This window comes from Nonomuraea sp. NPDC046570, assembly GCF_040645915.1.
Classification (GTDB): Bacteria; Actinomycetota; Actinomycetes; order Streptosporangiales; family Streptosporangiaceae; genus Nonomuraea.
The window spans coordinates 1-112,081 of record NZ_JBEYZF010000012.1; the positions used below are offsets into that span (position 1 = coordinate 1).

Annotated in this window: 109 protein-coding genes and 1 pseudogene (1 of these 110 cut by a window edge); 79 read left to right on the top strand and 31 right to left on the bottom strand. The window is 71.3% G+C overall.

Annotated features, from left to right (window positions below):
• Positions 1–199: 199 nt before the first annotated feature.
• Complete coding sequence (locus tag ABZ911_RS20320; RefSeq protein WP_358057618.1) at positions 200–943, bottom strand: class I SAM-dependent methyltransferase; 744 nt, start codon at positions 941–943, stop codon at positions 200–202.
• An 18-nt stretch (positions 944–961) separates the two neighbouring features.
• Between ABZ911_RS20320 and ABZ911_RS20325 the strand changes: the two genes are divergently transcribed.
• On the top strand, positions 962–2,119 hold the full coding sequence (locus tag ABZ911_RS20325; protein ID WP_358057621.1) for a crosslink repair DNA glycosylase YcaQ family protein: 1,158 nt from the start codon (positions 962–964) through the stop codon (positions 2,117–2,119).
• A gap of 51 nt (positions 2,120–2,170) precedes the next feature.
• On the opposite strand, the gene ABZ911_RS20330 is transcribed toward ABZ911_RS20325, so the two are convergent.
• The gene (locus ABZ911_RS20330; RefSeq protein WP_358057624.1) at positions 2,171–4,114 is read right to left on the bottom strand and encodes a hypothetical protein; all 1,944 of its coding nucleotides are present in this window, start codon (positions 4,112–4,114) and stop codon (positions 2,171–2,173) included.
• Between the two features lie 126 nt (positions 4,115–4,240).
• On the opposite strand from ABZ911_RS20330, the gene ABZ911_RS20335 reads away from it, so the two are divergent.
• Positions 4,241–5,113 carry a hypothetical protein gene (locus tag ABZ911_RS20335; protein ID WP_358057627.1) on the top strand — a complete coding sequence of 291 codons (873 nt, stop codon included), beginning with the start codon at positions 4,241–4,243 and terminating at the stop codon, positions 5,111–5,113.
• A gap of 136 nt (positions 5,114–5,249) precedes the next feature.
• Here ABZ911_RS20335 and ABZ911_RS20340 read toward each other — a convergent pair whose 3' ends face one another.
• Both ABZ911_RS20340 and ABZ911_RS20345 read right to left on the bottom strand, forming a co-directional pair.
• Positions 5,250–6,197: an MBL fold metallo-hydrolase gene (locus tag ABZ911_RS20340; RefSeq protein ID WP_358057630.1), complete on the bottom strand. Its 948-nt coding sequence runs from the start codon at positions 6,195–6,197 to the stop codon at positions 5,250–5,252.
• A gap of 442 nt (positions 6,198–6,639) precedes the next feature.
• A complete protein-coding gene (locus ABZ911_RS20345; RefSeq protein WP_358057633.1) occupies positions 6,640–8,295 on the bottom strand; it encodes a DUF1015 family protein in 1,656 nt (551 codons plus the stop codon).
• A gap of 86 nt (positions 8,296–8,381) precedes the next feature.
• Here ABZ911_RS20345 and ABZ911_RS20350 point away from each other — a divergent pair, with 86 nt between their 5' ends.
• Together ABZ911_RS20350 and ABZ911_RS20355 are read left to right on the top strand one after the other, a co-directional pair.
• Positions 8,382–8,804 (top strand): tetratricopeptide repeat protein, encoded by a 423-nt coding sequence (locus ABZ911_RS20350; protein WP_358057636.1) that lies wholly within the window; start codon positions 8,382–8,384, stop codon positions 8,802–8,804.
• Between the two features lie 79 nt (positions 8,805–8,883).
• Positions 8,884–9,849 carry an HAD-IIA family hydrolase gene (locus ABZ911_RS20355; RefSeq protein ID WP_358057639.1) on the top strand — a complete coding sequence of 322 codons (966 nt, stop codon included), beginning with the start codon at positions 8,884–8,886 and terminating at the stop codon, positions 9,847–9,849.
• Between the two features lies 1 nt (position 9,850).
• Here the strand turns inward: ABZ911_RS20355 and ABZ911_RS20360 are convergent, their stop codons facing one another.
• A complete protein-coding gene (locus ABZ911_RS20360; RefSeq protein ID WP_358057642.1) occupies positions 9,851–10,198 on the bottom strand; it encodes an SCP2 sterol-binding domain-containing protein in 348 nt (115 codons plus the stop codon).
• A 156-nt stretch (positions 10,199–10,354) separates the two neighbouring features.
• Between ABZ911_RS20360 and ABZ911_RS20365 the strand changes: the two genes are divergently transcribed.
• The 12 genes from ABZ911_RS20365 to pssA all read left to right on the top strand — a co-directional run bounded on the left by ABZ911_RS20365 (position 10,355) and on the right by pssA (position 22,605).
• Positions 10,355–10,513, top strand: coding sequence for a hypothetical protein (locus ABZ911_RS20365; protein ID WP_358057645.1), 159 nt, complete (start codon positions 10,355–10,357; stop codon positions 10,511–10,513).
• Entirely contained in the window at positions 10,510–11,322 is an 813-nt protein-coding gene (locus ABZ911_RS20370; RefSeq protein WP_358057648.1) for a TlyA family RNA methyltransferase, read from the top strand. The genes ABZ911_RS20365 and ABZ911_RS20370 overlap by 4 nt, the downstream gene beginning before the upstream one ends.
• The gene (locus ABZ911_RS20375) at positions 11,319–12,218 is read left to right on the top strand and encodes an NAD kinase (RefSeq protein ID WP_358057651.1); all 900 of its coding nucleotides are present in this window, start codon (positions 11,319–11,321) and stop codon (positions 12,216–12,218) included. The genes ABZ911_RS20370 and ABZ911_RS20375 overlap by 4 nt, the downstream gene beginning before the upstream one ends.
• A gap of 71 nt (positions 12,219–12,289) precedes the next feature.
• Positions 12,290–13,999, top strand: coding sequence for a DNA repair protein RecN (gene recN, locus ABZ911_RS20380; protein WP_358057654.1), 1,710 nt, complete (start codon positions 12,290–12,292; stop codon positions 13,997–13,999).
• A gap of 73 nt (positions 14,000–14,072) precedes the next feature.
• Positions 14,073–15,269 carry a putative cytokinetic ring protein SteA gene (gene steA / locus ABZ911_RS20385; RefSeq protein WP_358057657.1) on the top strand — a complete coding sequence of 399 codons (1,197 nt, stop codon included), beginning with the start codon at positions 14,073–14,075 and terminating at the stop codon, positions 15,267–15,269.
• Positions 15,266–16,234, top strand: coding sequence for a copper transporter (locus ABZ911_RS20390; protein ID WP_358057660.1), 969 nt, complete (start codon positions 15,266–15,268; stop codon positions 16,232–16,234). The genes steA and ABZ911_RS20390 overlap by 4 nt, the downstream gene beginning before the upstream one ends.
• A gap of 1 nt (position 16,235) precedes the next feature.
• Positions 16,236–17,096 (top strand): hypothetical protein, encoded by an 861-nt coding sequence (locus ABZ911_RS20395; RefSeq protein ID WP_358057663.1) that lies wholly within the window; start codon positions 16,236–16,238, stop codon positions 17,094–17,096.
• The gene (locus ABZ911_RS20400) at positions 17,093–18,730 is read left to right on the top strand and encodes a lipid II flippase MurJ (protein WP_358057666.1); all 1,638 of its coding nucleotides are present in this window, start codon (positions 17,093–17,095) and stop codon (positions 18,728–18,730) included. The genes ABZ911_RS20395 and ABZ911_RS20400 overlap by 4 nt, the downstream gene beginning before the upstream one ends.
• 38 nt (positions 18,731–18,768) lie before the next feature.
• Entirely contained in the window at positions 18,769–19,845 is a 1,077-nt protein-coding gene (locus ABZ911_RS20405) for a glycosyltransferase family 4 protein (protein WP_358057669.1), read from the top strand.
• 195 nt (positions 19,846–20,040) lie between these two features.
• Positions 20,041–21,033: a TerC family protein gene (locus tag ABZ911_RS20410; RefSeq protein WP_358057672.1), complete on the top strand. Its 993-nt coding sequence runs from the start codon at positions 20,041–20,043 to the stop codon at positions 21,031–21,033.
• A gap of 146 nt (positions 21,034–21,179) precedes the next feature.
• The gene (locus ABZ911_RS20415; protein ID WP_358057675.1) at positions 21,180–21,791 is read left to right on the top strand and encodes a phosphatidylserine decarboxylase; all 612 of its coding nucleotides are present in this window, start codon (positions 21,180–21,182) and stop codon (positions 21,789–21,791) included.
• On the top strand, positions 21,778–22,605 hold the full coding sequence (gene pssA / locus ABZ911_RS20420) for a CDP-diacylglycerol--serine O-phosphatidyltransferase (protein WP_358057678.1): 828 nt from the start codon (positions 21,778–21,780) through the stop codon (positions 22,603–22,605). Before ABZ911_RS20415 ends, pssA begins: the two co-directional genes overlap by 14 nt.
• Positions 22,606–22,749: 144 nt before the next feature.
• On the opposite strand, the gene ABZ911_RS20425 is transcribed toward pssA, so the two are convergent.
• Both ABZ911_RS20425 and ABZ911_RS20430 read right to left on the bottom strand, forming a co-directional pair.
• Complete coding sequence (locus ABZ911_RS20425) at positions 22,750–23,406, bottom strand: MBL fold metallo-hydrolase (protein WP_358057681.1); 657 nt, start codon at positions 23,404–23,406, stop codon at positions 22,750–22,752.
• On the bottom strand, positions 23,403–24,188 hold the full coding sequence (locus tag ABZ911_RS20430) for a maleylpyruvate isomerase family mycothiol-dependent enzyme (protein WP_358057684.1): 786 nt from the start codon (positions 24,186–24,188) through the stop codon (positions 23,403–23,405). Before ABZ911_RS20430 ends, ABZ911_RS20425 begins: the two co-directional genes overlap by 4 nt.
• A gap of 217 nt (positions 24,189–24,405) precedes the next feature.
• Here ABZ911_RS20430 and uvrA point away from each other — a divergent pair, with 217 nt between their 5' ends.
• The 14 genes from uvrA (at position 24,406) to ABZ911_RS20500 (ending at position 39,334) form a co-directional block, all read left to right on the top strand.
• Positions 24,406–27,246, top strand: coding sequence for an excinuclease ABC subunit UvrA (gene uvrA, locus ABZ911_RS20435; RefSeq protein WP_358057687.1), 2,841 nt, complete (start codon positions 24,406–24,408; stop codon positions 27,244–27,246).
• 220 nt (positions 27,247–27,466) lie between these two features.
• Entirely contained in the window at positions 27,467–27,904 is a 438-nt protein-coding gene (locus tag ABZ911_RS20440; protein WP_358057690.1) for a Rieske (2Fe-2S) protein, read from the top strand.
• A 104-nt stretch (positions 27,905–28,008) separates the two neighbouring features.
• Positions 28,009–28,479: a Rieske (2Fe-2S) protein gene (locus tag ABZ911_RS20445; RefSeq protein ID WP_358057693.1), complete on the top strand. Its 471-nt coding sequence runs from the start codon at positions 28,009–28,011 to the stop codon at positions 28,477–28,479.
• A gap of 59 nt (positions 28,480–28,538) precedes the next feature.
• Positions 28,539–28,991, top strand: coding sequence for a Rieske 2Fe-2S domain-containing protein (locus ABZ911_RS20450; protein ID WP_358057696.1), 453 nt, complete (start codon positions 28,539–28,541; stop codon positions 28,989–28,991).
• A gap of 118 nt (positions 28,992–29,109) precedes the next feature.
• Positions 29,110–31,068, top strand: a complete 1,959-nt coding sequence (gene uvrC / locus ABZ911_RS20455) for an excinuclease ABC subunit UvrC (RefSeq protein ID WP_358057699.1) — start codon at positions 29,110–29,112, stop codon at positions 31,066–31,068.
• The gene (gene rapZ, locus ABZ911_RS20460; RefSeq protein ID WP_358057702.1) at positions 31,065–31,943 is read left to right on the top strand and encodes an RNase adapter RapZ; all 879 of its coding nucleotides are present in this window, start codon (positions 31,065–31,067) and stop codon (positions 31,941–31,943) included. The genes uvrC and rapZ overlap by 4 nt, the downstream gene beginning before the upstream one ends.
• A gap of 95 nt (positions 31,944–32,038) precedes the next feature.
• Complete coding sequence (locus ABZ911_RS20465; protein ID WP_358058328.1) at positions 32,039–33,010, top strand: 2-phospho-L-lactate transferase CofD family protein; 972 nt, start codon at positions 32,039–32,041, stop codon at positions 33,008–33,010.
• Between the two features lie 72 nt (positions 33,011–33,082).
• A complete protein-coding gene (gene whiA, locus ABZ911_RS20470) occupies positions 33,083–34,063 on the top strand; it encodes a DNA-binding protein WhiA (RefSeq protein WP_358057705.1) in 981 nt (326 codons plus the stop codon).
• A gap of 256 nt (positions 34,064–34,319) precedes the next feature.
• A complete protein-coding gene (locus ABZ911_RS20475; RefSeq protein ID WP_358057708.1) occupies positions 34,320–35,189 on the top strand; it encodes an ABC transporter substrate-binding protein in 870 nt (289 codons plus the stop codon).
• Positions 35,190–35,191: 2 nt separating this feature from the next.
• Complete coding sequence (locus ABZ911_RS20480; RefSeq protein ID WP_358057711.1) at positions 35,192–36,271, top strand: amino acid ABC transporter permease; 1,080 nt, start codon at positions 35,192–35,194, stop codon at positions 36,269–36,271.
• Between the two features lie 11 nt (positions 36,272–36,282).
• Positions 36,283–37,032 (top strand): amino acid ABC transporter ATP-binding protein, encoded by a 750-nt coding sequence (locus ABZ911_RS20485; protein ID WP_358057714.1) that lies wholly within the window; start codon positions 36,283–36,285, stop codon positions 37,030–37,032.
• 32 nt (positions 37,033–37,064) lie between these two features.
• Positions 37,065–37,811: an acetoacetate decarboxylase family protein gene (locus tag ABZ911_RS20490; RefSeq protein ID WP_358057717.1), complete on the top strand. Its 747-nt coding sequence runs from the start codon at positions 37,065–37,067 to the stop codon at positions 37,809–37,811.
• Between the two features lie 53 nt (positions 37,812–37,864).
• Complete coding sequence (locus tag ABZ911_RS20495) at positions 37,865–38,557, top strand: GntR family transcriptional regulator (protein ID WP_358057720.1); 693 nt, start codon at positions 37,865–37,867, stop codon at positions 38,555–38,557.
• A gap of 6 nt (positions 38,558–38,563) precedes the next feature.
• The gene (locus tag ABZ911_RS20500; protein ID WP_358057723.1) at positions 38,564–39,334 is read left to right on the top strand and encodes a glucose 1-dehydrogenase; all 771 of its coding nucleotides are present in this window, start codon (positions 38,564–38,566) and stop codon (positions 39,332–39,334) included.
• A gap of 26 nt (positions 39,335–39,360) precedes the next feature.
• Here ABZ911_RS20500 and ABZ911_RS20505 read toward each other — a convergent pair whose 3' ends face one another.
• Positions 39,361–39,966, bottom strand: coding sequence for a hypothetical protein (locus ABZ911_RS20505; protein ID WP_358057726.1), 606 nt, complete (start codon positions 39,964–39,966; stop codon positions 39,361–39,363).
• 182 nt (positions 39,967–40,148) lie between these two features.
• Here ABZ911_RS20505 and gap point away from each other — a divergent pair, with 182 nt between their 5' ends.
• The 5 genes from gap to ABZ911_RS20530 all read left to right on the top strand — a co-directional run bounded on the left by gap (position 40,149) and on the right by ABZ911_RS20530 (position 43,863).
• Positions 40,149–41,153, top strand: a complete 1,005-nt coding sequence (gene gap, locus ABZ911_RS20510; RefSeq protein WP_358057729.1) for a type I glyceraldehyde-3-phosphate dehydrogenase — start codon at positions 40,149–40,151, stop codon at positions 41,151–41,153.
• Positions 41,153–42,346 (top strand): phosphoglycerate kinase, encoded by a 1,194-nt coding sequence (locus ABZ911_RS20515; RefSeq protein WP_358057732.1) that lies wholly within the window; start codon positions 41,153–41,155, stop codon positions 42,344–42,346. Before gap ends, ABZ911_RS20515 begins: the two co-directional genes overlap by 1 nt.
• Positions 42,343–43,119, top strand: a complete 777-nt coding sequence (tpiA, locus tag ABZ911_RS20520) for a triose-phosphate isomerase (protein WP_358057735.1) — start codon at positions 42,343–42,345, stop codon at positions 43,117–43,119. Before ABZ911_RS20515 ends, tpiA begins: the two co-directional genes overlap by 4 nt.
• A 99-nt stretch (positions 43,120–43,218) precedes the next feature.
• Entirely contained in the window at positions 43,219–43,449 is a 231-nt protein-coding gene (gene secG / locus ABZ911_RS20525) for a preprotein translocase subunit SecG (RefSeq protein WP_358057738.1), read from the top strand.
• Between the two features lie 69 nt (positions 43,450–43,518).
• Complete coding sequence (locus tag ABZ911_RS20530) at positions 43,519–43,863, top strand: RNA polymerase-binding protein RbpA (RefSeq protein WP_358057741.1); 345 nt, start codon at positions 43,519–43,521, stop codon at positions 43,861–43,863.
• A gap of 226 nt (positions 43,864–44,089) precedes the next feature.
• Here the strand turns inward: ABZ911_RS20530 and ABZ911_RS20535 are convergent, their stop codons facing one another.
• Together ABZ911_RS20535 and ABZ911_RS20540 are read right to left on the bottom strand one after the other, a co-directional pair.
• Complete coding sequence (locus tag ABZ911_RS20535; RefSeq protein WP_358057744.1) at positions 44,090–45,694, bottom strand: amidohydrolase; 1,605 nt, start codon at positions 45,692–45,694, stop codon at positions 44,090–44,092.
• Positions 45,695–45,703: 9 nt separating this feature from the next.
• On the bottom strand, positions 45,704–47,104 hold the full coding sequence (locus ABZ911_RS20540; protein WP_358057747.1) for an FAD-binding oxidoreductase: 1,401 nt from the start codon (positions 47,102–47,104) through the stop codon (positions 45,704–45,706).
• A gap of 119 nt (positions 47,105–47,223) precedes the next feature.
• On the opposite strand from ABZ911_RS20540, the gene ABZ911_RS20545 reads away from it, so the two are divergent.
• Positions 47,224–48,246 carry a GNAT family N-acetyltransferase gene (locus tag ABZ911_RS20545; protein WP_358057750.1) on the top strand — a complete coding sequence of 341 codons (1,023 nt, stop codon included), beginning with the start codon at positions 47,224–47,226 and terminating at the stop codon, positions 48,244–48,246.
• Positions 48,247–48,411: 165 nt separating this feature from the next.
• Here ABZ911_RS20545 and ABZ911_RS20550 read toward each other — a convergent pair.
• Positions 48,412–48,828 (bottom strand): annotated as a pseudogene (locus ABZ911_RS20550) (Clp protease N-terminal domain-containing protein); the annotation flags it as partial.
• A 73-nt stretch (positions 48,829–48,901) separates the two neighbouring features.
• Between ABZ911_RS20550 and ABZ911_RS20555 the strand changes: the two are divergent.
• From ABZ911_RS20555 to add, 4 genes are all read left to right on the top strand, one after another.
• Positions 48,902–49,654 carry a hypothetical protein gene (locus ABZ911_RS20555; protein WP_358057753.1) on the top strand — a complete coding sequence of 251 codons (753 nt, stop codon included), beginning with the start codon at positions 48,902–48,904 and terminating at the stop codon, positions 49,652–49,654.
• Between the two features lie 74 nt (positions 49,655–49,728).
• Positions 49,729–50,598: an oxidoreductase gene (locus ABZ911_RS20560; RefSeq protein WP_358057756.1), complete on the top strand. Its 870-nt coding sequence runs from the start codon at positions 49,729–49,731 to the stop codon at positions 50,596–50,598.
• Positions 50,599–50,608: 10 nt separating this feature from the next.
• Positions 50,609–51,193 carry a TetR/AcrR family transcriptional regulator gene (locus tag ABZ911_RS20565; protein WP_358057759.1) on the top strand — a complete coding sequence of 195 codons (585 nt, stop codon included), beginning with the start codon at positions 50,609–50,611 and terminating at the stop codon, positions 51,191–51,193.
• 113 nt (positions 51,194–51,306) lie between these two features.
• Complete coding sequence (gene add / locus ABZ911_RS20570; protein ID WP_358057762.1) at positions 51,307–52,326, top strand: adenosine deaminase; 1,020 nt, start codon at positions 51,307–51,309, stop codon at positions 52,324–52,326.
• Here add and ABZ911_RS20575 read toward each other — a convergent pair.
• The 7 genes from ABZ911_RS20575 to tkt form a co-directional block, all read right to left on the bottom strand.
• Entirely contained in the window at positions 52,310–52,966 is a 657-nt protein-coding gene (locus ABZ911_RS20575) for a hypothetical protein (RefSeq protein WP_358057765.1), read from the bottom strand. The genes add and ABZ911_RS20575 overlap by 17 nt on opposite strands.
• 32 nt (positions 52,967–52,998) lie before the next feature.
• A complete protein-coding gene (gene pgl / locus ABZ911_RS20580) occupies positions 52,999–53,775 on the bottom strand; it encodes a 6-phosphogluconolactonase (protein WP_358057768.1) in 777 nt (258 codons plus the stop codon).
• A gap of 64 nt (positions 53,776–53,839) precedes the next feature.
• Positions 53,840–54,751 (bottom strand): glucose-6-phosphate dehydrogenase assembly protein OpcA, encoded by a 912-nt coding sequence (locus ABZ911_RS20585; RefSeq protein WP_358057771.1) that lies wholly within the window; start codon positions 54,749–54,751, stop codon positions 53,840–53,842.
• Positions 54,751–56,352, bottom strand: a complete 1,602-nt coding sequence (zwf, locus tag ABZ911_RS20590) for a glucose-6-phosphate dehydrogenase (RefSeq protein ID WP_358057774.1) — start codon at positions 56,350–56,352, stop codon at positions 54,751–54,753. The genes ABZ911_RS20585 and zwf overlap by 1 nt, the downstream gene beginning before the upstream one ends.
• A gap of 3 nt (positions 56,353–56,355) precedes the next feature.
• The gene (locus ABZ911_RS20595) at positions 56,356–57,975 is read right to left on the bottom strand and encodes a glucose-6-phosphate isomerase (RefSeq protein ID WP_358057777.1); all 1,620 of its coding nucleotides are present in this window, start codon (positions 57,973–57,975) and stop codon (positions 56,356–56,358) included.
• Positions 57,975–59,066, bottom strand: coding sequence for a transaldolase (gene tal, locus ABZ911_RS20600; RefSeq protein ID WP_358057780.1), 1,092 nt, complete (start codon positions 59,064–59,066; stop codon positions 57,975–57,977). The genes ABZ911_RS20595 and tal overlap by 1 nt, the downstream gene beginning before the upstream one ends.
• A gap of 2 nt (positions 59,067–59,068) precedes the next feature.
• The gene (gene tkt / locus ABZ911_RS20605; RefSeq protein ID WP_358058331.1) at positions 59,069–61,096 is read right to left on the bottom strand and encodes a transketolase; all 2,028 of its coding nucleotides are present in this window, start codon (positions 61,094–61,096) and stop codon (positions 59,069–59,071) included.
• 339 nt (positions 61,097–61,435) lie between these two features.
• Here tkt and ABZ911_RS20610 point away from each other — a divergent pair, with 339 nt between their 5' ends.
• The 4 genes from ABZ911_RS20610 to ABZ911_RS20625 all read left to right on the top strand — a co-directional run bounded on the left by ABZ911_RS20610 (position 61,436) and on the right by ABZ911_RS20625 (position 65,028).
• Positions 61,436–62,377 carry a heme o synthase gene (locus ABZ911_RS20610; protein WP_358057783.1) on the top strand — a complete coding sequence of 314 codons (942 nt, stop codon included), beginning with the start codon at positions 61,436–61,438 and terminating at the stop codon, positions 62,375–62,377.
• 77 nt (positions 62,378–62,454) lie between these two features.
• On the top strand, positions 62,455–62,871 hold the full coding sequence (locus ABZ911_RS20615; protein WP_358057786.1) for a metalloregulator ArsR/SmtB family transcription factor: 417 nt from the start codon (positions 62,455–62,457) through the stop codon (positions 62,869–62,871).
• A complete protein-coding gene (locus ABZ911_RS20620; protein WP_358057789.1) occupies positions 62,861–63,814 on the top strand; it encodes a cation diffusion facilitator family transporter in 954 nt (317 codons plus the stop codon). Before ABZ911_RS20615 ends, ABZ911_RS20620 begins: the two co-directional genes overlap by 11 nt.
• Positions 63,815–63,831: 17 nt before the next feature.
• Positions 63,832–65,028: a PrsW family intramembrane metalloprotease gene (locus ABZ911_RS20625; protein WP_358057792.1), complete on the top strand. Its 1,197-nt coding sequence runs from the start codon at positions 63,832–63,834 to the stop codon at positions 65,026–65,028.
• Here the strand turns inward: ABZ911_RS20625 and ABZ911_RS20630 are convergent.
• Both ABZ911_RS20630 and ABZ911_RS20635 read right to left on the bottom strand, forming a co-directional pair.
• On the bottom strand, positions 65,025–65,690 hold the full coding sequence (locus tag ABZ911_RS20630; protein ID WP_358057795.1) for an ElyC/SanA/YdcF family protein: 666 nt from the start codon (positions 65,688–65,690) through the stop codon (positions 65,025–65,027). The genes ABZ911_RS20625 and ABZ911_RS20630 overlap by 4 nt on opposite strands.
• Before the next feature lie 125 nt (positions 65,691–65,815).
• Positions 65,816–66,787 (bottom strand): COX15/CtaA family protein, encoded by a 972-nt coding sequence (locus ABZ911_RS20635; protein ID WP_358057798.1) that lies wholly within the window; start codon positions 66,785–66,787, stop codon positions 65,816–65,818.
• 108 nt (positions 66,788–66,895) lie between these two features.
• On the opposite strand from ABZ911_RS20635, the gene ABZ911_RS20640 reads away from it, so the two are divergent.
• The 13 genes from ABZ911_RS20640 (at position 66,896) to ABZ911_RS20700 (ending at position 78,902) form a co-directional block, all read left to right on the top strand.
• Entirely contained in the window at positions 66,896–68,041 is a 1,146-nt protein-coding gene (locus ABZ911_RS20640; protein WP_358057801.1) for an FAD-binding oxidoreductase, read from the top strand.
• Complete coding sequence (locus ABZ911_RS20645; protein ID WP_358057804.1) at positions 68,038–68,295, top strand: (2Fe-2S)-binding protein; 258 nt, start codon at positions 68,038–68,040, stop codon at positions 68,293–68,295. Before ABZ911_RS20640 ends, ABZ911_RS20645 begins: the two co-directional genes overlap by 4 nt.
• Positions 68,292–69,764: an NAD(P)/FAD-dependent oxidoreductase gene (locus ABZ911_RS20650; protein WP_358057807.1), complete on the top strand. Its 1,473-nt coding sequence runs from the start codon at positions 68,292–68,294 to the stop codon at positions 69,762–69,764. The genes ABZ911_RS20645 and ABZ911_RS20650 overlap by 4 nt, the downstream gene beginning before the upstream one ends.
• The gene (locus tag ABZ911_RS20655; RefSeq protein ID WP_358057810.1) at positions 69,748–70,641 is read left to right on the top strand and encodes a dihydrodipicolinate synthase family protein; all 894 of its coding nucleotides are present in this window, start codon (positions 69,748–69,750) and stop codon (positions 70,639–70,641) included. Before ABZ911_RS20650 ends, ABZ911_RS20655 begins: the two co-directional genes overlap by 17 nt.
• Positions 70,638–71,639, top strand: coding sequence for a proline racemase family protein (locus ABZ911_RS20660; RefSeq protein ID WP_358057813.1), 1,002 nt, complete (start codon positions 70,638–70,640; stop codon positions 71,637–71,639). The genes ABZ911_RS20655 and ABZ911_RS20660 overlap by 4 nt, the downstream gene beginning before the upstream one ends.
• A gap of 116 nt (positions 71,640–71,755) precedes the next feature.
• On the top strand, positions 71,756–72,913 hold the full coding sequence (locus ABZ911_RS20665) for a branched-chain amino acid ABC transporter substrate-binding protein (protein ID WP_358057816.1): 1,158 nt from the start codon (positions 71,756–71,758) through the stop codon (positions 72,911–72,913).
• A complete protein-coding gene (locus tag ABZ911_RS20670; protein ID WP_358057819.1) occupies positions 72,910–73,803 on the top strand; it encodes a branched-chain amino acid ABC transporter permease in 894 nt (297 codons plus the stop codon). The genes ABZ911_RS20665 and ABZ911_RS20670 overlap by 4 nt, the downstream gene beginning before the upstream one ends.
• Positions 73,800–74,768: a branched-chain amino acid ABC transporter permease gene (locus tag ABZ911_RS20675; RefSeq protein WP_358057822.1), complete on the top strand. Its 969-nt coding sequence runs from the start codon at positions 73,800–73,802 to the stop codon at positions 74,766–74,768. The genes ABZ911_RS20670 and ABZ911_RS20675 overlap by 4 nt, the downstream gene beginning before the upstream one ends.
• Complete coding sequence (locus tag ABZ911_RS20680) at positions 74,765–75,532, top strand: ABC transporter ATP-binding protein (protein ID WP_358057825.1); 768 nt, start codon at positions 74,765–74,767, stop codon at positions 75,530–75,532. The genes ABZ911_RS20675 and ABZ911_RS20680 overlap by 4 nt, the downstream gene beginning before the upstream one ends.
• Positions 75,525–76,232, top strand: coding sequence for an ABC transporter ATP-binding protein (locus ABZ911_RS20685; RefSeq protein ID WP_358057828.1), 708 nt, complete (start codon positions 75,525–75,527; stop codon positions 76,230–76,232). The genes ABZ911_RS20680 and ABZ911_RS20685 overlap by 8 nt, the downstream gene beginning before the upstream one ends.
• Positions 76,229–77,185 (top strand): proline racemase family protein, encoded by a 957-nt coding sequence (locus ABZ911_RS20690; protein WP_358057831.1) that lies wholly within the window; start codon positions 76,229–76,231, stop codon positions 77,183–77,185. Before ABZ911_RS20685 ends, ABZ911_RS20690 begins: the two co-directional genes overlap by 4 nt.
• Positions 77,186–77,262: 77 nt before the next feature.
• The gene (locus tag ABZ911_RS20695) at positions 77,263–78,204 is read left to right on the top strand and encodes an ornithine cyclodeaminase family protein (protein ID WP_358057834.1); all 942 of its coding nucleotides are present in this window, start codon (positions 77,263–77,265) and stop codon (positions 78,202–78,204) included.
• A gap of 23 nt (positions 78,205–78,227) precedes the next feature.
• Positions 78,228–78,902: a GntR family transcriptional regulator gene (locus ABZ911_RS20700; protein ID WP_358057837.1), complete on the top strand. Its 675-nt coding sequence runs from the start codon at positions 78,228–78,230 to the stop codon at positions 78,900–78,902.
• A gap of 3 nt (positions 78,903–78,905) precedes the next feature.
• On the opposite strand, the gene ABZ911_RS20705 is transcribed toward ABZ911_RS20700, so the two are convergent.
• The 4 genes from ABZ911_RS20705 to ABZ911_RS20720 all read right to left on the bottom strand — a co-directional run bounded on the left by ABZ911_RS20705 (position 78,906) and on the right by ABZ911_RS20720 (position 82,839).
• Entirely contained in the window at positions 78,906–80,084 is a 1,179-nt protein-coding gene (locus tag ABZ911_RS20705; protein ID WP_358057840.1) for a hypothetical protein, read from the bottom strand.
• A 92-nt stretch (positions 80,085–80,176) separates the two neighbouring features.
• The gene (locus ABZ911_RS20710; protein WP_358057843.1) at positions 80,177–81,085 is read right to left on the bottom strand and encodes an EamA family transporter; all 909 of its coding nucleotides are present in this window, start codon (positions 81,083–81,085) and stop codon (positions 80,177–80,179) included.
• Positions 81,086–81,166: 81 nt separating this feature from the next.
• Positions 81,167–81,934, bottom strand: a complete 768-nt coding sequence (locus ABZ911_RS20715; protein WP_358057845.1) for an ABC transporter permease — start codon at positions 81,932–81,934, stop codon at positions 81,167–81,169.
• Complete coding sequence (locus ABZ911_RS20720) at positions 81,931–82,839, bottom strand: ABC transporter ATP-binding protein (RefSeq protein ID WP_358057848.1); 909 nt, start codon at positions 82,837–82,839, stop codon at positions 81,931–81,933. The genes ABZ911_RS20715 and ABZ911_RS20720 overlap by 4 nt, the downstream gene beginning before the upstream one ends.
• 178 nt (positions 82,840–83,017) lie before the next feature.
• Between ABZ911_RS20720 and ABZ911_RS20725 the strand changes: the two genes are divergently transcribed.
• The 13 genes from ABZ911_RS20725 to hisG all read left to right on the top strand — a co-directional run bounded on the left by ABZ911_RS20725 (position 83,018) and on the right by hisG (position 95,056).
• Positions 83,018–83,803 (top strand): VOC family protein, encoded by a 786-nt coding sequence (locus ABZ911_RS20725; protein WP_358057851.1) that lies wholly within the window; start codon positions 83,018–83,020, stop codon positions 83,801–83,803.
• 92 nt (positions 83,804–83,895) lie between these two features.
• Positions 83,896–85,116 (top strand): multidrug effflux MFS transporter, encoded by a 1,221-nt coding sequence (locus ABZ911_RS20730; RefSeq protein WP_358057854.1) that lies wholly within the window; start codon positions 83,896–83,898, stop codon positions 85,114–85,116.
• A 91-nt stretch (positions 85,117–85,207) separates the two neighbouring features.
• Entirely contained in the window at positions 85,208–85,906 is a 699-nt protein-coding gene (locus ABZ911_RS20735; protein ID WP_358058334.1) for a metalloregulator ArsR/SmtB family transcription factor, read from the top strand.
• The gene (gene sufB / locus ABZ911_RS20740; RefSeq protein WP_358057857.1) at positions 85,903–87,315 is read left to right on the top strand and encodes a Fe-S cluster assembly protein SufB; all 1,413 of its coding nucleotides are present in this window, start codon (positions 85,903–85,905) and stop codon (positions 87,313–87,315) included. Before ABZ911_RS20735 ends, sufB begins: the two co-directional genes overlap by 4 nt.
• Positions 87,315–88,439: a Fe-S cluster assembly protein SufD gene (sufD, locus tag ABZ911_RS20745; RefSeq protein ID WP_358057859.1), complete on the top strand. Its 1,125-nt coding sequence runs from the start codon at positions 87,315–87,317 to the stop codon at positions 88,437–88,439. The genes sufB and sufD overlap by 1 nt, the downstream gene beginning before the upstream one ends.
• Positions 88,436–88,753: a non-heme iron oxygenase ferredoxin subunit gene (locus tag ABZ911_RS20750; protein WP_358057862.1), complete on the top strand. Its 318-nt coding sequence runs from the start codon at positions 88,436–88,438 to the stop codon at positions 88,751–88,753. Before sufD ends, ABZ911_RS20750 begins: the two co-directional genes overlap by 4 nt.
• Position 88,754: 1 nt before the next feature.
• A complete protein-coding gene (gene sufC, locus ABZ911_RS20755) occupies positions 88,755–89,501 on the top strand; it encodes a Fe-S cluster assembly ATPase SufC (RefSeq protein ID WP_358057865.1) in 747 nt (248 codons plus the stop codon).
• The gene (locus tag ABZ911_RS20760) at positions 89,498–90,757 is read left to right on the top strand and encodes a cysteine desulfurase (protein ID WP_358057868.1); all 1,260 of its coding nucleotides are present in this window, start codon (positions 89,498–89,500) and stop codon (positions 90,755–90,757) included. The genes sufC and ABZ911_RS20760 overlap by 4 nt, the downstream gene beginning before the upstream one ends.
• A gap of 2 nt (positions 90,758–90,759) precedes the next feature.
• Positions 90,760–91,200, top strand: coding sequence for a Fe-S cluster assembly sulfur transfer protein SufU (gene sufU / locus ABZ911_RS20765; RefSeq protein ID WP_358057871.1), 441 nt, complete (start codon positions 90,760–90,762; stop codon positions 91,198–91,200).
• Complete coding sequence (locus ABZ911_RS20770; RefSeq protein WP_358057874.1) at positions 91,197–91,559, top strand: metal-sulfur cluster assembly factor; 363 nt, start codon at positions 91,197–91,199, stop codon at positions 91,557–91,559. The genes sufU and ABZ911_RS20770 overlap by 4 nt, the downstream gene beginning before the upstream one ends.
• A 336-nt stretch (positions 91,560–91,895) precedes the next feature.
• Positions 91,896–93,734, top strand: coding sequence for a DEAD/DEAH box helicase (locus ABZ911_RS20775; protein ID WP_358057877.1), 1,839 nt, complete (start codon positions 91,896–91,898; stop codon positions 93,732–93,734).
• A gap of 154 nt (positions 93,735–93,888) precedes the next feature.
• Complete coding sequence (locus tag ABZ911_RS20780) at positions 93,889–94,152, top strand: phosphoribosyl-ATP diphosphatase (RefSeq protein WP_358057880.1); 264 nt, start codon at positions 93,889–93,891, stop codon at positions 94,150–94,152.
• A gap of 49 nt (positions 94,153–94,201) precedes the next feature.
• Positions 94,202–95,056 carry an ATP phosphoribosyltransferase gene (hisG, locus tag ABZ911_RS20785; protein ID WP_358057883.1) on the top strand — a complete coding sequence of 285 codons (855 nt, stop codon included), beginning with the start codon at positions 94,202–94,204 and terminating at the stop codon, positions 95,054–95,056.
• On the opposite strand, the gene ABZ911_RS20790 is transcribed toward hisG, so the two are convergent.
• Both ABZ911_RS20790 and ABZ911_RS20795 read right to left on the bottom strand, forming a co-directional pair.
• Complete coding sequence (locus tag ABZ911_RS20790; protein ID WP_358057886.1) at positions 95,053–96,354, bottom strand: aminotransferase class V-fold PLP-dependent enzyme; 1,302 nt, start codon at positions 96,352–96,354, stop codon at positions 95,053–95,055. The two genes, hisG and ABZ911_RS20790, sit on opposite strands and share 4 nt — an antisense overlap.
• A 119-nt stretch (positions 96,355–96,473) precedes the next feature.
• A complete protein-coding gene (locus ABZ911_RS20795) occupies positions 96,474–97,520 on the bottom strand; it encodes an EAL domain-containing protein (RefSeq protein WP_358057889.1) in 1,047 nt (348 codons plus the stop codon).
• A gap of 107 nt (positions 97,521–97,627) precedes the next feature.
• Between ABZ911_RS20795 and ABZ911_RS20800 the strand changes: the two genes are divergently transcribed.
• The 5 genes from ABZ911_RS20800 (at position 97,628) to ABZ911_RS20820 (ending at position 103,313) form a co-directional block, all read left to right on the top strand.
• Positions 97,628–98,299 carry an acVLRF1 family peptidyl-tRNA hydrolase gene (locus ABZ911_RS20800; protein ID WP_358057892.1) on the top strand — a complete coding sequence of 224 codons (672 nt, stop codon included), beginning with the start codon at positions 97,628–97,630 and terminating at the stop codon, positions 98,297–98,299.
• A 201-nt stretch (positions 98,300–98,500) separates the two neighbouring features.
• On the top strand, positions 98,501–100,099 hold the full coding sequence (locus tag ABZ911_RS20805; protein WP_358057895.1) for an ABC-F family ATP-binding cassette domain-containing protein: 1,599 nt from the start codon (positions 98,501–98,503) through the stop codon (positions 100,097–100,099).
• A 113-nt stretch (positions 100,100–100,212) separates the two neighbouring features.
• The gene (locus ABZ911_RS20810) at positions 100,213–100,428 is read left to right on the top strand and encodes a helix-turn-helix domain-containing protein (RefSeq protein ID WP_020547488.1); all 216 of its coding nucleotides are present in this window, start codon (positions 100,213–100,215) and stop codon (positions 100,426–100,428) included.
• Positions 100,429–100,565: 137 nt separating this feature from the next.
• Positions 100,566–101,378 (top strand): enoyl-CoA hydratase/isomerase family protein, encoded by an 813-nt coding sequence (locus ABZ911_RS20815; RefSeq protein ID WP_358057898.1) that lies wholly within the window; start codon positions 100,566–100,568, stop codon positions 101,376–101,378.
• 51 nt (positions 101,379–101,429) lie between these two features.
• Complete coding sequence (locus ABZ911_RS20820) at positions 101,430–103,313, top strand: ABC transporter ATP-binding protein (RefSeq protein WP_358057901.1); 1,884 nt, start codon at positions 101,430–101,432, stop codon at positions 103,311–103,313.
• Here ABZ911_RS20820 and ABZ911_RS20825 read toward each other — a convergent pair.
• Complete coding sequence (locus ABZ911_RS20825) at positions 103,288–104,169, bottom strand: sulfotransferase (RefSeq protein ID WP_358057904.1); 882 nt, start codon at positions 104,167–104,169, stop codon at positions 103,288–103,290. The genes ABZ911_RS20820 and ABZ911_RS20825 overlap by 26 nt on opposite strands.
• A 59-nt stretch (positions 104,170–104,228) precedes the next feature.
• Here ABZ911_RS20825 and ABZ911_RS20830 point away from each other — a divergent pair, with 59 nt between their 5' ends.
• From ABZ911_RS20830 to ABZ911_RS20840, 3 genes are all read left to right on the top strand, one after another.
• Positions 104,229–105,143, top strand: coding sequence for an LD-carboxypeptidase (locus ABZ911_RS20830; RefSeq protein ID WP_358057907.1), 915 nt, complete (start codon positions 104,229–104,231; stop codon positions 105,141–105,143).
• An 85-nt stretch (positions 105,144–105,228) separates the two neighbouring features.
• On the top strand, positions 105,229–106,086 hold the full coding sequence (locus ABZ911_RS20835; RefSeq protein WP_358057910.1) for a hypothetical protein: 858 nt from the start codon (positions 105,229–105,231) through the stop codon (positions 106,084–106,086).
• A gap of 55 nt (positions 106,087–106,141) precedes the next feature.
• A complete protein-coding gene (locus ABZ911_RS20840) occupies positions 106,142–106,858 on the top strand; it encodes a DUF981 family protein (protein WP_358057913.1) in 717 nt (238 codons plus the stop codon).
• A 1-nt stretch (position 106,859) separates the two neighbouring features.
• Here ABZ911_RS20840 and ABZ911_RS20845 read toward each other — a convergent pair whose 3' ends face one another.
• Entirely contained in the window at positions 106,860–108,614 is a 1,755-nt protein-coding gene (locus ABZ911_RS20845) for a glycoside hydrolase family 15 protein (RefSeq protein ID WP_358057916.1), read from the bottom strand.
• 12 nt (positions 108,615–108,626) lie between these two features.
• On the bottom strand, positions 108,627–109,187 hold the full coding sequence (locus tag ABZ911_RS20850) for a hypothetical protein (protein WP_358057919.1): 561 nt from the start codon (positions 109,185–109,187) through the stop codon (positions 108,627–108,629).
• A gap of 111 nt (positions 109,188–109,298) precedes the next feature.
• On the opposite strand from ABZ911_RS20850, the gene ABZ911_RS20855 reads away from it, so the two are divergent.
• A complete protein-coding gene (locus ABZ911_RS20855) occupies positions 109,299–110,720 on the top strand; it encodes a PLP-dependent aminotransferase family protein (protein WP_358057922.1) in 1,422 nt (473 codons plus the stop codon).
• Here ABZ911_RS20855 and ABZ911_RS20860 read toward each other — a convergent pair.
• Together ABZ911_RS20860 and ABZ911_RS20865 are read right to left on the bottom strand one after the other, a co-directional pair.
• Positions 110,704–111,318 carry a trimeric intracellular cation channel family protein gene (locus tag ABZ911_RS20860; RefSeq protein WP_358057925.1) on the bottom strand — a complete coding sequence of 205 codons (615 nt, stop codon included), beginning with the start codon at positions 111,316–111,318 and terminating at the stop codon, positions 110,704–110,706. The genes ABZ911_RS20855 and ABZ911_RS20860 overlap by 17 nt on opposite strands.
• Before the next feature lie 9 nt (positions 111,319–111,327).
• Positions 111,328–112,081, bottom strand: the 3' portion of a protein-coding gene (locus ABZ911_RS20865; protein ID WP_358057928.1) for a peptide MFS transporter. It continues 728 nt past the right edge of the window; the window shows 754 of its 1,482 coding nt (coding positions 729–1,482); its start codon lies beyond the right edge, outside the window — the gene reads right to left on this strand; it ends in the stop codon at positions 111,328–111,330.

Genomic DNA, 112,081 nt, shown 5'->3' on the forward strand with positions numbered 1-112,081 from the left:
GTACTGCACTCGGGAGGGTGTGGGAGAGTAGGTCGCCGCCGCACAAATATTGATACGAAAGGGCCACCCCGCATGGGGTGGCCCTTTCGTCGTTTACCCCTCCCGGGCGTTGATGCGAAAGGGCCACCCCGACGAGGTGGCCCTTTTTCGTTTCCCCCTCCGGCCGTGCCTTTCGACCCTCGCTCAGGTTCTCTCGTGTTCAGGTGCGGGAGCGGAGGATGAAGACGCCCCAGCCCAGGTGCTGCCTGCCGTACTCGAGGTGGGAGCGTCTGCTGCGGTGCAGGAAGTCGCGTATCGCGGGGGTGTCGGCGTCGTCGGGGTTGGCCAGGAGCCAGTCGCTGAGCGTGCGCCATTGGGGCGCGTAGTAGCGGTCCCAGTCGTCCTCGTTGGAGAGGACCATTTCGATGAGCTCGAAGCCGCTCGCCTCGAAACGGTCCTCCGTACCGGAGAGCGAGGTGAAGGTGCCGGGCTCGAAGCCGAGGGATTCGGCCGCTTCCGGAGGCGGCGGAGTGGCCCAGTAGCACTCGCCGACCAGCACGAGGCCGCCGGGGCGGAGTGCGAGGCGCATCAGGGCGAGTGTGCCCTCCAGGCCGCCGCCGATCCAGGTCGCGCCGATGCAGGAGACGAGATCGAAGGACGCGGGCTCGGCCTGGTACGCTCCCGCGTCACCGGCCACGAACTCCAGGCGCGACGACACCCCCAGCTCGGACGCCCGCCGGCGAGCCGCGTCCAGGAACACCTCGCTCAGATCCACGCCCACGCCGTGCAAGCCGTACCGGGCGGCCCAGCGGGCCAGCATCTCGCCCTTGCCGCAGGCGAGGTCGAGTTGGCGGCTGCCCTCCTCGATCCGGCAGATCTCGCCGATCAGGTCGAGTTTGCCGTCGCTGAGCGGGTTCAGCAGGCGGTGGCCGGCTTCGGATATCTCGTGAAAGCGTAGTGACATGCCGGTCATCTTCCTGGGATGTCCCGCTGGAAGCGATTGAATATCGGCATGGCGCGGGTGACGGCGTTCCGGCTGGCGGGGCACGGTCTTGGCGTGCGCGGGGCGGACGTCGTCGAGGCCGCTGGGCGCTGCGGGGTGCAGAACGCGCCGCAGGGAGCGGCGGGCCTGGCACTCAACGCCAGGGTCGACGACGCGACCGGCACCGAGGCGGCGATCGAACGGGACAGGACGCTGCTGCAGGCGTTCTCGCTGCGTGCCGCTCCGCATGTCTTCCCCGCTGCCGACGCCGGGGTCGTCACCCTCGGCCTGCTGCCCGACGGCGAGGAGGAACTGCGCGACTACCTGCCGGGCGCGCTGCAGGCCCTCGACAAGGTACGGCTGAGCGCCACCGACGCGGTCGAGCTGGCCGCCGCCGCCCTGCTGGAGGTGCTGGACGGCCGGGCGATGACCAAGAACGACCTCGGGCGCGAGCTCGGCGGCGCTCTCACCGACCGGCTGCCGGGCCACGCCGACCGGAAGGCCTGGCGGTCGGCGTCCTGGTACGCGTCGGGGCAGTTTCTCGGCGAGTCGATCGTGCGGTTCGTGCTGCCCGTTCTGTCGCTGAAGGGGCTGCTCTGGCATGGCGGGCGGGAAGGGCGTTCGCCGTTGCTTCGCCGTACCGGCCAATGGCTTGGCAGGGAGGTCGGGCGGCCGGTGCGGGGGGAGCTGATGCGGCGGTACCTGCGGTGTTATGGGCCGTCGAACGCGGAGGAGTACGCGGAGTGGGGTGGGATCGGGCGGGCGCGGGCCCGGCGGGAGTTCGCCGCCGAGGAGCTGGTCGAGGCCGAGGGCGGGCGGTGGATCCATGCTGCCGACGCCGACTTCTTCGCCTTCCCGCCCCGGCCTGAGGGGGTCAGGTTTCTGCCCCCGCACGATCCGTACCTGCAGACTCGGGATCGGGGGCGGCTCGTGTCCGATCGGGCATGGCGGCGGGAGATCTGGCGTTCCAGCGGCAACCCCGGGGTGGTGCTCAGCGACGGAGAGATCGTCGCGACCTGGCGGCCGAAGTCCACCGGCGAGCGCCTCGACCTGACCCTGCGAGTACGCGGCACCCTGCCGCCCCGGCCCGCGCACGCCGAGGCGGTACGGCTGGCCGCCCAGCGAGGTCGGGCGCTCGGGCGGATTACCTGGAATTGACAGGTGCGATCGGACCACTTGGTGGCATGGGGGTATATCCGTCGGAGCCGGTCACGGGGATGCCCTGTGGCTTGCTAGGCTGGAGGCGCCGGGCCACCCCACCACGGGTGGCCTTCGTCGCGTCAGCCCCGGGAATCGGGCAGCGATCAGCCACGGTGGACCGTCGCGTTGGAGCACGAGTCCGCTGAGTGAGGCCAACGAAATGGACCAGAAGTGAACAGAGATAACGGATCGGACGGCGAGGGCCGCCGCGAGCAGGGCGGACAGAGCGGGCGCGGCGACAGCCCCCGCGACAAGGGGGATCAGGGGTCGCGGGACTCCCGCGGCGACCGTCCGTTCAGGTCCGACGACCGGTCCCGTGGGGGATACCGAGGGCGGGACGACAGGGGCGGCAGCCGCGACGACCGCGGTGGACGGCGTGACTTCGAGCGCCGCGATGACCGAGCCCCCCGCGAGGGCGGGTACCAGCAGCGTGAGAGCCGTGGGCCGCGCGAAGGCGGGTTCCAGCGTGACAACCGCGCTCCTCGCGAGGGCGGCTACCAGGGCCGGGATGACCGCGGGCCGCGCGCCGGTGGGTTCCAGCGGGACAGCCGCGGACCGCGCGAGGGGGGTTTCCAGCGGCGGGACGACCGCGCTCCCCGTGAAGGTGGCTACCAGGGTCGGGATGACCGTGGGCCGCGTGCGGGGGGTTTCCAGCGGGACGACCGCGCTCCTCGTGAGGGCGGATACCAGCGCCGCGAGGGTGGTTTCCAGCGGGACAGCCGTCCGCCTCGCGAGGGGGGTTTCCAGCGGCGGGACGACCGCGCTCCTCGTGAGGGCGGGTTCCAGCGCCGCGACGACCGTGGGCCGCGTGAGGGTGGCTATCAGCGGGACAGCGGCGCTTCCCGTGAGGGCGGATTCCAGCGGCGGGACGACCGGCCGGCCCAGAACCGCGACGACCGTGGGCCTCGTCAGGGCGGCTATCAGGGCCGGGACGACCGGGGCCCCCGCCAAGGCGGCTACCAGGGCCGCGATGACCGTGGGCCTCGTCAGGGTGGTTACCAGGGTCGGGATGACCGTGGGCCGCGTGCGGGTGGGTTCCAGCGGGACGATCGCGCTCCTCGTGAGGGCGGATACCAGCGCCGCGAGGGTGGTTTCCAGCGGGACAGCCGTCCGCCTCGTGAGGGCGGGTTCCAGCGTCGGGATGACCGTGGGGGATTCCAGGGCCGGGACGATCGCGGTCCGCGCCGGGACTCCGAGCGGCGGGACGATCGCGGTCCTTCGCGTCCGTTCCAGAACCGTGACGAGCGTGGGTACGCCAGCCGCGACGACCGTCCGAGCGACGACCGTCCCAGGGGCGGCTTCCGCGACCGCGACGACCGTGGCGGCCGGCCGTACCAGAGTCGTGACGATCGTGGTGCGGCCCCGCGTCGGGACGACCGTGGCGGGTTCCAGCAGCGGGACAGCCGTCCGCCTCGTGAGGGCGGGTTCCAGCGGCGGGACGACCGTGGTGGGGCCCCGCGCCGGGATGACCGTGCGCCTCGTGAGGGTGGGTTCCAGCGTCGGGATGACCGGGGGCCGTCGCGTCCGTTCCAGGGGCGGGATGATCGTCCCGGGGGTGGCTACCGTGATCGCGATGACCGGGGCGGGCGGCCGTACCAGAGTCGTGACGACCGTGGTGGGGCCCCGCGCCGGGATGACCGTGGCGGGTTCCAGCAGCGGGATGACCGCGGTCCGCGCCGTGAGGGTGACTCCCGGCCGTTCTCTCGCGACCGGTTCCAGAGTGACGGTCCCGAGGGACAGGGCAGGGCGAGGTACGGCAGGCCGGACGAACGGGATGAGGCGCCGCGTCGTGAGCCGCTGCCCGAGGTCGCGCCCGACATCACCGCCGAAGAGCTCGACAAGGATGTCCGCGACGAGCTGCGCTCCCTGCCCGGGGACCTGTCCGAGCTGGTCGGCAGGCACCTGGTCGCGGCCGAGCGGGCGCTCAGCGAGGACGACCCCGACAGGGCGCACGAGCACACCAAGGTCGCTCGCAGGTTCGCCGCGCGCATCGGCGTCGTCCGCGAGGCGGCCGGCATCGTCGCCTACCGCGCCGGTCACTTCTCCGAGGCGCTGAGCGATCTGCGTGCGGCGCGTCGGATGACCGGTTCGGATGCGTACCTGCCGGTCATGGCGGACTGTGAGCGCGGCATGGGGCGTCCCGAGCGGGCGCTCGACCTGGTCCGCTCGCCCGAGGCCGAGCGTCTCGACCGGGCCGGGCGGATCGAACTCGCCATCGTCGAGTCGGGCGCCAGGCGCGATCTGGGACAGCACGACGCCGCGGTCATCACCCTGCAGCGTCTGCCCGAACTGCGGGATCCGCAGCCCAGGCCGTGGTCGGCGAGGCTGTCGTTCGCGTACGCCGACGCGCTGGCCGAGGCCGGGCACGAGGAGGCGGCCACCGACTGGTTCGGCAGGGCCATGGCCTTCGACGACGAGGGCGAGACCGACGCGGCCGAGCGGTACGCGGAGATCACCGGAGCGGTCATCGAGGACCTGGAGGAGGAGTTCGAGGACGACTCGGACACCGATGCCGACACTGATGCCGATGCCGACTCGGACACCGACTTCGATGAGGCTCCGGTTGGGGTTGTCGAGGTTGCCGGTGGCGATGTGCTCGATGACGATGAGGAGGAGGACGAGCTCGAAGAGCTCGAAGACTCCGCCGCCAACGAGGTCGTCGAGAACGACGAGTCGGATGATTCAGATGATGACGAGTCGGGCGATGACGAGTCGGATGATGACGAGTCGGATGATGACGAGTCGGACGACGAGGGCGACGAGCACGAGGACGACTCTGACGAGGACGAGTCCGACGATGACGGCGGTTCCGCGCGTGAGGCGGTTGAGCCGGTGCAGGCCGAGGCCGCTGCTGCGGAGACGCCCGCCGCGGGTATCGGTCCGGCGTTCATCGAGCCCAACTTCGGTGACGTCCTAGACACACCGGACAAGCCCGACGCCAAGGACGCCTAACGGCTTTTCGCCGTACGGCGGGACCTGCGGGATCGAATCGAATCGCCGGGTACGGCATGCGCCGCGCATGCCGTACCCGGCGATTTCGTTGTGGCGCCTCGCCGGGGCCCGCGCGGGCCGCGACGCTGGGCCGGGCTCAACGACGCGTCGTGTTCCCGTTCGGGGAGGCGCGGTTGAGCCAGTGGAGGATGCCGGCGACGTTGGAGGGGGCGCCGCTGAGGAGCTCGAACTGCTCGGCGGTTTCGTCGTCGGTCTGCAGAGCGGTGTAGCGCTCGCGGGTACGGTCCCTGACCATGGCGACGGCGTGGTCCAGGTCCAGCCCTTCGGAGTGCGCCTGCTTGGTCAGGTCAACCCATACGCGAAGTTCTTCCGCCGAGCGCTCCAGCGTCTCCTGGACCGCGTCGACCGGGCCGTAGTGGCTGAACAGCAGGCGCTGCGGGCCGAGGGCCCCGAACAGGGCGATCGAGTCGAGCGCGGTCTCCAGGTCGAAGTCCGGCGGCGGGGTGGCGGGGCGAAGGTCGCCGGTCTGGGGGAGGTAGACGCCGGCGGCGTCCCCGACGTACAGGTCGCCGGTCGCCGAGTCGATCAGGCCCACGTGGTGCTTGGCGTGGCCGGGGGAGTAGTGGCTGCTCAGCGTACGGCCGTTGCCCAGGTCGATGGCGCCGGTGTCGCCCAGCGCCACGATGCGTTCGGCCTCGGTGGGGAACATCTCGCCGAACAGTGTGTCAAGTTGGTCGCCCCACACCATTTTGGCGCTGGCCATCAGCCTCGCCGGATCGACCAGGTGCCGGGCGCCCTTCTCGTGCACCACGACCTGCGCCGAAGGGAAGAATCTGGCGATGTCGCCCACTCCGCCCGCGTGGTCCAGGTGGATGTGCGTGACCACCACCGTGGCGAGATCCTCGGGGCCCACTCCCAGGGAGGCCAGAGCGTCGCGGACGATCGGCGCCGAGGTTGATGTGCCGGTCTCCACCAGGCACGGCCGGTCGCCCAAGATCAAGTATCCGGCGGTGATACCCGAAAAACCGGCCATCTTGGTGTCGATCTCGTAGACGTCGCCGCCGAGTTCGGTGATGTTATCCACAGCCCACCTCAATTCAGAAAGGACGATCCCCAGAATCACGTTCTCATCCCTCCGACCGTGCTCACAAATCGGAGACTCCTCCTGTGCGGTCCCGTGTAAGAGGCGATCGGCGGGATCGCGGGGCTCGGCGGTGGTGGAGGTCTGGTGCTACGGCGTGCGGCATACCAGGCCAAACCGCCAGGCCAAACCGCCTCCTGCGCGCCTCTTGGTACGGCTGCGCGGCTCTGTTCACGGTGTCGACACCTGCCGCCCATGGGGTGCGCGAGTCGCGAGGTGAGGACGGGGCGTGGGGTGAGGAGGGCTGCGGTGAGAACGACTGCGGTGAGGAGGCGTGGTGAGCAGGGGGCCTGGGCTGTGGGGCGAGGTGTGGCGTGTGGGGTGGGTGTTTTGGGATGGGGTGGGGTGGGTGTTTTGGGGTGGTGGGGCAGGAGGTGGGCGGGGGCTAGTCGATGGCGAAGGTGCGGAGGAGGAGGCCGGTGCGGGGCTTGGGGCCGAAGGAGGTTGATTTTCTGGGGACGCGTTCGCCCAGCGCGGCGACGGCGAGGACCTCTTCGACCTTCAGAGGGTTGAGGATCACGGCTGTTCCGCCGGACTCGATGGCCAGGCGGGTGGCGGTGTGGGCGTCGTGGTGGACGATGCGGACCGCCCACTCGTCGTCGCGCATCCCCCAGACCTTGGGCATCACGAACTCGGCGAGTACGGCGGTGTTGAGCGCGTTCCAGCGGGGGGAGTGGTCGGCTGGCATGGCATGGGAGAGCTGGAGCGGGTCGGGGGTGGTCAGGAGGTGGCAGGCGCCGTTCTCCTCGCCGGTCAGCAGGAAGGAGGGCTCTGGCGCGGTCTCCAGGGCGGCCAGGCCTTCGGCGAGGCTGGCAAAGTCGTGGACCTGCCAGGAGCCTTTCGCGCGGGCGGTGGCCTGGGTGGGCGGGAGACCGGGGATGACGCGGTGGATGGCCTTGAGATCGGGAGGGTAGGCGGTGGAGTCGACGAGCAGGGCGAGTCCGAAGTCCCAGGGGCCGTTGGTGCCGTGCGCGGTGTGTTCCTGCCGCTGCAGGGCCCGGTAGGTCGCGTACCTGTGGTGGCCGTCGGCGATCAGCGCCTGGTGGTCGTGGAGGCCGGCGTTGACGAGGTCCACTTCGGCGGGGTCGGTGATGGCCCATAGTCGGTGCCGCTGGCCGTCGTCGGTTCGCATGTCGGTGAGCGGCGTCCTGGTCGCGGCCACCTCCTCGACGAGGGCGGTCGCGGGGCCGCCGCCGCCACCGTAGAGCAGGAATATCGGCTCCAGGTTGGCCTCGGTGGTGCTCATCAGGGCGAGGCGGTCGGCGACGGGGCCCGGCATGACGTCTTCGTGGGGGAGCACGATGTGCTGTTCGGGGGCGGCCAGGAAGACGTCGCCGATGAGGCCGCGTTGCAGCACTCCGGGGCCGCTCTGCTCGTAGACGTACAGGGCCGGGTGCTCGTCGACGACGAGTATCCCGGAGGCCAGCCACGCCCGCAGCGTGTCCCTGGCCTCGGCGTACTTCTCATCGCCCGCGCTCAGGACCCGCACCAGATCAGAGGCTTCGCCGGAGTCGCGAACATCCGCCGGACCGGGGGCGCCCGCCGGACCAGGAGAGGCGTCCGACCCGAGGGTGCCGGTCGAGCTGGGGGCGGCGTCCAGACCGGGTGTGCTGGTGGAGCCGGGGGTGGCGTCCACACCGGGGGTGCTGGTGGAGCCGGGGGCGGCGTCTACGCGGGGGGCGCTGCCGAAAGTGGATGTGTCGCCTGGTGTAGGGGCGTTGGCGGGGATGAAGGGATCGCCTGGGTCAGGGCTGTCGCCCGGTCTCTTGGTGTCGGTCGCCGGATCAGCGCTGCCCGCGGGGCCGTTGGGGCCGGATGCGGCGACCGGGGCAGGAGGGTCGTCCGGACCGAAGGCGGGGAACGGAAGCGTGAGGCGGACGACATTGTTGGGATGGGAGAGGAGGAGGCGTTCCACGTCGCCTCTGCCGATGAGGTCGTACGGCGGGGACGTGACGGCGGCCAGGTCCGCGACGGCGAATCGAACGGCTCGGAAGGGTCGTAGCACCAGCCCGTCGGGCACTGGCAGTTCAGGAGTCCCCATACCGGGCATGTTCCCACAAAGGTCCGCATCTGCCCTGTGCACCCCAACGGTTCGTCACGAGTCCGTCGATAAAGGAGGCCCCGTACATGATCCACGAGGCGAACACCCCCGACCCTGCCCCAGGGGCTCCGGTGGGGGACGTCTACGACTGGTATCAGCGTGGTGTGAAGCTCTTGGCGGAGGGCAGCCCGGCGGCCGCCGCCGCCCTGCTGGAGCGGGCGGCCGAGGCGGAGCCCGAGTCGCGCAGCATCCGGGAGGCGCTGGCCCGCGCCCAGTTCAACTCCCGGCAGTACGCCGAGGCGGCCGACAGCTTCCGGTGGATCGTGGACGCCAACCCCGCCGAGGACTACGCCTACTTCGGGCTGGGGCTGGCCCTGTGGCGTACCGGCGACATGGAGGGGGCGCAGGAGCCGCTCGCCATCGCCGTCGCCATGCGGCCCGACCAGCGCCACTACGTGTCGGCGCTGAAGAGCGTGCGGGCGACGCTCCGTGCCCGCAAGGAGATGTGAGCGACCTGCGAATCGAACGGCGCCCGCGGACCTCGCGGCTAGAGTCTCACGCGGCGGGAGAGTCACGACGGAAAGAGACATGGTGCTGATCGACGGGTACGACACGTTGCTGCTCGATCTCGACGGGGTCGTCTACCTCGGCAGGCAGGCGGTGCCCGGCGCCCCCGAGGCGCTGCACCGGGCCCACCGCGAGGGGGTCCGCCTGGCGTACGTCACCAACAACGCCTCCCGCACCCCCGCCGCCATCGCCGCCCACCTGACCTCGCTCGGCGTCCCGGCGAGCGCCGAAGACGTGGTCACCTCCGCCCAGGCCGCCGCCCGGCTGGTCGCCGAGCGGGTCGAGCCCGGCGCGGCCGTGCTGGTGGTCGGCGGGATGGGGCTGCGGCAGGCGGTACGGGACCGCGGGCTGCGGCCGGTGTCCACCGCGGCCGAGGCGCCGGTCGCGGTGGTCCAGGGCATGTCACCGGACATCTCCTACGGCCTGCTCACCGAAGGCACGCTGGCCGTACGGCAGGGCGCGTGGTTCGTGGCCGCCAACGCCGACAGCACGATGCCCACGGGCCGCGGCGAGGTGCCGGGCAACGGCGCGATGATCCGGGTGATCGCCACCGCCACCGGGGTCGAGCCGGTCGTCGCGGGCAAGCCGGAGCCGCCGCTGCACCGCGAGTCGATGATCCGTACCGGCGCCCGCCGCCCGCTCGTGGTGGGCGACCGGCTGGACACCGACATCGAGGGCGCCGCGAACGCCGGCGTCGACAGCCTGCTCGTGCTCACCGGCGTGGCCACGCCGCTCGACCTGTTGACGGCCCCGCCCGAGCACCGGCCGACGTACGTGGCCGACGACCTGGCCGCCCTCCACCTGCCCTACGCGAAGGCAGGGCGCGGCTGGACGGCCCGCTGGATCGACGACCGGCTGCACCTCGAAGGCGACGGCGACCGGATCGACGGGCTGCGGGCCGCCTGCGCGGCCGCCTGGGCGGCGGCGGGCGACGGCGCCGTGGACGAGGACGCCGTCAAACCGGTCCTCGACCTGATCGGCTCGTAGCTCAGAGCAGGCGGCGCAACCGCAGCAGGTCGCCGAAGCTGGCGTCGATCTTCACCCGGCCGCCCAGCAACGCGCGGGCCAGGTCCAGCTCCCCGTCGACCAGGGCGATCAGATCGTCGCTGGCGATCGTGACCTTGACGTCGGCCGGCTTGCCGTCGGCGGGCGGGCCCTCGGTGAACGGGTCCAGCCCGCCATGGTGCAGCCGCCCGTGGAACATCAGGCCGAGATCGGTGATCCGGCAGCTCACGGTGCGCTCGACCACGTGCTTGGCGCGGTCCTCCTCGCCGATCTCGTCGAACTGTGCCACGAGCTTGGTCAGCGCGGCCCGGCACTCGTCGACGGTCGCCATAGCTGGTTGCCTCCCCAGGCTGCTGTTTCTACGGAAGGTAGCGTTCCACATGGGGAGCAGGTGAAATCCGGTACACCGGAATCGGTCTCCCCGACGCTCAACGAACGGCGGGGCCTTCATGGTGCCGCGGTGTCCGCCGTCCGATACGGTCGGGGCATGAGTGAGCTGCCGGAGGAGACCGGCGACGAGCGGGTCGACGCCGTGGTGGCGCGGCTGGCCGGTCTGGGCGCGCTGCCCGTGAACGAGCACGTCGCGGTGTTCGACGACGCCTTCGCCGGGCTGGAGGAGACGCTCGGGTCGGTGGACGGCCAGTGAGCCGGCGAGTCCGGCTCGACAGCGAGCTCGTGCGCCGGCGTCTGGCCAGATCGCGCGAACAGGCCGCCCAGCTGATCGAAGCGGGCCGGGTCACCGTCGGCGGCCAGGTCGCGGCCAAGGCCGCCACCCAGGTCGACACCGCCTCGGCGATCGTGGTGGCCGAGTCGGCGGAGGGGCCCGACTACGTCTCGCGCGGCGCGCACAAGCTGCTGGGCGCGCTGGAGGCGTTCGGCGAGCTCAGCGTGAAGGGCCGCCGCTGCCTGGACGCGGGCGCCTCCACGGGCGGGTTCACCGATGTGCTGCTGCGCCACGGCGCCGCCCACGTGCTGGCCGTCGACGTCGGGTACGGCCAGCTCGCCTGGTCGCTGCGCACCGACGAGCGGGTCACCGTGATGGAGCGCCTCAACGTGCGCGACCTCACCCCCGAGCTGGTCGGCGAGCCGCCCACGCTGGTCGTCGGCGACCTGTCGTTCATCTCGCTGCGCCTGGTGCTGCCCGCGCTGGCCGCCTGCGCGGCGCCGCGCGCCGACTTCGTGATGCTCGTCAAACCGCAGTTCGAGGTGGGCAAGGAGCGGGTGGGCGCGGGCGGGGTGGTGCGGGACCCGGAGCTGCGGGCGGGAGCCGTACGGGACGCCGCGGGTAAGGCGCGGGAGCTCGGGCTGAGCGTGCGCGGCGTGACCGCGAGCCCGCTGCCGGGGCCCTCGGGCAATGTGGAGTACCTCATCTGGCTGGGCAAGGGAGAGGGGGCGCCGCCGGTGGACGATCTCGAGGCGGAGATCCAGCGGGCCGTCGCGGAGGGGCCGCAATGAGCCGTACCGTGGTCGTCACCGCGCACACCGGGCGCGACGCGGCGGTCGAGAGCGCCCGGCTGGTGATCCACCGGCTGATCGACGCGGGGCTGACGGTCAGGGTGCTCGACCAGGAGGCCGCGGAGATCGGCTGCGCGGGCGTGGAGGTGGTGCCGGGGACGCCGGCGGCGGCCAAGGGCGCCGAGATGATGATCGTCCTCGGCGGCGACGGCTCGCTGCTGCGTACCGCCGAGATCGCCAGGCCGGCCGGCACCCCGCTGCTCGGCGTGAACCTGGGCCACGTCGGCTTCCTGGCCGAGGCGGAGGTCGCCGACCTGGCCGCCGCCGTCGACGGCGTCGTCGAACGCCGCTACGACGTCGAGGAACGCATGACCATCGACGTGGTCGCCCGGCAGAACGGGCAGGTCCTGGCCGACACCTGGGCGCTCAACGAGGCCGCGGTGGAGAAGGGCGAGCGGATGCTGGAGGTGGTCGCCGAGATCGACGGCCGCCCGCTGTCCCGCTGGGGCTGCGACGGCGTGATCTGCGCGACCCCGACCGGCTCGACCGCGTACGCCTTCTCCGCGGGCGGCCCGGTGGTCTGGCCGGAGGTGGAGGCGCTGCTGCTGGTGCCCAACAGCGCGCACGCCCTGTTCGCCAAGCCGCTGGTGGTCTCGCCGCGCTCCACCCTGGCCATCGAGATCCTCCCGGACACCCCCGGCGGCGTCCTGTGGTGCGACGGCAGACGCCGCTTCGACCTGCCCGCGGGCTCGCGCGTCGAGGTCCGCAGAGGCGAGCTGCCGGTACGGCTGGCGCGCCTGTACGGCATCGAGACCACCGGCGCACCCTTCACCGACCGCCTGGTCGCCAAGTTTGAATTGCCAGTCCAGGGCTGGCGCGGAAGGGTGCGTCCCTGACTCAATGGAGCCGGGAGCGCGTAGGATCGCATGCGCACAGGTGTTCGGTGTCGACGGGACAGGAGTGGCCAGTGCGACCCAGGGTCGAGGAGGTCCGCATCCAGGGACTCGGCGTCATCGACGAGGCCGTCCTGGAGCTTTCGCCCGGCTTCAACGTGGTCACCGGCGAGACCGGGGCCGGTAAGACGATGGTCGTGACCGGGCTCGGGCTGCTCTTCGGCGGCCGGGCCGACCCGGCCAGGGTGCGTCCCGGCGCGGACCGGGCGACCATCGAGGGCACCCTCGTCATCGAGTCCGAGGGCCGGGTCGCCCAGCAGGTCGAGGACGTCGGCGGCGAGATCGAGGGCGGCGAGCTGATCATCTCGCGCACCGTTTCGGCCGAGGGCCGCTCCCGGGCGTGGCTGGGCGGGCGCACGGTGCCGGTCGGCACGCTGACGTACCTGGCCGACGACCTGGTGGCCGTGCACGGGCAGATGGACCAGCAGCGGCTGCTGCAGCCCGGCAGGCAGCGCGCCGCCCTCGACCGTTACGCGGGGGACGAGCTGGTCAAGCCGCTGCGGGCCTACTCCCAGACGTACAAGCGGCACAAGCAGGTCGCCGTGCTCCTGGAGGAGCTCACCACCAGGGCCAGGGAGCGCGCGCAGGAGGCCGACATGCTGCGCTTCGGCCTGGAGGAGATCGAGAAGGTCGACCCCAAGGCGGGCGAGGACACCGACCTGCGCGGCGAGGAGGAGCGGCTGGCGCACGCCGACGCGCTGCGCGGCGCGGCGACCTCCGCGCACTCCGCGCTGCTCGGCGACCCGATGGAGTCCGACGGCGGCGCCCGCGACGTGATCTCGCTGCTCGGCGAGGCCCGCTCCGCCGTCGAGGCGGTGCGCGACTTCGACCCGCAGCTCGCCGGGGTCGCCGACCGGCTCGCCGAGGCCGGATACCTGATCTCCGACGTGGCCACCGACCTGGCCGCCTACGCCGAGTCCATCGAGGCCGACCCGGCCAGGCTCGCCGCGATCCAGGAGCGCAGGTCGCTGCTGACGGGACTGATCCGCAAGTACGCCCAGGACAGCGCGGGCGTGCTCGCCTGGGCGCAGCGCTCGGCCGAGCGGCTGGCCGAGCTGGAAGGCGACGACGACCGCATCGGCGAGCTGACGGCCGAGCTCGACGAGCTCACCCTCCGGCTGACCGACCAGGCCGGTGAGCTGACCAGGATCCGCACGGCCGCCGCCGAGCGCTTCGGCGAGGCCGTCACCGCTGAGCTGACCGCGCTGGCGATGCCGCACGCCAGGGTCACCGTGCTGCTCACCCCCGCGGCCGACTTCGGGCCCGACGGCGTCGACGACGTCGAGCTGCGGATGGCCGCCCATCCGGCCGCGCCGCCGCTGCCGCTCAACAAGGGCGCCTCCGGCGGCGAGCTGAGCCGCGTCATGCTGGCCATCGAGGTGGTGTTCGCCGGTGCCGACCCGGTGCCGACGTTCGTCTTCGACGAGGTCGACGCGGGTGTGGGCGGCAAGGCGGCGGTCGAGATCGGCCGGCGGCTGGCCAGGCTGGCGCGGACCGCCCAGGTGATCGTCGTCACCCACCTGCCGCAGGTGGCCGCGTTCGCCGACCAGCACCTGGTGGTGGAGAAAGCCGGTGACGGCAGCGTGGTGCGCAGCGGCGTGGTCCGGCTCGACCACGACGGACGGGTGCGCGAGCTCTCCCGGATGCTGGCGGGCTTGGAGGACTCCGAACTGGGCAGAGCACACGCCGAAGAGCTCCTGGAGATCGCCTCAGCGGATCGGTGATTCTGTGTGACATACCTGACACGCCGCGCAGTGCACGACGTTTGCGCTCGTCCGCTCTGGCAGGATGGTCATGATGAAGGTTCCTGTGAACAAGATTCGGAACCTCCGCGGGCGGAAGGTCGGTGACCTTCCCGGTGTCACGGCAGTGGCGAGGGTCGATCGACGGACCAAGAGGCTGACCAAGCGCCTCAAGTCTGGTGAAATCGCGATCATCGATCACGTCGACGTGGACCGGGTCAGCGCGGAGGCGCTGGTCGCGTGTGGCGCGGCGGCGGTGGTCAACATTGCCGCCGGAATCAGCGGGCGCTATCCCAACCTCGGCCCGCAGATCATCGTCGAGGCGGGCACCCCCTTCGTCGACAACGCCACCCCCGAGCTGTTCGAGCGTGTTCACGACGGCGACGTGGTCAGGCTGCACGAAGGCGTCGTCTACCTCGACGACGAGGTGGTCGGCAAGGGCGACATCGAGACGGCCGAGACCATCGAGGCCGCCATGGCCGAGGCCCGCGCCGGGCTGTCGGTGCAGATCGAGGCGTTCGCCGTCAACACGATGGAGTATGTCCGCCGCGAGCGCGAGCTGCTCATCGACGGCGTCGGCATGCCCGAGATCCGCACCGTCATGGACGACAGGCACGTCCTCATCGTGGTCCGCGGCTACCACTACAAGGAGGACATCGCCACCCTCCGCCCGTACATCAGGGAGTACCGCCCGGTGCTCATCGGCGTCGACGGCGGCGCGGACGCGCTGCTGGAGGCGGGCTACCTGCCCGACATGATCGTGGGCGACTTCGACTCGGTCTCCACCAAGGCGCTGACCTGCGGCGCGGAGCTGGTCGTGCACGCCTACCGGGACGGCAGGGCACCGGGCCTGGAGCGGGTGCACCAGCTCGGCAGGGAAGCGGTGCTGTTCCCGGCCACCGGCACCAGCGAGGACATCGCGATGCTGCTGGCCGACGACAAGGGCGCCGAGCTGATCGTCGCCGTCGGCACCCACTGGACACTGGTGGAGTTCCTCGACAAGGGCCGCTCGGGCATGGCCAGCACCTTTCTCACCAGGCTGCGGGTGGGCAGTAAGCTCATCGACGCCAAGGGCGTCAGCCGCCTGTACCGCAGCCGTATCTCGATGCCCTCGCTGCTGCTGCTGGTGGCCACGGCGCTGGTCACCATGGGCGTGGCCGTCTTCAGCTCGCCGATCGGCCAGACCTGGCTGAACGGCATGCAGGACATCTGGAACGCCTTCACCTTCTGGCTGGTCGGACTCTTCTCGTGATCGATTTCCGGTATCACCTCGTCTCCATCGTCGCGGTCTTCCTCGCGCTGGCCGTCGGCATCGTCATGGGCAGCACCCTGCTCACCGATCCGGCGATCGAGCTGGCCAAGCGGACCAGCGATCATCTGGCCAAGAACAACAAGGACCTGCTCGGGGAGCTCGACGTGCTGCGCGGCCGGGAGTCGGCCAACGACGCGTTCATCACCCAGGAGACCGGCCAGCTCGTCCGCACCCAGCTCGCCGGCGAGCGGGTGCTCCTGGTGGAGTCGCCGGGCGCGTCCTCGGCCCTGCGGGAGAGCCAGCAGCAGGTGCTCGTCCAGGCGGGCGCGGTCGTCAGCGGCCGGATCACCCTCACCGACAAGTACGCCGACCCCCGCCAGTCGAACCTGATCAACGAGCTGTCCACCCAGCTCAAGCCAGCCGCGCTCAACTACCCGGGCACCGACCCGTACCAGAACGCCGCGACGCTGCTGGCTGACGCGACGGTCACCAACGACGAAACGCTGGCGGGCACCGAGGACGCCGCCCTCGCGGGTGTGCTGAGCGCCTTCGAGAAGGCGGGCCTGCTCTCCCTCGATGGGGCACCGGCCAAGCGGGCCACGACGGTGGTGATGTTCGCCCCCGAGAAGCCGTACGAGGGCGAGAGCGCCGAGGCGCAGGCAGGTGCGCTCGTCGCGCTCGCCGGCGGACTGGACACCGGAAGCCAGGGCGCGGTGGTCGCCGGGACGATCGCGTCGTCGGCGGCGGGCGGTCTGCTGGGCGCCGTGCGCGACAGCGGCGACGTCGGCGCGGCCGTCTCCAGCGTCGACACGCTCGACATGCCCGCCGGCCGGGTCGTGGTCGTCTACGCCCTGCACGAGCAGTTGCAGGGCAAGGCGGGTCACTACGGTCTCGGCACCGGCGGCTCGCCCTTCCAGCCGGCTGCCACCACTCCCACCCCCACCCCCACGTCGTCAGGGAGCTGACATGGCTCGTGCTCTGCTGTGCGCCCTCGCTGGCGCGGCGCTAGGCGCCGCCGCCGCCCGTGCGGCCTACACCGCCCTCACCCGCACCCGCAGGCCGGAGCCGCACGAGAAGGCCGAGCCCAGCAGGTGGACGCGCACCAACCACCGGGGCGAGCCCGTCACCATGCTCGAAGGGCCCGCGTTCGTCGCGGGCGTCGGCGCCGCGACCGCGCTGGTCCCGGGCCTCCCCGACCGGGTACGGCTGGCCGCGCTGCTGGTCGGCGCGGGCAGCGGCGCGCTCGGCGCCTACGACGACCTGTACGGCGCGACCTCCTCCAAGGGCTTCAAAGGCCACCTGTCCGCGCTGGCCAGGGGCGAGGTCACCAGCGGCGCCGTGAAGATCCTCGGCATCGGGGCGACCGGCCTGGCCGCCGCCGCGCTGGTCTCGCGGGGCCCCCTCGACACCGCCGTCAACGGCGCCGCGATCGCCGGCAGCGCCAACCTCGCCAACCTCTTCGACCTGCGTCCCGGCCGCGCCATCAAGGTCGGCCTGCTGGCCGGCGGCCCGCTGCTGGCGCTGTCGGTGCTGCGCGACGACCCGGTGACGGCCGTGCTGACCGCGGTGCCGCTCGGCGCCGCCGCCGCGCTGCTGCCCGAGGACCTGGGCGAGCGCGCCATGCTCGGCGACGCGGGCGCCAACACGCTCGGCGCGCTGCTCGGCCTCGCCGCGGTGACCAGGCTCGGCCGCCCCGGCAGGCTGGCGCTGCTCGGCACCGTCGCGGCGCTCACCGCCGCCTCCGAGAAGATCAGCTTCACCCGTGTCATCGCGGGCAACCGGGTGCTCAACAAGGTCGACATGCTGGGCCGCCGCCCCGTCGCATGACCGGTCGTCTCGCGCGCGGCGTCGCGGGCGCGGCGCTGCTGATCGCCGCGATCACCGCGCTGGCCAGGGCGGTGGGCTTCGGCCGCTACCTGGTGCAGGCGCAGACCCTCGGCAACGGCTGCCTGAACACCGCCTACAGCACCGCCAACCTCGTCCCCAACGTCCTCTTCGAGCTCGTCGCGGGCGGCGCGCTGGCCGGCATGGTGGTACCGGTGCTGTCCGGGGCCGCCGCCGATCCCGCGCGCCGGGACGAGACGGGCCGGATCGCCTCCGCGCTGCTCACCTGGGTCACCCTGATCCTGCTGCCGCTGACGATCCTCATCGCGCTGTTCGCCGAACCCATCGTCACGCTGCTGACCGGGGCGCAGGTGCCGAACTGCGAGGACGCCCCGGTGATCGCCGTCGGCGCGGACATGCTGCGGGTCTTCGCGCCGCGCATGCTGTTCTTCGGCGTGGCCGTGGTGATCTACGGCGTGCTGCAGGCGCACCGCCGCTTCCTCGGCCCCGCTCTGGCGCCGCTGGTGTCCAGCCTGCTGATCGTCGCCTCCTACCTGGCCTTCCTGCCGGTCGCCGAAGGCGCCCAGAAAGACCTGGCGAAGCTGACCACGGCAGGGGAGCTGACCCTGTCGCTCGGCGCGACGATCGCGGCGGCCGCCATGGTCGTCACCGTGCTCGGACCGGTGGCCCGGCTGCGCCTGCGCTGGCGGCCCACGCTGAGCTTCCCGCCCGGCGTGGCCGCCGAGGCGCGCAGGCTCGGGCTGGCGGGCGTGTCGGTACTGGTCGCCCAGCAGCTCACCCTGATCGTCGCGGTACGGCTGGCCAACCACGTGGGCGGAGCCGGGGCGCTGCCCGTGTACAACTACGCGTGGGCGCTGCTGCAGTTGCCCTACGCGGTGCTGGCCGTGCCGATCGCGACCAGTGCGTTCCCCGTGCTGTCGAGGCGGGCGGCCGAAGGGGACAAGGCGGGGTTCGACGGGCTCGCCGCCTCGACGACCAGGGCGGTGCTGCTGCTGTCGGGGCTGGCGGCCGGGGTGATGGCGGCGATCGCCGTACCGACCGCGCGGGTGTTCCAGCTCGGCATCGCCGACGGCGACCCGGAGATGATGGCGTGGGCGGTGGCGCTGTTCGCGCCCGGTCTGGTCGGTATCGCACTGCTGTACCAGCTGGGGCGGGTGCTGTACTCCTCCGGGCACGGGCGGGCCGCCGCCACCGCGACCGTGGCCGGGTGGGCGGTCACGATGGTCTGCCAGCCTTTCTTCGCGCTGCTCGCCCCCGAGACCAGATACGTGGTGGGCGCGCTGGCGCTCGGTAGCACGGTGGGTATGACCGCGGGTGGCATCATGATCGTGATGGCCGTGCGCAGGGTCGCCGGGCCCGGCGCGCTGGCCGGGTTCCGCAGGGCCGCCATGGCGGCGGTGGTGGGGGGAGTGGCGGGCTTCGGCGCGGGGATGGCTGTGGTGCTGCCGCTCGCCGAGGCGTCGCGCGTGCTCAGCGTGGCGGTCGCGCTCGGCTCCGGGGCCGTGGCGGCGGCGGTGTTCATGGGCGTGGCGTACGTGATCGACAAGCGGGACGCCACGGCCGTCCTGGCCAGGTTCGCCCGGCGCCGCCGGGCGGGCGCGAAGGAGAGTGCCTGAGTGGTGCTCCCACCGGGCGCGAGAGGAAGTGCGTGACCATGCGGGTGGCTTTCGTGCTGGGCACGACCTCAGGAGGCACGGGCCGGCACGTCGGCATGCTGGTCGAGGGTCTGGTACGGCGAGGCCACCAGGTCGTCGTCGCCGGACCCCCCAGCGTCGGGCACGCGTTCCGCTACGCCGCGACAGGGGCGCGCTTCACCCCCATCCCCGTCTCCGACCGGCCACACCCGGTCAACGACGCGCGCGCCGTGGCCGCGATCAGGCGGATCGCCCGCGGGGCGGACGTCGTGCACGCCCACGGCCTGCGGGCCGGCGCGCTGGCCGGGCTCACCGGAACCCGCACCCCCCTGATCGTGACGCTGCACAACGCGCTGACCGCCGGCGGATTCGTCGGCGCCGTCCACGCCGCCCTCGAACGGGTGGTGGCCAACCGGGCGCACACGGTGCTGGTCGTCTCACCCGACCTGGGCGAGCGGATGCGGGCCCTCGGCGCACGCCGTGTCCAGGCGGCCGTCGTCCCCGCGCCCGTCCTGCGCCCCGCCCACCGCCCGCCCGCCGAGGTCCGGGCCGAACTGGACGCGGGCCAGCGGCCGATCCTGCTGACGATCGCCAGACTGGCCCAGCAGAAGGGCCTGGAGACCCTCCTCGACGTCTCCGCCGCGCCGCTGCCGCGCTCGCCGCTGTTCGTGGTCGCGGGGGACGGGCCGCTGCGGGCCGGGCTGCAGACGAGGATCGAGCGGGAGCGGCTGCCCGTGGTCCTGCTGGGCAACCGGGACGACATCCCCGATCTGCTGGCCGCCGCCGACGCCGTGCTGTGGCCGAGCCGGTGGGAGGGGCAGCCGCTGAGCCTCAGCGAGGCGCTGGCCGCCGGGCGGCCGGTGATCGCGACCGAGGTGGGCGGGATTCCCGGACTGCTGGGTGGGGCGGGGGTGCTGGTGCCGTACGGGGACGTGGGGGCGATGCGGCGGGCCGTTCATGAGGTGCTGGAGGAGCCGGGTGAGGCGGCGCGGCTGGCCGAGGCGGCGGTGCGCAGGGGAGCGGAGCTGCCGCGGGCGGACGACGCGGTCGAGGCCGTGGTGGGTGTTTACCTTTCGTCCGCAGGCGTGGAAGATTAGGCGGCGCTCACACGTTCTCCTATACTGCTTTGGTTAAGGGAGGGGAGTATCCCTTCGCGTCAGCCTCGTCATCACGGTTCGCTCCGTCCCATGGAGCCCCCGGGGCTGTCGGTCCGCAGCATCCAGAGTCACTGATGGTCGCGGGCGGGAGAGACCTCCGGCTGTCTGTCATGCGCGCCGGAGGTTTATATCATCATGGTCATCCCCACGTGGGCTTGGATCGCCGTCATCGGCGGTCTGCTGGTCATCCTCGCCGTCGATCTGTGGATTGTTGACCGGGGTGAGGCCCGGGAGTTCTCGATGAAGCAGGCGGGCTTCTGGGTCACGTTCTATGTGGCACTGGCTGTGATCTTCGGGATCGTGCTCTGGATCACCGCGGGGCCGGCCAAGGCGGGTGAGTTCTTCGCCGGGTACATCACCGAGTACAGCCTGAGCGTCGACAACCTGTTCATCTTCTTCATCATCATGAGCCGGTTCGCGGTGCCGAAGATCTACCAGCACAAGGTGTTGCTGGTCGGCATCCTGATGGCGCTGGTCATGCGCGGCATCTTCATCGCCCTCGGCGCGGCCGCGCTGGAGCGCTTCAGCTGGCTGTTCTACGTCTTCGGCGCCTTCCTCGTCTACACGGCGATCAACCTGATCCGCCAGCACGGCAAGGACGACGACGACTTCAACGAGAACGCCCTGCTCAGGTGGGTGCGCAAGGCCTTCCCGACGACGCCCGACTACGTCGGCTCCAAGATCACGGTCAAGATCGACGGCAAGCGCATGGTCACCCCGATGCTGATCGTCATGATCGCCATCGGCAGCACCGACCTGCTGTTCGCCCTCGACTCCATCCCGGCGATCTTCGGCCTCACCCAGGACGCCTTCATCGTCTTCACCGCCAACGCGTTCGCCCTGATGGGACTGCGTCAGCTGTACTTCCTGCTGGGCGGTCTGCTGCAGCGTCTGGTGTACATCACCTACGGCTTGGCGTTCATCCTTGGATTTATCGGGGTTAAGCTGATTCTGGAGGCTCTGCACGCCAGCGAGGTCTCCTGGGCGCCAGAAGTGCCGATCTCGGTCTCGCTCTCCGTCATTGGCGGGACGATGGTGATCACCACCGTCGCGAGCCTGCTCAAGTCCCGTAGCGACGCGCGCAAGGGGAAGGAAAGCACCACCCCCGCGCCGACGAAACAGGGCTAGCTAAACGGTGTTCGAGGCGCTTTGCTTGTCTAGTTGCGCCGTGTAATAGTTTCGGGTTCTGTAACATCACGGCAAAGCGCCCTGCCCGTAGTCACCATCAAAGGTTGTCCGTGTCAGACGATTCTGCTAGCCACAAGGCCGGTCGCGTGCGACTCGCGCGCGGCGTCTCCCCGTGGCTCTTCCCGACTGTGGCCGCCGCGGCCGTCACCACGCTGCTCAGCCGCCGTGACCGGCGCTGGGCGCTGGCGGCCGTGCCGCTGACCGCGCTCACCGGCGGCATGCTCTGGTTCTTCCGCGACCCCGACCGCCGGTCCGGCGAGGGGCGGGTGCTCTCGCCCGCCGACGGCGTGGTGCAGAGCATCGATCCATGGCCGGACGGCCGCACCCGGGTCGCGATCTTCATGAGTCCACTGAACGTGCACGTCAACCGGGCCCCCCTTGCGGGAACCGTCACCTCCGTGCAGCATGTGGCGGGTGGGTTCCTGCCGGCTTTCAACAAGGACAGCGACCAGAACGAGCGCGTGGTGTGGCATTTCGAGACCGCGCTCGGCGACATCGAGATGGTGCAGATCGCGGGCGCGGTGGCGCGCAGGATCGTGCCGTATGTAAACGCCGGAACCAAGCTCGCGCAGACCGAACGCATCGGGCTCATCCGGTTCGGCTCACGGGTCGACATCTACCTTCCCGAAGGCATCTCTCCCGCGGTGGCCGTGGGTGAGAAGACGATGGCGGGGGTGACCAGAATTGACCGCGGCTGACGCAGGCGGCTGGCAGGCCGAAGACCAGGAACCGCGGGGTCCGGTGGGCAAGGCCTTCCGGCTCTCCGCCGCGGACTCGCTGTCGCTGGGCAACGCGCTGTGCGGCTTCCTCGCCGTGTGCGTGCTGGCCACGTCGGCGATCCAGTCGCTCACCGCAGGGAAGGGCTTCGCGCCCGCTCCCGGCTACTTCGCGACCGCCGTGGTGCTGCTGCTCATCGGCGCGACCTGCGACCTCTTCGACGGCCTCGTTGCCAGGCGGTTCCGCGCCTCGGCGATGGGCGCCGAGCTCGACAACCTCGCCGACGTGATCAGCTTCGGCTTCGCGCCCGCGTTCATGGTGGTGATCTGGGGCGGGTTCACCGACAAGGTGGAGTTCTGGGCGGTGATCGTGGCCGCCTCGTCGGTGCTGATCGCCGGCTGCGTCCGCCTGGCCAGGTTCGCCTGCGTGAAGACCACGAGCGGCGACTTCATGGGGCTGCCCATCCCGATGGGCGCCATGACGGTCGTGTCGATCGTCATGCTGTTCCAGCCCAGCTACCTCTCCCTGCTCGCGGTGCTGGCCGTGGCCTGGCTGATGGTGAGCCGGGTGGAGTACCCCAAGCCCAAGGGGCAGCTCGCCGCCATCGTGCTCGGCTGGATCATGGTCAATGTGGCGTTCCTCACGTTCTGGGTCGCCTGGCCCGAGGGTGGGGACATGCCGATCAAGGTCGGCGCCACGATGCAGATCGCGCTGGTCGCGGCCATCCCGCTGCGGATGCTGTTCTACAAGCGCGAGCAGCGCAGGGAGCGCAAGGAAGCCGAGCGCATCGGCTGAGTTCCCGACACGCGTTCAAGGCGGGCACCGGAGATTCCGGTGCCCGCCTTTCGTACGTCGGTTTGGATGGCAGGGGATCCGGCGGGCGCCGCCGAGCGCATCGCACGGGTCTTCTCCCGCCGTACGGCCTGACCCGCCGGTGGGTCACCAGCCGCGGGCCAGCCATTCGGGCAGCGACGGGCGCTCGGCGCCGAGCGTGGTGTCCTTGCCGTGGCCCGGGTACACCCAGGTCTGGTCGGGCAGCCGGTCGAAGACGCGCTCGACCACGTCGGTGTAGAGGCGCTCGAACCGCTCCGGGTCCTTCTGCGTGTTGCCGACGCCGCCGGGGAACAGCGAGTCGCCGGTGAACAGGTGCCGCTCCTCGTCGCCGCCGTCGTACAGCAGCGCGATCGAGCCCGGCGTGTGCCCGCGCAGGTGGATCACCTCCAGGGTGACCGTGCCCACCGTGATCGTGTCGCCGTGCTCCACCAGCCGCTCGACCGGCACCGGCAGGGCGGGCGCGTCCAGCGGATGGGCGATCGGCGTGGCGCCGGTCACCTTGGTCACCTGCTCCAGCGCCTGCCAGTGGTCGCCGTGCCGGTGGGTGGTGACGATCGAGCTGATCGGACCCTCGTCCACGAACGCCAGCAGCCGGTCGGCCTCGGCGGCCGCGTCGATCAGCAGCCCGTCCCCGGTCTCCGTGCAGCGCAGCAGGTAGGCGTTGTTGTCGAACGGTCCCACGGCGAGCTTGGCGATCCTCAGGCCGGGCAACTCGCGCACGTCGGCGGGACCGCCGACCTTGACGTCACCGGTGTATGTCACGGAGTCCTCCTCGTCGGGTAGTGCTGCGGAGGCGCCGCCGGCAGTCCTTCGGGGGCGGGCGCCGTCATCCACGGCGGCTCCGGCAGCGGATGCTGCGGCCCGTCGTGCCCCTCACGCACCACCCTAATCCCCTCTCCCGCCGACCTGCCCGTCAACCAGACGAGCAGGTCACGGGCACTGCCCTCGACGACGGGGCCTTCGCCCAGGTCTGTCCAGGTCTCACCGCCGGTCACGCGGATCTCGCCGACCGTGCTCCGGCCGTACGGCCACAGGGCCCGGCAGTCGTGCAGTTCGCGCAGTACGAACTCCTCCGGCCAGTCGGCCGGGGTGTAGCCCGCGCCCAGGTCCACGTGGTGCAGCTCGACCTCGCGCAGCCGGCGCACCAGGGTGTACCAGGCGGGGTGTGTGGGCGGGCGCAGGCCGCCGACCATGGTCGACCAGCCCTCGGCCGGCACCGCGGCGATGGCCTTGGCCAGCCGCTCGGCGCTCGCCCGCAGGTCGGCGAGCTGCTCCCGCGCCCCGCGTCCGGCTCCGGCGGCGATTCCGGCCTCCCGGAAGCCGGGGTCGGGGTACTGCGGGGTCACGATGCCGGTCCTGGCCCACACCAGCAGGTTGACGTGGCTGTCGGCGTTCCTGGCCACGTGGGTGAGAACGTGGCCCCGGGACCAGCCGGGCAGCGAGGAGGGGGCCGCCACGTCCTCGTCGGAGAGACCGGCCGCGGTGGCGGCCAGCCGTTCGCCGGCGGCGGCGAGTTCGGCTCGGAGAGAATCAAGAGCGCTCATATCCGACATTTCAGCAGAAGGTGGGGTGGCGTCGATCGTCGGGCATAACACTGCCGGTGAGCCGGTTGAATGGTGAAGGGCCCGACGGACGCAGGAGAAGGCCGTAGCCTGTAGGGGAAGTCTTTCCGGCAGCCGCCCCCTGGGTCACCGGAAACTGTCGGACCCTCCGTCTACCATCCCCCGTGGACCTATTCAGACCTTCGACATCGGGATCGCCGTGGCAGACCGCCTGATCGTGCGTGGTGCACGAGAGCACAACCTCAAAGACGTCTCGCTCGACCTTCCGCGAGACTCGCTGATCGTCTTCACCGGGCTGTCGGGCTCCGGCAAGTCGAGCCTGGCCTTCGACACGATCTTCGCTGAGGGGCAGCGCCGCTACGTAGAGTCGTTGTCCGCCTACGCCAGGCAGTTCCTCGGCCAGATGGACAAGCCCGACGTCGACTTCATCGAGGGCCTGTCGCCCGCGGTCTCCATCGACCAGAAGTCCACCAGCCGCAACCCCCGCTCCACCGTCGGCACGATCACCGAGGTCTACGACTACCTGCGCCTGCTCTGGGCGCGCATCGGCAAGCCGCACTGTCCCGTGTGCGCGCGGCCGATCGCCAGGCAGACCCCGCAGCAGATCGTCGACCGGGTGATGGAGCTGGAGGAGGGCACCCGCTTCCAGGTGCTGGCCCCCGTCGTGAGCGGGCGCAAGGGCGAGTACGCCGAGCTCTTCCGTGAGCTGCAGACCAAGGGCTTCGCCCGGGCACGCGTCGACGGCACCGTGATCAGGCTCGAAGAGCCGCCGACACTGAAGAAGTACGAGAAGCACGACATCGAGGTCATCGTCGACCGGCTGTCGGTGAAGGAGTCCTCGCAGCGCAGGCTGACCGACTCGGTGGAGACCGCGCTGCAGCTGTCCGGTGGCACGATCACGCTGGAGTTCGTCGACCTGCCGGAGGACGACCCGGGCCGCGAGCGCTTCTACTCCGAGCACCTCTACTGCCCCTACGACGACCTGTCGTTCGAGGAGCTGCAGCCGCGCTCGTTCTCCTTCAACTCGCCCTTCGGCGCCTGCCCCGAGTGCACCGGCCTGGGCACCAAGATGGAGGTCGACCCCGAGCTCGTCGTGCCCGATCCGGAGCTGGAGCTCGGCGGCGGCGCGCTGCATCCCTGGTCGGGCGGCCACACCTCCGAGTACTTCGTCCGCCTCATCGAGGCGCTCGGCCACGCGATGGGCTTCACCCTCGACACCCCGTGGGAGAAGCTGCCGAAGAAGGCCCAGAAGTCCCTGCTGTACGGTCACGACGAGCAGGTCCACGTCAGCTACAGCAACCGCTACGGCCGCCAGCGCTCCTACTACACCACCTACGAGGGCGTGATCCCGTGGGTGCAGCGCAGGCACGCCGAGGCCGAGTCCGACTCGACCCGGGAGCGGTTCGAGGGCTACATGCGCGAGATCCCCTGCCCGGTGTGCAAGGGCGCCAGGCTGAAGCCGGTCTCGCTGGCGGTCACCGTCGCCGACAAGTCGATCGCCGAGGTGTCGGCGATGTCGATCGGCGAGTGCGCGACGTTCCTGGCGGGACTGACGCTGTCCGAGCGTGACATGCAGATCGCCGAGCGGGTGGTCAAGGAGATCAACGCCCGGATGGGCTTCCTGCTCGACGTCGGCCTCGACTACCTGACGATGGACCGGGCCTCCGGCACGCTGGCCGGCGGCGAGGCGCAGCGCATCAGGCTGGCCACCCAGATCGGCTCCGGCCTGGTGGGCGTGCTGTACGTGCTGGACGAGCCGTCCATCGGCCTGCACCAGCGCGACAACATGCGGCTGCTCGACACGCTGGTCAGGCTGCGCGACATGGGTAACACGCTGATCGTCGTGGAGCACGACGAGGACACGATCGCCGCCGCCGACTGGGTGGTCGACATCGGGCCCGGCGCGGGCGAGCACGGCGGCCAGGTGGTCGTCTCCGGCACCGTCCAGGACCTGCTCAACTCCGAGGACTCGCTGACCGGCGCCTACCTGTCCGGCCGCAAGAGCATCGCGGTGCCCGCCAAGCGCCGCAAGCGCGACAGGAAGCGGCAGATCACGGTCAAGGGGGCGCGCGAGCACAACCTCAAGGGCGTCGACATCGACTTCCCGCTCGGGGTGTTCACCGCCGTCACCGGGGTGTCCGGGTCGGGCAAGTCGACGCTGGTCAACGACATCCTCTACAACGCGCTGCACAAGGAACTGCACGGAGCCAGGACGGTGCCGGGGCGGCACTCCCGGATCACCGGCATGGACCTGGTGGACAAGGTCGTGCACGTCGATCAGTCGGCGATCGGGCGCACCCCGCGCTCCAACCCGGCGACCTACTCCGGGGTGTTCGACCACGTGCGCAAGCTGTTCGCGCAGACCACCGAGGCGAAGGTGCGCGGCTACCAGCCGGGGCGGTTCAGCTTCAACGTCAAGGGCGGGCGCTGCGAGGCGTGCGCGGGCGACGGCACCATCAAGATCGAGATGAACTTCCTGCCGGACGTCTACGTTCCCTGCGAGGTGTGCCACGGGGCGCGCTACAACCGGGAGACGCTCGAGGTCCACTACAAGGGGAAGACGATCTCCGAGGTCCTGGACATGCCGATCGAGGAGGCGCTGGCCTTCTTCGACGCCATCCCGGGGATCAGGCGGCACCTGCAGACGCTCAACGACGTCGGTCTCGGCTACGTGCGCCTGGGACAGCCTGCCACGACGCTGTCCGGCGGTGAGGCGCAGCGGGTGAAGCTGGCCTCCGAGTTGCAGCGGCGGCAGACCGGGCGGACCATCTACGTGCTCGACGAGCCGACCACTGGCCTGCACTTCGAGGACATCCGGCGGCTGCTCGGGGTGCTCGGGCGGCTGGTCGACGGCGGGAACACGGTGATCGTCATCGAGCACAACCTCGACGTGATCAAGACGGCCGACTGGGTGATCGACATGGGGCCCGAAGGCGGATCCAAGGGCGGCACGCTGGTCGCGGCCGGCACGCCCGAGGACGTGGCGCTCGTCGACGACAGTCACACGGGGCGTTTCCTGCGGAAGATCCTCGAAGTCTGAGAGGGCGCGGATTCCGGGGCCCGCGCAGGTCTGAGTGGCCTGCGCGGGTCGCGGACGGGGTTTCTTCGGACCCTCGCGCGTCAGGACAGCCTTCGTCCCCAGCCCTCGGGCCACTTGTCGAATCCCCTGGATGAGTGACCGAAGGGGGTCGCCCATAGAGTGAAAGGCAGGCAAAGTCCTGCCCTGCAGGGGGTTCGGAGCGAAGCGGAGGGTCGGGGAGATGACGGGTGCGGAGCGCGGTTTCGGCATGCCCGAGTTCGGGCGGCGCGAGGCGCTGGGGGTCGCGGGCGTGGCGGTGTGCGGCGTCGCGCTCGCCGGCTGCGGAGGCGAGCAGGGGGCGGGGAAGGCCGTCGTGCCGCCGGGCATCAAGGGCAAGGTCATCGCCGGTACCGCCGACATCCCGGTCGGCGGCGGCAAGGTGATCCACGAGTGGAAGATCGTCGTCACCCAGCCGACGTCGGGGGTGTACAAGGCGTTCACCGCGAGCTGCCCGCACAAGGGCTGCGCGGTCGCCAGCCCCGAGAACGGCGTGATCCCGTGCCCGTGCCACGGCAGCGAGTTCGCCGCGGACTCGGGCAAGTGCCTGAAGGGGCCGGCGAAGGCGCCGCTGGCGGAGTTCGCGCTGAAGGTGGACGGGGACGGGATCGTCATCCTCTGAAGCGGTAAATGTGCATGGTTCCCCGACTTCTGGTCCGGCACGATGAACCGGTATCCAGGTGCCCGCCGTACCTGAGGTGAGACCAGAACCCTGGGAGGGTGACCATGGCTGACACGACACGTCGCGCGGTGATGTTCGGGGCCGGAGGCGCCGGGCTGACCGCGGTGCTCACTGCCTGCGCCGGTTACGGCCAGCCCACGGACACCGCGGCGCGGGAGGAAGCGGCGCCACAGGGCGGGGATCCGGCGGCGCCGACGGGCAAGACGGACAAGCCGGAGAAGGCGGGCGGGGCCAAGCTGGCCGCCACCGCCGACATCCCCGAGGGCGGCGGGAAGGTCTTCACTAAGGAGAAGATCGTCGTCACCCAGCCGGTGGCGGGGGAGTTCAAGGCGTTCTCGGCGACCTGTACGCACCGGGGCTGCACGGTGGCCTCGGTCGAGTCGGGCACGATCAACTGCCCGTGCCACGGCAGCCAGTTCAAGGTCGAGGACGGCTCGGTCGCCGGTGGGCCCGCGCCCAAGGGGCTGCCGGAGAAGAAGATCAAGGTGGACGGGGACGCCATCTTCCTGGCGTAGGCCCGTTCGCGGCCGGTCCTTTAACAATTCTCTCAGCAGAGTGCGGTTTGTTGGACGGCATGAGAGAAGAGCTTCAGAGCCGCAGGACCGTCATAGCGGGTGTGGGCGCGGGCGGGCTGGCCGTCGTGCTGGCCGGGTGCGGCGGGTCCACCGAGGCTACTCCGCAGGCGGGGGCCACCGGCGCCCCGGCCACCACCGATGCTCCGAGCACGAGCGCGGCCCCCGGCGGGCAGTTGGTCGGCACCGCCGACGTCCCCGTGGGCGGCGGGACGATCCTCAAGGAGCAGAAGATCGTCGTGGTCCAGCCGGTGGCGGGGGAGTACAAGGCGTTCTCCGCGTCCTGTACGCACAAGGGGTGCGCGGTCAGCTCCGTGGAGTCGGGCGTGATCGTCTGCCCGTGTCACGGCAGCAAGTTCAGCGTCGAGGACGGCTCGGTGAAGGACGGCCCCGCCACCAAGGCGCTGCCCGAGGTGCAGATCAAGGTGGACGGCACGTCGATCACCCTGGCGTGAGCCGCGGCCTGCCGTACCGGGCCCTCCGGTACGGCGGGCCGCGCGAACCGGCCGGGCGCTCCGGGACGGCGGGCCCGCGAGATCCGGTCTGTCGGTCCCGGCCGATAGTCTGGGAGATGTGGCGAGATCCGCGGGCAGCCCCCTGAGTTTCCGGCCGAAGTCCGGTTCCATCCCCGACTCACCCGGGGTCTACAGGTTTCGGGACGCGACGTCCCGGGTGATCTACGTGGGCAAGGCCAAGAGCCTGCGCCAGCGGCTCAACTCCTACTTCGCCGACTTCGCCGGCCTGCACCCGCGCACCCAGACGATGCTCACCACCGCCACCGCGGTCGACTGGACCGTGGTCGGCACCGAGGTGGAGGCCCTGCAGCTCGAATACTCCTGGATCAAGGAGTTCGACCCGCGCTTCAACGTCAAGTACCGCGACGACAAGTCCTACCCCTACCTCGCGGTCACCATGGGCGAGGAGTTCCCGCGCGTGCAGGTGCTGCGCGGCGCCAAGAAGAAGGGCACCCGCTACTTCGGCCCCTACTCCCACGCCTGGGCCATTCGCGAGACCGTCGACCTGCTGCTGCGCGTCTTCCCGGTGCGCACCTGCAGCGCGGGCGTCTTCAAGCGGGCCGGGCAGGTCGGCAGGCCGTGCCTGCTGGGCTACATCGACAAGTGCTCGGCGCCGTGTGTCGGCCGGGTCAGCCCCGAGGAGCACCGCGACCTCGCCGAAGACTTCTGCGACTTCATGGGCGGCAACACCGCCCGCTTCATCAGGCGCCTCGAGAAGGAGATGCGCGAGGCCGCCGGCGAGCAGGAGTACGAGAAGGCCGCCCGGCTGCGCGACGACGTCCAGGCGCTGCAGCGGGCCCTGGAGAAGCAGGCCGTCGTGCTCGGCGAGGGCACCGACGCCGACGTGATCGCCCTGGCCGAGGACCCGCTCGAAGCCTCCGTCCAGGTCTTCTACGTGCGCGGCGGGCGCATCAGGGGCCAGCGCGGCTGGGTGGTCGACAAGGTCGAGGAGACCACCCCCGGCGAGCTGGTCGAGCAGTTCCTGCTGCAGATGTACGGCGACGCCGCCCCCGAGTCACTGCCCCGCGAGGTGCTGGTGCCCGCGATGCCGCCGGACGCCGAAGCGGTCGCCGAGCTGCTGTCGGAGCACCGCAAGGCGCGCGTGGAGCTGCGCGTGCCGCAGCGCGGCGACAAGAAATCGCTGATGGAGACCGTCGAGCGCAACGCCAAGGAGTCGCTGGCCCAGCACAAGATCCGCCGCGCCAGCGACCTGACCACCCGCAGCAAGGCGCTGCAGGAGATCGCCGACGCGCTCGACCTCGACCAGGCGCCGCTGCGCATCGAGTGCTACGACGTCTCCCACCTGCAGGGCGAGAACGTCGTGGCGTCCATGGTGGTCTTCGAGGACGGCCTGGCCCGCAAGAGCGAGTACCGGCGGTTCGCCGTCAAGTCCAAGGAAGGCGACGTCGCCTCCATCCACGAGGTGATCACCCGCAGGTTCCGGCGCTATCTGGAGGAGCGCTCGGCCACCGGCGAGCTGACCGCGCAGGACGACGCGCTCGGCCCGATCGACCCCGAGACCGGCAGGCCGCGCAAGTTCGCCTACCCGCCCAACCTCGTGGTCGTCGACGGCGCGGGCGCGCAGGCCGCCGCCGCCCAGCGCGCGCTGGACGAGCTCGGCGTCGACGATGTGGCGGTGTGCGGCCTGGCCAAGCGCCTGGAGGAGGTCTGGCTGCCCGGCGACGACCAGCCGGTCATCCTGCCCCGCTCCAGCGAGGGCCTCTACCTGCTGCAACGCGTGCGTGACGAGGCGCATCGGTTCGCCATCACCTACCATCGTTCCAAGCGGTCCAAGGCCGTGAAGGAGAGCGCGCTCGACGGCGTGCCCGGCCTCGGGCCGGCGCGCAGGCAGGCGCTGCTGAAGCATTTCGGCTCGGTGAAGCGGCTGCGCGATGCCACCGTGGAGGAGATCTGCGAGGTCCAGGGCATCGGCCGGGCCACCGCCGAGGTGATCGTGTCGACGTTGAGGGGGAGCGCTGACGTGCCGCCCGAACGCAGTGACGGAGTGAGGCCATGAGTACGAAGGAGCACACGGAGTCGGCGTTCGTCATCGTCACCGGCATGTCGGGGGCGGGGCGCAGCACCGCGGCCAAGGCGCTGGAGGACCTGGGCTGGTTCGTCATCGACAACCTGCCGCCGGGCCTGCTGTTCGCCATGGCCGAGGAGGCGGGCAGGGTGAAGCTGGCCGCCGACAAGGTGGCCGCCGTGGTGGACGTGCGCAGCCTCGCCTTCACCAGCGACCTCAACGCCGCCATCGAGGAGCTCGAGGCCCGCGGCGTGCGCGTGCGCGTGGTGTTCCTGGAGGCCAGCGACGAGGAGCTGGTCCGCAGGTTCGAGAACGTCCGCCGCCCGCACCCGCTGCAGGGCGAGGGCCGCCTGGTCGACGGCATCGCCCGCGAGCGCGGCATCCTGCGCGAGGTGCGCGCCAACGCCGACCTGGTGATCGACACCTCCTCGCACAACGTGCACGAGCTGCGCAACAAGATCGTCACCTACTTCGGCGGGGAGGACCGTCCCGGCCTGCGAGTCAACGTCCTCTCCTTCGGCTTCAAGTACGGCCTGCCGGTCGACGCCGACCTCGTCGTCGACTGCCGGTTCCTGCCGAACCCGCACTGGGTGCCCGAGTTGCGGCCGATGAACGGCCTCGACGCCCCCGTCCGCGACTACGTCCTCAACCAGCCGGGCGCCAAGGAGTTCCTCGACGCCTACGAGGAGGTGCTCGGGGTGGTGGCGGCCGGTTACGCGCGGGAGGGCAAGAGCTATGTGACGCTGGCGGTGGGCTGCACGGGCGGCAAGCACCGCAGTGTCGCGATGGCCGAGCAGGTCGGCGGTCGGCTGCGAGATCGCGGGATGGAGGTCCAGGTGAGCCACCGGGATGTAGGCCGCGAGTGACCGACGGGCGCGTGGGCCTGACCGGCGGGGGGGCGGTGCCGTACCCGACGGGTGTGCCCGGGAGTGGGTCGCATGAGGCGGCCGGTGGGTTGCGGGTGGTGGCGCTGGGCGGGGGGCACGGGCTGTACGCCTCGCTGTCGGCGTTGCGGGTGGTGACCGGTGAGCTGACCGCGGTGGTCACCGTAGCCGACGACGGCGGCTCCAGCGGGAGGTTGCGGCGCGAGCTCGGCGTGCTGCCTCCCGGGGATCTGCGCATGGCGCTGGCCGCGCTGTGCGGCGACGACGAGTGGGGCAGTACGTGGAGCGCGGTCGTCCAGCACCGCTTCGGCGCGACCCGCCCGCGGCTGGAGGCGTGCGGTCTTGAGGCGGGGGACGGGGCGGCCGGCGAGGGGGAGTTGCACGGGCATGCCGTGGGCAATCTGCTCATCGTGGCGCTCTGGGAGCTGCTCGGTGACACCGTGGCCGGGCTCGACTGGGTCGGCAGGCTGCTCGGCGCGCACGGCAGGGTGCTGCCGATGGCGTCGGTGCCGCTCGACATCCTCGCCGAAGTGGAGCTCGACGGCGTCGTCTCCACGGTGACGGGCCAGGTGGCCTGCGCGCTCACCCCCGGCCGGGTGCGGGCGATCTCCCTCATCCCGAAGAACCCGCCCGCCTGCCCCGAGGCGGTGCGCGCAGTGCTGGACGCCGATTGGGTGGTGTTCGGGCCGGGCTCGTGGTTCACCAGCGTGCTGCCGCACCTGAAGGTGCCCGAGCTGGCCGAGGCGCTGCACGTCACCAAGGCCAAGCGGCTGGTCACGCTCAACCTCGCCCCCCAGCCGGGCGAGACCGACGACTTCTCCCCCCAGCAACACCTGGAGGTGCTCAGGCGGCACGCGCCGGACCTGGTGATCGACGTCGTTCTGGCCGACACCGGCGTGGTCGACGACCCCGACGCGCTGGAGAAGGCCGTCGCCGCGATGGGCGGGCGCCTGGTCATGGCGGACGTCGCGGCCGAGGACGGCTCCCCCCGGCACGACCCACGACGTCTTGCCTCCGTCCTGGACGAGATTTTCCTCCAGAAGCGTTGATCCTGGTCGGGGCGCCTCGAAGGTGCGAGAGACTGCTGGAGAGCCGGTCTGTATGGGGGAGGACTAACGCTTATGGCGATGACAGGTGTGGTGAAGGACGAGCTGAGCCGCCTGCCGGTGCTGAAGCCTTGCTGCCGCAAGGCGGAGGTCTCGACGCTGCTGCGGTTCGCGAGCGGACTGCACCTGGTGGGCGGCCGCATCGTGATCGAGGCGGAGCTGGACACCAACGCCACCGCGCGGCGGCTGATCAAGGACATCGGCGAGGTCTTCGGGCACAAGGCGGAGGTGCTCGTGCTCGCGCCCGCTGGGCTGCGCAAGGGCTCACGCTACGTGGTCCGCGTCTACCGCGACGGTGAGGCGCTGGCCCGGCAGACCGGCCTGATCGACAACCACGGCCGCCCGGTGCGGGGCCTGCCGCGCCAGGTGGTGGCGGGCGCCTCCTGCGACGCCGAGGCCGCCTGGCGCGGAGCGTTCCTGGCGCACGGCTCGCTGACCGAGCCGGGCCGGTCGATGTCCCTGGAGGTCACCTGCCCCGGCCCCGAGGCGGCGCTGGCGCTGGTCGGGTCGGCGCGGCGGTTGAAGATCCACGCCAAGGCCCGCGAAGTGCGCGGCGTCGACCGGGTGGTGGTCCGCGACGGCGACGCCATCAGCGCGCTGCTGACCAGGCTCGGCGCGCACGACAGCGTGCTGGCCTGGGAGGAGCGGCGGATGCGCCGCGAGGTGCGGGCGACGGCCAACCGGCTGGCCAACTTCGACGACGCCAACCTGCGCAGGTCGGCGCGGGCCGCGGTGGCGGCCGGCGCCCGCGTGCAGCGGGCGCTGGAGATCCTCGGCGAGGAGGCTCCCGACCACCTGGTGATCGCCGGGCGGCTGCGCGTCGAGCACAAGCAGGCCTCGCTGGAGGAGCTCGGCCAGATCGCCGACCCGCCGCTGACCAAGGACGCCATCGCGGGCCGCATCCGGCGCCTGCTGGCGATGGCCGACAAGCGCGCCTCCGACATGGGCATCCCCAACACCGAGGCGAATCTCACCGTGGACATGCTCTCGTCCTGACCCCGAGCGCCCCAGGCCCTCCCGCCGCACCCGCGGCGGGAGGGCCTTTTTCGTGTACGGCGACCGCCCCGACCTGGCGAAACGCTCCTCAAAGCGGGCGTTAGGTAAAGACTGCGGCGAGCGTAGTCAAACACTGGAACACCTGTGTAATGTAACGCCCATCATCACTGACATTTCAGTGACGCATCAATGGCTGTGGGGGGCTCAGCGGACCAACCCGGCGCTGTGCAGAACCGAACCCAGGAAAAGGTGAAGCGTGAAGAAGCCGCTCAAGATCACCGGCGCTGCCGCACTGGCCGCGTGCCTCGTCACCCTCGCCGGTTGCGGCGGCTCGGACGGCTCCAAGGCCGCGAGTGACAAGCCCTTCGGCGAGTGCGAGATCTCCGCGAACCCGCCCATCCACAAGCTCGACACCATGACCGAGGGCGAGCTCACCGTCGCCGCCTCGCTGCCGTACCCGGCCGGATACCGGGGCAACACGCTCGACAGCGTGGACGGCGGTTACATGTACTGCCTGGACGCGGAGATCGCCAACCGGGCCGGGCTGAAGAAGATCAAGCTGGTCAACGCCTCCTTCGAGGCCCTGGTGACCGCCAAGTCCTCCAGCTTCGACTTCGCGGTGTGGGACATCGTCGTGACCCCGGAGCGCAAGAGGGCGGTGGACTTCGCCTCGCCGTACAACACCTACCTGACCGGCGTCCTGGTGAAGAAGGGGTCGGAGCTGACGGCTGAGTCGATCAAGCAGTCCACGGTGGGCGTGCTGGCGGGGTCGGTGCAGCTCAAGTATCTGCAGGAGACGTTGAAGCCCAAGCAGACCAGGGTGTTCAACTCCAACGACGACCTGTTCAACGCCGTGCTCGCCGGGCAGATCGACGCCGCGGTGAACGACACGGCCACGGTGATGCCGCGCGCCGCCAACTCCGGCGGCAAGCTCGAGGTGATCGGCCGCTACCCGATCGGCGGCGACGTCGCCCCCCTGCTCCCCAAGGGGTCGGCCAACGTCGAGGTGCTGAACAAGATCCTCGGTGACATGAAGGAGGACGGCACCCTCGACAAGATCATGGACAAGTGGCTCAACCCGATCCTGGGCGGGGACCCGGACACCCTGCCGGAGTGGGCGGCCTGACCATGAAAGTCGAGCTGTCAGGCCCCATGGCCGCCAGCACGGTCGCGCCGGGCCCCTCTAGGCCGCTGAGCACCAAGTCCTACCTGGGCGGCGCCGCGGTGCTCGCGCTGCTGACCGTCGTGCTGTGCTACCAGTTGTCCGGCGCCGTCCTCGACGAGGGGCAGGCGCTGCGCCTGGCCCTCGGGGTCGCCCTGCCGGTGCTGCTCGTCGGCGGCCCGCTGCTGGCGGCCTACCGCCACAGCGCGCTCTCCGAGCGCGACTGGAACGCCGGCAAGTACGTCGAGGCCCGCGAGGCCGCCGCGCGCTCGCGCAACGCCTCGGTCGCCTCCTTCGGCCTGAGCGGCTTCGTCGCGGTCGTCGCGCTGGTCGCCCTGCTGGTCTTCACCAACGACGGCGCCGTGCAGAAGACGTTCCTGAACGTCGAGTTCATGGTCCGCAGCCTCGCCGACATCGGCACGGCGCTGCTGGTGAACATCAAGATCGCGCTGGGCGCGCAGGTGCTCGCGATGGCCTTCGGCCTGGTGCTGGCCATCGGCAGGCTGCTGCCGGGCAAGGGCTTCTGGCCGGTCCGCGCGCTGTCGATCGCCTACATCGACGTCTTCCGCGGCATCCCGTCCGTGGTGCTGATCTACCTGGTCTGCTTCGGACTGCCGCTCACCGAGGTGCCGATCCTGAGCGAGGGCGACCCGGTCGTGTACGCGATCGTGGCGCTGGCCCTCACCTACAGCGCCTACAACGCAGAGCTGTACCGGTCGGGCATCGAGTCCATCAACAAGGGCCAGACCTCCGCGGCCCTGTCGATGGGCCTGTCGCAGCCCGACGTGATGAGGTTCGTGATCATGCCGCAGATGGCGCGGAACATCGCGGCCCCGATGCTGAGCACGTTCATCGGCCTGCAGAAGGACACCGCGCTGGTCATCGTCGTCGGCATCATCGACGCCTTCAGCCAGGCGAAGATCTACTCGGCCAACGACTTCAACCTGTCCGCGGTGACGGCCGTGTGCTTCGTCTTCGTCCTGATCACGATCCCGCAGACGCGGCTGGTCGACTACATGCTCGCCCGCTCGGGCTCGAAGAAGTAAGGGGGCAGCCGATGGCGACCGCATACGTGGAGCTGGAGCAGGTCACCAAGTCCTACGGCGACCACAAGGTCCTCGACCGGGTCGACCTGAGTGTCGGCCGGCACGAGGTGGTGACCCTGATCGGCGCGTCCGGCTCGGGCAAGTCGACCCTGCTGCGCTGCGTCAACGGCCTGGAGGCGATCCAGGGCGGCCGCATCTCGCTGAACGGCGACGTCATCTCCGGCGAGGGCGTCGACCTGGTCAGGCTGCGCCGCCGCGTCGGGATCGTCTTCCAGAGCTTCAACCTGTTCCCGCACATGAGCGTGCTGCGCAACTGCACCCTCACCCCGATCCGGGCCAAGGTCGCGAACAAGGCGCAGGCCGAGGCCGACGCCCGCGTCATGCTGGCCCGGGTGGGCCTGAAGGACAAGGTCGACGCCTACCCCGACCAGCTGTCCGGCGGCCAGCAGCAGCGCGTGGCCATCGCCCGCGCCATGCTGATGCGGCCCGAGGTGCTGCTGCTCGACGAGATCACCTCCGCGCTCGACCCGGAGCTGGTCATCGAGGTCCTCAACCTGGTCCGCGAGCTGGCCGGTGACGGCATCACGATGATGATGACCACGCACGAGATGTCCTTCGCCCGCGAGATCTCCTCCTCGATCTGCTTCCTGCACAAGGGCACGATCCTGGAGCAGGGACGGCCCGAGGAGATCTTCGACGCGCCGCGCTCGCCCGAGCTGAAGACCTTCCTGCGAAAGATCCACGAGGCGGGCCGGGACTGAGCCCGCCCCTTCTTCACCCTGAGGAATTCCCCATGAAGCAGAACTACGACGTCAAGAACTTCTTCACCTACCTCGGCTACCCGAGTGGCGACCAGCCGTACTGGTGTGAGAACCTGCGCACTCTGTCGGTCTACTGCCAGGGCGACGCGGCCAACCTTGAGGCGCTGCTCGAGCCCACGCCGTTCGAGCTGGCCGACGACCGGTTCGTGGTGCAGATCGCCGACTTCGGCAACACGACGGCGGGCGCCTTCTACGACTCGGGTGTGGTGATCCCGGTCCGCTACCAGGACCATGTGGGCGTGAACTACTACTTCGAGTTCGAGGACCAGCCGTGGAGCGTGGCCTTCGGCCGTGAGGTGTGGGGCTACCCCAAGCACTTCGGCGAGGTCGAGTTGGCCGACAGCGCGGAGAAGGTGGCCGGGCGGGTGACCAGGGCCGGTGAGATGATCTTCAGCATCTCCATGACGCCCGAGGACGGCCACTCCAACCAGGCGTGGGCGGACATGAGCATGTACCCGCACCTGCAGGTCCACGCGCTGCCCGAGGCCAACGGCCCCGGCTTCAAGACCTTCGAGATCGTCTCGCGCGACACCTCCAAGGACTTCAAGCTGAAGAGCAAGGTCTTCGGCCCGGCCGCCGCCGAGTTCGGCCCCTCCCTCGCGGTGAACGGCGTCCAGCTCAAGGTGGTAGAGATCTTGGGGGGCGAGTACTCCGTCGGCGACTACGCCTGCACCGTCGAGAACGGCATCTCCACCGTGATCGACGACCTGCTGGCCTGATGCCCGGCGCGGCCCCGCCCTCTGATCGTCCCCCGCTGAGAGGTCGTGTGAAAATGAGTCCCGCCCCTGTCGCCGGCGAGGCGAGATCCGGCAGAGCCGAGGTCTCGGCCGCGAACCTGCTCAGCGAGTCGGCCACCGCCGCCCTGCGCACCCGGCTGGTCCGCTGCGAGATCATGCCGGGGGAGCGGCTCAGCGAGCCGGAGCTGCGGGCCACCCTCGGCTTCGGCACCTCGCCGGTGCGCGAGGCGATCCGCCGCCTGGAGTTCGAGAAGCTGGTCGTGATCTACCCGCGCAGCGGCACCTACGCCACCGACATCGCGCTCAAGGACTCACGCTCGGTCACCGAGCTGCGCCTGGAGATCGAGGCGCTGGCCGCGGCACTGGCCTGCCAGCGGGGCTCGCGGGCGGAGAAGGAGCGGCTGGCCGAGCTCGCCGAGCGGCAGCACGAAACCGACGACCTGCAGGAGTGCATCGACCTCGACGCCGCCTTCCACCGCAGCATGTATCGGATGACCCGCAACGACTACCTGACCACCACCGCGGAGATCCACTTCAACCTGGCGCTGCGCCAGTGGTACTTCTGCTCCAAGGAGGTGGAGACCCCCGACTGGACGGGCGTCGACCACCGGGGGCTGGCCGCCGCGATCGCGGCCGGCGACCCGGAGGCGGCGGGGCGGCACATCCGCGAGCACGTGCTGCACGACTCCCACCAGGTCGTCACCATCCTCACCAACTACGGCTTGTAGGAAGACATGCGCAACCTCTTCTCGCTCGACGGACTGACGGCCCTGGTCACCGGGGCGGCCGGTGGGCTGGGCCGGGCCCAGAGCCTGGCCCTCGGCGCCGCCGGAGCGCGCGTCGTCGCCTCCGACCTGACCGCCGAGGCGGCCGGGCGGGCCTGCGACGAACTGTCCGAGGCCGGCGTCGCGAACCTGCCGCTGGTGCTCGACGTGACCTCGGTGGCCGACGTCGACCGCGCCTTCGGCGAACTGGACGCCGCCGGCGTGCGGGTGGACATCCTGGTCAACAACGCGGGCGTGTCGCTGCGCAACAGCGCGCTGGAGGCCACGCCGGAGGAGTTCGACACCACGCTGGCGGTCAACCTGCGCGGCACCTACCTGATGGCTCAGCGGGCCGCGCGCCGGATGCGCGAGCAGGGCGGCGGCTGCGTCGTCAACCTCTCGTCGATCGGCGGCCTGGTCGTCGACGGCGAGCGCTCCTCGGTGTACGACGCGTCCAAGGCGGCCGTCGTCCAGGTCACCAAGAACATGGCCTACGAGTGGGGCCGGTACGGCATCCGGGTCAACTCCATCGCGCCCGGCTACATGCGCACCGCGATGACCGCCGACCTGCTGCCCTCCCCGGAGGCCGAGGAGCGGCTGATCGACCGGCACATCCCGCTCGGCCGGGTGGGCGAGCCCGGCGACCTGGCCGGCGCGGTGGTCTTCCTGGCCTCACCCGCCGCCTCCTACGTCACCGGCCACACCCTCACGGTCGACGGCGGCTGGGTCATCGCGATGTAGCCCGTTCCAGCGGGCGCGGGCGCCGCTCAGCCGTCGCGGTCCGTCTTCGGCAGGAAGGCGTCGCCCGTCGGCGTGGCCTGCTCGCGGGGCCGTACCGGCTCGAAGGCCGAGCGGTACTCCGGCTCGGCGGGTGTCTCCGGCTCGGCCGAGGGCACGGTGGCTCGCGCCCGCCTGGCCGCGCGCACGCGCGTGGCCACGAGCAGCAGGGCGACCAGCGCGGCCGTGCCCGCGAACACCGCGGGCTGCCGGTACCCGGAGGTGGCGAGGTCCGAGAGGGCCTCGGGGAGCCGGTCGATCGTCCCGGACAGGTCGATCACCGGCCGCTCGTCGTGGTCGTAGACCAGCGTGGCGAGGAACGCGACGGCGCCGACGGCGATCCCCAGCGCCGCGTACAGGGCCGCGAGCAGTGGCAGCAGCAGGCTCGCGGGCCTGGCCGCCCGCATGGCCAGGCCCACGAGCAGGCCGGTGACCAGGCCGAGCGCGCAGCCGAGAGGGTAGCCGCCGCCCACGTTCCCGAGGGCGGGCATGATCGTCGCCGCGTACAGCGCCCCCGCGAACACGACCGAGCAGAGCACCATCGCGACGAAGCCCGTCACCAGCCCGGCGAGCAGGCCGGATCTTCGCTCTCGCACCACAACCCCCAGAGATTCCCCGTACTTACTCTGACGAGTCGGGCACTTTACTGGAACTGGGCAAACTATGGATGTCGATCACCCAAAAAGAGGGCGGGACCTGAAGTGGTCTAAACCAATTTGGGTCCGATAGGGTTCGGTTGAGGATCCAGCCCGCCACCACGCATGAGGAGATCGGTTCCGTGAGCATCCGCGTAGGCGTCAACGGCTTCGGCCGCATCGGCCGCAACTTCTGGCGCGCGGTCGCCGCCAGCGGCAAGGACATCGAGATCGTCGCGGTCAACGACCTGACCGACAACGCGACGCTCGCGCACCTGCTGAAGTACGACAGCATCCTCGGCCGCCTGCCGTACGAGGTGAAGGCGACCGCCGACGAGATCGTCGTCGACGGCAAGGCCATCAAGGCCTTCGCCGAGCGCGACCCCGCCAAGCTCCCCTGGGGCGACCTGGGCGTCGACGTGGTGGTCGAGTCGACGGGCTTCTTCACCGACGCCAACAAGGCCAAGGTGCACGCCGACAACGGCGCCAAGAAGGTCATCATCTCCGCCCCGGCGAAGAACGAGGACGTCACGATCGTCATGGGTGTCAACCACGACACCTACGACCCGGCCAACCACACGGTCATCTCCAACGCCTCCTGCACGACCAACTGCCTGGCCCCGCTGGCGAAGGTGCTCAACGACTCCTTCGGCATCGAGAAGGGTCTGATGACCACCATCCACGCCTACACCCAGGACCAGAACCTGCAGGACGGCCCGCACAGCGACCTGCGCCGCGCCCGCGCCGCCGCGCTCAACGTGGTGCCCACCTCCACCGGCGCCGCCAAGGCGATCGGCCTGGTGCTGCCGGAGCTGAAGGGCAAGCTGGACGGCTTCGCGATGCGCGTGCCGATCCCCACCGGCTCGGCCACCGACCTCACCGTCGAGGTCCGGCGCGATGTCACCGTCGACGAGGTCAAGGCCGCCTACAAGGCCGCCGCCGACGGCCCGCTCAAGGGCTACCTCACCTACACCGAGGACGAGATCGTCTCCTCCGACATCGTCACCGACCCGGCCTCCTGCATCTTCGACGCCGGCCTGACCAAGGTCATCGGCAACCAGGTCAAGGTCATCGGCTGGTACGACAACGAGTGGGGCTACTCCAACCGCCTGGTCGACCTCATCGAGCTGGTGGGCGCGGACCTCTGATGCGCGGGCTCGACGATCTCGACGTCAAGGGTCGGCGCGTCCTGGTGCGCGTCGACCTCAACGTCCCCCTCGACGGGGAGACGATCACCGACGACGGCCGGATCAGGGCGTCGGTGCCGACGATCAAGGCGCTCGCCGAGCGCGGCGCCAGGGTCGTCGTCTGCGCCCACCTGGGCCGTCCCAAGGGCAAGCCGAACCCGGCGTTCTCCCTCAGGCCGGTCGCGGCCAGGCTGAGCGAGCTGCTCGGGACCGAGGTGGCCTTCGCCACCGACGTGGTGGGCCCCAGCGCCCAGCAGGCCGTGGCCGCGCTCGGCGACGGCGGGGTGGCCCTCCTGGAGAACCTGCGCTTCGAGCCGGGCGAGGAGTCCAAGGACGACGACGAGCGCGCCGCGTTCGCCGGCAGGCTGGCGAGCCTCGCCGAGCTGTACGTCGGCGACGGCTTCGGCGCCGTGCACCGCAGGCACGCCAGCGTCTACGACGTGCCCAAGCTGCTGCCGCACGCGGCGGGCGGGCTGGTGCTGGCCGAGGTCCAGGTGCTCAAGAAGCTCACCGAGAACCCCGAGCGGCCCTACGTGGTCGTGCTGGGCGGCGCCAAGGTCTCCGACAAGCTCGGCGTCATCGCCAACCTGCTGACCAAGGTCGACCGGCTGCTCATCGGCGGCGGCATGGCCTACACCTTCCTGGCGGCCCAGGGCCACGAGGTCGGCGGTTCGCTGCTCCAGGCCGACCAGCTCGACCAGGTGCGCGGCTTCCTCAACGAGGCGGCCAAGCGCGGCGTCGACCTGGTGCTGCCGGTCGACGTGCTGGCCGCCACGCACTTCGCGGCCGACGCGGCGTACGACGTCGTCGACGCCACCGCGATCCCCGCCGACCGGCAGGGACTCGACATCGGCCCCCGGACCCGGGAACTGTTCGCGACCAAGCTCGCCGACGCGCGCACGGTCTTCTGGAACGGCCCGATGGGCGTCTTCGAGTTCGAGGCGTTCGCCGAGGGCACCAGGGCGGTCGCCGAGGCGCTGATCCGCAGCGAGGCCTTCACCGTGGTGGGCGGAGGCGACTCGGCGGCGGCCGTACGGCAGCTCGGTCTTCCCGAGGAGGGGTTCTCGCACATCTCCACCGGTGGGGGCGCCAGCCTCGAGTATCTCGAAGGCAAGACCCTGCCGGGTCTGGCCGCCCTGGAGGAGGAAGCGTGAGAAAGCCGCTCATCGCCGGCAACTGGAAGATGAACCTCAACCACCTTGAGGCCATCGCGCTGGTCCAGAGAATGGCGTTCGCGCTGGACGGCAAGGACTTCGATCGGGTCGAGGTGGCCGTCCTGCCGCCGTTCACCGACCTGCGCAGCGTGCAGGCATTGGTCCTGGGCGACAAGCTGCGCGTCGTGTACGGCGCGCAGGACCTGTCCCCCTTCGACGGCGGCGCCTACACCGGCGAGGTCTCCGGCGTGATGCTCGCCAAGCTCGGCTGCACCTACGTCACGGTCGGGCACTCCGAGCGCCGGCAGTACCACCGCGAGGACGACGCCCTGGTCAACACCAAGGTGCGGGCCGCCTACCGCAACTCCCTGACACCCATCCTGTGCGTCGGGGAGGGCCTGGAGGTGCGCCAGGCGGGCGGGCAGGTCGCCCACAGCATCGCGCAACTCGACGGCGCGCTGCGCGAAGTGACCGCCGAGCAGGCACAATCGATAGTGGTGGCCTACGAACCGGTCTGGGCGATCGGCACCGGCGAGGTGGCCACTCCGCAGGACGCCCAGGAGGTCTGCGCGGCGCTGCGAGCGCGACTCGCGGAGCTGTACGACGCCGAGGTGGCCGCCGCGGTGCGTATCCTTTACGGTGGCTCGGTCAAGTCTGACAACATCGCCGGGATCATGGCTCAACCCGATGTCGACGGCGCGCTCGTAGGCGGTGCCAGCATCGACGCAGGGGAGTTCGTCAAGATCTGTCGTTTCGGCGAAATGTCCGGCTAACTGGAGCGTTCAGGGGGTGCGACTTGACACCAGGTCGTACCCTCAAGAAGCAGGTTTGAATCGTCACGCTGTCGAGAGCATTGAAAGAACAGGTCTACGGTGACAATCGGAATCTCCATCGCCCTCATTCTGGCGAGCTTGCTGATGATCCTGCTCGTCCTGCTCCACAAGGGCAAGGGCGGCGGTCTGTCGGACATGTTCGGTGGCGGTTTCTCATCGAACTTCGGCGGTTCCTCGGTGGTGGAGCGCAACCTCGACCGACTGACCATCATCACCGGTGTCGTATGGTTCGTCTGCATCATCGCCCTCGGCCTGCTGCTCAAGCCCTGACCAGCGAGCATGGCGTGACAGTGATTCTCCCCCCGCTTCTCGCGGGGCGATCGAGCGAGGAGTTCATCCGTGGGTAGTGGCAACGCGATCCGTGGCAGCCGTGTCGGCGCCGGCCCGATGGGGGAGGCCGAGCGCGGCGAGGCAGCTCCGAGAGTGCGGGTCTCGTTCTGGTGCGCCAACATGCACGAGACGCGCCCCAGCTTCGCCAGCGACGCGGCGGTCCCCGAGCTGTGGGACTGCCCGCGATGCGGCCTCCCGGCCGGCCAGGACGAGTCGGCCCCGCCGGCTCCGCCGCGCAACGAGCCGTACAAGACGCACCTGGCGTACGTGAAGGAGCGCCGGAGCGACAAGGACGGCAAGGCCATCCTGGAGGAGGCGCTCGAACGCCTGCGCAACAACAAGTCGCCCTGGTAGAACCTCGCCCCATGCCCTCGCGGTCGTCACCGCGAGGGCATCGTGCTGTCCGGCCCCGCGGGTTCCCCAGGGACGACCGCTGGCTTCCGCCCGGTGTCCTCGGCCAGCCGCTGCCACCAGGCCGCCAGCGGCGCTCCCACGGCCTTCCCGGGTACGGCCGGCAGGTCGGATGTGCCGAGGGTAGGCCGGGGGTGCGCGATCCGGTGAAGCGGATCGCGCACCCTGCTCAGCGCTGGTGGACCGCCTGGCCATCGACGAAGGTCAGGCGGACGCCGGTGGTCCAGATGTCCTTCTCGGGCAGGGTGTACGGGTCGGCGTCGAGGACGGCCAGGTCGGCGGGGCGGCCCGGTTCGATGACGCCCGCGGGGGAGCGGTTGACCCAGGCGGAGCCCGCCGTGTAGGCGGTCATCGCGGTCGCCAGGTCGACGCGCTGGCCGGGCAGGAACGGGGTCTGGGCGGTCGGGTAGCCGGCGTGGACGGAGCTGCCCGGCTCGGTACGGTTGACGGCCACGTGCATGCCCTGGATCGGGTCGGCGTTGGAGACCGGCCAGTCGCTGCCCGCGCAGAAACGCGTCCCGTGCCGCAGCAGGTCGGCGAAGGGGTACTGCCAGGCGGTGCGCTCCTCGCCGAGGAACGGGATGGTCAGCTCGTCCATCTGCGCGTGGTGCGTCGCCCACAGCGGCTGCAGGTTGGCCGTCACGCCCAGCGCGGCGAAGCGCGGCACGTCCGAAGGCTCGATGATCTGCAGGTGCGCGATGTGGTGCCGGTTGGCGGGCGAGGTGCCCTCGAAGCTGTCCAGCGCCTCGCGCACGGCCCGCTCACCGATCGCGTGGAAGTGCACCTGGAACCCGTGCCGGTCCAACTCGGCGACGTAGCCGTTCAGGGCGATCGGGTCGATGTAGGACAGGCCGGTGCCGCCGCACCGGCAGTACGGCTCCAGCACCGCCGCCGTGAAGTTCTCCGCGATCCCGTCCTGCATGATCTTCACCGCGCCCGCCCTGAACCGGTCGAGCCCCTCGGCCGAGGCCCGGCGCTCCAGCAGCTCCTCGATCTGCTCGGCGCCGCGGGTGCGGTCCCACCACAGCGCGCCCACGACGCGCGCCCTGAGCCGCCCGGAGCGGGCCGCCGACAGGTAGGTGGGCAGCTGGTCGTCGGACCCGGCGTAGGAGCCGACGATCGCGTCCTGCCAGCCGGTGACGCCCAGCGAGAACAGGTACGCCTGCGCCTCCTCCAGGGCCTGGTCCAGGTCCTGCGCGGTGGGGCGCGGGGTGAGCAGGCCGACCAGGTCCATGGCGCCCTCGTGCAGCACGCCGGTAGGCGTGCCGTCGGCGTCGCGCTCGATCCGGCCGTCGGCGGGGTCGGGGGTGTCGCGGGTGATCCCGGCCAGCTCCAGCGCGCGGGTGTTGACCCAGGCGGCGTGGTGGTCGCGCTGGATCAGATAGGCGGGCCGGTCGAGGAAGTCGAGCTGCGAGCGGTGCGGCAGCCCACCCGGGAACGCCGTCATGTCCCACCCTCCGCCGTCGATCCACGATTTTTCGGGGAATCGTGTGGCGTAGGCGGCGATGTGGGCCAGGTAGTCGTCGAGGCCGAAGATCTCGGCCAGGTCGCACTTGGCGCGCTCCAGGCCCGCCTGTACCGGGTGGATGTGCGCGTCGGTGACGCCCGGCATCAGCAGGCCGCCGTCGAGGTCCACGGTCTCGTGCGCGGGCGCCTGCCGGGCCAGGTCGCGCTCGGAGCCGACGGCGGCGATCACGCCGTCGCGGACGAGGACGGCCTCGGCGAAGGCGCCGGTCGCGGTGAAGACGCGGCCGCCGCGGAACAGAAGGGTCAAGTCGGGCTCCTAGTGTCCGGTGATGAGGTCGGCGAAACGGGCCAGGACGGAGGTACGGGGCATCGAGCGCTCGCGCGAGTCGGCCATGCGGTACAGCCGGTACATCGAGTGCACGCCCGCCCAGCGCAGCGGCTCCGGCTCCCAGGCGCGCACCTTGCGGCCCACCCAGGGCATCGCGGTCAGCGCGGTCCGCTCGCCCAGGATCAGGTCGCGCAGCGTGCGCCCGGCCAGGTTCGTGGTGGTCACGCCGTGGCCGGTGTAGCCGCCCGCCCAGCCGAGGCCGGTGGCCGGGTCGAGGTGGGTGGTCGAGCACCAGTCGCGCGGCACGCCCAGCACGCCCGACCAGGCGTGGGCGACGCTGGAGGAGGCCGCGGCGGGGAAGAAGTCGACCAGCAGCCGCCAGAGCGCCTCGACGGTCCACTCGTGGGTGTGGCCGCGCGCGTCGACGCGGGAGCCGTACAGGTAGGGGCGGCCTCGGCCGCCGAAGGCGATGCGGTCGTCGGCGGTGCGCTGGGCGTACATGTAGTAGTGCGCCATGTCGCCGAGCAGTTCGGCGTCCTGCCAGCCGACGGCGTCCCAGAAGGAGGCGGGCAGCGGCTCGGTCACGATCATCGAGCTGTTCATCGGCAGCCACTGCCGGCGCAGGCCCTTGAGCTCGGAGGTGAAGCCCTCGGTCGCCCGGATCACGTACGGCGCGGTGACGGTGCCGGTGGCGGTCACGGCCCGGCGCGGGGCGATCTCCAGCACGGGCGTCCGCTCGAAGATCTCCACCCCCAGCTCCCGTACGGCCCGCGCCAGCCCCTGGGCCAGCTTGGCCGGCTGGATCCTGGCGCAGTGCGGGCTCCAGGTCGCCCCGACCGTCCCGGCCACGCGCAGCCGCCGGTCGCGCTCCCCGGCGTCGAGCAGTCGCAGGTCGTCCTCCTCGATGCCCCACTCGCGCGCGCCCCGCACCACCTCGCGCAGCCGGGCCGACTGCGCGCTGTTGCGGGCCACGGTGAGCACGCCGCCCTTGACGATGTCGGCGTCGATGCCCTCCTGGTCGCACACGGCGATCACCTCGTCGATCGAGGCGTACATCTCGCGCTGCAGGCTCTTGGCGGCGTCCGCGCCGTGCGTCCTGGCGTAGCGGGCGTGCGAGCCGGCCAGGTCGCCGGTCAGCCAGCCGCCGTTGCGGCCCGAGGCGCCGAACCCGGCGAACTCCTTCTCCAGGACCACCACGTTCAGCGACGGCCTGGCCCGCTTGAGGTAGTAGGCGGTCCACAGCCCGGTGTAGCCCGCTCCGACGATGACCACGTCGGCCTCGCGGTCGCCGTCGAGGGAGGGGCCAGGGGCGGGGACGCCCGAGGACCGGTACCAGAAGGAGACATCTCCGTTGACGAAGTCCCCAGCCAGGGGAACACGCGTGCTCATAGCCCCATATCCTGCTATATCCGCACAACCGTGCGCATCTCGCCACTAATTTCGTGATGAAACACGATGAGGCTTTTCGCGTAGCACCCCGGAAACAGGTCTCCCGCATTCTTGCAGGTATGGGACTTCTGCGGATCCGCACGACGGTCGACGAGCGCCCCGGCAGGCTGGCCTCTCTGGCGGCGGCCCTGGCCGAGCGGGGCGGCAACATCCTGGGCCTCAGCGTGCACCCTGACCTCGACGGTACGGTCGACGAGTTCGTCGCTGACATCCCGGCCGGCGCGGAGAGCGTACGGCAGGCCCTGGAGTCGGCGGGCGGGCGCCGGGTCCTGGTGGTGCCGGCCACCGCCCACGAGCTGACCGACGAGCCCACCCGCGCCCTGCTGCTGGCCTCGCGCCTGCGCTCGGCGCCCTGGCGGCTGCCCGAACTGCTGGCCGACCTGCTGCGCGCCGACGACGCCCGGTGGGTCTATGGTGAGTCGGTGCGCGATCTCCCCGACCCGACGTGCCTCGTCGTGCCCGTCGCGCCCAGACGTGCCGTCCGGGTCCGCCGCGCCGAGCTGCCCTTCACGCTGACCGAGGCGGCCAGGGCGGCCTCGTTCGTCCGGCTGGCGCAGCCCCCCGCCGACCCGACGGGCGGCGAGCGCCGGGTCACCCTCGCCCGGGGCGAGGAGGTCGTGGTCCGCCCGCTCACCTCGATCTACCGCGAGGCGGTGCGCGACCTGCACGACAGGTGCTCGCCGGAGACCCGGCGCTTCCGCTACTTCACCGCCATGCCCTCGCTGCCGCCGCGCGTCTTCGACCGGCTGTGCGACCGGGGCCGCGGCCGCTCCCTGGTCGCGGGCCACGACGGGCAGGTCGTCGCACTGGCCTCGCTGATGTTCACCCCCGACCCCGGCATCGCCGAGATGGCCTTCCTGGTGGAGGACGGCTGGCAGGGGCTCGGGCTCGGCAAGGAGCTGGCCAGGATGCTGGTGCGCGAGGCGCGCGACCTGGGCTACGCCGAGGTACGGGCCAGCCTGCTGTCGGACAACGCGCGCATGCGCCGTCTGCTGCTCTCCCTGGGTGCCACGCTCGGCTACACCGAGGACCCAGGCGTCGTCGAGGGAAGGCTCGCGGTGGGGGCGATGGAGCGGGTCTGAGCCTCAGGGGTTGCCGAGGTCGTCGGGCGGCGCGCCCATCGCGTCGAGGCGGCGCTCGATCCGGTCCAGGCTGTCCTGGATCTGCTGCAGCCGCTCGGTGATCGGGCTGCCGCCGCCGAAGACCATCTCCCTGGCCCGCTCGCGCGCGCCCTTGCCGACCTTGGCCACCACCTGCTGCCGCACGGCCTCCAGGTCGAGCCCCTGGGCCGCCAGCGCCTGGGCGCCCCGCCCCATGCCCTCCCGTAGGATGCCGAGCAGGATGTGCTCGGTCCCGATGTAGGTGTGCCTGAGCTGCAGCGCCTCGCGCAGGGACAGTTCGAGGATCTTCTTGGCGCGCGGCGTGAACGGGATGTGGCCGCTGGGCTGCCCCGTGCCGGAGCCTGCCTCCCGCTCCACGAACGCCCGCACGGCCGCGCCGTCGACCTCGTACTCGGCGAGCACGAGCCCGGCGATGCCGTCGCCCTCGCGGAGCAGGCCGAGCAGCAGGTGCTCGGTGCCGATGTGGTGGTGGCCGAACGCCCTGGCCTCTTCCTGGGCCAGGACGACGACTCTGCGCGCGCGATCGGTGAAGCGCTCGAACACGGGGGGCCTCCGTTCGAGTGGGCTTGGTTCCACTATGCGCTAGAAACCTGGCGATAGGGGGTAGTTGACATGTGTGGATCTTGACGAGGTCGCAGACCGGCTGTACGCGCTCCCGCCGGCCGAGTTCACCCCGGCGCGCACCGCCGAGGCCAGGGCCGCCAAGGACGCGGGTGAGGCGTCGCTGGCGCGGGAGATAGCCGGGCTGCGCAAACCCACGGTCGCGGCGTGGGCGGTCAACAGGGCCGCCCGCGAGCTGCCCGACGAGATGGGCGAGCTGCTCGCGCTCGGCGAGGAGCTCCGTACGGCCTGGGCCGGGCAGGACGCCGCCGCCCTCGCCGAGCTGACCGGCCGTCGGGGCGTGGTGACCGGCCGCCTGGCCCGGCTGGTCCGCGAGCGGGCCGGCCTGTCGGGCACGGCGGCGGCGGAGGTGGAGCAGACGCTCGACGCGGCCACCGTCGACGCCGGCGCCGCGGCCCAGGTACGGGCGGGCCGCCTGGTCAAGGCACTCAGCTACAGCGGATTCGCGCCCGCGCCCGAGTCCGGGGGGAAGCCCGCGAAACGGGGTGGGGAGAAGGGGAAGGCGGCGAAGCGGGCCGAGGAGGAGCGGAAGGCCCGGGAGCTGCGCGAGGCCACCGCCGCCTACGAGGAGTGGCGTGACGCGCTGGGCGCGGCCGTGCAGGCGCGGGACAAGCGGGCCGGCAAGGTCGCCGTGCTGGAGCGGAAGCTGGCCAAGGCGAGGCGGAAGCTGGCTGAGGCGGACCAGCGGGTCGAGGTGACCAGGCGTGAGGAGAACCACGCCAGGGCCCGCGTGGAGCAGGTGAGATAGAGGAGGATCTTGTCCATGGGTAGGCAGGCCGGTAGCGTCGGTGTACGAAACGGTGCCGTACACCTGGAGGTTCTGTGAGTCGCTGGACCGCGCGTGACATGCCCGGCCTCACCGGCCGGAACGCGATCGTCACCGGCGCCAACACCGGCATCGGCCTGCCCACCGCCCTCGAACTGGCCAGGCACGGCGCGCGGGTGACCGTCGCGTCACGCGACCCGGGCAAGGGCCGGGCGGCCGTCGCCGAGATCCTGCGCGCGGTCCCCGGGGCCGAGGTCGGCTACGGCAGGCTCGACCTGGCCGATCTCGCCTCGGTGCGCGAGTTCGCCGCCTCCGTCGAGCGGGTGGACCTGCTGGTCAACAACGCCGGGATCGGCATGGTGCCGCGTGCGCTGACCAGGGACGGCTTCGAGCTGCAGTTCGGCACCAACCACCTGGGGCACTTCGCGCTGACCGGGCTGCTGCTGCCGCACCTGCTGGAGCGGCCGGGCGCGCGCGTGGTCACTGTCTCCAGCGACGCGCACAAGGTGGGCCGGATCGACTTCGACGACCTCGCGCTCACCCGCGGCTACGGGAAGATGAGCGCCTACGGGCGCTCCAAGCTGGCCAACCTGCTGTTCGCGCTGGAGTTGCAGCGCCAGGCCACCCGGGCGGGCACCGGCCTGCTCAGCGTGGCCACCCACCCCGGGATGACCGCCACGAACATCTTCAGCGCGGGGCCGCTGCAGGGGCTCGTGCGGCTGCTGCTGCAGCCCGCCTTCGCCGGGGCCGTGCCCTCGCTGTACGCGGCCACCTCGCCGGCGATCCGCGGCGGGGAGTACATCGGGCCCAAGGCCAGGACGCTCACCCCCGCGCCGGCCGCGCGGGACGAGGCGCTGGCCGTACGGCTGTGGGAGGTGTCCGCCGAGCTGACCGGCGTAACATTCTCGCAGATCGCCTACCGCTAAGGACGTGCCCGTGGCTCCACTCGATCCCGGGCGGGAGAGGGCCATCCTCGACGCCACACTCGCGCTGCTGTCGGAGATGGGATACGACCGGATGTCGGTCGACCAGATCGCCAGACGGGCCAGGGCCAGCAAGGCGACCATCTACCGGCGCTGGGCGGGCAAGGCCGAGCTGGTGGTGGACGTCATCTGCCGCCGCCTCCACCTGGACGCGCCCGCCCCCGCGGACACCGGCTCGCTCCGCGGCGACCTGCTGGTGGTGTTCGCCGGGCTGTGCGAGGCGTTCGCGGGCAGGCACACGCTGATCATGGGGCTGTCGCCGGCGCTGGTCTCCAGCCCCGAGCTGGCCGGGGCGCTGCGCGAGCACATGCCGAGCGGGGGCCTGCCGGGCATGGCGGAGGTGCTGGACCGCGCCTCCGCCCGGGGGGAGCTCACCGGACCCGTGGACCCCGGCCGGGTCCTCTCGCTCGCCGAGGCCCTGGTGTTCCGTCAGATGATCTTCGTCGGCCCGCCCTTCGGCGACGACTTCGTCACCTCCTGCATCGACGAGATCCTCCTTCCGCTGGTCGGCGTCTGGCAGGCGGTGGGGCGGCGCTAGCGGGCGCCATGGGCCAGGTAGGCCGGGAAGCCGCGCGGGAATTCTGACATCTTCCTGTGAGATTTCGCTCCAATCCCTATATCGTCGGAAATCTCGCGCCTATCGTCGTCGCCATGACGATCGACGACTTCATCAACGCGCTCCCCAAGGTCGAGTTGCACGTCCACCTGGTCGGCTCCGCCTCGGTGCCCACCGTGCTGGAGCTGTCCCGCCGCCACCCGGGCAGCGGCGTGCCCACCAGCGAGGAGGAACTGCGGGCCTTCTACGCCTTCCGCGACTTCCCCCACTTCGCCCGCGTCTACAAGGCCGTCAACTCCCTGGTCCGCGAGCCGGAGGACATCCACACGCTGGTCGTCGGCCTGGCCCGGGACCTGGCAGGGCAGGGCGCCCGCTACGTCGAACTGCAGGTCACGCCGTACGCGCACCAGGTCGTCGGGCTGCCCATGCGCGCGGTCACCGAAGCCCTGGACCTGGCCGCCCGCCAGTCGGCCGAGCAGTACGGCGTGCGCATGGCCTACATCTTCGACATCCCCGGCGAGTACGGCGCCGAGGCCGCCACCGTCACCCTGGAGCACGCGCTGCAGGAACCTCCCGCCACGCTGGTAGGTTTCGGCCTCGGCGGCATCGAACAGGCGCGCCCCGCCCACCGTGACGCCTTCCGCGACGCCTTCACCGCCGCCCGCGCCGCCGGCCTGCACAGCGTCCCGCACGGCGGTGAGATGTCCGGCCCCGAGACCGTCTGGGAGGTCGTCGAGGGCCTGGGCGCCGAGCGGATCGGCCACGGCATCAGCTGCCTGGCCGACCCGCGCCTGGTCGACCACCTGCGCGAGACCCAGCTCCCGCTGGACGTCTGCCCCACCTCCAACGTCCGCACCGGCCAGGTGGCGCGGATCGAGGACCACCCGCTGCCGCGCCTGCTGGAGGAGGGCCTGTTCGTCACGCTGAACAGCGACGACCCGCCGATGTTCGCCACCACGCTCAGCCAGGAGTACCGGGTCGCGGCACACGTGTTCGGCCTCGGTCAGGCGGAGTTGGCCGGGCTGGCCCGCAACGCCGTGCGCGCCTCCTACCTGGAGGAGGAGGCGAAGCAGGGGCTGCTGGCCGAGATCGACGCGCTCAGCAGGACGCGATGACGCACACCTTGCGCAGCATCTTCCCGGCTTCGGCGGTGACCTTGCGGAAGTTCGCCGCCTTCGGCTTGCCGCTGCCCTTGGTGAGATAGACGAGGACGGCGTTGGCCCGGCGCACGATCACCGCGTCGTCGCCCTCGCCGGAAATGCCCGCCCTGGCGCTGGTGCGCCAGGCGAAGTCGCCGAGCCGTACCTTCGTCAGGGTGCGCCGGTAGTCGCCGTAGGTGTCCGACGACCTGCCCCGGCACTTCTCCCAGCCCCGCCGGAACTCGGTCATCGCGTGCCGGGCGGCCTTCTCCGACCGGTACAGGATGAGCTGCTCGACGCTGTTGACGTACTCCTGGCTCTGGAAGGTCACTTTTCGGGCGTCCAGGCGGTCGTCCCGTCCGGCCTTGGGGTCGCGGCGCTCGCCCGTGGCGCTGGTGTCACAGGGACCGATGGCCAGCCACTGGTTCTTCTTCTTGTCCGTCCACCACATCTCCTCAGGGTCGGCATAGTCGTCGGGGTCGTTGTGCGCCTTGTCGTAGGCGACGTCCTTCTCGTGCAGCAGAAAGTTCTTCGGGATCGCCCTGGCGGCGGCCTCGGCGGGGACGGCGGCGGTCAGGGGGAGCAGCGCGGCGAGCGCGATGATCGTTACCTTCATGATCAGTTAGATGCGCCGGCCCATGCGAAGGTTCACGGGGAGGCGATGCGGCCCAGGCCCGGCGGGATCTTCTGGGCCGCCGCCCGGTCCAGCAGGAACAGCGTCCGCTGCCGCCCGCGCGCCCCGGCCGCGGGCACCTGCACCGGCCCGGACCCCTCCGACAGCGCCAGCCGTACGGCCCCCGCCTTCTCCTCGCCCGCCGCCACCACCCACACCTCGCGCGCGGCCTGGATGGTCGGCAGCGTCAGCGACACGCGGGTGGGCGGCGGCTTGGGCGAGCCGTGCACCGCCACCGCCGGACGCGTGTCGTAGAGCGCGGGCATGCCGGGGAACAGCGAGGCGACGTGCGCGTCCGGCCCCATGCCCAGCAGCATCACGTCGAAGGACGGGACCGGGCCGTGGTCCTCGGGCCGCGCGGCCTTGCGCAGCTCCTCGGCGTAGAGGTCCGCCGACTCCTCGGCGGTCACGCCCGCGTCCTGGCCCTGCATCACGTGCACCCGCGCGGGGTCGAGGTCGACCTGGTCGAGCAGCGCCTTGCGGGCGCCGGTCTCGTTGCGTTCCGGGTGGCCGCCCGGCAGGAAGCGCTCGTCGCCCCACCAGATGTCCAGCCGGCGCCAGTCGATCGCGTCCCGCGCCGGCGTCGCGGCGATCGCGGCCAGCGTGGCGATGCCGACCGTCCCCCCGGTCAGCACGAGCGAGGCGGCGCCCTTGGCGGACTGCGCGTCCACCAGGCGGGTGATGATGCGCGCGGCGACGGCCTTGGCCAGCACGTCGGCGTCGCGGTGCACGACTACGTTCGGAACGCTCACGGCTTCACTCTTTCACGAAGAAGGCGGCGGCCCCTTCGGGAGCCGCCGCCGTGGTCTGGACGGGTCAGGACCGGTGCGAACGGGCCAGGCGCTTGAGCGCCGCCTCGTAGATCTCGTCGGTGTCGAGCCTGCGCAGCTCCTCCGACAGCAGCTCCGAGGTCTGCCTGCGGGCCAGCGCCACATGCCGGTCGGGCTGGCCGGGCCGCGACAGCGTGGCCAGCCGGGCGTCGGTGCGGGTGACCGAGATCTCGCTGTCCGGCAGCGCCAGCCGTACGGCGGTCAGCCCAGGACCGGCCGAGCCGGTCACCTTGATCGGCGCGCCCAGCCGCTCCGACAGCCAGGCGGCGAGCAGCGGCGCGCTCGCGTGCCCCTCCACCGCCTCGACGACGCCCTTCTTCACCTTGCCCACCGGCTGGTCGAAGGCCGCCGCCAGCAGGCTGCGCCACGGCGTGAGCCTGGTCCAGGCCAGGTCGGTGTCGCCGTCGGTGTACCCCTTGGCCCGGGAGGCCAGCAACTTGACGCCGTCGTGCGCGGGCTTGGCGTCGGTGATGCGGCGCTGGGCCAGCATCCCGATCGGATCCTTCGCCGGTACGGCGGGCGCCTCGCCAGGCCACCACACCACCACCGGGGTGTCGGGCAGCAGCAGCGGGCTGACCACGGAGTCGGCGTGCTGGGTGAGCTCGCCGTACAGCCGCAGCACCACCACCTCGCCCGGTGTGGACTCACCGATGCGCAGCTCGGCGTCGAGGTGGTTGACCTCGTCGGTCTCCCTGCTGATCACCACCAGGATCCGCGAGGGATGCTCGCGGGCCGCCTCGGTGGCCGCCCGGACCGAGTCGTACTGGTCCCGCTCCTCGCAGACCACCACCAGCGTGAGCACCATGCCCACGGCGGGCGCGCCCATCTGGTGGCGCAGATGGGTCAGGTGCGCGGAGATCTTCCCCGCGGTCGTCTCCGTCAGCATGAACGAGGTCATCAGAGCCGCCTCCACACGCGCCCGTCACGGGCCATCATCTCGTCGGCCGACGGCGGCCCCCAGGTGCCCGCCGGATAGTCCTCCGGCTGCCCCTGCGTGGCCCAGAACTCCTCGATCGGGTCGAGGATCTTCCACGACAGCTCCACCTCCCGCTGGTGCGGGAACAGCGGCGGATCGCCGATCAGCACGTCCAGCAGCAGCCGCTCGTACGCCTCCGGCGAGGACTCCATGAACGACTCGCCGTAGGCGAAGTCCATGGACACGTCGCGCACCTCCATCGCGGTGCCCGGTACCTTCGAGCCGAACCGCACGGTGATGCCCTCGTCCGGCTGCACCCTGATCACCAGCGCGTTGTGGCCGAGGATCTCGGTGTCGTCCTTGCTGAAGGGCAGGTGAGGCGCCCGCTGGAAGACCACGGCCACCTCGGTGACCCGGCGGCCCAGGCGCTTGCCGGTGCGCAGGTAGAACGGCACCCCCGCCCAGCGCCGGTTGGCGATCTCCAGCTTGATGGCCGCGTACGTCTCGGTGATGGAGTCGGCCGGGATGCCCTCCTCCTCCAGGTAGCCCACCACCTTCTGGCCGCCCTGCCAGCCCGCGGCGTACTTGCCGCGCGCCGTGCCGAGCGCCAGGTCGGGGGGCAGCCGGACCGCCTTGAGCACCTTCTCCTTCTCCCGCCGCAGCGAGGAGGCGTCGAAGGAGGTCGGATCCTCCATCCCGACCAGCGCCAGGAGCTGGAGCAGGTGGTTCTGGATCACGTCGCGGGCCGCGCCGATGCCGTCGTAGTAGCCCGCGCGACCGCCGATGCCGATGTCCTCGGCCATGGTGATCTGCACGTGGTCGACGTAGCCGCGGTTCCAGATCGGCTCGAACAGGTTGTTCGCGAACCGCAGCGCCAGGATGTTCTGGACGGTCTCCTTGCCCAGGTAGTGGTCGATGCGGAAGATCGAGCTCTCCGGGAAGGCGGAGTTCGTGGTCTCGTTCAGCTCGTGCGCCGAGCGCAGGTCGTGCCCGAACGGCTTCTCGATCACCACTCGCCGCCACGAGCCCTCCGGGCCGTCCGACAGCCCGGTGCGCTTGAGCTGCTCGACCACCGTCGGGAAGAACTTCGGCGGCACCGACAGGTAGAAGGCGTAGTTGCCGCCCGTGCCCCGGGTCTCGTCGATCTCCTTCAACGCCATCGCCAGCGCGTCGAAAGCGCCGTCGTCGGAGAACTCGCCGGGCACGAAGTGGATGCCCTCGGCGAGCTGCTTCCAGACCTCCTCGCGGAAGGGCGTGCGCGCGTGCTCCTTGACGGCGTCGTGGGTGAGCGCGGCGAAGTCCTGGTTCGCCCAGTCGCGCCTGGCGAAGCCGACCAGCGAGAAACCGGGCGGCAGCAGCCCCCGGTTGCCCAGGTCGTAGATCGCCGGAAGCAGCTTGCGCTTGGCCAGGTCGCCGGTGACCCCGAAGAGCACCAGCACGCACGGCCCCGCCACCCGGGGCAGCCGCTTGTCACGCGGATCGCGCAGCGGGTTGGCCGCCGCGGCCGCCAGTGTCGTCGCGGTCCCCGCGACGGCCGAGGCGACCGCCGCGGACTCTTGCACGGGCGAGGCAGGTTCCGTCATCTGTCAGACCTCCTGTGCTGCTGCGAGCAGGTGGGCGACACCCGCCGCCCGGTCGGTCAGGTGCAGTCGTACGGCGGGCCGCCCGCGCGAGGTGAGCGCCCCGAGATCACCCAGCGCCTGCGCGAGCTGAAGCCCGCCCAGGGTGTACGGCCTGCCGGGTACCGGCACATCGTCGGCCACGACGCCGGTGATCTGCAAGAACACCCCGTTCTGCGGGCCGCCCTTGTGGTACTGCCCGGTGGAGTGCAGGAAGCGCGGCCCCCAGCCGAAGGTCACCGGCCGCTCGGTCCGCATGGCCAGCAGCGCCCGCAGGGTGGCGGGGTCGGCCGCCATCCAGGCGTCGGTCATCTCCTCGAAGGAGGCGTCCTCGCGCACGGGCGCGTCGAAGGCGGCCATCCGGTCGAGGTAGGCCATCACCGCGAGATAGCCGTTCTCGGGGACGGCCTCCAGCAGCGCGGTCAGCACCTGCGACAGGTCCTTGGCCTCGCCCGGCACCTCGCCGTAGACCTCGACCGGCCCGTCCACCAGGACCGGCACGCCGCCGCCGAGGTCGCCCCGCTCCAGCAGCCGGGCGGTGTTGTCCTTGGACTCGGTCACGTTGGGCTGGTCGAACGGGTTGACGCCGAGCACCAGGCCGGCGACCGCCGTCGCGTACTCCCAGATCAGGAACTGGGCGCCGAGCGAGCCCTCGACGGCCAGGTCGCCCTCGTCGGCGTCGATCGAGACGATGAGGTCGTCGTCGGTGCCGGCCGGGTCGGCGCCGACGACCGGCAGGATGCCCCTGCCCTGCTTGCCGGTCGACTCGGCGACGAGCTGCTCGATCCAGTCGGGCAGCCCGTTGATCTCCGAGAGGCTGTCCTCCAGGAGCATCTTGTCGCGCCCGGCCAGGGCCGCGGCGGCCAGCGCCACCCCCAGGTCGAGCCCGGGGTTGCCCTCGTCGAGGGCCAGCAGGCCGAGCACGGCCTCGGCCTCGTCCAGCAGCGGCTCGACGTCCACGCCGGCGAGCGCGCTGGGCACCAGCCCGAACGCCGACAGCGCCGAGTAGCGCCCGCCCACGTTCGGGTCGGCCAGCAGCACCGGGTAGCCCACCTCGGTGGCGGCCCGCTCCAGCGGCGAGCCCGGGTCGGTGACCACGACGATGCGCCCGGCCGGGTCGATGCCGGCCTCGCGGAACGCCTGCTCGTAGATCCGGCGGTGGCTGTCGGTCTCGACGGTGCCGCCGCTCTTGCTGGCCACCACCACGACGGTGTGCTCCAGGCGGTCGCCCAGCGCCCGCCGTACCTGGCCGGGGTCGGTGGTGTCGAGGACGGTGAGCTGCGCCTCGGCGGAGGCGCAGATGACCTCGGGCGCCAGGGACGAGCCGCCCATCCCGGCCAGCACCACATGGTCGAGCTGTTCGGCCCTGGCCCGCTCGACCAGCTTGCCGATCTCCGGCAGCAGTTCCCGCGAGGTGCGCGGGAGCGTCAGCCAGCCGAGCCTGACGGCCGCCTCGGCCTCGGCCTCGGGGCCCCACAGCGTGGGGTCGCCCGAGGCCAGCCGCGCCGGCACGCCCTCGGCGGCGAGCCGGGCCGCGACGCCGGCGGCGGCCGAGGCCACCGCCTCGTCCCGGTAGGACACCCGCATCAGGGCACCAGCTTCTTGCGCACGCTCTCCAGCAGGTCGTTCCACGACGACTCGAACTTCTCCACGCCCTCGTCCTCCAGCACCCGCACGACGTCGTCGTAGTCGACGCCGGCCTCCTTCAGCGCGGCCATGGTGTTCCAGGCCTGCTCGTAGAAGGGGCGCACGGTGTCGCCGGAGATGTTCGCGTGGTCGGCGACGGCGTCGAGGGTCTTCTCCGGCATGGTGTTGACCGTGCCGGGGGCGACCAGCTCGTCGACGTACATGGTGTCGGAGTACTCGGGGTTCTTGACGCCGGTGGAGGCCCACAGCGGGCGCTGCGGGCGGGCCCCGGCGGCGCGCAGGCGCGCCCAGCGCTCGGAGTTCATCACGTCCTCGAACGCGGCGTAGGCCAGGCGCGCGTTGGCCACGCCCGCCTTGCCCTTCAGCTCCGGCCTGCCGAGCCCGTCGAGGCGCTTGTCGATCTCGCTGTCCACCCGGCTGACGAAGAACGAGGCGACCGACTCGATCGAGGCCAGGTCCAGGCCCTTGGCGTGCGCGGCTTCCAGACCGGTCAGCCAGGCGTCCATCACCGCGCGGTAGCGCTCCAGCGAGAAGATCAGCGTGACGTTGACGCTGATGCCCTCGGAGATCGCCTGGGTGATCGCGGGCAGGCCCTCGACCGTCGCGGGGATCTTGATGAACAGGTTGGGCCGGTCCACCGCCCACCACAGGAAGCGGGCCTCGGCGACCGTCTTCTCCGTCTCGCGGGCCAGCCGCGGGTCGACCTCCAGCGACACCCGGCCGTCCACGCCGCCGGTGGCGTCGTAGACCGGGCGCAGCACGTCGCAGCCCCAGCGGATGTCATAGGTGGTGATGGCGCGCACCGCCTCGCCGACGTCGACGCCGCGCACGGCCAGGTCGTGCAGCTGGGCGTCGTAGGCGTCGCCCTTGCTGAGCGCGCCCTGGAAGATCGTCGGGTTGGAGGTGACCCCCACGACGTTCTTCTCGCGGATCAGCTCCTCCAGGTTGCCGCTGCGCAGTCGCTCGCGGCTGATGTCGTCGAGCCAGATGCTCACGCCCTGGCCGGAGAGCTTCTTCAGGTTCTCGCTCATCTTCAGTTTCCCGTCGTCTCGCCCTTGTCGCCGCCCAGCTTGGCCAGGCTGGCCTTGGCCGCGGCCGCGACCCGCTCGGCGGTGAGGCCGAACTGCTCATACAGCGTCCTGTACGGCGCCGACGCGCCGAAGTGCTCGAGGCCGACCACTTCGCCCGCCTCTCCGACGAACTCGTGCCAGCCCATGGCGATTCCCGCCTCGACGGCCACCCGCGCCTTGACCGCCGACGGCAGAACCGTCTGCCGGTAGGCGATGTCCTGGTTCTGGAACCACTCCACGCACGGCATGGACACGACCCGGGTCGTGATGCCCTGCGCCTCCAGCAGCTCGCGGGCCGCCACGGCGATCTCCACCTCGCTGCCGGTGCCGATGAGCACGACCTGCGGTCGCCCGTTGGAGGCCTCCCGCAGGACGTAGCCGCCCTTGGCGACGCCTTCGGCGTTGGCCGGGTAGACCGGCAGGTTCTGCCGGGTCAGCGCCAGCGCGGCGGGCCGGTCGGTGTGCTTCAGCACGGCCTTCCAGGCGGCGGCCGTCTCGTTGGCGTCGGCCGGGCGCACCACGTCCAGGCCCGGGATCGCGCGCAGCGCCCACAGGTGCTCGATGGGCTGGTGCGTCGGGCCGTCCTCGCCGAGGCCGATGGAGTCGTGCGTCCACACGTAGGTGACCGGCAGCTTCATCAGCGCGGCCAGCCGTACGGCGGGGCGCATGTAGTCGGAGAAGACCAGGAACGTGCCACCGTAGGGGCGGGTGCCGCCGTGCAGCGCGATGCCGTTCAGGATCGAGCCCATGCCGTGCTCGCGGATGCCGAAGTGCAGCGTCCGTCCGAACGGGTTGCCGGGGAACTCCCTGGTCTGGAACTCCTCGGGGATGAAGGACGGCTCGCCCTTCATCGTGGTGTTGTTGGACTCGGCCAGGTCGGCCGAGCCGCCCCACAGCTCGGGCAGCACCCGCGCGAGCGAGCCCAGCACCTCGCCGGAGGCCTTGCGGGTGGCCATCGAGCCGCCCGGCTCGAACGTGGGCAGCGCCTCGGCCCAGCCGGCCGGCAGCTCGCGCCGGGAGATGCGGTCGAACTCGGCGGCCCGCTCCGGGTTGGCCTCGCGCCAGCTCGTGTAGCCCTTCTCCCACTCGGCGTGCGCGGCGCGGCCGCGGTCCACGACGGCGCGGGCGTGCTCGAGCACCTCGCCCGGCACGTCGAAGGACCTGGCCGGGTCCATGCGCATGACCTTCTTGGTGGCCGCGACCTCGTCGGCGCCCAGCGCCGAGCCGTGGATCTTGCCGGTGTTCTGCTTGTTCGGCGCGGGCCAGCCGATGATGGTGCGCAGCTTGATGAACGAGGGCCTGCCGGTCTCCGCGCGGGCCGCCTCCAGCGCCTGGTGCAGCGCCTCGACGTCCTCCACGTAGTCGCCGGTGACCGTCCAGTCGACGCTCTGGGTGTGCCAGCCGTACGCCTTGTAGCGCCTGACCACGTCCTCCGACAGGGCGATCTGCGTGTCGTCCTCGATGGAGATGTGGTTGCTGTCGTAGACGACGGTCAGGTTGCCCAGGCGCTGGTGGCCGGCCAGGGCGCTGACCTCGTGGCTGACGCCCTCCTCGATGTCGCCGTCGGAGACGACGCACCAGATGTGGTGGTCGAAGGGGGAGGTGCCGGGGGCGGCGTCGGGGTCGTACAGGCCCCGCTCGCGGCGGGCGGCCATGGCCATCCCGACCGCGTTGCCGATGCCCTGACCCAGCGGCCCGGTCGTGGTCTCCACGCCGACCGTGTGCCCGTGCTCGGGGTGGCCGGGGGTGAGGCTGTCCCACTGGCGCAGGCGCTCGAGGTCGTTGAGGGTCAGGCCGTAGCCCGACAGGTAGAGCTGGATGTAGAGGGTCAGGCTCGAGTGGCCGCAGGACAGGACGAAGCGGTCACGGCCCACCCACGAAGGGTCGGAGGGGTCGTGGCGCATCGTGCGCTGGAAGAGCAGATAAGCGGCCGGAGCGAGGCTCATCGCGGTGCCCGGATGGCCCGAGCCCGCTTTCTCCACGGCGTCCATCGCCAGGGCCCGCACGACGTCAACCGCCTGCCGGTCCAGGTCGTTCCACTCAAGGGCTGGCACGAGTTCGCTGCTCAAGTGCTCGATCTCCGGATCTAGTCGTCATGGTGGTGCCGGGTTGGCATTTCCCGCCCACACCGGACCCTAACGGAGCGGGCGTCGCTACCGTCGCGTAGCCCACTCCACGTGCTTCTCCGCGGACGGCCTCCGCCCCCATTGGCCGGACCGGCCATACCTGCGACTACAGTTTGGTTGTTCGCAGGGACGTCCGGTGCGCGACGTCCACGGATCCGCTCTAATCAGAGGTTACGCGTTGACTCCGCACGTGCTGGAAGCGCCTTGACGGTGCTGACGAACAGGCAAGCGACCGCCCCGGCCCCCGCCGAGGCGCCCCGCTCCATTCTCGCGGTGGTCAAGGCCTACGTGGCGCTCACCAAGCCGCGGGTCATCGAGCTGCTCCTGATCACCACGCTGCCGGTCATGTTCCTGGCCGCGGGCGACCTGCCGCCGCTGTGGACGGCCCTGTCGGTGATGGTCTTCGGCACCCTGTCGGCGGGCAGCGCGAACGCGCTCAACTGCTACATCGACCGCGACATCGACGTGAAGATGCGCCGCACCCGGCGCAGGCCGCTGGCCAGGCACCAGGTCACTCCGCGCGCCGCCCTGATCTTCGGGGTCGTTCTGGGAATTTTGTCCACTGTTGGCCTGTGGGTGACCACCAACTGGCTGGCGGCGGCCCTGTCCACCGCGGCGATCCTGTTCTACGTCTTCGTGTACTCGCTGGTGCTCAAGCGGCGCACCTCGCAGAACATCGTCTGGGGCGGCCTGGCCGGCTGCATGCCCGTGATGATCGGCTGGGCCGGCATCACCGGCCGTCTCGACTGGACCCCGCTGGTGCTGTTCGGGGTGGTGTTCTTCTGGACGCCGCCGCACACCTGGACGCTGGCCATGCGCTACAAGGAGGACTACGCGGCGGCGTCCATCCCGATGCTGCCGGTGGTGGCGACCGAGCGCCGGGTCGTGCGCGAGTCCATCGCCTACACCTGGGCGACGGTGGCCTGCTCGCTGCTGCTGTGGCCGGTGGCCGGCACCACGCTGATGTACCCGGTCGTCGCGGTCCTGCTCGGCCTGATGTGCCTGTGGGAGGTCTACCGCCTGCTGGCCCGGCTGAACGACGGCAAGACCGGGGTGGACCTGCGGCCGATGCGCTTCTTCCACTGGTCCAACGCCTACCTGGCGCTGCTCTTCCTCGCCGTGGCCATCGACCCCCTGCTGGCCTGAGCCGCACTTTCCGACCTGTCGTTGCCACCGAACCCGCGTGGTTATACGGTCTACATATGAATAGCTATTCAAGTGTTGTGTCCGGGCTTGACGGTTGCGCGAGCAGCGAGCCCGACGCGGCCCGGGTCGCGGCCACCCGGGACCGCCTCGTCACCCCCGACGAGGCGACCCGGCTGGCCGAGCTGTTCAGGCTGCTCGGCGACCCGACCAGGGCCCGGCTGCTCTACGCGCTGCTGGAGGCGGGGGAGCTGTGCGTGTGCGACCTGGTCAGCGCCGTGGAGGTGACCGACACGGCGGTCTCGCACGCGCTGCGACTGCTGCGTACGGCGGGCATCGTGGCCAGCCGCCGGGCCGGGCGCATGATCTACTACCGGCTGGCCGACGCCCACGTGCGGATGCTGCTCGACCTCAGCCGCGAGCACCTGCGCCACGAGCCCGCGCCCGGGCTCTCCCCGACAGGTTCGGGGAGGAAGGAGGCGACCGGTGGGAGCTGACCACGGGCACGGTCACGGCCACGGGCACGCGGTGAGCGCCGACGCCGACCGGCGCTACCTGGTCGGGGCGCTCGCGCTCATCGCCGGGTTCATGGTGATCGAGGTCGTGATCGGCGTCATCGCCAACTCGATCGCGCTGATCTCGGACGCGGCCCACATGCTCACCGACGCGAGCGCGATCGTGCTGGCGCTGATCGCGATGCGCATCGCCGCGCGACCGGCCAAGGGCGCCTACACCTTCGGCTGGAAGCGCGCGGAGATCCTCTCCGCCCAGATCAACGGCGTGACCCTGCTGCTGCTGGTCGCCTACTTCGCCTACGAGGGCGTGCACCGGCTCGTCGACCCGCCGGAGGTGGCGGGCCCGATGGTGCTGTTCACCGCGCTGGCCGGCATCGTCGTCAACACCGGCGCCGCCTACCTGCTGTCCCGCGCCGACCGGCGCAGCCTCAACGTCGAGGGCGCCTTCCAGCACGTGCTCAACGACCTGTACGCGTTCATCGCCACCGCCGTGGCCGGCCTGGTGGTGTGGGTCACCGGGTTCCGCCAGGCCGACGCCATCGCCGCCCTGGTGGTGGCCGTGCTGATGGCCAAGGCGGGCTACGGGCTGCTGCGCGACTCGGGCAGGGTGCTGCTGCAGGCCGCGCCCGGCCACCTCGACCCGGACGAGATCGGCGCGGTGCTGGCCGCCGAGCCGGACGTGGTGGAGGTGCACGACCTGCATGTCTGGACGGTGACGAGCGGGTACCCCACGATGTCGGCGCACGTGATCGTCGAGATGGGTTCGGACTGCCACGGCGTCCGCACCCGGCTGGCCGACCTGCTGCGGGAGCGCTTCGAGATCGAGCACAGCACCCTACAGGTCGATCATGGAAAGGTCGCCGCCGACGAGCACTGCCCGGACCCGCACGGACCTCGTCACGTGGGAAGGACAGCTCCATCCTGATCCGTTACAGTCACCGTATGACGTCCCGTGATCCACGCTGGGTGTTCAAGGACCGCCCCTCCGTCGCGTTGATCGCAGGGCTTGTCCTGGCCGGAATCTGCGCACTGGTCTCCTTCTCCTTCGATGTGATCAACGGCGCCCCCGTCGACTTCCTCATCTCGCTCATCCTCGCCAGCGCGCCGGTCCCGCTGCTGTTGGCCGCCGTGCTCGCGCTGGACCGGATGGAGCCGGAACCGCGCAGCAACCTGGTCTTCGCCTTCGCCTGGGGCGCGGGTGTGGCGGTGCTCGTCGCGGGCGTCATCAACTCGCTGAACCTGCACTACATCGCCGGCGCGGGCGGGCTGTCGGCGGACAGCGCGCGCAACATCGCCGCCACCTTCGGCGCCCCCGTCGTCGAGGAGACGATGAAGGGCCTGGTGCTGCTGGGGCTGCTCAGGTTCAGGCGGACCGAGCTCGACGGGCCGACCGACGGCATCATCTACGCCAGCATGGTCGGCCTCGGCTTCGCGATGAGCGAGAACGTCAGCTACTACATCGCCGCGCTCAACTCCGAGCTGGGCGTGCAGGGGCTGGCCGTCACCGTGGTGCTGCGCGGCATCCTGTCGCCGTTCGCGCACCCGCTGTTCACCTCGATGATCGGCATCGCGGTCGCCTACGCGGCCCAGCGGCGCAGCTCCGAGCGCGCCTTCATCATCCTGGCCGGGTGGGTCGGGGCGATGCTGCTGCACGGCCTGTGGAACGGCCTGGCCTCCTACGGGGGCTTCCCCGGTCTCGTGGTGGCCTACCTGACGCTGCTGGTGGTGCTGTTCGTGCTGATCGGCGTCGTCTTCCGCGACCGGCGGCGGATCGTCGCGCTGATCCAGCGCTACCTGCCGCCGTACGAACCGACCAGGCTGGTCGACGCGGCCGACGTCTACATGCTGTCGGCGCTGGCCCGGCGCCGGCAGGCCCGGCAGTGGGCCAGGGCGCACGGCGGCAAGGCCGGGCTGCGCGCGATGAGCGACTACCAGCTCGCCGCCACCGAGCTCGGCCTGCTGCACGAGCGGGCCGCCCGGCACATGGTCGACGAGCAGACCTTCCACGAGGAGCAGCGGGCGCTGCTGGAGTGCATGAGCGCCGCGCGCGCGGACTTCCCGGTGCCGCGGCAGCACACCTCGGCCTCCACCTCACCCGGCTACGCCCCCGGCGCGCCTCCGCCCGGTCTGGCGCCCTAAGGGCCGGTCTGGGCGAGGATGTTGCGCAGGGAGGACTCCTTGGGGCCGGGGAAGACCGGCCGGGCGTCCAGCACCGCGTCGCCGAGCCCCTTGGCCGAGGCGAAAAACTCCCTGGCCGCGTAGACGTAGGTCGGGGCCGGCCACTGCCGGGAGGAGTCGTCGCCCACCCCGAAGGCCCGCAGCCCCGCCGTACGGCACAGCGCGACCGCCCGGGGCAGGTGGAAGGCCTGCGTGACCACCGTGACCTCGCCCGCGCCGAACACCTCGCGGGCGCGCACGCACGAGTCCCAGGTGTCGAAGCCCGCGTAGTCGAGCACCATCGCCGACACCGGCACCCCGCGCCCGGCCAGGTAGTCGCGCATCGCGGTCGGCTCGTCGTACTCGGTCCGGCTGTTGTCACCCGACAGCAGCAGCGCTCTGACCTTGCCCTCCTGGTAGAGCCGCGCCGCGAGGTCGAGCCGTGCGGCCAGCAGCGGCGACGGCCTGCCGGAGTACAGCCCCGCGCCCAGCACGAGGGCCGTGCCGGAGCCGGGCACCCGCTCCAGCCAGCCGGGTGTGCCCGCGACCACGCGGTGCCCCGAACTCTGGAGCCAGGCCCAGGTCAGCGGCGTGACGGCCAGCACGCTGAGCGCCACGGCGCCCTGAAAGGCGCGCCGCAGCACGCGTCGAGAGGGGCGGACCAATCCCAACAAAACCCACCTCGCGCCGGTAGGGGAGTGGCGGACATATAGCCATGATCGTGGCACATCCCCCCGCTTTCGGGGGTGGGAACCGGTGGGGGAGGGGGTCAGACCGCCGCGTGATCGAGCGGCGCCGAGGCGGCCGGGAGGGCGGCGCGGGTGCGCATCCGGCTCACCACGTTCAGGCAGCAGATCCACACCAGTGTCGAGCCGAGCACGTGCAGCCCGACCAGGAACGCGGGCACGGCCAGGAAGTACTGGGTGTAGCCGATCACGCCCTGCGCCAGCTCGATGCCGAGCAGCAGTTGCGCCGCCCGCAGGGCCGGCCGGGGCGCGCCGGTCACGTGCAGCGCGAACAGCAGCGCGAAGGTCAGGCCGACGACGAGGTAGACGATGTCGGCGTGCAGCCTGGCGACCGTCTCGATGTCGAAGTCGAAACGGGAGGCCAGCACGTCGCCCGAGTGCGGGCCGGTGCCGGTGACCACCACGCCGGCGACCAGCAGCACGGCCACCGCCGCCACGAGCGCGTAGCCCAGGATCCTGATGTCGCGGTGGACGAGCCCCCGCACGGGCCCGTCGCCCTCGCCCGCCCTGACGTACATCAGCCAGCAGGCGGCGGTCAGCGCGATGGAGATCAGGAAGTGCGCGCCGACCGTGACCGGGTTGAGCGCCGAGTGCACGACCACGCCGCCCCACAGGCCCTGCAGGGCCACGCCGGCGGGCTGCAGCAGGGCCAGCCGTACCAGGCCGGGGCGGCGCGGGGTCTGGCGGAGGGCCGCGAGCACGCAGGCCACCGCGACGGCCAGGACGGCGAAGGTGAGCAGCCGGTTGCCGAACTCGATCAGTGTGTTGATCATCGGGATGTCGTCGTGCGCGGCGGGCACGAAGCTGTCCGGCGTGCACTTGGGCCAGGTCGGGCAGCCGAGGCCCGAGCCGGTGACGCGGACCGCCGCGCCGGTGACGGTGATGCCCGCGTTGGCCACGACGGCGGTGAGCGCCCAGCGCCGCGTCGAGGTCGCGGTGGGCGACCAGAACGAGTGGACGAAGGCGAGGGGGCCGGTGCGCGTGGTTGAACTCACGGCTTCATGGTAGGGGCGCGGATAGCCGGTCCTTCCATCAGGGAAGACGTAGGGGGAGTGCTTCCCATTCACTGAAGTATGTGACATATTACCGGCCAGGAGGTGGAGATGCCCGACGTTATCGTGATCGGCGCCGGAGTCGTGGGCGCGGCCTGCGCCTACTATGCCGCACGAGCCGGGCTCGACGTCACGGTGCTGGACCGCGGCCCCGTGGCCGGTGGCACGACCGGCGCAGGCGAGGGGAACGTGCTGGTCTCCGACAAGGAGCCCGGCCCCGAACTGGAGCTGGCGCTGCTGTCCAACCGGCTGTGGCGCGAGCTGGCCGCGCACGGCGGCTTCGAGTTCGAGGCCAAGGGCGGCCTGGTCGTCGCCGAGACCGGCGAGGTGCGCGAGCGGCTGGTGGAGCTGGCCGCCGCGCAGGGCGTCGAGCACGCAGTCGTCGGCGGCCCCGAGCTGCGCGACTACGAGCCGCACCTCGCCGACGGGCTGGCCGGCGGGGTGTTCTACCCGCAGGACGCCCAGGTCCAGCCGATGCTCGCGGCGGCGCACCTGATCAGGCACGGCCGGGAGAGCTTCGGCCGCAGCGCCCTCGAACTGCGGACCGGCGTCACCGTCACCGGCTTCCTGCGCGACGGCGACCGGCTGAGCGGGGTGCGCACCGACGCGGGCGACATCCTGGCCGGCGCGGTCGTCAACGCGGCGGGCACCTGGGGCGGCGAGATCGCCGCCATGGCCGGGGTACACCTGCCGGTCCTGCCTAGGCGCGGCTTCATCCTGGTCACCGAACCGCTGCGGCGGCCGCTGATCAGGCACAAGGTCTACACCGCCGCGTACGTCACCAACGTGGCCAGTGACTCCGCGGGCCTGGAGACTTCCGCCGTGGTCGAGGGCACCCCGGCCGGGCCCGTGCTCATCGGCGCGAGCCGGGAGCGGGTGGGCTTCGACCGGACCCCGTCGATCCCGGTGCTCGGGCGGCTGGCCGCGCAGGCGACCGCGCTCTTCCCCGTGCTGCGCGAGGTCAGGGTGATCAGGACCTACTGCGGCTTCCGGCCGTACTGCCCCGACCACCTGCCGGTCATCGGCGAGGACCCCCGCCTGCCCGGCCTCTACCACGCGTGCGGGCACGAGGGCGCGGGCATCGGGCTCGCCCCCGCCACCGGCCACCTGCTCGCCCAGCGGCTCGGCGGCGAACGAACCGACCTCGACCTGAAGCCCTTCCGCCCGGACAGGTTCCCCGAAGGAGAGACGGCATGAAGGTGGGGGCACGACCCTTCGAGATCACCGTGGACGGGCGGCCCGTGCCGGTGCTGCCCGGCCAGACGCTCGGCGCGGCGCTGCACGCGGCCGGCATCAGGTCGTGGCGCACGACCAGGTTCGGCGGGCGCCCGCGCGGGCTGTTCTGCGGCATCGGCGTCTGTTTCGATTGCCTCATCACCGTCAACGGCCGGGCCGAGCAGCGCGCCTGCCTGGTCGAGGCGGCACCGGGAGACGAGGTGACCACCTCATGACCTGCTACGACCTGGCCGTCATCGGCGGCGGGCCCGCGGGCGTGGCCGGCGCGCTGACCGCCGCCCAGGCCGGGCTGCGGGTGGCCCTCCTGGACGGCGGAGCGCGGCTCGGCGGCCAGTACTTCCGGCACCCGCCCGCGAGCCTCCAGGCGTCCGACCCGGGAGCGTTCCACCACGGCCTCGACCGCTTCCTGCGCCAGGGCGCCGCGCTCGCCGACCGCGCCGACCTCCTGCTGGGACACCAGGTGTGGACGGTGGAACGCGTCGCCTCCGGCGCCGCCGAGGCCGCGCCCTTCCGGGTGCACGCGCTGCGCGACGACCGGCCCGTCGTGGTGGCGGCGAGGCGGCTGCTGGTCGCCACCGGCGCGCACGACCGGCCGCTGCCCTTCCCCGGCTGGGACCTGCCCGGCGTGCTCACCGCGGGCGGGGCGCAGGCGCTGCTCAAGGGCAACCTCGTGGTCGCGGGCAGGCGGGTGGTCGTCTCCGGCACCGGTCCGTTCCTGCTGCCCGTCGCCGCCGGGCTGGCCTCGGCGGGGGCGCGGGTGCTGGGCGTGTACGAGGCCAACGGCGGGCTCGGGCTGGCCAGGCATCCGCTGCTCGCGCTGGGCAAGGCGGGCGAGGCCGCAGGCTACGGGCTCGCCCTGGCACGGCGGCGCGTGCCGTACCGGACCAGGCAGGCGGTCGTGGCGGCGCACGGCGGGGACGAGCTCACCCACGTGACGGTCGCCGAGCTCGACCGCGACTGGCACGTGCGCGCCACCCGGACCGTCGAGTGCGACACCCTCGCCGTCGGGTACGGCTTCACGCCCCAGCTGGAGCTGCTCACCCAGCTCGGCTGCGACACCGCCCACGACCTCGACGGCAGCCCCGTCGTCACCGTGGACGCGGCCCAGCGCACCAGCGTGCCGGGCGTCTGGGCGGCGGGCGAGCCGACCGGCGTGGGCGGCGCGGTCCTGGCGGAGGTGGAGGGCCGCATCGCGGGCCTGGCCATCGCCCGGAGCCGAGGTGGGAACGCTCCCGCCCCGTCCCCCGGCGCCGGCGTGGGCGGGGCAGGGCTCGGACGAGGGGCAGGGGTGCTGGTGCGGCGCAGGGCGCGGCTGCGCGGGTTCGCGCGGGCGCTGCTGGAGGCGTACCCGGTGCGCGACGGCTGGCGGTCGTGGCTCGCGGACGACACGCTCGTGTGCCGCTGCGAGGAGGTGCCGCTGTCGGCCGTGCGCGAGGCGCGGGAGCTCGGCGCCACCGACGCGCGCTCGGTCAAACTCCTGTCCCGCGCGGGAATGGGCTGGTGCCAGGGCCGGATGTGCGGCTACGCGGTCGCCTGCCTGGCCGGTGAGCAGCCCCAGCAGCCCCGCCGCCCGATAGCCCAGCCGATCACCCTCGGAGCGCTCCAGAAGAGCGCCCCACCCGACTTTCCAGACCCCAGTGCGTTGAAACACGATGAGAGGATTTCTGATGACAAATCGCGTTAAGCCATGGCACGGCGTGATGGTGGCCACGGCGCTCCCCATGCGCGATGACCTTTCGGTGGACTTCGAGGGCTTCGCCGAGCACTGCAGCTGGCTGGTCGAGCAGGGCTGTGACGGCGTGGCCCCCAACGGCTCGCTCGGCGAGTACCAGACGCTGAGCGAGGAGGAGCGCGCCAGGGTGGTGACCACCGCGGTCGAGGCCATCGGCGGCGGCAACGTGCTGCCGGGCGTCGGCGCCTACGGCTCGCGCGAGGCGCGGCGCTGGGCCGAGCAGGCCGGCGAGGCGGGCTGCCAGGCGGTCATGCTGCTGCCGCCGAACGCCTACCGCGCCGACGAGCGCGTCGTCGTGGAGCACTACCGCGAGGTGGCCAGGGCGGGCCTGCCGATCGTCGCCTACAACAACCCGCACGACACCAAGGTCGACCTCACCCCGGCGCTGCTGGCCAGGCTGTACGACGAGGGGCTGGTCGTCGCGGTGAAGGAGTTCACCGGCGACGTGCGCAGGGCCTATGAGATCGCCGAGCTCGCCCCGGGGCTCGACGTGCTGATCGGCTCCGACGACGTGCTGGTGGAGGTGGCCCTGGCCGGCGCGGTCGGCTGGATCGCGGGCTTCCCCAACGCGCTGCCCGCCTCCCACGCCGCCCTCTACCACGCCGCCATGGCGGGCGACCTGGACACCGCCCTGCCGCTCTACCGCAAGCTGCACCCGCTGCTGCGCTGGGACTCCAAGACCGAGTTCGTGCAGGCCATCAAGCTGTCCATGGACCTGGCCGGTCGGCCCGGCGGCCGGTGCCGCCCGCCCCGGCTGGAGCTGACCCCCGAGCAGGCCGCCGCCGTACGGGCCGCCACGGAGAAGGTGCTGGCGGAGGGGCTTCGATGAGGACCAAGCGGATCTTCCACGCGGTCGACTCGCACACCGAGGGCATGCCGACCCGAGTGATCACCGGCGGCGTGGGCGTGATCCCCGGCGCCACCATGGCCGAGCGGCGGGTGTACTTCCGCGACAACCTCGACCACATCCGGCAACTGCTGATGAACGAGCCGCGCGGCCACGCCGCGATGAGCGGCGCCATCCTGCAGCCGCCGACCCGGCCGGACGCCGACTGGGCCGTGCTGTTCATCGAGGTGTCGGGGTATCTGCCGATGTGCGGCCACGGCACCATCGGGGTGGCGACGGTGCTGGTCGAGACCGGCATGGTCGAGGTGACCGAGCCGGTCACCACGATCCGCCTGGAGGTGCCGGCGGGACTGGTCGAGGTGGACGTCGCCGTCGAGGACGGCGCCGCCACCGCGGTCACCCTGCGGAATGTCCCCGCCTACGCCGACCGGCTCGACGCCCACGTGGACGTGCCCGGCTTCGGGCGGATCCGCTACGACCTGGCCTACGGCGGCAACTTCTACGCCATCGTGGACCTGGACGACTACAAGCTGCCGTTCGACCGGGCCGCCAAGAACGAGATCATCGCGGCCGGGCTGGCCACGATGGCGGCGATCGACGCCACCGACGAGCCGGTGCACCCGGAGGACGACCGCATCCGCGGCTGTCACCACGTGTACTTCACCGCCCCCGGCTCCGACGCCGCCCACTCCAGGCACGCGATGGCCATCTACCCCGGCTGGTTCGACCGCTCGCCCTGCGGCACCGGCACCAGCGCGCGTATGGCGCAGTTGCACGCCCGGGGTGAGCTGCCGCTGGACACCGACTTCGTCAACGAGTCGTTCATCGGCACCCGCTTCGTCGGCAGGCTCACCGGCACCACCGCGGTGGGGCCGCACCAGGCCGTCCTGCCGACGATCACCGGGCGGGCCTGGATCACCGGGACCGCGCAGTACTTCCTCGACCCGAGCGATCCGTTCCCTGAGGGGTTTCAGCTCTGACGTCACCATCGCCCCTCGACATTCTTAAGCGGACGTTAACGGTCTGATATCGGACCTTGACGGCAGTCGGCTCCGCTCATGGGATGTCACACATCGCTTTTCGTGAGGAGAGTCACATGCGCAAGGCTCACGTTCTCCCACTGGTGGTGGCGACACTGCTGATGGCCGGATGCGGACAAGGACTTCTGAATGACGACGCGGCGCCCAAGGAGGGCGGGCAGGCCAAGGAGGCGGGCCCGATCCTGCTGGGCATGCTCGTCCCCCAGTCGGGCAGTGAGGCCGCCATCGGCCCGTACATGACCAACGCGGCCCAGCTCGCGATCGACGAGATCAACGCCAAGGGCGGCGTGCTCGGCCGCAAGCTGGAATTAAGGCCCGCCGACGACGCGTGCGACGCGCAGTCGGCGGTGGCGGCGGCCAACAAGCTGGTCACCCAGGGCGTGCACGTCTCGGTCGGCGGCTACTGCTCCGGCGCCACCCTGCCCACGCTTCCGGTGTTCGGCAAGGCGAACATCCCGATGATCATTCCCGCGGCCAACTCGCAGGAACTCGTCGACCAGAAGCTCAAGCACGTCTTCCTGATCAACGGCACCGGCGCGCAGCAGTCCGCCGCCGCCGAGAAGTGGATCACCAAGCAGGGCGCCACCAAGGTCGCCCTCATGCACGACAACACCAGCTACTCCAAAGACATCGCGGTCCGCGCCGAGCCGCTGCTCGGCGACAAGGTCGTGATCACCGAGGCGGTCACCCCCAAGGAGAGCGACTACAGCGCCAACATCACCAACGTGCTGTCCAAGAAGCCCGACTTCGTCTACTGGACCGGCTACTTCCAGGAAGGCGGCCTGATCGTCCGGCAGCTCAGGCAGGCCGGCTACAAGGGCGGCATCATGGTCGGCGACGGCTCGGTCTCGCCGAAGCTGGCCGAGATCGCCGGCGGCGAGGTCGCCGACGGCGTCTACGCGACCATGACCCAGACCCCCGACACGCTCAAGGGCGCCGAGTCCTGGATCACCGCCTACAAGACCAAGTACAGCGCCGACCCCGGCCCCTACTCCAACCAGGCCTACGACGCGGTACGGCTGGCCGCCGAAGCCGTCACCAAGGCCGGCGGCACCGACAGCGCCAAGGTGATCGCGGCGCTGGAGGGCATCGACGGCTTCCAGATGTTCTCCGGCCCGCTGAAGTTCACCCCCGAGCACACGCTGTCCACCGGCGGCTTCCAGATCCTCGTCTGGAAGGGCGGCAAGTTCGCCCTCCAGGACTCCCTCACATGACCCAACTCGTCTGGAACGGGCTGTTCGTCGGCTCGTTCTACGCCCTCGTGGCGCTGGGCTACAGCATGGTCTACGGGATCATGAAGCTGCTCAACTTCGCGCACGGCGACCTGTACATGCTCGGCGCCTTCACCGGCTTCGCCGTCCTGGCCACACTCGGCGGCGTCTCCCCGGCTATGACGCTCCCGGTGCTGCTGGCCGTACTCCTGCTCACCATGGTGACCACCGGGCTGGCCGGAGTGGTGCTGGAGCGGGTGGCCTACCGCCCGCTCCGCGGCGCCCCCCGGCTCTCCCTGCTGATCACCGCCGTCGGCGCCTCCTTCGCCCTCGAGTACGGCATGCGCATCGTCGCCGGCGCCGACCCCCTCGTCTACTCCGTCCGGCTCGACGGCACCGCCCTGCAGGTGTTCGGCGCCCGCCTGACCGTGCAGCAACTCGTCCTGGTCGGCTTCGCCGTCCTGCTGATGGTCGGCCTCAACCTGCTGGTCACCAAGACCCGCGAGGGCCGCGCCATGCGGGCCATCGCGCTCGACCCGCGCACCAGCGCGCTCATGGGCATCGACGTGAACGCCGTGATCTCCCGCACGTTCTTCCTGGGCTCGGCCCTGGCGGGCGCGGCGGGCGTGATGGCGGGCGCCTACTACGGGAAGATCGACTTCCTGATGGGCTTCCTCATCGGGCTCAAGGCGTTCACCGCCGCCGTCATCGGCGGTATCGGCAACATCCCCGGCACCATGCTGGGCGGCCTGGTGCTCGGCCTGCTGGAGTCGTTCGGCACCTACTGGCTGGGCGGCGAGTGGCGCGACGTGTTCGCCTTCGGCGTGCTGATCCTGTTCCTGACCGTGCGGCCCACCGGCCTGCTCGGCGAACGCGTGACGGAGCGGGTATGAGCACCTCCGCGCCGCCGCGCGTGCTGGGCAAGGGCCGCCCGCCCACCCGGATGTCGAAGGTCCTGCAGAACCGCTGGGCCGGGCTGGCGGGGCTGGCCGTCGCGCTGCTGTTCCCGTTCGTGGACGCCTCGCAGTACACGCTGACGATCCTGACCAGCGCGGCCATCTTCGTGATGCTCGCCTCGGGGCTGAACATCGTCGTCGGCTACTGCGGCCTGCTGGACCTCGGCTACGCGGCGTTCTTCGCCGTCGGCGCCTACACCAGCGGCGTCGTCGCCACCCGGTTCGACCTGCCGCTGCTCGCCACCGTCCCGGTGGTGCTGGTCACCACGGTGATCGCGGGGATCGTGATCGGCATCCCCACGCTCCGGCTGCGCAGTGACTACCTGGCCATCGTGACCCTGGGTTTCGGCGAGATCATCCGGATCACCGCCAACAACCTGGACATCACCGGCGGCCCGTCGGGCATCTACGGCATCCCCGCGCTGGCCGACAGCCCGGCCGCCGTCTACTACATCACCGTGGTCATCGTCGCGGTGGCCGTCCTCGGCGCCGCCCGGCTCGGCCGCTCACGCCTCGGCCGGGCCTGGCGGTTCGTCCGCGAGGACGAGGACGCCGCCGAGGCCACCGGCGTGCACACCTACCGGGTCAAGCTGGCCGCCTACATCGCCGGAGCGGTCTGGGGCGGTCTGGCGGGCGTGCTGCTGGCCGGGCAGCTCTCGGCCATCTCGCCCGGCAGCTTCAGCTTCCTGGCCTCGGCGCTGGTGCTCATGGCCGTCGTCCTGGGCGGCATGGGCTCGGTGCCCGGCGTGGTGATCGGCGCGGTCGTCATCAGCGTGCTGCCCGAGCTGCTGCGCGACTTCGCCGACTACCGGTACTTCGCGTTCGGCGTGCTGCTGATCGTCTTCATGCTGTTCAGGCCCCAGGGCATCTGGCCGGCCCGATCGAAGGAGGCGTTGAAGTGAGCGTGCTGGCCGTACAGGACCTGCGGCTGTCGTTCGGCGGGCTGCTGGCCATCGACGGGCTGTCCTTCTCCGTCGGCGCCTCGGAGATCGTCTCGGTCATCGGCCCGAACGGCGCGGGCAAGACCTCCGCCTTCAACTGCGTCACCGGCTTCTACCGGCCCACCGCGGGAAGCATCACCTTCCAGGGCCGTTCGGTGATCGGCCTGCGGCCCTCGGCGATCGCCGGGCTCGGCATCTCGCGCACCTTCCAGAACCTGCGCCTGTTCGGCGAGCTGTCGGTGCTGGACAACGTGCGCGCGGGCAGCCACCTGTGGCTGAAGCAGAACATCTTCGACGCGCTGCTGCACACCCCGCGCTACCGGCGCTCGGAGCGGGAGTGCACCGAGCAGGCCCACCACTGGCTCGACTTCGTCGGCCTGCGCGGCGACCGCTACAACGCCGCCCGCCACCTGCCCTACGGCGAGCAGCGCCGGGTGGAGATCGCCCGCGCCCTGGCCCGCAGGCCGGAGCTGCTGCTCCTGGACGAGCCCGCCGCCGGGCTCAACCAGGGGGAGAAGGCCGAGATGCTCGACCTGATCCGGCGCATCCAGGAACTGGGCACCGCGATCGTGCTCATCGAGCACGACATGGGCCTGGTCATGCAGGTGTCGGAGCGGGTCGTGGTGCTCAACTTCGGCAAGGAGATCGCCGACGGGCGGCCCGAGGACGTCCGCCGCGACCCCGCCGTCATCGAGGCCTACCTCGGGAGCGACGCCCATGCTTGAGATCGACGGCCTCGACGTGCACTACGACGGCGTGCACGCGCTGCGCGGCCTGTCCCTGTCCGTCGCCGAGGGCGAGATCGTCGCGCTGCTCGGCAACAACGGTGCGGGCAAGACCACCACCCTGTCGGCGATCTCCGGCCTGGTACGGCCCAGCGGCGGCACCGTCGCCTTCCAGGGCGACGACATCACCCGCCGGCGCCCGCACCGCATCACCGCCGCCGGCCTGGTGCACGTCCCCGAAGGCCGGAAGATCTTCAGCACGCTGAGCGTGCACGAGAACCTCCAGCTCGGCGGCTACCTCGTGCGCGACCAGGTCGAGCTACGGCGGCGCGTCGAACGCGTCTACGAGCTGCTGCCGCGGATGGCCGAGCGGCGCGCCCAGCACGGCGGCACCCTGTCCGGCGGCGAGCAGCAGATGCTGGCCATCGGCCGGGCGCTGGTGACCGGCCCCAAACTGCTGCTGCTCGACGAACCGTCCATGGGCCTGGCCCCGCTGATCGTCGCGCAGATCATGGACCTGATCCGCGACATCAACACCGACGGCACCTCGGTCCTGCTCGTCGAGCAGAACGCCGCGGCGGCCTTGAAGATCGCCCATCGCGGCTACGTTCTGGAGAGCGGGGCATGTGTCCTGGACGGGCCCGCCGCGTCGCTGCGCGAGGAACCCAAAGTCGTCGAGGCCTACCTGGGAGGGACATGATTCGCACGGTCGACTACCACACGGGAGGCGAGCCGTTCCGCGTCGTCGTCGAGGGGCCGGCGCCGATCCCCGGCGACGACGTCCTCGAACGCCGGGGCAACGCGGCCAAGCCGGAGTTCGACGAGGTGCGCCGGCTGCTCTGCCACGAGCCGCGCGGGCACGCCGACATGTACGGCTGCTTCCTGGTACCGCCCGACGACCCCGGCGCGCACCTCGGGGTGCTGTTCTGGCACAAGGACGGCTACTCCACCGCCTGTGGTCACGGCACGATCGCCTTGGGGGTGCACGCCGTACAGGAGGGGTTGGTCGCCGCCGACCCCGACGGCGCCACCGACGTGGTGATCGACGTGCCCTCCGGGCGGGTCACCGCACGGGTGCTGTGCCGCGCCGGCACGATCGAGTCCGTCACCTTCAGGAACGTCTCCTCGTACGTGATCGCACGCGCCGTCGACGCGGGCGGCGTGCCGGTGGACCTCTCCTACGGCGGCGCGATCTACGCCTCACTGCCTGCCTCGGCCGTCGGCGCGAGCGTCACCCCCGAGCACCTGACCGCGCTGATCGCGCACGGGCGGCGGATCAAGGCCGCCCTGGCCGACCACCCCGCCGCCCGGCACCCGGGCGACGAGCGGCTGTCCGGAATCTACGGGGTGATCTTCTACGACGTCCTCGGCCCGGACCGGCAGCGCAATGTGACGGTGTTCGCCGACGGCGAGGTGGACAGGTCGCCGTGCGGGTCCGGCACGGCCGCCCGGCTCGCGCTGCTGCACGAGGAGGGGTTCACCGGGACGCTCGTGCACGAGGGCATCGTGGGCAGCACGTTCCTCGCCCGCGTCGCCGACGTGACGCCGGACGGCGTGGTGCCCGAGATCGAGGGCATGGCCTACCGGACCGGCAGGCACGAGTTCGAGCTCGACCCGCGCGATCCGGTCGGCACGGGGTTCACCCTCCGATGACGCCCCCTCACAACCCGGTCGGGGCGAGGCCCGCGCCCCTCGCCCCGACCGGCCACCACCCCCAAGGAGGTCCCGGCATGAGCGGGCTGCCATATCTCGACGCGGCGGCCGTGGAGCGGCTGGTGTCCATGGAGCAGGCCGTCCAGGTGCTGGAGGACGCGCTGCGCGCCGGGCTCGACCCGGAGGAGACGCCGCCGCGCTCCCTCACCGAACTCCCGGCCGGGCAGATGCTCATGATGCCCGCCGCGGCCGGGCGGTACGCGGGCGTCAAGATCGCCAGCGTGGTGGCCGGGAACCCGGCCCGCGGCCTGCCCCGCATCCAGGGCACGTACCTGCTGTTCGACGGTGACACCCTGGCGCCGGTGGCCGCGATGGACGGGATCGCGCTCACCTCGCTGCGCACCCCCGCCGTCTCGGCCCTGGCCGTCAGGCACCTGGCCCGTCCCGGCGCGCGTGAGCTGGTCGTCTTCGGCACGGGACCGCAGGCGTGGGGGCACGTGCGGGCGCTGCGGGCCGTACGGCCGGTGGAGCGGGTCACGGTCGCCGGGCGCGACCCCGGCCGCGCCGAGGCGTTCGCCGCCCGCTGCCGCGATCTCGGCCTGACCGCCGAAGCGGTGTGGACCACCGACCAGGTCGCGGCCGCGATCAGGCGGGCCGACCTGGTCGCCTGCTGCACCACCGCCAGGGAGCCCCTTTTCGACGGTATGCTCACCCGCGACGACGCCACGGTCGTCGCCGTCGGATCGCACGAGCCCGACGCCCGCGAGCTCGACGGCGGCCTCGTCGCCCGTGCCACGCTGGTCGTCGAGGCCCGCTCGGCCGCGCTGGCCGAGGCGGGGGATGTGATCGTCCCCCTGCGCCACGGTACGATCACGAGTGGTCATCTCGCCGGCAACCTCGCCGAGCTGATCACCGGCCGCGTGCCGACCGGCCGCGGCCCGCGCGTCTTCAAGAGCGTGGGCATGGCGTGGGAGGACCTGGTGGTCGCGGCGGCCGCGTACGAGTCGTGGGCACACTGACGGACGAAAGTAGGGAAGCCGGGATGGCTGCGGAGGATCGGCTCGACCTTCCGGTCGTGGGTGAGCGGCAGAGCCTGCGCGAGCAGGTCGCGCACGCGTTGCGTGCCGCGCTCATCACGGGCGAGATGCGACCGGGGGTGGTCTACTCCGCGCCCGTGCTGGCCTCCCAGTTCGGCGTCTCGGCCACGCCGGTCCGCGAGGCCATGCTCGACCTGGCCAAGGAGGGCCTGGTCGAGGCGGTGCGCAACAAGGGCTTCCGGGTCACCGAGCTGTCCGAACGCGACCTCGACGAGCTGACCGAGATCCGCCAGCTCATCGAGATCCCCACCATCGCCAGGCTGGCGGACGCCGGCAGGGCCGAGGAGTTCGAGCGGCTCCGGCCCGTCGCCCAGGAGATCGTCGACGCGGCCGAACGCGGCGACCTGCTCGGCTACGTGGACGCCGACCTGCGCTTCCACGTGGAGCTGCTCACCCTGTCCGGCAACCTGCACCTCGTCGAGGTGGTCCGCGACCTACGCAACCGGGCCCGCCTGTACGGCCTGTCGGAGCTGTCGCAGCGCGGCACCCTGACCGAGTCGGCCCGCGAGCACCTCGCCCTGCTGGACGCGCTGAAGAGCGGCGACAGGGCGGCGTCGCAGAGCATCATGGGCGACCACATCCAGCACGTACGCGGCATCTGGGCGAACCGCTCCGAGTAGCGCTCAGCCGGACCTGGTCCACCGTGGCCCGTCGGGGGTGTCCTCGACCAGCACCCCCGCCGACCGCAGCGCCTCGCGCAGCCCGTCCGCCACCCGGTAGTCACCGTGCTGCCGCAGCCGCGTCCTGAGCGTCAGCAGACCGTCCACCAGGTCGCCCGCCCACCAGGCCCCCGCCGCCTCCCCGAGCTCGGCGACGAGCCCGCGCAGCGTCTCACGCGCCCGCTCCACGCCGCCCTCGTCCTCCTCCGTGTCGGCCGCCCAGAGCGCGATCGCCGCCTCCAGGTCGAGCACGGCCCGCGTCGCCCCCGCCGAGTCCCGTCCCGTCAGCGCCCGCTCGAACCGGCCCGCGCACTCCCGCGCCACCTCCGCCAGCGTCACCTCGGGCGGCCCGGCCGCTCGCCCGGCCACCGGGACCGGCCGCCCGCCCGCGCCCCGCGCCAGCCGCCGCAGCTCGTCCAGATCGGTGCGGGTACCCGCCGGCAGCACCGCCCGTGAGCCGGGCAGCCGAACCGTCACCGCGCCCCGCCCCTCCACCCGCACCCGCTCGCCGCGCAGGTCGACCACCAGCGCGGTGTGCTCGTCGATGCCGAGCACGGCCGTGCCCTCCGGCAGCATCGGCTCCATCAGCGCCAGCCGCCGCTCGCCCAGGTAGCAGAAGCGGGTGTCGTGGGTGCCGCCCTCGGCGTTGTCGAAGTGCGGGATCATCACCACCCGCAGGCCGAGCGGCGCGAGCAGGTCCAGCCCCTCGCCCCAGTACGGCTCCGCGCCGACCTTGTAGATCTCGTACACCGGCACGGTGGCCACGCCCGCCGTACAGGCCGCCGCCGAGGCCAGCACCGTGGCGCCCTCGCGCGAGCGCACCCGGGCCCGCAGGTCCCCGGCCACAGAGGTGCGCGCCCAGCGCTCCAGCGCGTACGTCGGGCTGCCGGGACCGGAGAACACCCAGTCGGCGCCCGCGACCGCTGCGCCCGCCTCGACGCGCAGGCCGACGCTGCGCGAGAAGTAGGCCCGCGCCCGCGCGGAGATGTCCGCCGCGTTCTCCTGGAAGGCGTAAGGGGTGTCGAGCAGCACCGCGCGCGGGGCCGCGCCCAGCGCGCGGACCACCCGGCGGTGCGTCTCCACCATCGTCGGGCTCGTCTCACCCGACCCCATGAGTACCAGCAGCCCTGGCCGACCGGGCATCCCGCCTCCTCGCGACTCCCGTCCAGCATGCACACGACCCGGCACCCGGCGACAGCCCCACCCGCCACCCGCGCGAGAAGGCGCGCACGCGGTCAGGTACGGGTCGCGCCCAGGCTGGCCGCCACGATGCAGATGATCGCCGCCCACTGCTGGACGCCCAGGATCTCGCCGAGCACCACCAGGCCGACCAGGGCGGCGGCGGCGGGCTCCAGGCTCATCAGGATGCCGAACACGTGCTTGGGCATCCGGCGCAGCGCGTTGAGCTCCAGCGAGTACGGGATCACCGACGACAGCAGCCCGACGCCCAGGCCGATCAGCAGCAGTTCGGGCTGCAGCAGGTCGGCGCCGCCGGTACTGATCCCGACGGGCGCGATCAGCAGCGCTGACACGATCATCGCCAGCGACAGCCCGGACGCGCCGGGGAAGCGGCGGCCCACGGAGGCCGACAGCAGGATGTAGCCCGCCCAGCAGACGCCCGCCACCAGCGCGAAGCCGATGCCGAGCCAGCTCACCGTCGCCGACTCGCTCCACGGCGCCATCAGCGCCACGCCCACCGCGGCCAGGCCGACCCAGAGCAGGTCGAGCCGCCGGCGCGAGGCCGCCACCGCGACGCCCAGCGGGCCGAGGAACTCGATCGCCACCGCGATGCCCATGGGCAGCCTGGCCAGCGCCTCGTAGAAGGACAGGTTCATCAGCGCGAGGGTGGCGCCGAAGGCCACGCCGACTCCCACGTCCCGCCAGGTGAGCCCCTTGAACCTGGGCCGGGCGACCAGCCCGATGATCAGCGCGCCGGCCGCGATGCGCAGGAACACCACCGCGCTCGGCGGCATCGCGGCGAACAGCTCCTTGGCGAACCCCGCGCCGAGCTGCACCGAGAAGATCGCCAGCAGCACCAGCCCCGACGGCGGGATCGAGTCGGAGGCCGACCGCAGGAACGCGCCCGGCTTCGGCGGCCGGGACTCGAAGCCGTCGAAGGGGCCGTCCACGGCGTCGGCGGTCACAAGGAACTCCTAGGGGAAGCTGGTGGGCAGTGCTCGGCAGAGCCTACTCACGCCCACCGACAGGTTCGGCCCCCGCTCCCGTCACTCCCAGCGGAACGCGCGGGCCGCGGCGGCCAGCGACAGGACCGCCCACGCCGCCAGGATGCCCGCCTCGGCCAGCGGCAGGGCCGCGCCCTCGGTCAGCACCTGGCGCAGCCCCCCGGCCAGCGCCGAGATCGGCAGCACCGCGAGCACCGGCTCCACCCCGTCGGGGAAGACCGACAGCGGGAAGATCACGCCCCCGCACCCCAGCAGCACCAGGTACACCAGGTTGGCCGCCGCGAGCGTCGCCTCGGCCCGCAGCGTGCCGGCCATCAGCAGGCCGAGCCCGCTGAAGGCGGCGGTGCCGAGCAGGATCAGCAGGATCGCCGCCGGCCACGTCCCGGCGGGCCGCCAGCCGAGCGCCAGTGCCACCGCGACGATCACCGCGACCTGCACCAGCTCCACCGCGATCACCGCCAGCGTCTTGGCCAGCATGAGCCCGGCCCGCGACAGGGGAGTGGCGCCCAGCCGCTTCAGCACGCCGTAGCGGCGCTCGAAGCCCGTGCCGATGGCCTGGCCGGTGAACGCCGTCGACATGATCGCCAGCGCCAGCACCCCCGGCGCCAGGAAGTCGATCCGCCGCCCGCCGCCCACGTCGATGAGCGGGGCCATGGAGAAGCCGACCAGCAGCAGCACCGGGATGATCAGCGTCAGCAAGAGCTGCTCGCCGTTGCGCAGGATCGCCCGCGTCTCGGCGCCCGCCTGCGCGAGCACCATGCGGGGGAACGGCGCCGCCCCCGGCGCGGGGGTGAGGTCGAGGGTGGTCATCGCAGCTCGCGTCCTGTCAGTTCGAGGAAGACGTCTTCCAGCGTGCGGCGCTCGATGCTGAGGTCGTCGGCCGTCACGCCCTCGGCCGCGCACCACGAGGTGACCGTCGCCAGCAGCCCGGGGTCGACCTGGCCCTCGATGATGTAGTGGCCCGCCGGGGACTCCTTGGCCGCGCTCCCGGCCGGCAGCGCGTTGAGCAGCTCCTCCAGCCCCAGCCCCGGCCTGGCCCGGAAGCGGAGCTGGCGTTCGGCGCCGGTCAGCGTGCTGGGGCTGCCCTCCGACACCACCCGGCCCCGGTCGATGATGACCACATGGTCGGCCAGCCGCTCGGCCTCGTCCATGTGGTGGGTGGTGAGCACGATGGACACGCCGCTCGCCCGCAGGTCGGCGACCAGCTCCCAGCAGGCGTGCCGGGCCTGTGGGTCCAGGCCCGCGGTCGGCTCGTCCAGGAAGACCAGCTCGGGCCGCCCGACGACGGCCGCCGCCAGCGACAGCCGCTGCTGCTGCCCGCCCGACAGCCGCCGGTACGGCGTGCGCGCGTGCCCGTCCAGGCCCAGGCGCCCCAGCAGGGCCCGCCAGTCGAGCGGGCTGGCGTAGAAGCGGGAGACCAGGTGCAGCCACTCGGCGCAGCGCATCGCCGGGGGCACCCCGCCCGCCTGCAGCATCACGCCGACCCGGGCCCGCAGCGACGGCTCGGCCGGGGCGGCCCCGAGCACTCGCACGGTGCCGCCGTCGGCGTCGCGGAAGCCCTCGCAGATCTCGATGGTGGAGGTCTTGCCCGCGCCGTTCGGGCCGAGGATCGCGGTGACCGCCCCGCGCGCGGCGGTCAGGGTGAGGCCGTCGACGGCGGTGGTGCCGCCGTACCTTTTGACCAGATCGATGACCTCGACGGCTGGGGTGTCCATGGCCACGAGTTTAGGGACTGGCCGCGGCGGTTCGCCGTGCGGGCCCGGCGTGCAGCGAATCCGCCAGGGCGAGTCGCTGACCTGCGTAAAGGCTTCGGGTTGTTCCCGCCAAGTCCCCTGACAGCACCCGACAGGAGTGAAAGGGTGACATGTGGTCCACGCCACCAAGGAGGATGACGTGTCGCAGCGAAGCGGATACGAGCCCGGCGTTCCGTGCTGGGTGGATCTGTCGAGCACCGACGTCCCGGCGTCGGCCCGTTTCTACGGAGAACTGTTCGGATGGAAAGCCGATATGATCGACAACCCCGAGGCGGGCGGCTACGGCCAGTTCGAATTCGGGGGCAAGAAGGTCGCGGGTCTCGGGCCCGCCCAGATGGAGGGCATGCCCTCGGTCTGGAACGTCTACGTCGCCACCGACGACATCCAGGCCACCGCCCGGAAGGTCAAGGACGCGGGTGGCACTGTGATCATGGATCCCATGCGGGTGTTCGACGAGGGGAGCATGGCGGTCTTCCAGAGCCCCGAGGGTGCGTTCTTCTGCGCCTGGCAGGCGAACCGGCACCAGGGTGCCGAGCTGGTCAACGAGCCGGTTTCGTTCACCTGGAACGAGTTGGCCGCGCGCGACACCGAGGGGGCCAAGGGGTTCTTCCCCGCCGTGTTCGGCTGGACGCACCAGACCGACACGACGAGCGCGCCGATGCCGTACACGACCTGGATGGTCGAGGGGAGGCCGGTCGCCGGGATGATCGAGATGGGGCCGCAGTATCCGCCGGAGGTGCCCTCGCACTGGGCGACGTACTTCGCGGTGGCCGACACCCCGGCGACGGTGGACAAGGCCGTCAAACTGGGCTCCACGGTGATCGTGCCGCCGATGGACTCGCCCATGGGCCCGCTCGCCTTCCTGATCGACCCGCAGGGGGCGATGTTCGCCATCATTCAACTCAACGAAGCGGAAACGGCATGAAATTTGCCTTATTACGGGAATTCGGATGACCAAATGATGGTTTGATCCCTCGGCCCTCGTAGGCCACGCCTGCGAGGGAGAGGGGTTCAAGCATGTCCGTGGCTCAAGCCGCCCCGGCCGTAGTAGTCGCCGAGGGGGGCCGCCGCCGCGGTCTCCTCCTGTTGATCCTCGGCGCGCTGTCGGCCATCGGCCCGCTGTCCATCGACATGTACCTCCCGGCCCTGCCCGCCATCACCCAGGAGATGTCCACCGGGCCCGCGCAGGTCCAGCTCACCCTGACCGCCTGTCTCATCGGCGTCTCGGTCGGCCAGGTGCTGGCCGGGCCGCTCAGCGACACCCGCGGGCGCAGGCTGCCGCTGCTGGTCGGCGTCGGCGGCTACATGATCGCCTCGCTGCTCTGCGCCTTCGCCCCCTCGGTCGCCGCGCTGGTGGTGCTGCGCCTGCTGCAGGGCGTCTTCGGCGGCGCCGCGCTGGTCATCGTCCGCGCCGTGGTCCGCGACCTGTACGACGGGGCCGCGATCGCCCGCATCTTCGCCACGCTCATGCTGGTCAGCGGCCTGGCGCCGATCCTCGCCCCGATCGCGGGCGCGCAACTGCTGGAGTTCACCTCCTGGCGGGGCGTCTTCGTCGCGCTCAGCCTGGCCGGCCTGGCGCTGCTGGTGATCGCGATCCCCGGCGTCCGCGAGACGCTGCCCCCGGAGGCGCGCGAGAGCGGCGGCCTCCGGCGCACCGTGAGAACGTTCTGGCAGCTCCTGCGTGACCGCTCGTTCATGGCCTCGGCCCTGGCCGCCGGCCTCGGCTTCGCGGGCATGTTCGCCTACATCTCCGGCTCGCCGTTCGTCCTGCAGGAGGTGTACGGCGCCACGCCGCAGCAGTTCTCCCTGGTCTTCGGCCTGAACGCGCTGGGCCTCACGATCACGGCCCAGATCGGCGGCCGGCTCGCCGGACGGGTCGACCCGGCCCGCCTGGTGATCGTCGGCCTGTTCGTCAGCCTCGCCGGCGCGGGCCTGCTGCTGACCGCGGCCCTGACCGGGATGGGCCTACTCGCGATCGTCGCCGCGCTGTTCGTGCAGATGTGCGGGGCCGGGCTGGTCCTGCCCGGCACCGGCGCGCTGGCCCTGGCCGGTCAGCCGCAGCAGGTCGCCGGCAGCGCCTCCGCCCTGCTCGGGGTGATGCAGTTCGCCCTCGGCGCGATCTGCGCGCCGCTGGTCGGCCTGGCCGGGTCCGGCACGGCCGTGCCGATGGCCGCGGTCATGCTCGGACTCACCGTCGCCGCGTTCCTCGCCTTCACCGTTCTCCGCAGGGTTAGGTAAGGCTTACCTGCGTGAGAAATTGCATTCCACCTGCCCGCCGAACCGTTTGTGGTCGGGGAAGGAATTAAGGCACACTGATGTTGTGAAAAACGTGACCGGGATCGAGCATGGCGCCGAGCGGAGCACCCGCGCGCGCGTGGCCAGGCTCATCCTGGAGCACGGCCCCGTGACGGCGGCCTCGCTCGGCGAGCGGCTCGGGCTCACGCCCGCGGCCGTCCGGCGTCACCTCGACGCGCTGCTCACCGAAGGGATGATAGAGCCCCGCACGACGCGGTCACGCGCACAGCGTGGACGCGGGCGTCCGGCGAAACTCTTCGCCATCACCGACGCGGGGCGCAGTGCCTTCGAGCACGCCTATGACGACCTCGCAGGGAGCGCGCTGCGCTTTCTCGCCGAGCGCATGGGCGAAGAAGCGGTGGCTGAGTTCGCCCGCTCCCAGGTCAGCGGCCTGATGCAGCGGATGGAGGAGGTCATGCGCACGGTGCCGGCCGACCAGCGCGTGCAGGTGCTGGCGCAGGCGCTGTCGGCGGAGGGCTACGCCGCCTCGGCCAGCAAGGCCAAGTCCGGCGGAGACCAGCTCTGCCAGCACCACTGCCCGGTGGCGCACGCGGCCGCGGAGTTCCCGCAGCTGTGTGAGGCCGAGACGGAGGCGTTCGCGCAACTGCTCGGCACCCCGGTGCAACGCCTGGCCACGATCGCCCACGGCGACGGGGTCTGCACGACGCATGTCAGCCCACACGCGTTGGGTGAAGCCGTACATAAAGACAAAAGCAAGGAGACCGGAAGGTGACTGTCACCGACCGCCCGGAGCTGGAAGGCCTCGGGAATTACAAGTTCGGCTGGGCCGACTCGGACGCCGCGGGCGCCGTGGCCAAGCGAGGCCTGTCCGAGGAGGTCGTCCGCAACATCTCCGCGCTCAAGAACGAGCCGGAGTGGATGCTCGACCTTCGCCTGAAGGGCCTCCGTCTGTTCGGTAAGAAGCCGCTGCCCACCTGGGGCTCCGACCTTACCGGCATCGACTTCGACAACATCAAGTACTTCGTGCGCTCGACCGAGAAGCAGGCCGCTTCCTGGGACGAGCTGCCCGACGACATCAAGAACACCTACGACAAGCTCGGCATCCCCGAGGCGGAGAAGCAGCGCCTCATCGCCGGCGTCGCCGCCCAGTACGAGTCCGAGGTCGTCTACCACAAGATCCGTGAGGACCTCGAGGAGAAGGGCGTCATCTTCGTCGACACCGACACGGGCCTGAAGGAGCACGAGGAACTCTTCAAGGAGTACTTCGGCTCGGTCATCCCGGTCGGCGACAACAAGTTCGCCGCGCTCAACACCAGCGTGTGGTCCGGTGGCTCGTTCATCTACGTGCCGCCGAACATCGAGGTCGAGATCCCGCTGCAGGCCTACTTCCGGATCAACACCGAGAACATGGGCCAGTTCGAGCGGACCCTGATCATCGTGGACGAGAACAGCTACGTCCACTACGTCGAGGGCTGCACCGCGCCGATCTACTCCAGCGACTCGCTGCACTCCGCGGTCGTCGAGATCATCGTGAAGAAGAACGCCCGCTGCCGGTACACGACCATCCAGAACTGGTCGAACAACGTCTACAACCTGGTCACCAAGCGCGCCGTGGCGTACGAGGGCGCGACCATGGAGTGGATCGACGGCAACATCGGCTCCAAGGTCACGATGAAGTACCCGGCCGTCTACCTGATGGGCGAGCACGCCAAGGGCGAGACGCTGAGCGTCGCGTTCGCGGGCGAGGGCCAGCACCAGGACGCCGGCTCCAAGATGGTGCACCTGGCGCCGCACACCAGCTCCACGGTGATCTCCAAGTCGGTGGCCCGCGGCGGCGGCCGCACCTCCTACCGCGGCCTGGTGCAGATCGAGGAGGGCGCGCACGGCTCGGCCAGCACGGTCAAGTGCGACGCGCTGCTCGTCGACCAGATCAGCCGCTCCGACACCTACCCCTACGTCGACGTCCGCGAGGACGACGTGTCGATGGGGCACGAGGCCACGGTCTCCAAGGTCAGCGAGGACCAGCTCTTCTACCTCATGAGCCGTGGGCTCGGCGAGGACGAGGCGATGGCGATGATCGTGCGCGGCTTCGTCGAGCCGATCGCCCGTGAGCTGCCCATGGAGTACGCCCTCGAGCTGAACCGCCTGATCGAGCTGCAGATGGAAGGAGCCGTCGGCTGATGGGCCTGAACGAGAAGCCCCTGTCGACCCTGCACGAGAAGGCGTCCTACGACCTGGACGACTTCGAGGTCCCGGGCGGGCGCGAGGAGGCGTGGCGCTTCACGCCGCTCTCCCGCCTGCGGGGCCTGCACAGCGGCAAGGCCGAGGTCACCGGGCAGGTACTGACCCAGGCGCACACCCCGGTCGGCGTCACCGCCGAGTGGGTCGGCCGCGAGGACGCCCGGATCGGCCGCGCCTACGTGCCCGCCGACCGGGTCAGCGCGCAGGCCTACAACGCCTTCGAGAAGGCGCTGGTCATCACCGTGCCCCAGGAGGCGGTGCCCGCCGAGCCCATCCGCGTCGAGGTGCGCGGCGGCGGCGTGGACGGCGCCACCTACGGCCACACCGTGGTCGTGGTCGAGCCCATGGCCGAGGCCGTGGTCGTCCTCGAGCACCACGGCAGCGCGGTCTACGCCGACAACATCGAGTTCGTCGTCGGCGACGGCGCCACGCTGAAGGTCGTCAGCCTGCAGGACTGGGCCGGCGACGCGGTGCACGTCTCGCACCACCACGCGCAGCTCGCCAAGGACGCCACGTTCCGGAGCTTCGTGCTCACCTTCGGCGGCGACGTGGTGCGCCTGTCGCCCAGCGTCTCCTACACCGGCCCCGGCGGCGACGCCGACCTGTCGGGCGTCTACTTCGTGGACGCGGGCCAGCACCTGGAGCATCGCCTGCTGGTCGACCACTCCCAGCCCAACTGCAAGAGCAACGTGGACTACCGCGGCGCGCTGCAGGGCCAGGAGGCGCACGCGGTCTGGATCGGCGATGTGATCATCAGGGTCGAGGCCGAGGGCACCGACACCTACGAGCTCAACCGCAACCTGATCCTCACCGACGGCGCCCGCGCCGACTCGGTGCCGAACCTGGAGATCCTCACCGGCGAGGTCGCGGGGGCGGGCCACGCGTCCACCTCGGGCCGGCTGGACGACGAGCACCTGTTCTACCTCCAGGCCCGCGGCATCCCCTTCGACGAGGCCCGCCGCCTGGTCATCAGGGGCTTCCTCGGTCAGCTCATCGAGAAGATCGAGGTCGCGGAGATCCGGGAGCGCGTGATGAACGCGCTGGAGGCGGAGCTCGCGCGATGAGTTTCGAGAAGGTCTGCAAGGTCGAGGACATCCCCGACGAGGGTGTCATCGGCGTCGAGGTCGGCGAGACGCCCGTCGCCCTGGTACGCAGGGGCGCGGAGGTCTTCGCCCTGCACGACGTCTGCTCCCACGCCGAGGTGAAGCTCAGCGAGGGCGAGGTCTACGACGGCACCCTGGAGTGCTGGCTGCACGGCTCGTGCTTCGACGTGCGCTCCGGCAAGCCGACAGGCCCGCCCGCCAACAAGCCCGTGAACGTCTACCGAGTAAAGATCGACGGCGACGACGTCCTCGTCTCGCTCTCGAAGGAGTCATAACGTGTCCACCCTTGAGATCCGTGACCTGCAGGTCGCCGTCGAGGACAAGGAAATCCTGCGCGGCGTCAACCTGACCGTGAAGTCCGGTGAGACCCACGCCATCATGGGCCCCAACGGCTCGGGCAAGTCCACGCTCGCCTACGCGATCGCCGGTCACCCGAAGTACACCATCACCGGCGGCCAGGTGCTGCTCGACGGTGTCGACCTGCTGGACCTGACGGTCGACGAGCGGGCCCGCGCAGGCCTGTTCCTGGCCATGCAGTACCCCGTCGAGGTGCCCGGCGTCTCGGTGTCCAACTTCCTGCGCTCGGCGGTCACCGCGGTCAACGGCGAGGCCCCCAAGCTCCGCCAGTTCGCCAAGGACCTGAAGAGCGGCATGGACGCGCTGTCCATCGACTCCTCCTTCGCCACCCGCAACCTCAACGAGGGCTTCTCCGGCGGCGAGAAGAAGCGCCACGAGATCCTCCAGCTCGAGCTGCTCAAGCCGAAGATCGCCGTGCTCGACGAGACCGACTCCGGCCTCGACGTCGACGCGCTGCGCGTGGTGTCGGAGGGCATCAACCGCTTCCGCGACTCCGGCGAGACCGGCGTGCTGCTCATCACCCACTACACCCGCATCCTGCGCTACGTGAAGCCGGACTTCGTGCACGTCTTCGCCGCCGGCAGGATCGTCGAGGAGGGTGGACCCGAGCTGGCCGACAAGCTCGAAGCCGAGGGCTACGAGCAGTACACCAAGGCGTCTGCATGACCAGCAGCTTTGACGTGGACAGGATCAGGAAGGACTTCCCGGTCCTGTCCCGCGAGCTGCCCGGCGGCAGGCCCCTGGTCTACCTCGACTCCGGGAACTCCTCGCAGAAGCCCACACAGGTCGTCGAGACCATGCGCGAGCACCTGGCGATGCACTACGGCAACGTCGGGCGCGCGATGCACGTGCTCGGCAGCGAGTCGACCGAGGCCTACGAGAACGCCCGCGACAAGATCGCGGCGTTCGTCGGCGCCCCGTCGCGCGACGAGGTGATCTTCACCAAGAACGCCTCCGAGGCGCTCAACCTCGTCGCCTACTCCTTCGGCAACCGCACCAACGAGGACCCCAGGTTCACCCTCGGACCCGGTGACGAGGTCGTCATCTCCGAGATGGAGCACCACTCCAACATCGTGCCGTGGCAGATGCTCGTGCAGCGCACCGGCGCCACGCTGAAGTGGTTCCCCGTCACCGACGAGGGCCGCCTGGACCTGACGGACCTCGACCGGCTCGTCACCGAGCGGACGAAGATCGTCTCCATCGCGCACCAGTCCAACGTGCTCGGCACCGTCAACCCGGTCGCCGCCGTGCTGGCCAGGGTGCGCGAGGTCGGCGCGCTGCTGATGCTGGACGCCTCCCAGTCCGTGCCGCACCACCCGGTGAACCTGGCCGAGCTGGGCGCCGACTTCGTCGCCTTCACCGGCCACAAGATGGTCGGGCCCTCGGGCATCGGCGTGCTGTGGGGCCGGGCCGAACTGCTCGACGCCATGCCGCCGTTCCTCGGCGGCGGCGAGATGATCGAGGCGGTCTGGATGGACCACTCGACCTACGCGCCGGTGCCGCACAAGTTCGAGGCGGGCACGCCGCCGATCGTCGAGGCCATCGGGCTCGGCGCGGCGGCCGACTACCTGACCGCGATCGGCATGGACGTCGTCGAGGCGCACGAGCGCGAGCTGACGGCCTACGCGCTGAATGCGCTGCGCGACCTCAAGGGCCTGCGCGTCATCGGGCCCGGCGACCTCGACCAGCGCGGCGGCACGGTGTCGTTCACGCTGGAGGGCATCCACCCGCACGACGTGGGCCAGATCCTCGACGACCAGTTCGGCGTCGCCGTCCGCGTCGGGCATCACTGCGCGCGCCCGCTGCACCTGAGGTTCGGAATACCCGCGACCACGCGGGCGTCGTTCTACCTGTACAACACCACGGGCGAGATCGACGCCCTGGTGCGCGGCCTCCATCACGTCCAGAAGGTGTTCGCCTAACCATGATCGCCGAGTCGATGTACCAGGAGCTGATCCTGGAGCACTACAAGCACCCGCAGGGCCGGGGGCTGCGCGAGCCGTACGACAGTGAGGTTCATCACGTGAACCCGACCTGCGGCGACGAGATCACGCTCCGGGTCAAACTCGGCGACGGCGGTAAGGTCGAGGACGTCTCCTACGACGGGCAGGGCTGTTCGATCAGCCAGGCCGCGGCCTCCGTGCTGCACGAGCTGGCCACCGGCTCGACGGTGACGGAGTCCCTCGCGGTCGTGGACGAGTTCACCCGGCTCATGCAGGGCCGGGGCAAGGTGGAGGCCGATGAGGACGTGCTCGGTGACGCTGTGGCGTTCGCGGGCGTGGCCAAGTTCCCCGCCAGGGTCAAGTGCGCGTTGCTGTCCTGGATGGCCTACAAGGACGCTGTTGTGAGGAGTGCATCGTCATGAGCAAGCCGGTGGAGACCCCGACGGGGTTCGACGGTGATATCACCCACGACGAGGTCATGGAGGCGCTCAGGGACGTCGTCGACCCCGAGCTCGGCATCAACGTCGTCGACCTGGGCCTGATCTACGGCCTCCACCTCGACCCCGCCGAGGGGGCCGACCGTCCGGTCGCGACCATCGACATGACGCTGACCAGCGCGGCCTGCCCGCTGACCGACGTCATCGAGGATCAGGCGCACTCGGCGCTCGACGGCATGGTCTCCGATGTTAAGATCAACTGGGTCTGGCTGCCGCCGTGGGGTCCCGACAAGATCACCGATGACGGTCGTGACCAACTTCGTATGCTAGGCTTCAACGTCTGATCTTTGCTGTTCCGGCTGATACCCAAAGTGTCAGCCGCTTCAGCGTGCCAAGGTTCGGAAAGTCCGGGCCGGTCGGGGGAATACTTCGTGTCTTCCCGCGCGTTGGCAACATGTGCACCTGGCGCACCGACGTGCGTCTAGCCGCCTGCGGCCGGCAGTGGGTGTGCGTGATGAGAGCCCCATGACCAACAACGGGGCTCTCCCCTCCCACTCCGTGGTCGCCCACCCCAGGGCCGCCCCCGGATCGCCATGAGTACGGCATCGCCGTACGTCCCGGCTCGTCCTTTTCGCAGAAGTGACGCGCCACTTCGACTGAAAGGCACGACCTTCGTGACCATGCTTGACGCTGTTATGCCCGAAACCGCCGCGCAGACCGTGGAGGCGCCCGCGGGACCGTCGGAGTTCGAACTCCTCGGCCTGCCCAAGCCCCTCATCACCGGCCTGACGCGGATGGGCATCGACAGCCCGTTCCCGATCCAGAGCGCGACGATCCCCGACGTGCTCGCGGGACACGACGTGCTCGGCCGTGGCCAGACCGGCTCCGGCAAGACCCTCGCCTTCGGCCTGCCCACGATGGCGCGCATCGCCGGCCGCCGGCCCGCCCCGCGCCGCCCCCGCGCCGTCATCCTCGTGCCGACCCGCGAGCTCGCGCTCCAGGTCCACGACGCCCTGGAGCCGCTCGGCCGCGGCCTGTCCCTGCGGATGAAGGTCGTCGTCGGCGGCATGTCCATGGGCAAGCAGGTCGAGGCGCTGCGCCGCGGCGTCGACCTGATCATCGCCACCCCCGGCCGCCTCGGCGACCTCATCCGCCAGGGTGAGTGCTCGCTGGAGGAGATCGAGGTGGCGGTCCTGGACGAGGCCGACCACATGTGCGACCTCGGCTTCTTCCCCGTCGTCACGGAGCTGCTCGCGCAGACCCCCGCCGACGGGCAGCGGCTGCTGTTCTCCGCCACCCTCGACGGTGACGTGGACAAGCTGGTCAGGCGCTTCCTGAAGAACCCGATCACGCACTCCATCGCCCCCGCGACCTCCCCGGTCGACACGATGGAGCACCACGTGATGCAGGTGACCCGCGACGACAAGTTCGACGTCACCGCCGAGATCGCCAACCGCGAAGGCCGGACGATCATCTTCGTGCGCACCCAGCACGGCGTCGACCGGCTGTGCAAGCAGCTCGCCCGGGTCGGCGTGAAGTCCGGCGGACTGCACGGCGGCAAGCGGCAGAACCAGCGCACCCGCATCCTGGCCGAGTTCAAGGAGGGCCAGGTCGACGTGCTGGTGTGCACCGACGTGGCCGCCCGCGGCATCCACGTCGACAACATCAGCCTGGTGCTGCACGTCGACCCGCCGCAGGACCACAAGAGCTACCTGCACCGGGGCGGCCGTACCGCTCGCGCGGGCGAGAAGGGCACCGTGGTGACCCTCGTCCTGCCGAACGAGCGCCGCTCCACCGACTCCCTCACCCGCCGGGCCGGCATCAACCCGTTCCGCCTCAAGGCCACCCCGGGGCACCCCCGCCTCGCCGAGGTGACCGGGGCCAGGTTGCCCAGCGGCGAGTCGATCCCGGTCTGGGAGCCCGACGCCCGCAAGCCGCTGCGCCCGCGCCGTGACGGTGGCGGCCACGGCGGCGCCGACCGTCGTCCCCGCCGTCCGCGCCGCGAGTTCGAGGGCGACGACCGTCGCCCGCGCCGCCACGACGGCGGCGGCTCGGCCGAGCCCCGCACCTTCGGCGACCGTGCCCCGCGCACGGGCGGCGGGCACCGCTCCGAGGGCGGCTTCCGCGGCAACGACAACCGGGGTTTCCGCGGTAACGACAACCGCGGCGACGACAGGGCTCCCCGCTCCGGCGAGGACCGCGCGCCCCGTGGCGACGACCGCGGCGGTGACAACCGCGGCGGCGGCTACCGCTCCGACGACCGCGGCGGCTACCGTCCCGACGACCGCGGCGGCGTCCGCGCCGACGGTGACCGCGGGCGTCCGTTCTCGGCCGACCGTGGCGGTTACCGTGGCGGCGCGCGCACCGACGACCGTGGCGGCGACCGTGGCCGTCCGTTCTCGGCCGACCGCGGCGGCGCCCCCGCCGCCGGCCGTACCGGCGGCTACCGCTCCGAGGACCGCGGCAACGGCGGCTTCCGCTCCGACCGCGGCAACGCCGCGCGCCGCTTCGGCCGCTGACCCGGCCGGATCCCGCGGTGACGCTTCGTGACGCCCGCCGTACCTGTCACAGGTACGGCGGGCGTCCGTCGTCTCGCGGGGCGGACCGCGGCGCGTCCGCCCGGCCGGGCGCACTAGGCTGTACGGGCACACCAGCCGACCGTCGAGAGAGATCATGAAGACCTTCGAAGAGCTGTTCGCCGAGCTGTCCGAGAAGGCGCGCACCCGGCCCGAGGGGTCGGGCACCGTGGCCGCGCTGGACGCCGGTGTCCATGCCATCGGCAAGAAGGTCGTCGAGGAGGCCGCCGAGAGCTGGATGGCCGCCGAGCACGAGACGAAGGACAGAGCCGCCGAGGAGATCTCCCAGTTGCTCTACCACGTTCAGGTGCTCATGATCGCCCGGGGCATCGAGCTGGACGAGGTCTACAAGCATCTGTAGGGCGCCGCGGCGCCCCGACCTCGTCCGCAACCGACTCGACCTGCCGAGGATGACAGACATGCTGCGTCTGGCCGTACCCAACAAGGGCGTGCTCAACGAGGCCGCCCAGATCATGCTCAAGGAGGCCGGCTACCGGTCTCGCAAGGACAGCAAGGAGCTGGTCGTCTTCGACCAGGAGAACTCCTGCGAGCTGTTCTTCCTGCGCCCCCGCGACATCGCCGTGTACGTCGGCGAGGGCACCCTCGACGCCGGGATCACCGGCCGCGACATGCTCATCGACTCCGGCGCGCCCGTGCAGGAGATCCTGCCGCTGGGCTTCGGCGGCTCCACCTTCCGCCTGGCCACCAAGGCCGGGTCGATGAGGTCGGTGCAGGATCTCGACGGGCTGCGCATCGCCACCTCCTACGCGGGGCTGCTCGGCAAGTACCTGTCCGAGAGCGGCGTGGACGCCCGGGTGATCAAGCTCGACGGCGCCGTCGAGACCGCCATCCACCTGGGGGTCGCCGACGCGGTCGCGGACGTGGTGGAGACCGGCACGACGCTGCGCAACGTCGGGCTGGAGGTGTTCGGCGAGCCCATCATGCGCTCGGAGGCCGTGCTCATCACCCGTGAGGGCGCGCCCGAGACGCCCGGCGTCGAGCAGCTCGTCAGGCGGCTTCAGGGCGTGCTGCACGCCCGCGACTACGTGATGATGGACTACGACATCCGGGCCGAGCAGATCGAGCAGGCCAGCGCGATCACGCCCGGCATGGAGGGGCCGACGATCTCGCCGCTGCACCGCGAGGGCTGGGTGGCGGTGCGGACCATGGTGCCGCGCAAGGGCCACCAGCAGGTGATGGACCAGCTCTGGGAGATCGGCGCGCGGGCCATCCTGGTCACCGACATCTACGCCTGCCGCCTCTAGACGAGCGCGGCGACCGCCTTGACGGCCTGGTCCACCTGCTCGGGGGTGACGACCATGCTGGTGCCGAAGCGCAGGTACGACTCCCGGTAGGGGGTCGTGCTCGCCGCCAGCGCGTGCTCGGCGCGCAGCCTGCGCACGGCCTCGGCCGGTGGCAGGCCGTCGATCGAGCAGCACACCAGCCCCGCCGAGAGCGCCGGATCGGCCGGGGTGTGCACCCGCACGCCGGGGATCGCGGCCAGGCCCCGCTTGAGCCTGGTCGCGAGCTCCTGGGCGCGTTCCTGGACGCGCTCGGGGCCGATGGCCTCCATGAAGGCGAACGCCTCGGTCACCGCCCACCGGTGCTCGAAGGCCTTGTAACCGCCCGGCGTGACGAGCTGCCCGCCGGAGGCGGAGGGCGCGGTGCCGGTGAACCAGGCGTCGAAGGCGGCGCCGCTGAAGCTCGGGATCGTGGGGGACAGGTCGTTCAGCGTCCTGCCGTACAGGATGCCGGTGCCGCGGGGGCCGAACAGCCACTTGTGCGTGCCGGTGGCCAGGAAGTCGCAGCCGAGGTCGTCGACGCCGTCGGCGATCGCGCCGAAGCCGTGCACGCCGTCGACGCACAGCAGCGCCCGGTCCCGCTCGGCGCGGCCCCGGTTGGCCTCGGCGAGCGCGTCGGCGATGGCGCGGACCGGCAGGCGCACGCCGGTGCTGGAGTGCACCCAGGTGATCGCGACGACTCGGGTGCGCGGCCCGACCGCCTTGGCGAGCCTGCCGACGATCTCGTCCTGCGAGGCCTTCGCCGGGTCGTCGTACAGGGCGACGCGGCGCACCTTCGCCCCCGTCCGCGCGCCGAGCAGGCGCAGGCTCTCGTGGGTGGCCAGGAAGTCGTGCTCGGTGGTCAGCACGTCCTGGCCCGGCAGCAGCCCGAGGCCGGAGTACAGCAGGCCGAGACCCATGGTGGTGCTGTCGGTGAGCGCGATCTGCTCGCCGCTCGCGCCGAGGAAGCGGGCCGCCGCCCGGCGGACGTTGGCATCGGCGTCCACTGCGCCGTCCGGGTGGTACTCGGGGCTGGCGTCCAGCCCGTCCCGGTGCCGCTGTACGGCCGCGCGCACCGGAGCGGGATGCGAGGCCAGCATGAACGCCTCGAAGTGGGCCACCGACGGGTCGAGGGCGAACTGGGCGCGCACCGAGGCCCAGTCGCCCGGGTCGAACGCGGGCGGCTTCGGCGCGGGTGTGCCCGCCGTGCACCCCGCCAGCGCCGCGCCCGCCCCGGCCAGCAATCCTGCGCCGAGCAGCGTCCTTCTCTCCAGCCCCGTCATGACCTCCTTCCTACCTCGCGCGGCCCGCTCCGCACAGGCGCGCGTCCGAGTCGTTACCGCACGGAAGGAAGGACGCGACGGGCGGGCTCCCCCTACGACCGATCGTGCGGGAGGCGGGCTCAGCCGCGCACGACCTGGCGCATCAGTTCCGAGACGCGGACGATGCCCAGGCACCGGTTGAGCTCGTCGGTGACGACCAGGTCGTCGTAGGCGCGGGCCGTGTCCATGCCCGCGACCTGCATGGCGGCGATCGCGGGGGTGGTCTTGGGCACCGTGCGGGGAGGGTCGGCGAGGCGCAGGGCGGGCTTGCCGCCGTGCAGCGCGTGGCCGTAGCGCCCGGCGAACGACAGCAGGAACCTGCTGCGATCCAGGCTGCCCTTCGGCCGCTGGTACTCGTCGACCAGGATCACGCTGCTGATCGACGGCTCGCCGCCGAACGCCTCCACCACGTCCTCGGAGTTCGCCTCGGCGGGCAGCGTCACCGCGGGCAGCAGCAGTTCCTGCACGCGCGGGCCGAGCATCATCGTCGCCGGTGAGGGCTCCGGGACCGTCAGCGGCACGTGGATGCGGCCGTCGGGGCCGGGGACGAGCAGCGGGCCCTGCGCCAGCCGTACCCCCCGGTCTCTGACGGCGGAGAGCTGCTCCTCGCGCGTGACGCCCTGGGCGAGCACGTGCGCGCCGATCCCGCGCGCCAGCGCCACCAGCGCCCTGCCCACCGCCGCGCGCCGGGGGTCGCGCGCGGCGGCCTCCTGCTCGGGCTCGGGCGCGAGCACGAGCAGGTACGGCGAGGCGCCCGCGACCAGCGCCAGCGGCAGGTCGCCCGATTCCAGGCCGCCGAAGGCCAGCAGGTACCCGATGGCGCGCAGGCCGTCCAGGCCGACCAGCAGCGCCCGGCGGTCGGCGGGCGCGCACGAGCCGAGCACCAGCAGGATGACCTCCCGCGGGCGCCGGCCCGAGCGGCGCACGGCCTCGTGCAGTGGTGCCAGCGCCCCCGAGCCGCCGATCACCGCGTGGATGGACAGGTCCAGGACGAGAGGCAGGTGGGCCTCGTGACCGGCGGCCTGGAGCGCGCCCGGAACGTCAGGGGCCAGGTGGAGCGCTATCACGCCCCCGGTGTCCAGATCGACGATCGGAGTCGTGGCTGAGGCGGTCAGCAGGGGAGACACGTACAGATGATGGCCGTGATCAGGTCAGTCGCAGAAGCCTCACGAGGCGAAGTTCACCGACATTTCGCTGGATGTTGCCTGGAGGACGGGGTCGATAGTCTTCCCGCATGGGCGGACGACCGGCGAAGGGCGGGGGGCGGTGGGTCACCGTGCCCCCGGAGCGGTTGCGGCGCTGGGCCGACGGCTTCGCCGGACGGCACGGCCCCTTCGAGGTCACGGGCGACAGGGGAGTGGTGCTCCTGACGGCCCGGGACGGAGGCCGGGCCGAGCTGCACGTCCCGTTCCCGCCACTGGCCGCGGACCCGCCCCCGGGCGGCGGAGAGGCGCTCTTCGAGGCGCTGGTGGAGCACGCGCTGGCGCGGCGGTCTGTCGGGGTGGTGCTGGTGCGCATGGGCGGGTACGCGGCCGGGGTCTTCCACGGTGGCGACCTGGTCGTCTCCAAGGTGGGGTCGCGGCTGGTGCAGGGGCGCAGCGCGGCGGGCGGCTGGTCGCAGCAGCGCTTCGCCAGGCGCAGGCAGAACCAGGCGGGCCAGGCCTACGACGCCGCGGGAGAGACCGCGGCCCGGGTGCTCGGCCCGCATCTCGACCGGCTAGACGCGGTGGTGTTCGGCGGCGACCACAGGGCGGTCGACGCCCTGCGCGCCGACCGCCGCCTGGCGCCCCTCTTCGCCCTGGAGGCCGAGCCCTTCCTGACCGTCCCCGACCCCAGACTCGCCGTCCTGCGCGAGACCCCCGCCGCCTTCCGCGCCGTCCGTGTCCGCGTCACCGACCCCGCCTGAGCGCTCCGGCCTCGCCGTCCCCGATGTCCGCAATCCCTTCCGACGCAGGAAGGGACTGGTGCGCGAGGTTGTTAACCAGAGGAGAGGTGCTGGGCGGAGCCGTACACTGATCCCTATGCACACTCCCGATTGACCGGCCTCGCATGCCGTCTTCCCCCTGCCCCCTTCGTCGTTTCCTAGCTCGGGAGTGTCCCTACAACCATGATCATCGCCAGTGACATCGAGCTGCGCGCGGGCTCGCGGCTGCTCATCGAAAGCGCCTCCTTCCGGGTCAACCCCGGCGACAAGATCGGCCTGGTCGGCCGCAACGGCGCGGGCAAGACGACGCTGACCAAGGTGCTGGCCGGCGAGGGGTCCCCCGCCGGGGGCAGCGTGACCGCCTCCGGCAGCGTCGGCTACCTCCCGCAGGACCCGCGCACGGGCGACCTGCAGGTGCTCGCCCGCGACCGCATCCTGTCCGCGCGCGGCCTCGACGAGGTCCTGCGCAAGCTGCGCCTGGCCGAGATCGGTATGTCCGCCGACGACCAGCGGGTGCGCGACAAGGCGGTCCGGCAGTACGGCAGGCTCGAGGACCAGATGCACGTGCTCGGCGGCTACTCGGCCGAGGCGGAGGCGGCCTCGATCGCCTCCAGCCTGGGCCTGCCGGACCGGGTGCTCAAGCAGCCGCTGGAGACACTGTCCGGCGGTCAGCGCAGAAGGGTGGAGCTGGCGCGCATTCTTTTCAGCGGAGCGGAGACTCTCCTCCTCGACGAGCCGACAAACCACCTAGATGCGGACTCAATCGGCTGGCTTCGTGATTTTTTGCGATCTCATCAAGGTGGCTTGGTGATCATCAGCCACGATGTCTCGCTTCTTGAAGCCACGGTCAACAAGGTCCTGCATCTCGACGCGAACCGCTGCGTGGTCGACGCCTACAACATGGGCTGGAAGACGTACCTGGCCCAGCGGGAGACCGACGAGAAGCGGCGCAAGCGCGAGCGGGCCAACGCCGAGAAGCAGGCCGGCGCGCTGATGGCGCAGGCCGACAAGATGCGCGCCAAGGCGACCAAGGCCAAGGCCGCCCAGGACATGGCCCGCCGCGCGCAGCGCCTGCTGTCCGGCACCGAGGAGGAGCGCAAGGCCGACAAGGTCGCCAAGCTGCGCTTCCCCGACCCGCTGCCGTGCGGCAGGACGCCGCTGATGGCCGAGGGCCTGTCGAAGTCGTACGGCTCGCTGGAGATCTTCACCGACGTGGACGTGGCCATCGACCGCGGCCACCGGGTGGTCATCCTGGGCCTCAACGGCGCGGGCAAGACCACGCTGCTGCGCCTGCTGGCGGGCATCGAGACGCCCGACACCGGCGCGATCAAGCCCGGCCACGGCCTGAAGGTCGGCTACTACGCCCAGGAGCACGAGACCCTCGACGGCGACCGCACGCTGCTGGAGAACATGCGCTCGGCGGGCGGCGAGTTCACCGACACCGAGCTGCGCAAGGTGCTCGGCTCGTTCCTGTTCACCGGCGACGACTCCGACAAGCCCGCCGGGGTGCTGTCCGGAGGCGAGAAGACCCGCCTCGCGCTGGCCTTGCTGGTGCTCTCCAGCGCCAACGTCCTGCTCCTCGACGAGCCCACCAACAACCTGGATCCGGCGAGTCGAGAACATGTACTTTCGGCCCTTAGGTCCTATTCTGGGGCAATCGTACTGGTCACGCACGATGAGGGTGCCGTTGAGGCGCTGCGACCCGATAGGGTGATCTTGCTGCCTGACGGAACTGAAGACGCATGGAGCGAGGAATTTTCCGATCTTGTGGCACTTGCCTGATCTTAATTTGAGCGGGTAGGGATCTTTTCCCCTGGAGTAGGTAGCCGATCCCGCTGAAATGACTGATCATGGCGGAGTAACGCTGCGGAAGTCTGGCACTACAGGAGGTACTCGTGGCCGAGACTCTGAAGAAAGGCACCCGGGTGACCGGGGCCGACCGTGAAAAACTGGCCGGCGATCTCAAGAAGCGCTACGCCGCGGGTGAAAGCATCCGCGCCCTGGCGGCTTCGACCGGCCGGTCGTACGGGTTCATCCACCGCATCCTCAGCGAGTCCGGCGTGACTCTGCGCGGGCGCGGCGGAGCCACCCGGGGCAAGTCCAAGCGCTGAGGCCGCCTCGGAACGCGCGACCGCAGCCGCTCGTCCCAAGTCAGCTCGCCGTCGCGTCCGGACCTCACTAGAACCCTGTTCTGGGGACTGGGTAGGCTCGGGCGCGACGGACCAGCGACGGACCTGGGAGAGGGCGCATGGCGGACGCGGTGCTTGGGGGGAGTGCGGAGGAGGTCTTCGCGAAGGAACTCGCGGAGGCAGGCCTGCGCTACGAGGTGGACGGTGAGATCGCCACGATCACGCTGGACCGGCCGGAAAAACGCAACGCTCAGACGTTCGCGACCTGGTCGGCCTTGGCCCGCATCGGCGACAACCTGCCGGAGCAGGTGCGCATCGTGGTGTTGACAGGTGAGGGACCGTCCTTCTCGGCAGGGATCGACCTGCGGATGTTCACGCCCGAGGGGGTGCCCGGACAGGGCTCGTTCAGCTCGGCGGCACAACTCGAGAACGCCTCGTTCGAGGACACGGTCGAGCAGGCCCAGCAGGGATTTCTGTGGTTGCGCAGACCGGAGATCGTCTCCATCGCGGCCGTCCACGGTCACGCGATCGGCGCCGGATTCCAACTGGCGCTCGCCTGTGATCTGCGGATCGTGGCCGATGATGTCAAGTTCTGCATGAAGGAGCCCGCGCTCGGGCTCGTGCCCGATCTGACGGGGACCAAGCCCCTGGTCGACCTGGTGGGGACGGCCAAGGCGATCGACATCTGCCTCACGGCGCGGGTGGTGGAGGCGCAGGAGGCCTACCGGCTGGGGCTGGCCGAGCAGGTCGTGGCGAGGGGCGAGCTGGCGCGGGCCGTACGGGAGAAGGCCGAGGCGCTGCTCGCGGTCAACCGGGACGCGGCGACGGCCACCAAGAGACTGCTTCGGGGCGCGCGGGAGCGCACCCTGGAGGAGCAGTGCGCGGCCGAACGCGTCGAGCAGGCCCGCCGGGTCGCCGCGCTGTTCGGCTGAGGGAATCTCCCGGGCCCCTCCGGTGCTCTGGTCGGAGGAGAAGGGAAGGCCATGGCGATGATGGGAGGGGGCTTCGGCCCCCAGGTGATGCGCTCGCTGCGCCGCGACGAGTCGGTCCTCGGGCAGCGGCTCACGCCGGGCACGGTCCGGCGCATCGCCCGTTACGCCAGGCCGTACTCGCGGCAGATCACCGCGTTCCTGGTGCTCGTCGTGCTGGGCGCGGTCGTCGTGGTCGCCAATCCGCTGCTGATGAAGGCCATCATCGACGACGGCATCCTGCCCAAGCGGACCGACGTGGTGATCGGCCTGGCGGTGACCATCGCCGTGCTGGCCGCGCTGGACGCGGGGCTCACGCTGGTGCAGCGCTGGTTCTCCGCGCGCATCGGCGAAGGACTGATCTACAACCTGCGCACCGAGGTCTTCGACCACGTGCAGCGCATGCCGGTCGCCTTCTTCATGCGGGCGCAGACCGGCGCCCTGGTCTCCCGGCTCAACACCGACGTCATCGGCGCGCAGCGGGCGCTCACCACGACGCTGTCGTCCGTCGTCTCCAACGTGATCAGTCTCGTCCTGGTGCTCGGCGCGATGCTGGTGCTGTCCTGGCAGGTGACGCTGGTCGCCCTGGTCCTGCTGCCGATCTTCATCGTGCCCGCCAAGTGGGTGGGCAGGCGCATGTCCGCCTTCACCCGCGAGCAGATGCAACTGGACGCGGAGATGAGCTCGGTGATGACCGAGCGCTTCAACGTCGCCGGCGCGATGGTCGCCAAACTGTACGGCAGGCCCGACGAGGAGGCCGAGCTGTTCGGCAGGCGGGCCTCCAGGGTGCGCGACGTGGGCGTGACGGTGGCCATGTACGGCACGGTCTTCCGGGTCGCGCTCGGCCTGGTCGCCGCCCTGGCCACCGCCCTGGTGTACGGCGTCGGCGGCGTGCTGGCCGTGCAGAACGTCTTCGAGCTCGGCACCCTGGTCGCCCTCGCCGCCCTGCTGATGCGCCTCTACGGCCCGCTGACCAGCCTGTCCAACGTGCACGTCGACGTGATGACCGCGCTGGTCAGCTTCGACCGGGTCTTCGAGGTGCTCGACCTCAAGCCGATGGTCGCCGAGCGGCCGGGCGCGGTCCCGGTGCCCGACGGGCCGGTCTCGATCGAGTTCGACGACGTGCACTTCGGCTACCCGTCGGCCGAGGAGGTGTCGCTGGCCTCGCTGGAGTCGGTGGCCCGCCAGGACACCGGGCCCTCGCAGCCGGTGCTGAAGGGCGTGAGCTTCACCGCCGCGCCCGGCCGGCTGGTCGCGCTGGTCGGCCCGTCGGGCGCGGGAAAGACGACGATCACCTCGCTGGTCTCCCGGCTCTACGACGTCGGCACGGGCACGGTGCGGATCAGCGGGCTCGACGTGCGCGAGGCCACGCTCGCCTCGCTTCGCGACACCGTCGGCGTGGTCATGCAGGACGCCCACCTCTTCCACGACACCGTCGGCGCGAACCTGCGCTACGCCCGGCCCGAGGCGAGCGAGGAGGAGATCTGGGACGCCCTGCGGGCCGCGCAGATCGCCGAGCTGATCGAGGCGCTGCCCGAGCGGCTGGAGACGGTCGTGGGCGACCGCGGCTACCGCCTGTCGGGCGGCGAGAAGCAGCGGCTGGCGCTGGCCAGGCTGCTGCTGAAGGCCCCGCGCGTGGTCGTGCTGGACGAGGCCACCGCGCACCTGGACTCGGAGTCCGAGGCGGCCGTGCAGCAGGCGCTGAAGACGGCGCTGGCCGGGCGCACCTCCCTGGTCATCGCCCACCGGCTGTCGACGATCAGGGAGGCCGACGAGATCCTCGTCGTGCAGGACGGCCGGATCGCCGAGCGCGGCAGGCACGAGGACCTGCTGGCCCGCGGCGGCCTGTACGCCGAGCTCTACCGCACCCAGTTCACTTCAGGTAGCCCAGCCGAGTGAGCTCCTCCTTGGCGACCCGCTCCACCATCACCAGGTCGATGGGGCGCAGCCGCAGCCGCCAGGTGCCCACCTCGGGCACCCGCGGGCCGTACAGCGCGACCTTGGAGACGCGGGTCTCCAGGAAGCCGGAGAGCGTGCCGATCGTCTCGGCCGGTTTCTGGGCCAGCTCCTCGTAGCGCAGGGTGAGGAGCTGCTCGGGGGGCAGTTCCTGGCGCAGGGTGGCGCTCAGGCGCACCGCGCCGCGCCAGCGCAGCGCGCACTTGCCCGCCGTCGTCATGCCCTTCCAGCGCTCGCGGTGCTCCTCGCGGTTGACGCCGAGGAACGGGTTGGGGAACTCGGTGTCCTCCGCCAACATGCCCGGCTTGAACCAGGCCAGGCAGGCCGGATCGGCGAGCATGTCGGTGGTGACGTCCCGGCCGTCGCGGATGAGCTGCACGAACCTGGCGTCGGGGAAGGCGCGCAGCAGTGCCTGGGCGCTGTAGATCAGGTCGGGGCTGGCGTCGCCGAACCGGGTGACCGTGCTGGTGGCCACGCACGGCCCCACGCCGGTGACGCCGCCCGCCTCCTGGCAGGTCGGCGGGCACTGCCCGCACACGCCGGGCAGCACCTGCCACGACTCGGCGAGCGCGTCCCTGATGACCCTGGTCGCGCCGTGCCCCGAGCCGATCGACGGTTTGCGGGCGAAGGCGTACACGACGTGGGCCATGCCGGAGCGCCCCATCGTGACGTGGAAGCCGGGGGAGCGTTTCAGGGCACGGGCGAGCAGGTCCGCGCCGGAGTGCGGGGCACCGAGCAGGAACACCGGACGGCGGACCTTGATGCCGTTGACCACGAGGATGTGAGGCGGAGGTCGCATACGACAGGTAAGTGTGACACCGTTTTCGGACCTGATCGAATCGCCATGGGAGCTGATCGATGACCACCCGCCCCGCCAGGCTCAGGGCCGGAGACACCGTCGCCGTCGTGGCCCCCTCGGGCCCGCTCAAGGCGCCCCTGCTCGAACGCGGCGTGAGGCTGCTCGAAGGGCTGGGCCTCAAGGTCGTCATCGGTCAGCACGCGCTGGAGCACGACGGCTTCCTGGCGGGCCCCGACGCCGCCAGGGCCGCCGACCTGCAAGCCGCCTGGTGCGACCCGGCCGTCACCGCGGTCTTCTGCGCCAGGGGCGGGTACGGCGCCGCCAGGCTGCTCGGCCTGCTCGACTGGGCCGCCATGCGCGCCGCGGGCCCCAAGACGCTGATCGGCTCCAGCGACATCACCGCCCTGCACCAGGTGTTCGCCGCCGAGCTGGGCGTGGCGACGCTGCACGGCCCGATGCCCGCCGGTCAGCTGATCGGCGGCGAGGGCGGCCCCGAGCCGGTGACCTGGAGCGCTCTGCGGGCCGCCCTGTTCGGGGAGCCGGAGCCGGAGCCGGTCGCCGGTGACCGCGTGCTGGTGCCGGGCAGGGCGGAGGGGGAGCTGACCGGCGGCAACCTGTCGCTGCTCGCCTCGCTCTGCGGCACCCGGTACCAGCCCTCCTTCGCCGGGAAGATCGCGCTGCTGGAGGAGATCGGCGAGGTGCCGTACCGGATCGACCGGATGCTGACGCAGTTGCTGCAGTCGGGGGCCTTCGAGGGGGTGCGCGGGCTGGTGCTCGGGTCGTGGGTGAACTGCGGCGACCCGCTCCCGGTGCTGACCGAGCGGCTCGTCCCGCTGGGGGTTCCGACGCTGGCCGGGCTGGCAGTTGGCCACGGATCGCCCCAGATGAGTGTGTGGCTTGGGGCGCTTGGTGTTATCGATACCGAATCGTGCTCGCTGGCTGGTCGGTTCCGCGACAGTGAGCAGGCATCGTAGGAGACGCATAGGGAGGAAACCGACAGAGGGGACGCGGCGCGTGAAACTGTTCAGGCGTGACCGGGAGCCCTCCCGGCGAGGTCAGGTGCGATCGGTCGAGGACGTCGATCTCGACTCCCTGCTGGCCCTGGTCGCCGACTCCCTCGGCTTCGCCTGCGCCTTCGCCGCCGACGGCGGCTCGCTCACGCTGGGCGCCCTGCCGGGCGCCGCGCCGCAGGCCGGGCCGATCGTGGTGAGGCTGACCGGGCTGCGTCGCGAGATCGGCCGCCGCTCCCGCGAGGACTGGCCGATGCTGGTCTCCGAGCACCTGGCGCGGGTCGTCGCCGACGCCGGCGGCCCCATCGACGTCTGCGACCTGGACCAGGTCAAGCCGCTGCTGCGGACCCGCGTGGAGTCGGTCGACGACGTCGACGACCTCACCAGGGTGGTCGGCCGCCACCTGAACGGCGACCTGGTGGAGCTGCTCACCGCGGGCGGCCGGGAGGTGCGGCCCGAGGAGGCCGGCTGCTGGCCCATCCCCTCGGGGCAGGCGCTGGACCTGGCGCTCGCCAACGTCCGCGACGACGAGCGGCTGACCGTGCAGCACGTGGACCTGGCGGGCACCCGGGTGTGGCTGCTGTCGGGCGGCAGCCGCGCGGCGGCCTCGCACCTGCGCTGGCTGGCCGACTACGTGCCCGTGCCCGAGGACGGCGTGCTGGTCGTGCTGCCCGACCCCGGGAGCCTCATCGTGCACCCGGTCGACGGGATCGGCGTGGTGCGCGCCATCGAACGGCTGCGCGTGCACGCCGAGCGGGCCGGTGGCCCGAGTTCCCAGGTGTACTGGTGGCATGAGGGCAGGCTCACCCTGATCAAGGCCGACATCGTGCTGCAGGGCGGTCAGACGCGGCTGGTGGTCGCGCCGCCCTCGGAGTTCGCGAAGGTGCTGGCCCGGCTGGCCGCCTGACTCTTCGTTTCCATGTGATCACTGTGGGTAATCATCCCTTGTGGGGGACTATCTGATGGCATGGGCGGCGGCGCCGCCCGAGCTGAAGATCGACTGGACGAAGATGCCCACCTACAACACGATCATGGCGGTCGCCGCGGGCGTCGGGCTGATCCTGGTCGTGGTGCTGGGCCAAAGGCTGCTGCGCGGCGAGCACGCCGAGCACTACGAGGGCTGGGCGCTGGCCTTCGGCGTGCTCGGCGTGATCCTGGTCACCACCGGCCTGCACATGACGCTCACCTGGCCGCTGGCCGGACAGGGCTTCCCCTTCGACAACATCATCTTCGGCGAGCCCAGCCTGGCCTTCGGCCTGCTGCTGCTGGCCGCCGCCTGGTACCTGTGGCGGCGCGGCGGCGAGCTGTCCGGCGCGCCGGACCGGATCACGCTGGTGTCCCGGCTGGCGGCGCCGCTCTCGCTGTTCGTCTTCGCCATGGGCCTGGCCTGCTTCGGCATCGCCGCGGCCGGCTGGACCTACACGCTGTTCGCCGCGCCGCCGCAGGAGCCGATCTCCGGCGCCTTCGCCGACTATCCGCTGCTGGAGGCCACCTTCATCTCCGGGCTGTACGTCCTGGTCGGAGTCGGCGCGGTGGTGTTCCCGTTCGCCCTGCGCGCCAAGGGCGGGCCCACGGTGAAGATCGTCGGCGTCTGCTGGGGACTGGCCGGTCTGGCCTTCATGCTCTTCGGCGCGCTGAACTACTTCACCCACATCGGGCTGATCGTCAACACGATGTGAGTCACGACAGCGCCCTGGCCGCGTGCACCAGGGGCACATGGCTGAAGGCCTGCGGGAAGTTGCCCACCAGCCGCTCGTAGCGCGGGTCGTACTCCTCGGCCAGCAGCCCGACGTCGTTGCGCAGCGTCAGCAGCCGGTCGAACAGCGTGCACGCCTCGTCGTGGCGGCCCTGCTTGGCCATGACCTCGACCAGCCAGAAGCTGCAGGCCAGGAACGCCCCCTCGGCGCCCGGCAGGCCGTCCACGTCGTTGTCCTCGGCCACCGGGTAGCGCAGCACGAAACCGTCCGACATCAGCTCCAGCTCGATGGCCCGCACCGTGCCGGTCACCCGGGGGTCGTCCACGGGCAGGAAGCCGACCAGCGGAATCAGCAGCAGCGCCGCGTCGAGCTCGACCGAGCCGTAGGACTGGGTGAAGGTGTTGCGTTCGGTGTCGAAGCCCTTGTCGCAGATCTCGGCGTGGATCCGGTCGCGCAGCGCCTTCCAGCGCTCGACCGGGCCGCTCCTGCCGAAGTTCTCCACCTGCCGGATCGCCCGGTCCATCGCCACCCAGCACATCACCTTGGAGTGGGTGAAGTGCCGGCGCGGCCCGCGTACCTCCCACAGGCCCTCGTCGGGCTCGTCCCAGTGCGCCTCCACGTAGTCCAGCAGCTCGCGCTGGATCGCCCAGGCCCGGTCGTCGGGGCTCAGCCCGGAGGTGCGCGAGACGTAGAGGCAGTTCAGCACCTCGCCGTAGACGTCGAGCTGGAGCTGGTTGACCGCCTCGTTGCCGATCCTGACCGGTCGGGAGTCCTCGTAGCCGGCCAGCCAGTCGAGTTTGAGCTCGGGCAGGCGGCGTTCGCCGGCGACGCCGTACATGATCTGCAGGTCCTGCGGGCGGCCCGCGATGGCGCGCAGCAGCCAGGCCCGCCAGTCGGCGGCCTCCTGCAGGTAGCCGGCCCCGATCAGGGCGTCGAGGGTCATCGTGGCGTCGCGCAGCCAGCAGAAGCGGTAGTCCCAGTTGCGTACGCCGCCGATGTCCTCGGGGATGGAGGTCGTCGGCGCGGCCACGATGCCGCCGGTGGGGGCGTAGGTCAGCGCCTTGAGCGTGATCAGCGAGCGGACCACCGCCTCCCGCCACGGGCCCTTGTAGGTGCACTGGTCCACCCACTCCGACCACATCTCCTCGGTCTCCCGGAGCTGGTCCTCGCAGGCGATCTGCCGGGGCATCGGCTCGTGCGAGGGATGCCAGGTGAAGACGAACGGCAGCCGCTCGCCCTCCTTGACGTGGAAGGTGGCCCGGTGGGCGTAGTCGCCGCCCTTGAGCGGGACGGGGGAGTGCAGCCACACCGAGTCGGGACCGCCGACCGCCTGCAGGTGGCCGTCCGTCCGGCGCACCCAGGGCACGATCCGGCCGTAGTCGAAGCGGATGCGCAGCGTCGTGGACATCTCGACGGTCCCGGAGACGCCCTCGACGATGCGCACCACATCGGGGTTGACGTCGCGGGGCGGCATGAAGTCGATCACGCGGACGGTGCCCGTCGGCGTCTCCCACTCGCTCTCCAGGATCAGCGACTCGCCCCGGTAGCGGCGCCTGGTGGCCGCCTGCCGGCCGGTCGGGCCGAGCCACCAGTGACCGTTGCGCTCGCTGCCGAGCAGCGACGCGAAGCACGCGGGTGAGTCGAACCGTGGCAGGCAGAGCCAGTCGATCGACCCGTCCCGGCCTACGAGGGCGGCTGACTGCATGTCCCCGATGAGGGCGTAATCCTCGATCCGCATGCTTTGACGCTACTAGGTCGTCGGCAGCGGGAACCTTTTGGCGAAGAACTGGGTGAGCGGGCCGATCGCCAGCGCGAAGAGCAGGGTGCCCACGCCGACCGTGCCGCCGAGCAGCCAGCCGATCACCAGGACGGTGATCTCGATGAGGAAGCGGGCCAGCCGTACCGACAGGCCGAGCCTGATCAGGCCGGTCATGATGCCGTCGCGCGGGCCCGGGCCCATGCCCGCGCCGATGTACAGCAGGGTGGCCAGGGCGATGGAGGGGACGGCGAGCAGCAGGTAGGCCCAGCTCGCCGCCCAGTGCGTCGGGGTGGGCAGCAGGAACATGGCGGCGTCGGCGAACAGGCCGAGGAAGACGACGTTGCTGATGGTGCCGATGCCCGGCTTCTGCCGCAGCGGGATCCAGAGCAGCATCACCAGCGCGCCGACGCCGATGATCCAGGCGCCGATGGTCCAGCCGGTCCGGATGGCCAGGCCCTCGTGGAAGACGTCCCACGGGTCGTTGCCGAGCCCCGACTCCACCTGCAGGCCGATGCCGGTGCCGTAGAGGGCCAGGCCGCCGTACAGGCGCACGAGGCGGGACGGTATGGATCCCAGGGACTGGACGGTTGTTTCACTCATAATGGCCATATCGTGCCAGGCCAATGGCTTGCATAACCAGGGCCAATCGTGAAAAGTGGCCTTATGCAGATTAGTGCGGTACAGCTCGCCAGGTTGCTCGACGTCGACCGGTCGGCCAAGCCCTACTACCGGGCGCTGGCCGCGGGCGTGCGCGCGCTGATCAGTGACGGCAGCCTGCCGGTGCGGGCGCGGATGCCCGCCGAACGCCACCTGGCCACCACCCTGGGCGCCAGCCGTACCACCGTGACCGCCGCCTACGACCTGCTGCGGGAAGAGGGCTACCTCGGCAGCCGCCAGGGCTCGGGAAGCTGGACCAGCCTGCCCGACCCGTCCCTGTCCGACAATCCGTGGCTGTCGGTCGACGACGACGGGCTGCTGCAGTTGCACTGCGCCGCGCCGGCCGCGCCGAGCGCGCTGCAGGAGGCCATGAAGCAGGCCGTCGCCGACCTGCCCCGGTTCGGCATGGGCATGGGCTACGACCCGATGGGCCTGCCCATGCTGCGCGAGCGGATCGCCGCCCGCTACACCGAGCGGGGCCTGGCCACCAGGCCCGAGCAGATCATCGTCACCACCGGCTCGCAGCACGCCATGCAGCTCGTCATGGCGCTGCTGGTCGGCCAGGGCGACCCGGTGCTGCTGGAGTCGCCCACCTACCCGCACGCCATCGACGCGGCCCGGCTGCGCGGCGCCAGGATCGTGCCCGTCGGCATCGGCGACGGCGGCTGGCAGGTCGACCTGTTCGCCTCCGCCATGCGCCAGTCCGCGGCCAGGCTGGCCTACCTGATGCCCGACTTCCACAACCCGACCGGCGCGCTGATGGACGACGCCACCCGCGCCGCGATCGTCGGCGCGGCCAGGCGCTCCGACACCACCCTGCTCATCGACGAGACCTGGTCGGAGCTGGCGCTGGACGAGGTGCCGCAGACCAGCGCGATGGCCGCCTTCGACACCGACAGCCGGGTCATCACCATCGGCTCGGCCTCCAAGCTGTGGTGGGGCGGGTTGCGCATCGGCTGGGTGCGCACCACCGCCGCGCTCGCCCGCCGCCTGGCCGTGCACCGGGCCGCCGTCGACATCGCCAGCCCCGTCCTGGAGCAGCTCGTCGTGGCCAGGCTGTTCGACCGGCTGGAGGAGACCAGGGCCGAGCGCCGCCGCAGCCTGCGCGCCGCCCGCGACACGCTGGTGGGCGCCCTGCGCGAGCACCTGCCCGAGTGGAGCTTCACGGTGCCGCGCGGCGGCGGCACGCTGTGGATCCGGCTGGCCGGAGGCGGCGCCACGCCCCTGGCGGAGGCCGCCGCCTGCCACGGGGTACGGCTGGCGCCGGGCCCGTGGTTCGGCGTGGGCGGCACGCTGGAGGGTTACCTGCGGCTGCCGTACACGCAGCCGCCGCAGGTGCTGGCCGAAGGGGTGGAGAGGATCGCCAGGGCCAGGCGGCTCGGCGCGTTCGGGGCGCGGCCGGCCGACTCGCTCATTCCGTCGGTGTGACGCCGCGGGCCAGCGGGGCGCGCCAGCCGTACCGCATGGCCAGGATGCGCAGGCCGAAGGCCAGGACGGCGGAGGCGAGGGTGGCCGGCCAGCCGTGCAGGTCCAGGGCGTACAGCGCGGCCATCGCGATCGAGCCGAGCAGGGCGGGCACGGCGTAGAGCTGGCGGTCGTAGAGCAGGGTCGGGATCTCGCCCGCCATGATGTCGCGCAGCATGCCGCCGCCGACGGCGGTGGTGACGCCGAGCAGGACGGCGTGCAGCGGGGTGAGGCCGTAGAGCAGCGCCTTCTCGGTGCCGACCGCGCAGAACAGGCCGAGCCCGGCCGCGTCCAGGATCAGGATGGCCGGCATCACCCTGGCCACGTGCGGATGCCAGAAGAACACCACCACCGTGGCCACCAGGGGCGTCACCACGTAGCCGAGGCTCTGGAAGGCCGCGGGCGGGACGTTGAGGATCAGGTCGCGCACGACACCGCCGCCCAGCGCGGTCATCCCGGCGAGCACCGCCATGCCGATCACGTCCAGGCGTTTGCGGACGCCCATGAGGGCGCCCGAGAGGGCGAAGACGAAGATGCCGGCGAGATCGAGCAGTTCGGACACGGCGAGATCTTAGGGCAGGGCGCTGTCGTGCTCTCCCATCAGCCTCTTCAGCTTCCCGACGAAGGCGAACAGCACGGCGGCGGCCACCACCGCCAGCAGGCCGAGGGTGAGGAAGAAGCCGCCCTCGCCGACCGCGGGCACCAGGAAGCGGTAGGCCTGGCCGCCGATCGGGTCGCCGACCGCCGGGGCCAGGAACCAGATGCCCATCATCTGGCCCTTGAGCGAGGCCGGGGCCAGCTTGGCGGTGACCGACAGGCCGACCGGGCTCAGGCAGAGCTCGCCGATCGTCTGCATGAGGTAGACCAGCCCGAGCCAGAGCAGCGCGACCTTGGTGCCGTCCGCGGCGACGCCGTTCAGCAGCCACATCACCACGAAGCTCAGGCCCGCCATCAGCAGCGCGAAGGAGAACTTCAGCGGGCTGCTGATCCGGTTGCCCGCCTTCAGCCAGATCTCGGCGAACACCGGGGCCAGGATGATCACGAAGAGCGCGTTGAAGTTCTGCGTCATGCCCGCGGGGATCTCCACCCCGAACACGGTGAGATCGGTCTTGGTCTCGGCGAACACGGTCAGCGCGCCCGCCGCCTGCTGGAAGATCATCCAGAAGATGGCCGCGGCCACGAAGAGCCAGATGTAGGCCCGCATGCCCACCCGCTCGGCCGGGGTGATGTCGTGCGCGCCGCGCATGATGTAGAGGAAGTACAGGACGACCACGACGACGCTGAGGATCGTGACCACCGTCGGCACGGTGCCCACGGTGAAGGTG

What these genes read in the sequence shown, in the direction of transcription:
- ABZ911_RS20320 (WP_358057618.1), bottom strand. Translation starts at nt 943, where the DNA reads ATGTCACTACGCTTTCACGAGATATCCGAAGCCGGCCACCGCCTGCTG.
- ABZ911_RS20325 (WP_358057621.1), top strand. Translation starts at nt 962, where the DNA reads ATGTCCCGCTGGAAGCGATTGAATATCGGCATGGCGCGGGTGACGGCG.
- ABZ911_RS20335 (WP_358057627.1), top strand. Translation starts at nt 4,241, where the DNA reads ATGACCGGTTCGGATGCGTACCTGCCGGTCATGGCGGACTGTGAGCGC.
- ABZ911_RS20345 (WP_358057633.1), bottom strand. Translation starts at nt 8,295, where the DNA reads ATGGGGACTCCTGAACTGCCAGTGCCCGACGGGCTGGTGCTACGACCC.
- ABZ911_RS20350 (WP_358057636.1), top strand. Translation starts at nt 8,382, where the DNA reads ATGATCCACGAGGCGAACACCCCCGACCCTGCCCCAGGGGCTCCGGTG.
- ABZ911_RS20355 (WP_358057639.1), top strand. Translation starts at nt 8,884, where the DNA reads ATGGTGCTGATCGACGGGTACGACACGTTGCTGCTCGATCTCGACGGG.
- ABZ911_RS20360 (WP_358057642.1), bottom strand. Translation starts at nt 10,198, where the DNA reads ATGGCGACCGTCGACGAGTGCCGGGCCGCGCTGACCAAGCTCGTGGCA.
- ABZ911_RS20365 (WP_358057645.1), top strand. Translation starts at nt 10,355, where the DNA reads ATGAGTGAGCTGCCGGAGGAGACCGGCGACGAGCGGGTCGACGCCGTG.
- ABZ911_RS20375 (WP_358057651.1), top strand. Translation starts at nt 11,319, where the DNA reads ATGAGCCGTACCGTGGTCGTCACCGCGCACACCGGGCGCGACGCGGCG.
- steA (WP_358057657.1), top strand. Translation starts at nt 14,073, where the DNA reads ATGAAGGTTCCTGTGAACAAGATTCGGAACCTCCGCGGGCGGAAGGTC.
- ABZ911_RS20395 (WP_358057663.1), top strand. Translation starts at nt 16,236, where the DNA reads ATGGCTCGTGCTCTGCTGTGCGCCCTCGCTGGCGCGGCGCTAGGCGCC.
- ABZ911_RS20400 (WP_358057666.1), top strand. Translation starts at nt 17,093, where the DNA reads ATGACCGGTCGTCTCGCGCGCGGCGTCGCGGGCGCGGCGCTGCTGATC.
- ABZ911_RS20405 (WP_358057669.1), top strand. Translation starts at nt 18,769, where the DNA reads ATGCGGGTGGCTTTCGTGCTGGGCACGACCTCAGGAGGCACGGGCCGG.
- ABZ911_RS20410 (WP_358057672.1), top strand. Translation starts at nt 20,041, where the DNA reads ATGGTCATCCCCACGTGGGCTTGGATCGCCGTCATCGGCGGTCTGCTG.
- ABZ911_RS20430 (WP_358057684.1), bottom strand. Translation starts at nt 24,188, where the DNA reads ATGAGCGCTCTTGATTCTCTCCGAGCCGAACTCGCCGCCGCCGGCGAA.
- ABZ911_RS20440 (WP_358057690.1), top strand. Translation starts at nt 27,467, where the DNA reads ATGACGGGTGCGGAGCGCGGTTTCGGCATGCCCGAGTTCGGGCGGCGC.
- ABZ911_RS20445 (WP_358057693.1), top strand. Translation starts at nt 28,009, where the DNA reads ATGGCTGACACGACACGTCGCGCGGTGATGTTCGGGGCCGGAGGCGCC.
- ABZ911_RS20450 (WP_358057696.1), top strand. Translation starts at nt 28,539, where the DNA reads ATGAGAGAAGAGCTTCAGAGCCGCAGGACCGTCATAGCGGGTGTGGGC.
- rapZ (WP_358057702.1), top strand. Translation starts at nt 31,065, where the DNA reads ATGAGTACGAAGGAGCACACGGAGTCGGCGTTCGTCATCGTCACCGGC.
- whiA (WP_358057705.1), top strand. Translation starts at nt 33,083, where the DNA reads ATGGCGATGACAGGTGTGGTGAAGGACGAGCTGAGCCGCCTGCCGGTG.
- ABZ911_RS20480 (WP_358057711.1), top strand. Translation starts at nt 35,192, where the DNA reads ATGAAAGTCGAGCTGTCAGGCCCCATGGCCGCCAGCACGGTCGCGCCG.
- ABZ911_RS20485 (WP_358057714.1), top strand. Translation starts at nt 36,283, where the DNA reads ATGGCGACCGCATACGTGGAGCTGGAGCAGGTCACCAAGTCCTACGGC.
- ABZ911_RS20490 (WP_358057717.1), top strand. Translation starts at nt 37,065, where the DNA reads ATGAAGCAGAACTACGACGTCAAGAACTTCTTCACCTACCTCGGCTAC.
- ABZ911_RS20495 (WP_358057720.1), top strand. Translation starts at nt 37,865, where the DNA reads ATGAGTCCCGCCCCTGTCGCCGGCGAGGCGAGATCCGGCAGAGCCGAG.
- ABZ911_RS20500 (WP_358057723.1), top strand. Translation starts at nt 38,564, where the DNA reads ATGCGCAACCTCTTCTCGCTCGACGGACTGACGGCCCTGGTCACCGGG.
- ABZ911_RS20515 (WP_358057732.1), top strand. Translation starts at nt 41,153, where the DNA reads ATGCGCGGGCTCGACGATCTCGACGTCAAGGGTCGGCGCGTCCTGGTG.
- ABZ911_RS20540 (WP_358057747.1), bottom strand. Translation starts at nt 47,104, where the DNA reads ATGAGCACGCGTGTTCCCCTGGCTGGGGACTTCGTCAACGGAGATGTC.
- ABZ911_RS20545 (WP_358057750.1), top strand. Translation starts at nt 47,224, where the DNA reads ATGGGACTTCTGCGGATCCGCACGACGGTCGACGAGCGCCCCGGCAGG.
- add (WP_358057762.1), top strand. Translation starts at nt 51,307, where the DNA reads ATGACGATCGACGACTTCATCAACGCGCTCCCCAAGGTCGAGTTGCAC.
- ABZ911_RS20575 (WP_358057765.1), bottom strand. Translation starts at nt 52,966, where the DNA reads ATGAAGGTAACGATCATCGCGCTCGCCGCGCTGCTCCCCCTGACCGCC.
- ABZ911_RS20585 (WP_358057771.1), bottom strand. Translation starts at nt 54,751, where the DNA reads ATGACCTCGTTCATGCTGACGGAGACGACCGCGGGGAAGATCTCCGCG.
- zwf (WP_358057774.1), bottom strand. Translation starts at nt 56,352, where the DNA reads ATGACGGAACCTGCCTCGCCCGTGCAAGAGTCCGCGGCGGTCGCCTCG.
- ABZ911_RS20595 (WP_358057777.1), bottom strand. Translation starts at nt 57,975, where the DNA reads ATGCGGGTGTCCTACCGGGACGAGGCGGTGGCCTCGGCCGCCGCCGGC.
- tal (WP_358057780.1), bottom strand. Translation starts at nt 59,066, where the DNA reads ATGAGCGAGAACCTGAAGAAGCTCTCCGGCCAGGGCGTGAGCATCTGG.
- tkt (WP_358058331.1), bottom strand. Translation starts at nt 61,096, where the DNA reads ATGGACGCCGTGGAGAAAGCGGGCTCGGGCCATCCGGGCACCGCGATG.
- ABZ911_RS20625 (WP_358057792.1), top strand. Translation starts at nt 63,832, where the DNA reads ATGACGTCCCGTGATCCACGCTGGGTGTTCAAGGACCGCCCCTCCGTC.
- ABZ911_RS20640 (WP_358057801.1), top strand. Translation starts at nt 66,896, where the DNA reads ATGCCCGACGTTATCGTGATCGGCGCCGGAGTCGTGGGCGCGGCCTGC.
- ABZ911_RS20645 (WP_358057804.1), top strand. Translation starts at nt 68,038, where the DNA reads ATGAAGGTGGGGGCACGACCCTTCGAGATCACCGTGGACGGGCGGCCC.
- ABZ911_RS20650 (WP_358057807.1), top strand. Translation starts at nt 68,292, where the DNA reads ATGACCTGCTACGACCTGGCCGTCATCGGCGGCGGGCCCGCGGGCGTG.
- ABZ911_RS20655 (WP_358057810.1), top strand. Translation starts at nt 69,748, where the DNA reads ATGACAAATCGCGTTAAGCCATGGCACGGCGTGATGGTGGCCACGGCG.
- ABZ911_RS20660 (WP_358057813.1), top strand. Translation starts at nt 70,638, where the DNA reads ATGAGGACCAAGCGGATCTTCCACGCGGTCGACTCGCACACCGAGGGC.
- ABZ911_RS20665 (WP_358057816.1), top strand. Translation starts at nt 71,756, where the DNA reads ATGCGCAAGGCTCACGTTCTCCCACTGGTGGTGGCGACACTGCTGATG.
- ABZ911_RS20670 (WP_358057819.1), top strand. Translation starts at nt 72,910, where the DNA reads ATGACCCAACTCGTCTGGAACGGGCTGTTCGTCGGCTCGTTCTACGCC.
- ABZ911_RS20675 (WP_358057822.1), top strand. Translation starts at nt 73,800, where the DNA reads ATGAGCACCTCCGCGCCGCCGCGCGTGCTGGGCAAGGGCCGCCCGCCC.
- ABZ911_RS20685 (WP_358057828.1), top strand. Translation starts at nt 75,525, where the DNA reads ATGCTTGAGATCGACGGCCTCGACGTGCACTACGACGGCGTGCACGCG.
- ABZ911_RS20690 (WP_358057831.1), top strand. Translation starts at nt 76,229, where the DNA reads ATGATTCGCACGGTCGACTACCACACGGGAGGCGAGCCGTTCCGCGTC.
- ABZ911_RS20695 (WP_358057834.1), top strand. Translation starts at nt 77,263, where the DNA reads ATGAGCGGGCTGCCATATCTCGACGCGGCGGCCGTGGAGCGGCTGGTG.
- ABZ911_RS20700 (WP_358057837.1), top strand. Translation starts at nt 78,228, where the DNA reads ATGGCTGCGGAGGATCGGCTCGACCTTCCGGTCGTGGGTGAGCGGCAG.
- ABZ911_RS20705 (WP_358057840.1), bottom strand. Translation starts at nt 80,084, where the DNA reads ATGCCCGGTCGGCCAGGGCTGCTGGTACTCATGGGGTCGGGTGAGACG.
- ABZ911_RS20715 (WP_358057845.1), bottom strand. Translation starts at nt 81,934, where the DNA reads ATGACCACCCTCGACCTCACCCCCGCGCCGGGGGCGGCGCCGTTCCCC.
- ABZ911_RS20720 (WP_358057848.1), bottom strand. Translation starts at nt 82,839, where the DNA reads ATGGACACCCCAGCCGTCGAGGTCATCGATCTGGTCAAAAGGTACGGC.
- ABZ911_RS20730 (WP_358057854.1), top strand. Translation starts at nt 83,896, where the DNA reads ATGTCCGTGGCTCAAGCCGCCCCGGCCGTAGTAGTCGCCGAGGGGGGC.
- sufD (WP_358057859.1), top strand. Translation starts at nt 87,315, where the DNA reads ATGGGCCTGAACGAGAAGCCCCTGTCGACCCTGCACGAGAAGGCGTCC.
- ABZ911_RS20750 (WP_358057862.1), top strand. Translation starts at nt 88,436, where the DNA reads ATGAGTTTCGAGAAGGTCTGCAAGGTCGAGGACATCCCCGACGAGGGT.
- ABZ911_RS20760 (WP_358057868.1), top strand. Translation starts at nt 89,498, where the DNA reads ATGACCAGCAGCTTTGACGTGGACAGGATCAGGAAGGACTTCCCGGTC.
- sufU (WP_358057871.1), top strand. Translation starts at nt 90,760, where the DNA reads ATGATCGCCGAGTCGATGTACCAGGAGCTGATCCTGGAGCACTACAAG.
- ABZ911_RS20770 (WP_358057874.1), top strand. Translation starts at nt 91,197, where the DNA reads ATGAGCAAGCCGGTGGAGACCCCGACGGGGTTCGACGGTGATATCACC.
- ABZ911_RS20775 (WP_358057877.1), top strand. Translation starts at nt 91,896, where the DNA reads ATGCTTGACGCTGTTATGCCCGAAACCGCCGCGCAGACCGTGGAGGCG.
- ABZ911_RS20780 (WP_358057880.1), top strand. Translation starts at nt 93,889, where the DNA reads ATGAAGACCTTCGAAGAGCTGTTCGCCGAGCTGTCCGAGAAGGCGCGC.
- hisG (WP_358057883.1), top strand. Translation starts at nt 94,202, where the DNA reads ATGACAGACATGCTGCGTCTGGCCGTACCCAACAAGGGCGTGCTCAAC.
- ABZ911_RS20790 (WP_358057886.1), bottom strand. Translation starts at nt 96,354, where the DNA reads ATGACGGGGCTGGAGAGAAGGACGCTGCTCGGCGCAGGATTGCTGGCC.
- ABZ911_RS20800 (WP_358057892.1), top strand. Translation starts at nt 97,628, where the DNA reads ATGGGCGGACGACCGGCGAAGGGCGGGGGGCGGTGGGTCACCGTGCCC.
- ABZ911_RS20805 (WP_358057895.1), top strand. Translation starts at nt 98,501, where the DNA reads ATGATCATCGCCAGTGACATCGAGCTGCGCGCGGGCTCGCGGCTGCTC.
- ABZ911_RS20815 (WP_358057898.1), top strand. Translation starts at nt 100,566, where the DNA reads ATGGCGGACGCGGTGCTTGGGGGGAGTGCGGAGGAGGTCTTCGCGAAG.
- ABZ911_RS20820 (WP_358057901.1), top strand. Translation starts at nt 101,430, where the DNA reads ATGGCGATGATGGGAGGGGGCTTCGGCCCCCAGGTGATGCGCTCGCTG.
- ABZ911_RS20825 (WP_358057904.1), bottom strand. Translation starts at nt 104,169, where the DNA reads ATGCGACCTCCGCCTCACATCCTCGTGGTCAACGGCATCAAGGTCCGC.
- ABZ911_RS20830 (WP_358057907.1), top strand. Translation starts at nt 104,229, where the DNA reads ATGACCACCCGCCCCGCCAGGCTCAGGGCCGGAGACACCGTCGCCGTC.
- ABZ911_RS20840 (WP_358057913.1), top strand. Translation starts at nt 106,142, where the DNA reads ATGGCATGGGCGGCGGCGCCGCCCGAGCTGAAGATCGACTGGACGAAG.
- ABZ911_RS20845 (WP_358057916.1), bottom strand. Translation starts at nt 108,614, where the DNA reads ATGCGGATCGAGGATTACGCCCTCATCGGGGACATGCAGTCAGCCGCC.
- ABZ911_RS20855 (WP_358057922.1), top strand. Translation starts at nt 109,299, where the DNA reads ATGCAGATTAGTGCGGTACAGCTCGCCAGGTTGCTCGACGTCGACCGG.